This window comes from Mycobacterium sp. 852013-51886_SCH5428379, from assembly GCF_001665575.1.
Lineage (GTDB): Bacteria > Actinomycetota > Actinomycetes > Mycobacteriales > Mycobacteriaceae > Mycobacterium.
The window spans coordinates 1-115,343 of sequence record NZ_LZSU01000042.1 but is presented as its reverse complement, the minus strand read 5'-3'; the positions used below and the strand labels follow the sequence as shown (position 1 = coordinate 115,343).

Below are 115,343 nucleotides of genomic sequence, written 5' to 3'. Positions count from 1 at the left end.
GGCGATCAACAGCAGACCGGGAAACCAGAGAGTGTCGATCATCGATTCGCCGGCGTGCGGCTGACAGGTTCGGGAATGATCCACCGGATCGTGATGCGCATTTTTCATCGCATCCTCCTCGACTAGAGAGATGTAGCCGACGCTACGCCGCGAACAGGTGGAGCTGGGGCGTTCCGCAGTTTTTCTCCGGCCGCGCGGTAGTCCTCGTCGGCGTTGAGGCACAGCACGCCGACCGGTTCGCCGCCGGCTTCGTAACGGACGGTGAAGCCGTCGCGGTGCTCGACGAGGTGGGCGCGGTCGTAGGGCAGCCCCCACCCGCGGTACTTCAGGCGGACGTCGCCGATGCTGCAGAAGAACCCGGGCACCGCGCCCCACGCCATCGGATAGCCCGCCGCCGACGAGCCGGCGATCTCGCCCTGATCGGCCGCGTCCCGCCAATGTTCGGTGGGGATCGCGCGGCGCGCGGTGACGTTGTAGGCCAGGGCAATGTCACCGGCGGCGAAGACGTTGGGCGCCGAGGTGTGCATGCGTCGGTTGACGACGATGCGGCTTGCCCGCCCGAACTGCTGAGTGGCGATACCCGCCTCAATCGCCAGCCGGGCGTCCGGGCGCACCCCGGTGGCGGCGACGACGAGGTCGCCCTCGAGGCGCGCGCCGCTGTCCAGGGTGACGCCGTCGTCGTGTACCTCGGTCACCCGGGCCGGTCCGACGAAGCGCACCCCACAGTCGGTCAACAGCTTCGCGATGCGCTCCCCCGCGTCGAGACCGAAACGCCGGTACAGCGGCACAGGTTCGCCGGCCACCATCGTCGTGACGATCCCGCTGCCGGCCAGACAGGCCGCGGCTTCGCAGCCGATCAGTCCGCCGCCGATCACGATGGCCGAGCGGGCCTGCAGCGCCGACATGCGGATCGCGACGGCGTCGCCGAGCGACCGCAGCGCCAGGGCGTTCGCGGCGCCGGGGATGTCGAGCGGGACGGGTCGGGCGCCGGGCGCCAGCACGAGGTGCCAGTAGGGGTAGCGGCGGCCGGCGCGCGTCACCACCTCCCGCTGGGCCACGTCGATGTGATCGACGGTGAGCCCGCGGATCAGCTCGATGCCGCGCTGGTCGAACCACTCCGGGGAGTGGAGGTCGAGCGCGGCGCCGCGGCCACAGAGGAAGTCCTTGCTCAGCGGCGGTTTGGCGTACGGCATGGCCGGATCAGCGGTCAGGATCTGAACGGGCAGCTTGGGGTGACGCGCACGGAAGGCGGCAGCCGCGCTGAGCCCGGCAGGCCCGCTGCCCACGGCGATCAACCCTGACGTCCGCACGCGCGGTGGATACCACCGCAGGATCTAGATCAATCGGGCACTCGCCCAACCGTCACGATTCGAGTGCAGATACATCCATGTGCTATGCATATTTTCATGCCGTATTTCCGCATCGATCTGGGTGCGCGCACATGACGGCGCAGACGACCAGGCCGCAGGCGCGCGGCGCGATGGGGTTGATGTTCGACCCCGTCTTCGGCGCCCTGTTCTGGGGGAAGATGTTCTCGGTCGTGGCCGTGTGGACCCACGGCATCGTCGCGGCGATCGTCATGTACGACGCCACCCGGTCGGCTCTGATGGTGGGCCTGGTCGGCGTCGTCCAGTTCGCGCCGCAACTCGTGCTGGCGCCGACCAGCGGCAAATGGGCCGACACCGGCAACCCGGCGCGGCAGATCCTGCTGGGTCGCGTGCTGTGCGTGGTCGGGTCGGGATCGATCGCGGTGTGGTTGGCGATCTCCGAGGCACAGGCCCCGGCGGCGATCCTGGCCGGAACCCTGCTCGTGGGCATCGGCTTCGTGGTGGGCGGCCCGGCGATGCAATCGATCGTGCCGAACCTCATCCGCGAGGGTGAGCTGTCGACAGCCATGGCGCTGAACAGCATTCCGATGACGATCGGCCGGATCATGGGCCCGCCGATCGGCGCCTACCTGGCGGCCCATCTCGGCTACGCCGAGGGCTTCGCGGCCAGCGCGGCACTGCACGTCATCTTCGTGGCCTTCCTGCTCGTGGTGCATTTCCCGACGCCCCCGATCCGCCGCGAGGGCGCCGACTACCGCGTGCGCGCGGCTGTGCGCTACGTGTGGCGCGACAAGCCGCTGTTCCTCGCACTGCTGGCGGTGACGACGGTCGGCTTCGCGGCGGACGCCTCGATCACGCTCACTCCATCGATGGCGGACACCCTGGGCGGCAGCACCAGCCTGGTCGGGTTGCTCTCCGCGCTGTTCGGCATCGGGGCTGCGGTGGGGATGGCCACGCTGGCGCTGATGCGAGGCCGCCTCGCCTCGAGTCGGGTGTCGTTCATCGGGCTGTGGCTGCTGGCGGCGGGCTGCGGTGTGCTGGTGTTCGGTTCGGTGACGGCGGTCGCGATGGCCGGCTTCACGCTCGCCGGGCTGGGTTTCGGCTGGGCGATGACGGGGCTGAGCACCGTCGTGCAGGAGCGTGCTCCCGAGGAGTTGCGCGGCCGCATCATGGCGCTGTGGCTCGTCGGCTTCCTCGGCTCGCGGCCGATCGCGGCGCTCGTGCTGGGCGGGGCGGCCGACGTCTTCAATGTGTACGTCGCGTTCGGCGTGGCAGCGGGGTCGGTGGTCGTGGTGACGCTGCTGTGCCGGCCGTCGACGCTGACCGGGCCCCTGCCCGCACAGGTCTGAGCGAGCTCGCCCTGCTCGACGAGTAGGGCGAGGCCGACTGGTTCCTCTCACTTCTCCATGAGATCTCCCAACAATCTTCAAGCTACCGCGGCCGCGGACGCGAAGCATGGCGGTATGGGACAGTCAGCCGAACCGGCTACGTGCACCGTTGATTTCGAGGATGCGATACGGCAACTGAGCGGACCTCTGTATCGGCGAGCCCTGTCGCTCACGCGGAATGGGGCCGACGCTGAGGACCTGGTGCAGGAAACACTGCTGAAGGCATACCGGTCTTTCCATACCCTCGGCGAGGACCCGCGTCTGCTGGCGTGGTTGACGTGCATCATGCGCAACGCATGGATCAACGCGCACCGCGCGTCGTCGCGCCGACCCACCGAGGAGCTCTCCGGAGACGTCGATGACCTGGAGGGGGGCCGCGGAGCACCCTCGGCCGAACACGTTGCGCTGCAGGGGGTACCCAGCCCGGCACTCGCTTCGGCGCTTTCGGCGCTGCCGGAATCGATGCGCCAGACCATGTACTACTCCGCGGTCGAGGGCCTGTCGTGTCGTGAGGTCGCGACGGTGATGGGGGTACGGCCCGGGACGGTCATGTCGAGACTGCACCGCAGCCGGCGGCATCTGCGCGACGCGCTTCACGGTGCGCTCCCGTGACCCGACCGGTGACGCCCCCACGGCCACGTCAGTGCGCGGACAGAAACGCGTGCACTGTCGCGCGGAACTCCGACCAGGCGGGCTCGGCGGGGGTGAGCAGATGGTTTCTGCTGTGCAGCGTCACCAGCTGTGCGTCCGGAATCAGCGTCGCGAGCTCCTCACCGAAGCGCGCCGGCACCCGATGGTCCTCGCTCGAGTGCATGACCAGGGTCGGACAGGCCACCTGCCCGGCCTGATCGCGGACGTCGATCTCGGCGAACTGCTCGAGGAACCGCACCGCATTCGCCGCCGACGTGGTGCGTCGCTGCAAAGCGTCGAACGCGTCCCAGTCCGCGCGCGTTCCGTCGGGCAGGAACTGCGCCGCGAACACCCGGCGGAAGGCCGGGTCGTCTCGCGACCAGCCGACCCGCGCCAGATCCAGATCCAGTGCCGCCGCGTTCCTTTCGGCGTCTCCGGCGGCGCGCACCGCGCGACCACGTGCGTAGCCGCCGTAGAGGACCAGCGCCGAGACGCGCTCCGGATTCCGCGCCGCGTACGCGACCGCCACCGCAGCGCCCTGCGACACCCCGAGCAGGGGGAATCGCGTCAGACCGAGTGTGTCGACCACACACTCGAGATCGGCCACCCAGTCGTCGAACGTGAAGTCGGGGGCGTCCCAGTCAGACAGACCGCAACCGCGTTCGTCGTAGCGGACCAGCCTGTGGTGCCGCGACAGCTCCCGTATCCAGTGTCCCCACACCGGGCTCGCGAGGTCGTATCCCAGGTGGGTCAACCAGTTCGCGGCACGCACCAGCGGCGGCCCGTCACCGACCACGGCATAGGCAAGACGCACACCGTCCTCCGCACGGCAGAATCCGACGTCCTGACGCGGCAGCGCTTCGGGTGGGCCAATTGTTCTGGCGCAACGCTTCTCGTCCACCACACCGATGAACTGATAACCCCGGCCCCGTACCGTCCGGATGTAGCGCTGCGCCTCCCCGTCGTCACCCAGCGCGCGGCGCGCCGCGGCGATTCGGCTGGATAGCGCCGCCTCGCCGACGAATCGTCCGCCCCATACCGAATCCAGCAACTCCACCTTGGTGACGCATCGGTGCCGGTTGCTCACGAGGTGAGTGAGCACATCGAACACCTGCGGCTCGACCCGGACCACGCGTGCGCCCGAGCGCAGTTCATACCGGGAGCAGTCCAGGACGAAGTCGTCGAACGTCCACATTCCGTTCACAGAGCGGCAAGGACCGCTTGCAACGCGGCCGAAAGACTTCCGTTGCGGCCTGAGTAGAGCGGTCCGGTGCCGTCGCTCATGAGCAGCCGCAACCGGGCAGTACCCCGCGGCAGGATGGGCTGCGGGCCGTCCAACCGGGCCATGACGGCCGTGATCAGCGGCATCGCCGCGGCGACATTGCCGCGGTGCGGCGGTATCCGTCCCGACCAAGGGAGTTGTGGGCCCAGACTCTGCTCCACGACTGCCCTCAGCTTGGCTGTCAGCGCGGAGCGCTCGCGCCGGGAAGTCAACCGTGCCGTGTGGGCCGCGAGCATGGTGTTCGGTGCCACGGCCGTCCCGTCCTCGATCTGCTGATCAAGCAGGCCGGCGATCAGGCCCGCGCCGACGCGCGCCACCACCGACGGTTCGCGCGCGACCAGCGCCCGGGGGCGGACGCCGAGATCTCGCGGGGGCATGGGTGTCATTCTCGAACTCCTTCTGCGCACATGGCTGTCTCGAACCACCCTGCGGGCCGATGTCCCCGATAACCAGGCAGCGGTCATCCTGGTAGAGACAGGGCCTGGCAGCCGGATACCGAAACCCCGAGAGTGGGAGACGTCATCGGCCGGCGCGCAGCTGAACTCGATGTAGCAGCGCGTCAAGCTGTTGTGCCGACATCGATCTCGCGTCGGCGTAGTAGATGTACAGCACGATTCCGTCCGTACCGGCCACGATGAACTTCTCGCGGTGCAGTTCGAGATCGCCGGCATCGGGGTGGCGAAGCCGCACCGGCGTGAGGGCGTGTTGCTGCACGTCCTGCCGGGACCACAGCTGCCGAAACACATGAGAATGCTGCTGGAGTTCAGCGATCAGCGAGCGCACCGGTGACGATTCGACGTCGCCGCCCAGGTCGGTGCGCAACTGCGCGACGCTGTCGGCCGCGGCCTGTTCCCAATCCCGCCAGAACTCCCATTCGCGGGGGTCCAGGAACGACGAGCGGATGCGATTCGTTCCGGGCAGCATGTTCGGGAACAGTTCCTGCGCGGCATCGTTGGCCGCCAACACATCCATATACCTGCTCAGCAGCACCGCGGGCAGGGCCAGCTGGTCGATCAGCCGGACGGCGCCTTCCGGTGCGCGGGTGTGCCGTGCCACAGCCGTGCGGGACCTCGGTCTGGCCAGCGCGAGAAGGTGTTTCGCCTGACCGGAGTCGAGCTGCAGGGCTTCGGCGAGTGCGTCGAGCACCGCCACCGACGGGCTTCGCTCGCGGCCCTGTTCGATGCGGATGTAGTACTCGTTGCTGATGCGTGCGAGCATCGCGACCTCTTCGCGCCGCAGGCCGGGAACCCGGCGCCGGCCATGGTCGGGCAGTCCCACATCGCGGGGACTCAGCCGGTGTCGGTGCCAGCGCAGAAAAGCGCCGAGCGCGGTTCCGTCAGGCATCGGGCCGCGGCGACTGCGTCGGCCGGCGAATCAGGTCGGCGGCCTTCTCGCCGATCATGATGGCGACGGCATTGGTGTTGACAGGCGGGATCTTCGGCATGATCGATGCGTCGGCCACCCGCAGGCCCGCGATGCCGTGCACCCGCAGCTCCGGATCGACGACCGCCTCGGGTCCGGTTCCCATCGCACAGCTTCCGACGGGGTGGTAGTAGGTACTGGTCGCACGTGCCAGGTAATCCCGCAGTGCGCCTTCGTCGACGACGCCGGGTCCGGGCAGTACCTCCCGGCCGCGCCACGCATCGAAGGGTGCGCTGGCCGCGATCTCCCGCGCCACCGTCAACCCCTGCAGCATCCGCCGCACGTCTGATTCAGTGCCCAGATAGTTCGGGTCGATCAGGGGCGGCGTTCCGGGATCCGGTCCGGCGAGACGAATCGAGCCCCGCGATTCGGGCACCGTGGCGACCGCCAAGGTGAAGCTGTTGGCGGGGGCAGTCAGGTGTCCCGGGTGGAAGGGCACGTGGATGAACATCAGTTGCATGTCCGGCCCCGGAAGCGACGCGTCGCTTCGCCACAGCGCCGACGTCTCGGCGTGGTTGGTTCGACCCATCGGAATCGGCTGCGTCGCCTCATAGATCACCGGACACAGCGGATGGTCCTGCAGATTGCGGCCGACCCCGGGCAGGTCGTGTCTGACATCGATTCCCACGGCCTCCAGTTCGGCTGCCGGGCCGATACCCGACAGGAGAAACAGCCTGGGGGTGTCCACCGCTCCCGCGCTCATCACCACGTCGCCGTCGGCGAACGCGGTGACGCGGTCGCCGTCATACAGGAATTCGACTCCGACGCAACGATACCCGCTGATCAGAAGCTTGTGGACCCGCGCCGCGGTGACGACGTCCAAATTGGGCCGCGTTCGGCGAATCGGGTGCAGATAGGCCGCAGCGGTGCTCTGGCGGGCGCCACCGAAAATCGACAGATCATGCCAGCCCGCACCCTCGGCACGACAGCCGTTGAAGTCGTCGGTCAGAGCGAATCCGGTCGCGACCGCACCGTCGAGGAAGATCTGCGACAGCGGGTTGGCCTCCGCCGCCGATGCGGGCGCGGGAGACATCGGTCCGTCGGTGCCCCGATAGTTCGGATTCCCGCCCGGCACCGTCTCGATACGCCGGAAGTACGGCAGGACGGCGTCGTAATCCCAACCCATGCAACCGGACCCGGCCCACGAATCGAAGTCGCTGGGATGCCCACGCAGAAACACCATGGCGTTGATGCTGCTGCTGCCGCCCAGCGTGTGACCGCGGGGCCAGTCGTGGGACATCCCCCCGGTACCCGGTTGCCGGACGGTCGCGTAGGAGTAGTCGACCTCGGTTCCCCACAGTGTCGGCCACGCGGGCGGCACGGCGATCTCGGGTCTGTTGTCGTCCGGACCGGATTCGAGAAGCAGGACGCGGGTGGCCGGGTCCTCGGACAATCGGGCCGCGAGCACGCAGCCGGCCGAGCCGGCCCCAATGATGATGTGGTCGTACCGTTCAGTTTGGAATCGCATGATGATCCTGTCGTTCACGGCCCCGCACGTCCGTGCCCGCGCAATGTATTGAAAATTCGGACCTGGGACGCAACAGGGCCAACAGAGTAAGGGCATGTTGCACACTGACGTCATGCGCTCCGGACTGACGATCGGTGAATTCGCCACCGTCACACACCTCAGCGTGCGGACCCTGCGCCGCTATCACGAAGCCGGTCTGCTCCAACCGGCGCGCGTCGACCCGTCGACCGGCTACCGGTACTACCTGCCCGAGCAGATCCCGACCGCCCAGGTGATCCACCGGTTGCGCGAGCTCGACGTGCCGCTGGCCGAGGTCGGGTCCATCCTGTCCACCGACGATCCGCAGCAGCGGGCCGAGGTGATCGCCGGCCACCTGCAGCGGCTGGAGTCCGAACTCGCCCGCACCCGCGCCGCCGTCGCATCGTTGCGCCGCCTGCTGCGTCCCGAGCCCGACGACATCGACGTCGAGCTGCGGTCGGTGCCGGCCCGCACCGTCGCCGCAATCAGCGGCCGAGTGGCACATGATGATTCGTTGTCCTGGTTCGATGCCGCCATGGCTGAGCTCGACGCCGCCTTTCCACCGGACGAACACACCGGTCCGCCCGGCGGGCACTACGCCAACGAGCTGTTCACCCACGGCGCCGGCGCGATGACCGTCTACCGGCCGGTGCGAGCGCCCCGCCGCTCCGGCCGCATCGAGGTCGTCGAGTTGCCGCGCGCCGACGTCGCTGTCGCTCGCCACCAGGGACCACACGACGACATCGACGTCACCTACGGCCGCCTCGGCGCGTGGGTGGTCACGCATGCTCTGGCCGTCGACGGTCCGATCCACGAGACGTATCTGGTCGGGCCCCGCGACACCCTGGACCCCGACCGCTGGCGCACTGAGATCGGTTGGCCGGTCTTCCGTCTCGCCCCGGTGACCGGAACCTAGCCGGGAAAGTCCGCGCCACGGGACAGGGTCTCGTTCCGGCGGATATCGCCGACGGTCGCCTCGAGCGCCGCGACGGCGGCGTCGAATCCCCCACTACCGAGCACCAGTCGGCGCGGCGGCGGGTTCTGCTGCATAGCGGCGATCACCGCGCGAACGCCGCGGTGCGGGTCACCCGGTTGGGTACCGTCCTGGGCGACCATCGCATCGCGCACCTGCGCGAGCATGGGCCGGTAGACGTCGACGGCTTCCTCGACGGTGTCGTTGGCGAAGCCTGCGTAAGCCCGGGTGCGGAAGGCGCCGGGTTCGACTGCCATCACCTCGATCCCGTGCGCGGCGACCTCGTCGCGGAGCACCTCGGTGACGGCCTCGATCGCGAACTTGGTCGCGCTGTAGTAGCCGAACCCGGTCGTCCCCAGCAGCCCCGCCACCGAGGACATGTTGACGATCCACCCGCTGCCCCTCGCGCGCATCCCGGGCAGGGCGGCCCGCAGGAGCGACAGCACGGCGAAGAAGTTCAGCTCGAACATCTTTCGCACCTGGGACTCGTCCATCCCCTCGATCGAACCGAACCATCCCCGTCCCGCATTGTTCACCAGGACATCGATTCCGCTGAACCGCTCCTCGGCGGCCCGCACCGCCTGCCGCACCTGAGTCGTGTCGGTGACGTCGAGCGGCAGCACGAGCACCCTGTCGCCGTGCGACTGCGCCCATGCGTCCAATTCGGCGGGGCGCCGCGCCGTGAGCGCCACCCGGTCCCCGATCTCCAGGGCGGCGTCGGCGAAGGCCATCCCGAAGCCTCCGGGTGTGCCTCCGGTGATGAACCATGTGCGCCCCGTCATGGCTCGATCACCAGCCGGGCGATCAGCGCACCGTCGAGAGTGAACCGGAAGTGCAAGGTGTGATGTGTCATGGCTCCACCGTCGGGTCTCTCCCTGGGAGAGAGTCAAGCCGCGGCTGTGCGCCCCAGCAGGGCGACCCGCCCCGGTTGTCACCCCTGCGCTCTATCGTTTGAGTCAATGCCGCTGCACCTCCATCGGGCCGAGCGCACCGACCTCCTCGCTGACGGCCTCGGTGCCCTACTCAGCCGTCCTCTCGATGACCCGTTCGCCGAAGAGCTCGTCATCGTCCCCGCCAAAGGCGTCGAGCGGTGGCTGAGCCAGCGGCTGTCCCACGTCCTGGGCGCCGCCATCGGCCAGGACGGCGTCTGCGCCGGCGTCGTCTTCCGCAATCCGCGGTCGCTGATCAGCGAGCTCAGCGGCACCGCCGACGATGATCCGTGGGCGCCCGACGCCCTGGTCTGGCCGCTGCTCGCCGTCATCGACGCGCACCTCGACAAACCCTGGGCCGCCACCCTGGCCGCCCATCTCGGCCACCTCGAAAACGGCGAGGAACGCGAACTCCGCCAGGGCCGCCGCTACGCGGTCGCGCGCCGGCTGGCCGGCCTGTTCGCCTCCTACGCCCGCCAACGCCCGCAGCTGCTCGTCGACTGGCTCGCCGGCGACACCGCAGGCCTGGACGCCGACCTGCACTGGCAACCGCCGCTGTGGCGAGCCCTCGTCGACCGCGTCCCCGCCGACCCGCCGCACATCCGCCACGCCGCGGTCCTGGACCGGCTGCGGGCCGCGCCCACCGACCTGCCGGCGCGGCTGTCGCTGTTCGGCCACACCCGGCTGCCGGTCACCGAGATCGAACTCCTCGAGGCGCTGGCCACCCACCACGATCTGCATCTGTGGCTGCCGCATCCGAGCGATCCGCTGTGGACGTCGCTGCGCGGTGCCCAGACGCCGACCCCCCGCCGTGCCGACACCAGCCACCGCGACGTCACCCACCCGCTGCTCGCGACACTGGGTCGCGATCTGCGCGAGCTCCAGCGCAGCCTGCCCGCCGACCCGCAAGCCGACGAATATCTGGGCAGCCCAATCCATCCCAACACGCTCCTCGGTTGGCTGCAGTCTGACATCGCCGCCGACGCGGTGCGTCCCGCCGGTCGCACCCTCGACCCCGCCGACCGCTCCGTGCAGGTGCACAGCTGTCACGGCACCGCCCGCCAGATCGACGTACTGCGCGAGGTCCTGCTCGGTCTGCTCGCCGACGACCCCACCCTCGAACCGCGCGACATCCTCGTGATGTGCCCGGACATCGAGACCTACGCACCTCTGATCGTCGCGGGTTTCGGTCTCGGCGACATCGTCGACGGCGCCCATCCGGCGCACCGGTTGCGGGTAAAACTCGCCGATCGCGCTCTGACGCAGACCAATCCGCTGCTCGCCGTGGCGGCCCAACTGCTCGCGCTCGCCGGCGGTCGCGCCACCGCGAGCGAGGTGCTCAACCTCGCCGAGGCCGCACCCGTGCGGGCGCGGTTCGGGTTCAGCGACGACGATCTCGACGCCATCAGTGCGTGGGTGCGCGAAGCCAACGTCCGGTGGGGCTTCGACCCGGACCACCGTGCGCCCTACGGGGTCGGATTCGTCCAGAACACCTGGCGGTTCGGCATCGACCGGGTGTTGGCCGGCGTAGCGATGTCCGACGACGCGCACGCCTGGCTCGACACCACGCTTCCGCTCGACGACGTCGGCAGTGACCGCGTCGAGCTCGCGGGCCGCCTCGCCGAATACGTCGAGCGCCTGCACCGGTGCATCGAACAGCTCAGCGGCACAAGGCCACTCGCCGACTGGCTGGCCGCTCTGACCGAGGGCGTCACGCTGCTGGCCGCGGTGTCCGACGACGACGCCTGGCAGACCAGCCAGGTCGAGCGCGAGTTCGCCGACGTCCTGGTCAACGCCGGGCCGCTGCGGGACACCCCACTGCGGCTGCCCGACGTGCGGGCACTGCTGGACCGCCACCTCGCCGGCCGCCCCACCCGCGCCAACTTCCGCACCGGCACCCTGACCGTGTGCACGATGGTGCCGATGCGATCGGTCCCGCACCGGGTGGTGTGCCTGATCGGCCTGGACGACGGCGTGTTCCCCCGCCTCGGTGTGGTCGACGGCGACGACGCGCTGGCCCGGAATCCGATGACCGGCGAACGCGACATCCGCTCCGAGGACCGTCAGCTCCTGCTCGACGCGATCGGCGCGGCCACCGAGAAACTCGTCATCACCTACACCGGCGCCAACGAGTACTCGGGCCAACGCAGGCCGCCCGCCGTCCCGCTGGTCGAACTGCTCGACGCACTCGAGCTCACCACCGGTCAACGACTCCCCGTCGTGGAACACCCGTTGCAGCCCTTCGACGTTCGCAACGTCACCCCTGGTGCGCTCGGCGTTCCCGGACAGTCGTTCACGTTCGACACGACCACCCTCGTCGCGGCCAAGACCGCGAGCGGGCGCCGCAGCGACCGTCCGCAACTGCTCGCCGAACCACTGCCGCCGCCGCCCACCGACGATGTGGTGCTCGACGATCTGATCGGTTTCTTCAGGGATCCGGTCAAGGGATTCTTCAAGGCCCTGGACTACATGCTGCCGTGGGACGTCGACGCCGTCGAGGATGCGATGCCCGTCGAGATCGACGCGCTCGCGCAGTGGAAGGTCGGCGACCGCATGCTCGACGACATGCTGCGCGGCATGGCCCCCGAGGACGCCCAGCAGGCGGAATGGCGGCGCGGCACCCTGCCGCCCGGCCGCCTCGGCTGGCGCCAGGCCCAGGAGCTGCGCGCCAGAGCAGAGAAGCTCGCCCACGCCGCCCGCGCTCGTCGCGCGGTGGCCCCCCGCGCCTATGACGTCGACATCGACGTCGGCGGCGGCCGCCGCGTCACCGGCACCGTGCCGCGGGTCTTCGGCGACCAGCTCGTCTGGGTCACGTACTCGAAACTCGACGGGAAGCATCTGCTGGAGTCGTGGATCCGGTTGCTGGCGTTGACCGCTCAGCGTCCACGCGAGGACTGGACCGCGGTGTGCATCGGCCGGCCCCGCCACGGCGACACCCCGTTCGAACGCCTGCTCGGCCGCCCGGACGAGTCGGCCGCAGAACTGCTCGGCGACCTCGTCGCGATCTACGACGCCGGCCGGCGCCAACCGATCCCGTTGCCGCTGAAGACGTCCTACGCGTGGGCGGCGGCCCGCGCAGAGAACGACGACCCCGTCAGCGCGGCCGCCTACCGGTGGGACACCAAGAGGTTCCCGGGCGAGAACGAGGAACCCGCGCACGCGCGGGTGTGGGGCATCGGCGCCCCCCTGAGCACGCTCGTCGACGCCGGGCTCGACGACTACGCCGTCCGGCTGTGGGCTCCGCTGCTGCGGGCGGAGGCGAGCATATGATGCCGTTCGATCTGCTGGGCCCGCTGCCCCCGCCGTGCACCACCACGGTGCTCGAGGCCAGCGCGGGCACCGGCAAGACCTTCGCCCTGGCCGGCCTGGTGACGCGCTACGTGGCCGAGGGCGTCGCGACGCTCGACGAGATGCTGCTGATCACGTTCGGCCGTGCGGCGAGTCAGGAACTGCGCGAACGAGTTCGGTGCCAGTTGCTCGACGCGCTGGTGGCGTTCGACCGTCCGGAGACCGCCGGCGACAACGAGCCGATCGCCCATCTGCTCGCCGGCACCGACGAGGAGCGGACCGATCGCCGACGGCGACTGCGGGACGCGCTGGCCGATTTCGATGCCGCCACCATCGCCACCACCCACCAATTCTGCCAGCTGGTGCTCAAATCGCTCGGGGTGGCGGGGGACACCGACGCCCGGGTCACCCTGGTGGAGAGCCTGGACGACGTGGTCGCCGACATCGTCGACGACTGCTATCTGCGGATGTTCGGAAACGAGCGGGACGATCCGGTGATCACCCGCGCGCAGGCGCTCAAGGTGGCCCGCGAGGTGGTGAACAATCCGAGTGCCGAACTGCGGCCGCAGGATCCGCCTCCGGACTCGGAGGCCGCGATCCGCGTCGAGTTCGCGCGCACGGTGTGCGGCGAGTTGGAGAGCCGCAAACGCAGCCTCGGCATCCTCGGATACGACGATCTGCTGAGCCGGCTGGCCACCGCGCTGAAACCGGCCGACTCCCCCGCACGCGCGCGGATGCAGCAGCGCTGGTCGATCGTGATGGTCGACGAATTCCAGGACACCGATCCCGTGCAGTGGCAGGTGATCGACCGCGCCTTCAGCGGCCGGTCGACGGTCATCCTCATCGGCGACCCCAAACAGGCCATCTACGCGTTCCGCGGTGGCGACATCGTCACCTATCTGGACGCGGCCGAAACCGCGGGCGAGCGGTGCACTCTGGGCACGAACTGGCGCAGCGACGGCGTCCTGGTCGACCGGCTGCAGAACGTCCTGCTCGGCGCGCAGCTCGGCGATCCGCGCATCGTCGCGCACCGCGTCGACGCCCACCACCGGGGCCACCGGCTACAGGGCGCCCCCAGCAACGAGCCGTTCCGGCTGCGGGTGGTCAGCCGCGACACCTTCGGGGTGCGCGGCACCCAGACGGTCAAGATCGACCGGCTGCGCCCGTACATCGCCCAGGATCTGGCCGCGGACGTCGCGGCATTGCTCGCCGGCGGCGCCACCTATGACGGCCGGCCGCTGCAGGCGCGCGACATCGCGGTGATCGTCGAGAAGCACAAGGACGCAAGGGCCTGTTTCGAGGCGCTGACGGCCGCGGGCGTGCACGCGGTCTACACCGGCGACTCCGACATCTTCAGCTCCGACGCGGCCACCGACTGGCTGTGCCTGCTCGAGGCGTTCGACCAGCCGCACCGCTCCGGACTCGTGCGGGCGGCGGCCACCACGATGTTCTTCGGCCACACCGCTGACGAGCTTGCCGCTCAGGGTGATTCGCTGACCGACCGGGTGACCGACACGATCCGCCAGTGGGCCGACCACGCCCGCGAACGCGGCGTCGCCGCGGTGCTGGAGGCCGCACAGCTCGCCGGGATGGCGCGGCGGGTGCTCAGCTGGCACGACGGTGAGCGGCACATGACCGATATGGCCCACCTCACCCAGCTGCTACACGACACCGCCCACAGCGAGCACTACAGCCTGCCGGCGCTGCGGGACTGGTTGCGCACCCAGCGCCAGGAGCGCGGCGGGACCGTCGAACGCAACCGCCGCCTCGACAGCGACGCCGCAGCCGTGCAGATCATGACGGTGTGGGTCAGCAAGGGGCTCCAGTACCCGGTTGTGTACCTGCCGTTCGCGTTCAATCGCAATGTGCAACAACGCGATACCGTGCTGTTCCACGACGACGGCCGGCGCTGTCTGCACATCGGCGGCGAGAACAGCCCCGACTACCGCACCGTCGAGGTGCTGGGCCGCCAGGAGGAGGCCGGCGACCATGTGCGCCTGACCTACGTCGGAATGACCCGCGCGCAATCGCAGGTGGTGGCCTGGTGGGCGCCGTCGTGGGACGAACCCAACGGCGGACTGTCCCGGTTGCTGCGCGGCCGCGCGCCCGGCGATCCGGTGGTGCCCGACAAGTGCCACCCGGCCAAGATCAACGACGCTGACGCTCGCGCTCGGTTGCAGGCGTGGGCGGACGCCGGTGGTCCGGTGCTCGAGGCGGCGGTCATCGCCCCACCCGCCGCGGTGCCCGCCGAGACTCCGCCGTCCGGACTGACGGTGCGCCGGTTCCACCGGTTCATCGACACCACCTGGCGCCGGACGTCGTACTCGGGGTTGATCCGGGCGGCGGAGTCCGACGGGGTGACCAGTGAACCCGAGGTCGTCGACCTCGACGACGAGGCTGCCGACATCCCGGTTCCCGAGGAGATCACCGCCGGTCCCGAGGTCGCCGAGGTGCCGTCGCCGATGGCGGAACTGCCCACTGGCGCGAAGTTCGGGTCACTGGTGCACGCGGTCCTCGAACACGCCGATCCAGACGCGACCGACTTCGCGGCGGAACTGCGACGACACATCGAGGAGCACTCGCTGTGGTGGCCGGTCGACGTGGCCCCGGACCTCCTGGCGGAGGCGTTGGTGCCGATGCACGACACCCCACTGGGGCCGCTGGCGCCCGGCGTCACGCTGCGCCAGATCCCACTGCGGGACCGGTTGCGGGAGTTGGACTTCGAGTTCCCGCTCGCCGGGGGCGATCTGCGCAGCACCGCCGGACAGCTCACGCTGGCCGACGTCGGCCGGGTGTTCGCCCGGCATCTGCCCGCCGACGACGCGCTGGCGTCCTACGCGGACCGGTTGTCCGACGGGGCGCTGGCCCAGCAGTCGCTGCGCGGCTATCTGACCGGCTCGATCGATGCGGTCCTGCGGGTCGACAGTCGTTATCTGGTGGTGGATTACAAGACGAACTGGCTCGGCGAACCCGACCGACCCCTCACCGCCGCCGACTACGCCAGACCGCGGATGGCCGACGCGATGCTGCATTCGGACTATCCGCTGCAGGCGCTGTTGTATTGCGTTGTCCTGCATCGCTTCCTGCGGTGGCGCCAGCCTGGCTATGACCCGCATCACCATCTCGGCGGGGTGCTCTATCTGTTCCTGCGCGGTATGTGCGGGCCGGACACCCCGATCGTCGACGGCCATCCCGCCGGGGTGTTCAGCTGGCAACCGCCCGCCGACCTCGTCACGGCGGTGTCGGATCTCCTGGACGGCGAGTGGACACCGGAGGGGGGCGACCGCGTAAGCTCCGCGTAGGTTGACTAACCAGCCGCGGATCAGTCGCAGAGTCACGTCGGGACAGGAATCCCGAATCCGCAGACGACCGCCCCAGAAACTTCACGGACGCGCACCACTGCTGCGCGAGTTCGGAGTCACCGCCCATGACAGTTATTGCCCCTACCCGTACCGCCCGCGACCGCCTGACGTTCTCCACCGAATGGGAGAGCGCCACCGACGTGCGCATCGCCGTCAGAGGCGACATCGACGCCTCGAACGCCGCTGAGGTGGCCGAATACACGTTCCGCCGGGGCGCCAACTCCCGGCGGCTGACCCTCGACCTCAACGGCGTCGACTTTCTCAGCACCGCGGGTTTCTCCGTGCTGTGCACCATCCACCAGCGGTGCGTGAAGGCCGGCGTCGACTGGACCCTGGTCGGCAATGCCATGGTGCTGCGCGTCATCGGCATCTGCGATCCGCACCGCACTCTTCCCGTCACCGCCGCCTGAACCGAGGGCCTCATGGGCCACACTGGGTACGTGACGGAACCGATCACCCCCAGGGTCGCGGTCTACCTAGACTTCGACAACATCGTGATCTCCAGATACGACCAGGTCAACGGCCGTAGTTCGTATCAGCGGGACAAGTCCAAGGGCGGCGCCGAGTTCGCCGAGCGGCTCGCCCGCGCCACCGTCGACATCGGCGCCATCATCGATTTCGCGTCCTCCTTCGGCACGCTGGTGCTCACCCGCGCGTACGCCGACTGGTCGGCCGAGGTCAACGCCGCCTACCGCGGCCAGCTGGTGGCCCGCGCGGTGGACCTGGTGCAGCTGTTCCCGGCCGCCGCCTACGGCAAGAACGGCGCCGACATCCGGTTGGCCGTCGACGCGGTCGAGGACATGTTCCGGCTGCCCGACCTGACCCACGTGGTGATCGTCGGCGGTGATTCCGATTACATCGCGCTCGCGCAGCGCTGCCGGCGGCTGGGCCGGTTCGTCGTCGGCATCGGCATCGCCGGATCGACCAGCCGATCTCTGGTCGCGGCATGCGACGATTTCGTCACCTACGACCGCCTGCCCGGGGTACCGGTTCCGGAGCCGGCGGAAGCCGCAGAGACCGAGAAGGCCGCACCCTCCAGGCGCAGCCGCCGCCCCAAGCAGGACAAGGCAGCCCAGCCCGAAACCGAACCGGAAGCCCATTCGGACGACGACGAGCCCGAACCCGATCCCGCGGACGCCGCCACCGCGCTGCTGATGCGCGCGTTGCGGATCGGGCTGGAGAAGGACGACGCCGACTGGCTGCACAATTCGGCGGTCAAGGCACAGATGAAGCGGATGGACCCGTCGTTCAACGAGCGCGCGCTGGGCTACCGGTCCTTCAGCGACTTCCTGCGCTCACACGACGATTTGGTCGAACTCGACGAGACGAGCACCACGCGGATGGTGCGGCTGCGGTGACCCCCCACCCGAAGACGACCGCGAGTGAGGATCGCAGCGAGGAACGAGCGAGGACCGGAGCGAGCGGGAGTCGAGGCATAAATCTCGTCTCCGTCGCGGCCACCGGGCTGCTGCAGGAGTTCGCCGACGCCGAGGTGATCGACGTCGCCGATGTCCATGTGGCACAGCGGCTCACCGCGCTGGCCAAAGAGCCCGACGAGACGGTGGCGTTGGCCGTCGCCTTCGCGGTGCGCGCCCTGCGCGGCGGATCGGTGTGCGTGGACCTGCGGTCGATCGCCGACCAGGTCGGGCTGCCGGACCTGCCGTGGCCCGACCCGGAGGCCTGGCTGACCGCCGTGCGGGCGAGCCCGCTCACCGGCACGCCCCCAGTGCTGCGCTTCTACTCCAGCCCGGACGCCGACCTGCTCTATCTCGATCGGTACTGGCGCGAGGAACAACAGGTCTGCGACGACGTCCTCGCGCTGCTGGGATCGCAGCTGCCCGCCGGCTCCCCCAGCCTGGACCGACTCATCCCGGCGGACTGGGACGAGCAGCGACAGGCCGCGGAAATCGCTCTGGCGCAATCGCTCACGGTATTGACCGGCGGACCGGGCACCGGGAAGACGACAACGGTGGCGCGGCTGCTGGCGCTGCTCGCCGAACAGGCCGCCCAGGCGGGCCGGCCGCCGCTGCGCATCGCGCTGGCCGCTCCGACCGGGAAGGCCGCGGCCCGCCTGCTCGACGCGGTGCAGGAGCAGATCGCCCAACTCGACCCCGCCGACCGCGACCTGCTGCCCACACTGACCGCTTCCACCCTGCACCGGCTGTTGCAGCGCCGCCCCGACAACGCGTCCCGGTTCCGGCACCACCGCGAAAACCGGCTGCCCCACGACGTGATCGTCGTCGACGAGACGTCCATGGTGTCGCTGACGCTGATGGCGCGGCTGCTCGAAGCGGTCCGGCCCGACAGCCGGCTGCTGCTCGTCGGCGACGCCGACCAGCTCGCGTCGGTGGAGGCCGGTGCGGTGCTCGCCGATCTGGTCGACGGCCTCGGCGCCCGCGACGACGTGCGGATCGCCCGGCTGACCAAATCCCACCGCTTCGGCACCCAGATCGGCGAGCTGGCCACCGCCATCCGCGACGGCGAGGCCGACCGGGTGATCGACGCGCTGCGGTCCGGCGGACCGGATCTGGAGTGGCTGGACACCGACCGTCCCGCCGACGTCCTGCGCAATGTGCTCGTACCGCATGCCCTTCGGCTGCGGGAGGCCGCGGTGTTGGGCAACGGACCCGTCGCTCTGCAGATTCTCGACGAGCACCGGCTGCTCTGCGCGCACCGCCGCGGACCCTTCGGCGTACAGCACTGGAACCGGCAGGTCGAACGGTGGCTGACCGAGTTCACCGGTGAACCACTGTGGACGGACTGGTACGCCGGGCGGCCGTTCCTGGTCACCGCCAACGACTACGGGCTGCAGCTGTACAACGGCGACACCGGCGTCGCCGTCGCCCGCCCGGACGGACTCGTCGCGATCGCCGGCGCGGGGACCGGTCCGGTCGAGCTGTCGACCAGCAGGCTCGCCGACGTGGAGACCATGCACGCCATGACCATCCACAAGAGCCAGGGCAGCCAGGCCGACGCGGTGACCGTCCTGCTGCCCGACGCGGAGTCCCGGCTGCTCAGCCGCGAGTTGTTCTACACCGCGGTCACCCGGGCGAAGAACACGGTGCGCATCGTCGGGACCGAGGCCGCGCTGCGTGCCGCGATCGACCGGCGGGTGACGCGGGCCTCTGGTCTGCGCCAGCGTCTCGCCCACTGACGGGCACGAAGCCGACCTTGCCGACACTCGCCGACATCGCTGTTTTCGTTGATCACTCACCGTAGGGTGGCGCTGTGGTCGCCGAAATCAGTCGCCATCGGACCGTCCGCGCCGCCCCGCAGGCGGTGTGGGATCTTCTCGCCGATTACGGAGCGGTCGCCGAGTGGGTCGACGACGTCGACCACTCCTGCATTCTCAACGCCGCTGAGGACGGTCTGACCGGCACCACCCGCCGCGTCCAGATCGGGCGGTTGGTCCTGGTCGAACGGGTCACCGAAGCCGAACCCCTGCGCACCCTGGCCTACGACATCGCCGGACTGCCCGGCCCCGTGCGCCACGCCGCCAACCGGTGGACCCTCGACGAGGTCCTCCAGGGCGCCACCCAGATCACCCTCACCAGCACCATCGATCTCGGACCGGGACGGTTGCGCGGGGTGATCGCCCGGGTGATCGCCCGGGGCATGGGCCGATCGTCGGACTCGATGCTCGCCGGCCTGGCCACGAAACTGGAGGCACCCGCATGACCCAGCCCGACATCGTCATCATCATGACCGACGAGGAACGCGCGATTCCGCCGTACGAGTCGCCCGAGGTGCTGGCCTGGCGCGACCGCGCGCTGCCGGGCCGCAACTGGTTCGACCAGCACGGGGTGAACTTCACGCGGCACTACACCGGATCGCTGGCGTGCGTACCGAGCCGGCCGACGATCTTCACCGGCCAGTACCCGGACCTGCACGGCGTCACCCAGACAGACGGCCTCGGCAAACGCTACGACGACTCCCGGCTGCGCTGGCTACGCGCCGGTGAGGTGCCGACGCTGGGCAACTGGTTCCGCGCCGCCGGCTACGACACCCACTACGACGGCAAGTGGCACATCTCCCACGCCGACCTCGAGGATCCGGCCACCGGCGCCCCGTTGGCCACCAACGATGACGACGGCGTCGTCGACCACGCTGCCGTGCAGAAGTATCTCGACGCGGATCCACTCGGGCCGTACGGGTTCTCCGGATGGGTCGGACCCGAACCGCACGGCGCGAGCATGGCCAACAGCGGTATCCGCCGCGATCAGCTGTTCGCCGACCGCATCGTCGCGTGGCTGGAGGACCGCTACGCGCGCCGCCGCGCCGGTGACGAGGCGGCGCTGAAGCCGTTCCTACTGGTCGCCAGCTTCGTCAACCCGCACGACATCGTGCTGTTCCCGGGCTGGTCACGTCGCAGCCCCATCGCGCCGTCGCCGCTCGACCCGCCGCACATCCCGGCCGCACCCACGGCCGACGAGGACCTGCGGGACAAACCGGCCGCGCAGATCGCCTACCGGGAGGCGTACTACACGGGGTACGGTCCGGCGCCCGCGGTCGGCCGCACCTATCAGCGCAAGGCCCAGCAGTACCGCGACCTCTACTACCGGCTGCACGCCGAGGTCGACGTGCCGCTGGACCGGGTGCGCCGCGCGGTCACCGACGGCGGCTCCGAGAACGCCGTGCTGGTCCGCACGTCCGATCACGGCGAGCTGCTCGGCGCCCACGGCGGGCTGCACCAGAAGTGGTACAACCTCTACGACGAGGCCACCCGGGTGCCGTTCGTCATCGCCCGGATCGGCGAGGGGGCGACGCCACCGCGCACTGTCGATGCGCCGACGTCGCACGTGGATCTGGTGCCGACGCTGCTCGGCGCGGCGGGGGTCGACGTCGACGCCGCGGCGGCGACGCTGACCGCATCGTTCACCGAGGTGCATCCGCTGCCGGGCCGCGATCTGATGCCCGTGGTCGACGGTGCGCCCGCGGACGAGGACCGGCCGATCTACCTGATGACCCGCGACAGCGTGCTCGACGGCGACACCGGTGCCTCGGCGATCGCCCGGCAGTTCAAGCGCACCGACAATCCACCTGCGCCGCTGAAGATCCGGGTGCCCGCCCACGTGGCGTCGAACTTCGAAGGCCTCGTGCTGCGGGTCGACGAGTCGGCCGCACCCGGCGGCGCGGGCCATCTGTGGAAGCTGGTGCGCACGTTCGACGATCCGGCGACGTGGACCGAACCCGGTGTCCGCCATCTGGCGTCGACCGGCATCGGCGGCGACACCTATCGGCGCAGCCCGCTCGACGACCAGTGGGAGCTCTACGATCTGACCGCCGATCCGATCGAGGCCGTCAACCGCTGGACCGACCCGGATCTGCACGAGCTGCGCGCGTACTTGCGCACCCAGCTCAAACATGTGCGCGCCGAGTCGATTCCGGAGCGCAACCAGCCCTGGCCGTACGCCGAGCGACGTCCACCGGCCCGCCCGCAGCGGGTCGGGCTGGTCCGTCGGGCGCTCAAACGCCTAGGGGTCGACGGCCCGGGCTGACCATGCGAGTCGATGGGCGCGAGGTCGCCGTCACCGGCAGTCTCATCCAGCCGCTGGGTCGCCGCACCAACGACATCCTGCGGCTGATCCTGTCGGCGCTGTTCCTCGCCGTCGTGATCACCAGTTCGCTGATCACGCGCTACGAATGGGACTCCCTCGAGCGATCGGTGTCGGAGATCGTGGCGGTGCTGACGCCCACACAGTCGAACCTGGTGTACCTCGCCTACGGTGTGGCGATCCTGGTGCTGCCCTTTGTAATTCTGGTGGGGCTGATCTTCGAGCGGCGCTGGCAGCCGCTGGCCGCGTTCGCCGCCGCGGGCCTGATCGCCGTGCTGGCGCTGTCCATCACCGGCAACGGGATCTCGACGCCGCAGTGGCGGCTGGACCTGTCCGGTTCGCGGCTGGACACCCAGTTGTCGCAGTTCCTCGACGATCCCCGCTGGATCGCGATGCTCGCGGCGGTACTGACTGTGTCGGGGCCATGGGTGTCGGCGCGGCGACGCCGGTGGTGGTGGGCGCTGCTGCTGGCGTTCGTGCCGATTCACCTGGTGGTCAGCGCCGTTCTGCCCGCCCGCTCGGTGCTCGGCCTGGCGGTCGGCTGGTTCGTCGGGGCGCTGGTCGTGCTGATCGTCGGCACCCCGGCACTGGAGGTGCCCCTCGAGGAGGCGGTGCGCGCGCTGTACCGCCGCGGTTTCGCGGTGACCGCGCTGGCGGTCCTGCGTCCGGCCGGTCGCGGGCCGCTGGTACTGCGGGCGACCACCGCCGACCCCGACGCCGTCGCGACGGTCCACATGTACGGGCCGAACCAGCGCAGCGGCGGTGCGATGCGCCAGATCTGGCACAAGGTGCGGTTGCGTCCCGGCGAGACCGCACCGCTGCAGGCGTCGATGCGCCGCGCCGTCGAGCACCGCGCCCTGATGATGATCGCCGTCGGCGACCTCGGCCTGGCGAATACCTCGACGGTCGCGGTGGCCACCCTCGACCGCGGCTGGGCGCTGCACGCGCAGACCCCGGTGCGCGGTCAGCCGATCGACCAGTGCGCCGACCACACCCCGCTGGAGCGGGTCTGGGAGGGGCTGAGGGTGTTGCACGACAACACCATCTCCCACGGAGATCTACGGCCGTCGGAGGTCACCGTCGACGACGGGTCGGTGCTCTTCGGCGGCTTCGGCAGCTCCGAATACGGTGCGACCGATGTGCAGTTGCAGTCCGACATCGCCCAGTTGCTGGTCATCACCGCCGCGTCCTACGGTGCCGACGACGCGGTCACCGCCGCGATCGGCGCGTTCGGTGGTGAGACCGTCCTGATCGCGTCGCGGCGGCTCACCAAACACGCTGTGCCGTCCCGGGTTCGAGAGGCCGTCCCGGGAGCGGACGACGTCATAGCCGCCGCCCGCGACGCCGTGATGCGCAAGACCGGCGCCGAACAGATCCGCGCCGAGAACATCACGCGGTTCACCCGCAACCAGATCATCCAGATCGTGCTGCTCGGCGCACTGGTCTACGTGGCCTATCCGTTCCTGAGCTCCGTCCCGACGTTCTCCGCGGAACTGCGCAACGTGATCTGGTGGTGGGCGATCGTCGGACTCGCAGTCTCGGTGCTGAAGTACCTCGGCGCGGCCACCGCGCTGTGGGCGTGCGCCGACGGGATGGTGAAGTTCGGGCATCTGGCGCTGATGCAGGTCGCGAACACGTTCGCGGCCACCACCACCCCGGCCGGAGTGGGCGGGCTGGCGCTGAGCACCCGGTTCCTGCAGAAGGGCGGGCTGGGCGCCGTGCGCGCGACGACGGCGGTGGCGCTGCAGCAGTCGGTGCAGGTGGTCACCCACATCGTGCTGCTCATCGGGTTCAGCACGATCGCCGGCGCCCGTGCGGATCTGTCGCGGTTCATCCCGTCGACGACCGTGGTGTACCTGATCGTCGGCGCGCTGCTCGGCGTCCTCGGCATCGCCCTGCTCATCCCCCGGCTGCGGCGCTGGCTGACCACGACCGTGCGGCCCCGGCTGATGGAGGTGTTCTCCGACCTGGCCACGCTGGCTCGTCAGCCCCAGCGGCTGGCGCTGGTCGTATTGGGTTGTGCGATCACCACTCTCGGGTCGGCGCTGGCGTTGTGGGCCAGTGTCGAGGCGTTCGGCGGCGATCCGTCCTTCGTGTCGATCACGGTGGTCACGATGGTCGGCGGATCACTGGCCTCGGCGGCGCCCACCCCCGGTGGTGTCGGAGCGGTGGAAGCTGCGCTGATCGGCGGCCTCGCGGCGTTCGGGGTCCCGGCCGCGATCGCAGTGCCCGGTGTGCTGCTCTACCGGGTGCTGACCTGCTGGCTGCCTGTGCTGATCGGCTGGCGACTGCTGGGCTGGATGACCAAGAAAGAGATGATCTAGCCGGCCGCTCCACGATGCAGGATCGCCATCGACCGGTGCATCGTGGCCCGCGTGCGGGTTTCGTTCCCGACGTGGACGTGTTCGAGGACGGCCATCGCGAAGACGCCGTAGTAGGCCAGTTCCAGGGCCACCGGGTCGGCGGTCTCCCGCAGTATCGTCCGCAGCCGTGCCCGCAGCTCCACCACCTCGGGGAACTTGGTCGTCGGATGGCGAAGCAGCAGAGTGTAATAGGCGCCGACGTTGTCGACGTCGGCGAAGAACATCGTCAGGCAGTCGTCGTAGAACGCCTCGACGCGCTGCAGCGCAGGCTCGCCCTGCGAACCCTCCAGGAACGCGCCCCACCGGGCGGCCAGCCGTTCCCCGAACACCTGCAGCAGCAGTTCGTCCTTGTTGGCGGCGTAGAGGAAGATCGTGCCGAGCGCGACGCCCGCGCGCTCGGCGACCTGCCGCAGCGTGACCGCCGAAAAGCCCTGCGTCTGCACCAGTTCCCACGTCGCGCGAAAGACCGCGTCCCGACGGCGCCGGCTCTCGTCCTCGCGCGCCCCCACCGCCCGCTGCCTAGATCCGGTTGACCGGGTTGTGCGGCGCCTCACCCCGCAGCACACGGGCCACCTCGGCGAAGCTCTTCACCATCGTCTCCCCCAACGACTCCCGGCTCCAGTGCGCGGCGTGCGGGGACAGCAGGATGCCGTCCACGCCCAGCAGCGGGCTGTCGGTGGGCAGCGGTTCGATCTCGAATGTGTCGAGCCCGGCGCCGCCGAGCTGCTTCGAGGCGACGGCCTCGGCCAGCGCGGTCTCGTCGATGAGCCCGCCGCGTGACACGTTGACGACGTACGCGCCGCGCTTCATCCGAGACAGCGCCGCGGCGTCGAGCAGATGACGCGTGGCGTCGGTCAGCGGAACGTGCAGGGACAGCACGTCGGCGGAAGCGACGACGTCCTCGACGTCGGTCAACGTCACGTTCAGGGCGGCGGCGTCCTCGGCCGAGACCGCCGGATCGTGGGCGATGACCGTGAACCCGACGGCCTGCGCGGCGACCGCGACCCGGCGGCCGATCCTCCCCAGTCCGATCAGGCCCACGGTCTGAACATCCGGGCGGTGCAACGACATTCCGAGCCGACCGTCGCCGAACCTGCGGGCCCGCACGTTGGCGTCCCACGCGACCAACCGCCGGGTGAGGGCGAGGATCATGGCCATCGCATGGGCGGCGACCTCGTGGATGTTCGAATCCGGGACGTTGGTGACCTGGATGCCCTTGGCGGTGGCGGCCTCGATGTCCACGACGTCGGTGCCGATGCCGCAGCGGTGGATCAGCCGGCAGCGGGTGAGCTCGGCGATCAGCGACGCCCGGATCGGTTCGACGGCGACGATCAGGGCGTCGGCGTCGCGGGCCGCGTCGAGCAGCGCCTCGGTCGAACCGTCGGGCACGGTGACGATCTCGGCGATCTCGCGCAGCGGCGCGGTGACCGCGTCCGGCGGGTTCATCGTGGGGTTGGTGATGACCGCCTTCACGAGGTGACCTCCGCGCTGAGTTCGTCGGTGAGCGCGCGGGCCGCCTTGGCGCCCGCGGTCATCCACTGCCGGTCGGAGCCGTAGACCTGCAACCGCACCCCGGCTCGCGTCATCGCGCGGGCGTGCTCGGGGGTGAAGACGGCGCCGGCCAGCACCTTGCCGTGCGCGCGCGCCGCCGCGGCGATCGTCTCGACCGCCGCCATGGTCTCGTCGGCGCCGATCCCCTTGAGCACCTTGCCATCCCGGACGACGCCGATACCCAGCGCCAGGTCGATCGGCCCGACGAACAGCCCGTCGACGCCGGGGGTGGCGGCGATCGCGTCGACGTCGGCCAACCCGCGGGCCGTCTCGATCATCACCAGCAGTACGGGCCCGTCGTCGGCGGTGAACCCGTCGCCCGGTGAGGGCCGCACCGGGCCGTATGAACGTTCGCCGTGCGGCGGATACCGCATCGCCGACGCGGCCGCGGCGGCCTCGGCGGCGGAGTTGACCATCGGCACGATCACCCCGGCAGCACCGAGGTCGAGCGCCCGCATCAGCTGCCAGGGCTCGTTGGCCGGAACCCGGATCAGCACCGGCATGTCGTGCAAAGCGGCGGCCCGCAGTAGTGGCAGCACCGACCCCAGATCGGCCGACCCATGCTGACAGTCGATGACCAGGTGATCGAGATCGAGTTTGGCCAGCGCCTCGACGGCGTGCGGATCGGTGAGTGTGATCCACGGACCGGTGGTGACGGCATGTTCGGTGAGCGCCCGTCGCACAGGCGATTTCGGCGGTGTCACAGGGTCGCTCACGATGCTCCTTCGGCGACGGCCGCCAGTAGGCGGGCCGGGTTGTGGACGAGGATCTGCTGCAGGTCGGCCTCGGAGACGCCCGCGTCGCGCAGCGCGGGCACCACCTCGGTGGGGATATAGGTGGGTGTCCACCGTGGGAACATCGCCGTGTAGTCGGCGTCGAGCCAGTCGGTGTGCAGCATCGCGTCGTGGGACACCACGATCCGGTCGGCGTAACCCTGGGCGCACAGGTCGGCGATCACGGCGACCCGCTCCGGCGTCGCCGGGGTGCCCGGGAGGTCGTAGCCGAAACGGTCGGAGGCGATTGTCGCCCCGGTGTCCATGACGGCCTTGAGGTAATCGGTGTCGGTGGTGTCGCCGCTGTGGCCGATCACGACGCGGATGAGGTCGACGCCTTCGGCGGCGAACAGGTCGAGCTGTTCCAGCCCGCCGCGGATGTGCGGATCGGAGTGCGTGGTGATCGGCACCCCGGTCTCGCGGGCGGCGATCGCCGCGGCCCGCAGCAGCCCCTTGGATCCGCGGGTCAGACCCTCGGGTCCGGTCACGCACTTGATGATTCCGGCGTGCACGCCGGTGGTGCCGATCCCGTCGACGATGTCGGCGACGAAGACGTCGACATAGAAGTTGCGGCCGCGCTGACGGGCGAGTGCCTGGCGGATCTCGAACGTCTTGGACGGCAGGTCCTCGGTGTAGAACCCGGTGGCGACGACGATGTTGAGGTCGACGCGCTCGTTGATCTCGACGAGGGCGGGGATGTCTCGGTCGTGGCCGAAGACGGTGACGTCGACGATGGTGTCGATGCCGGCGTCCTTGACCTCCTGCAAGCGGGCGACGGTCGCGTCGATCGCCGCCGCCCTCCCGTGCGGGAATGCCAGCTCCGGGCGGTCGTTGGCCAACGCCGCGGACACCGCGAACACGTGCTCGTGCATCAACGTGCGCCCGAGGGCTTCGGGGGCTCGGGTGCCGCGGACGGTCGCGGTGGCGCCGGTGGTCATCGGATGCGTACGGGCAACGTGTCCCATCCCGTCTGGAAGCTGGAGGCGCTGCGCTCAGCGGCGTCCTCGTCGAATTCGAATTCGTCAACGGCGGAGAGGAATTCCTGCAGCAGAACGCGGCCTTCCATCTTGGCCAGGTGCATGCCCATGCAGAAGTGCCCACCGTGGCCGAAGGCCAGCGTCCGCTTCATCGGCCGGTCCCAGCGGAAAGTGTCGGGTTCGGGGAACTCGCGGGGATCGCGTTGCGCGGACTGGATGAGGAAGATGATGCGCTGGCCGGGCGTCAGGTGTCGGCCGAGGACGTCGACGGGTGCGGTGACGGTGCGTGAGAACCATTGCGCGGGGCCGCAATAGCGCGCCATCTCGTCGTAGGCGATGGCAGTGTTCCTGGCGAGGTCGGCGCGGACCGCGGCCAGTTGGTCCGGGTTCTTGGTCAGTTCCCACAGCCCGTGCGAGGTCACCTTGGGTACGGTCTCGACGCCGCCGATCAGCGGGACCACCAGCTGGGCGGCCACCTCCCGGCCGGACAGCGACCGGCCTTCGAAGGCCGCGTTGAGGGCGCCGTCGACGAAGGGGCGCGTCCCGTCCACGCCGGCGTCACGCCGACGCGCCACGGCCAGATGCGCGGCCCGGCTGATCCGCTTCAGACCGTCGAGGGGATCCAGTCCGAGGTCCGCGTTGCCGATCGCCGCGGAGGATTCGTTGATGGCGTCGCGCAGGTCCGCGGCCATCTCGAGCGGCAGTCCGGCGAGATGGCACATGGTGCGCGCGGTCCACAGGCCGAACACCGTCGGCAGATTGACCTCCCCCTGGGCCAGCACGCCGGGCAGGTCCGCGCGCACCATGTCGCGGAACCAGTCCTCCAGGCGCGCGACCGGGCGGGGCCGGAACGGCTGGTTGATGAATCCGCGGAGCCTGCCCTGGTAGGGCTGGTCCATCCGGGTGAAACCGGCGACGGGTTCCAGCGGCAGCGGCGGCACGGGCCCGTCGTTGCGCGCGAGCATCTCGGCGCGGGTGGGGACGGTGCCCTCGCGGGCCTCGAACGGCAGCTCGGGGTTGCCGAGCATGTCGTAGACGTCCTGGAACCGCGAGACCACCCACATGTCGTAGGCCTCGACGTAGTACAGCGGGTGTTCGTCGCGCAGCCAGGCGTAGTACGGGTACGGGTCGGCGAGGCACTTCGGCGAGAACGGGTCGTACTGCATCGACGGGCCCGCCTCCATTCACTGAACGTGTTCAGTGAGTCTGTCGGACGACGACGGGCGGGGTCAACCCCGACTGTGAACACACTGCGACTTTCGCCGCCGTTTCTCGCAACCGGTTCACACTCGGCGCCGGAGCGCGCCTTCGACTCCCGCTGAGTCAAACCGGTGACGCCGACCGGTCCAGCGGCAATGATTTCTCGGTGACCGTTCGACTGCACTGGTTCCTGCCCACCTACGGTGACAGCCGGTCGATCGTCGGCGGCGGACACGGCATGCCCGCCGGCGCCGCGCACGGCGACCGCGACGCGTCGATCGATTACCTCGGTTCCATCGTGCGCGCCGCGGAGTCGTTCGGGTTCACAGGTGCGCTGATCCCGACGGGCGCCTGGTGCGAGGACGCGTTCATCACCGCCGCGCTGCTGGCCCGCGAGACGACGTCGCTGGCGTTCCTCGTCGCCTTCCGGCCCGGACTGGTCAGCCCGACGCTGTCGGCACAGATGGCGGCCACCTTCGCGCGCCACGCCCCGGGACGCTTGCTGCTCAACGTCGTCGTCGGCGGCGAGGCCCACGAACAGCGCGCGTTCGGCGACCATCTGGACAAGGACGGTCGCTACCAGCGCTGCGACGAATTCCTCGGCGTGGTCCGCCGGTTGTGGGCCGGGGAAACCGTCACGGTCGACGGCGAACACATCCGGGTCGAGGGCGCGACGATCCCGACGCTGCCGAATCCGGTGCCGCCCTTGTACTTCGGTGGAAGTTCCGCAGCGGCGGGCCCGGTGGCGGCCAAACACGCCGACGTCTACCTGACCTGGGGTGAACCGCCGGCCGCGGTGCGCGACAAGATCGAGTGGATCCGCAAGCTGGCCGCCGACGAGGGCCGTCCCGTGCGCTTCGGCATCCGTTTGCACACCATCTCCCGCGACACCGCCGACGAGGCGTGGGCACAGGCAGACCGCCTGATCGACGCGCTGGACGAGGAGACCGTCCGCGCCGCCCAGAACGGGCTGCACCGCAGCGACTCCGAGGGTCAGAAGCGGATGCTGGCCCTGCACGAGGAGCACCGCCGCGACGGCAGATGGCGTGATGCCCGCACGCTCGAGGTCGCCCCGAACCTGTGGGCGGGTGTCGGCCTGGTCCGCGGCGGCGCAGGCACCGCACTGGTGGGCAGCCATGAAGAGGTTGCCGATCGGATCGCCGAGTATGCCGAGATCGGGATCGACGAGTTCATCTTCTCGGGGTATCCGCATCTGGAGGAGCTGTATTGGTTCGGCGAGGGCGTGGTCCCGATCCTGCGCGAGCGCGGACTGTTCACCACGGAGGGACCGACGACGGCGCCCGCGGCGATTCCGTTCCTCGGTGCCCCGCGGTGACCGGCCTCAGCTCAGCGGACGAGGCTCTGGCCGTCGCGGCGAAGCTCGCCGACGACGTCGAGGCCGAGGCGTCGGAGCGCGACGCGCAGCGCCGACTCCCGCACGATGAGGTCAAGGCGCTCAAGGCGTCCGGCCTGCTGTCGATCACGGTGCCTGCACGGTTCAGCGGTATCGAGGCGCCGGGGTCGGTGGTGGCCGAGGTGTTCCGGCTGATCTCCCACGCAGATCCGTCGCTGGGCCAGATCCCCCACTCGCACTTCGTGTTCCTGGAGGCTCTGCGGCTGCAGGGCACCGAGAGCCAGCAAGCGTACTTCTTCCGGCAGGTGCTCGACGGCGCGCTGTTGGCCAACGCGCAGTCCGAGCGGGGCCCGCATCCGATCAACGTCGACACCACGACACTGACCGCGCAACGCAACGGTGACTACGTGCTGTCGGGCCGCAAGTTCTACTCCACGGGAGCGCTGTTCGCGGACTGGCTGGTGGTGCGGGCGTCACTGGCGGACGGATCGGGCGATATTCCGACCGCATCGACACCGAAGGTGCTGGCGTTCGTCCCGCGCGACGCGGCCGGTGTCGACGTCGTCGACGACTGGGACGGTATGGGTCAGCGCACCACCGCATCCGGAACCGTCACCCTCGATGACGTCGCGGTGCCCACCGAACACGTCGTGCCGTTCTCGCCGATCTTCGCCACGGCCACCACCTACGGTGCGCGAGCCCAATTGCTGCACAGCGCAATCGACGTCGGAATCGCTACGGGCGCGCTGGCCGCCGGGGTGCGGCAACTCGAGAAGGCCCGGCCGCATTTCGAGGCCTCGGTGGAGCGGGCCGCCGACGACCCGACGCTGATCCAGGCGGCAGGCGAACTGACCGTCACCGTCCGGGCCGCACAGGCGCTCCTGGTCGAGGCCGGCCGCGTGGTCGACGCCGCCACCGCCGATCCGACCGATGAGTCCACGGCCGCCGCGTCGGTGGCGGTCGCCGTCGCAAAGGTGGCGGCGGTGCGAGCGGCGCTGGAGGCGGCCAACACCCTGTTCGAATTCGGCGGTACGCGAAGCGCTTCCGCGTCGGGCAACCTGTCCCGCTATTGGCGCGACGCCCGCACCCACACCCTGCACGACCCGACGCGGTGGAAGCTGCAGCACATCGGCCGCCACACGCTGGCGGGCACACCGCCCCCACGACACGGTCAGATCTAGAAGCTGCGCAGCCGGCGGATCCGGTCGGCGATCGTCCGTATCGACACGGCGGCGTCAGGGGCGACGGTCTCGAATCCGTGTGGGCAGCCGGGGTGCACGTGCAGCTCGGTCGGCACACCGGCGGCGGCGAGGCGGCGGGCGAACTCGACGTCCTCATCTCGAAAGATGTCCAGATCGCCGGTGTCGATGTAGGTCGGTGGCAGTCCGGTCAGGTCGGCCATCCGCGCCGGGGCGGCGTAGGGCGAGACGTCCGGTCCGCCCGCGCGATCGCCGAGCAGCGCCGACCATCCGGTGATGTTGTCGTCGTAGTTCCAGAACAGCAGCTCCGGCGGCAGCTGCGGATCCGGGTGGGTGGTGCGGTCGTCGAGCATCGGATAGATCAACAGCTGCAACGCAATCGACGGTCCGCCGCGGTCGCGGGCCAGCAGCGCGACGCCGGCCGTCAGGCCGCCACCGGCGCTGTCGCCACCCACCGCGATCCGGTCCGGATCGACGCCCAGGGTGCCGGCCTGCTCAGCAAGCCATTTCAGGGCGGCGTAGCAGTCCTCGACCGGCGTCGGATCCGGGTGCTCGGGTGCGACCCGGTAGTCGACGGTCAACGCGGGCACACCGGACGCCGCGACGTACTCCCGCACGACGACGTCGTAGAGGACACCTACGTGCTCCATGCCGAGGATCATGCCGCCGCCGTGCACGTACAGCCACGCGCTCCCAGGCATTGCCGTCCCGGTGGGCCGGTACCACCGCAACGGCAACTCGGCACCGTCGTCGGTGGTCAGCGTGTAGTCGTCGACGGCCACCCCGTCGACGGCGGAACGGGCCGCGGCCATCGTTCGAAACAACACCGTCGAGTTCGTGCGGCGCGTGGCCACGTCACCGGGCGCGGGCGACGGCGCGGGGTCCGGGCCGACCAATGCGCCTAGCACCGTGGCGATTTCGGGATCGATGCTCAGAGCCATGCGCCCAGCCTACGGACGGACGGTGTGCCGGCTGAGAATCGAGACGCGGTTGAACGCGTTGATGGTCGCGGCCACCCAGATGACTGCGGAGAGCTCGTCCTCGTCCAGAACGTCGCGGGCGCGCGCGTACTCGCGTTCGGCGGTGTCGTGGTCGGGCAGCGTGGTGGTGATCTCAGCCAAGCGCAGCGCGGCCTGCTCCCGCTCATCGAAGAGCTCGGTGTCCCGCCAGACCGAGATGGTGGCGAGCTGTTTGGCGGTCACGCCGGCCTCATCGGCGCGGCGGTGGTGAACATCGAGGCAGGACGCGCAGCCGTTGAGTTGGGAGACCCGCACGTTCACCAGTTCGACCAGGCTGCGCGACAGCCCGGTCTCCTCGGCGAGCGCGGTGACCGTGGTGGAGACGCCGACCAACGCCTTGTAGGCCTTGGGCGACTGCTTGTCGATGTGCACGTGCCGCGTATCCATCGAGCGATGGTATGCGGCAGTGCTGTCAGGGCGTCAGCAAACAGTGCCGACGATGATCGCCGACGCCACGAGCCCGATTATGAAGGCGATCGTGGATTGGCCGAGCACCATCGCACCGACCACGCCGACGATGCCCAGGAAGAAGATCGTGGTGAGCAGTACCGACTGGATCGTGTGGTGATCCGCAGGCTTGGCGCGGCGCGCGGCGACAGGCGCGGCGGAAACCGGAGCAAGCGAACCGTCGTTGACCGCGTCCATGTTGAGGCCCTTTCGTGTGGTCGACGCCACAATCTAAACCGATCGTGAGGCGGATCACAAGATCAACGTGGAAACAGCCGTTGTCAGTTTGCGTTATCGGGACTTCGAAACCCGTTGAGCAGCGACGATGCGTGTGGCACCATCTGTCCATGAACCCGCAGGACGATCCGGAGGCGCGTATCCGCGACCTGGAACGCCCGCTTGCCGACAGGGCCCGTACGTCTGAGCTCGGAACGCAGCCGTATTCGGTCGGCGGTACCTATCCGTCGCCACCTCCACCGCTGCCCCCGCCGGCCTACGACACGTCCTATCCGGTGGCGTACCCGGCGCCTAAGAGTTCGCACACCAGCGTCGTCGTCCTGGTGATCGTGGTGCTCACCTTGCTGGTCGTCGGCGCGGGAGTGGCGATCTACTTCGCCAATGGACCCCGCGATTCCGCGACCACCGCGGGCCGACCGGTGGTCGGCGGCGGCGGACCGATCGACCTTCCGCCCGAGGTGCTCCCGACCGGCGGCCCACCCGTCGTCGTCTTTCCTGACGTTCCCGACTTCCCGGGGTCCGGGACCGGCGGCGTGGTGCAGGCGCCGGTGAACGGGACCTACAGCGTGTCCGGCGTCAGGAACGACAAGCGCATCGTCTGCCACGACAGCATCATCAGCGTCAGCGGCGTCTCCAACCAGGTGACGATCACCGGACACTGCGCCAGCGTGACGGTGTCCGGCGTCGAGAACACGGTGACCGTCGAGGACTCCGCCGCGATCAGCGCCTCCGGTTTCGACAACCGGGTGTTCTTCAAGACCGGCGATCCGGAGATCAACGCCTCCGGCGACAACGTCGTCGAACGGGGCTGAGGCCGGGTGACCGCGCCCGCAGGGCGCGTAGTCTTTTAGACGGTTGACAGAAACAGCCAATCGGAGACGTCACGGCGGCGAGTGCATAGAGCCTCCCCGCCGGCCGGGCCCCCAGCCTCGACGCGAGCCGACGTGACAAACGGCGCTCGAGGAACTGGCTGAACGTTGAGCAGATTTACCGAAACCATGTACGGCAATGCCCGGTGGAGCCTCAAAGGCATGACCACCGGCGAACCGCACAACCCTGTCCGGCACACCTGGGCCGAAGTCCATCACCGCGGCAGCAGGGTCGCCGGCGGCCTCCAAGCTGCCGGGGTTGGGCACGGCGACGCCGTCGCCGTCCTCGCCGGTGCGCCGGTGGAGATCGCCCCGACCGCACAAGGCATCTGGATGCGTGGCGCGAGCCTGACGATGCTGCACCAGCCCACTCCGCGCACCGACCTCGTGCGCTGGGCCGAAGAGACCACCGCCGTCATCTCGATGATCTCGGCGAAGGCGGTCGTTGTCTCCGAACCGTTCCTGGCCGCGGTACCGGTGCTCGAGGGGCTCGGCGTGCCGGTGCTGACCGTCGAGGAGCTCCTGACCGCCGAACCGGCCGACCCCGTGGACACCGATGACGATGACGTCGCGCTCATGCAGCTGACGTCCGGCTCCACCGGTTCGCCGAAGGCCGTGCAGATCACCCACGCCAACATCGTCGCCAACGCCGAGGCGATGACCGTAGGCTGCGACTTCGACCTCGACACCGACGTGATCGTCAGCTGGCTGCCGTGCTTCCACGACATGGGAATGACGGGCTACCTCACGGTGCCGATGTACTACGGCGCCGAGCTGGTGAAGATCACACCGATGGACTTCCTCAGCGATATCTTGTTGTGGCCCAAGCTGATCGACAAGTACCAGGGCACGATGACGGCCGCGCCGAATTTCGCCTATACCCTGCTGGCGAAGCGACTGCGCCGACAGGCCACCCCCGGTCAGTTCGATTTGTCCTCGCTGCGGTGGGCGCTGTCGGGCGCCGAACAGGTCGACCCGGTTGACGTCGAGGATCTCTGCAGCGCCGGCAAACGATTCGGTCTGCGGCCGCAGGCGCTCATCCCCGCCTATGGCATGGCCGAGACCACGGTTGCGGTGTCGTTCTCGAAGTGCGGCGGCGGCATGGTCGTCGACGAGGTCGACGCCGGCCTGCTCTCGGTGCTGCACCGCGCCGTGCCGGCGACGCGGGGACGCACCCGCCGCCTGGTCACGCTGGGGAAGCCGCTCGAGGGTCTGGAGTTGCGGGTCGTCGACGAGGACGGCGCCCTGTTGCCGCCGCGCGGCGTCGGCGTGCTGGAGGTTCGCGGCGCCCCGGTGACTCCGGGGTACATGACGGTAGCCGGATTCCTGCCCGCGCAGGACGAGCAGGGCTGGTACGACACCGGCGATCTGGGCTACCTCACTGAAAGCGGTGACGTGGTGGTGTGTGGGCGGCTCAAGGACGTCATCATCATGGCCGGTCGCAACATCTACCCGACCGACATCGAGCGGGCCGCCGCGCGGGTCGACGGCGTCCGGCCGGGATGCGCGGTCGCGGTGCGGTTGGAGGCGGGCCGATCGCGCGAGACCTTCGCCGTCGCCGTCGAATCCACCGGCTACCAGGACCGGGACGAGGTGCGACGGATCGAGCGACAGGTCGCCCACGAGGTGTTCACCGAGGTGGACGTTCGTCCGCGCAGCGTCGTGGTGCTCGAACCGGGGACGATCCCGAAGACACCGTCCGGGAAGCTGCGGCGCGGACACGCGCTGGCGCTGGTCACCTGACGCGCTTCCCCCGTTACATTCGAACTCACATGCCTGACTACGACGCCCAACCCGGCCGTACGGCTCCGGTGGACCCGGAGACGCCGCAGGTGCACGCCGACGAGGCGGATCTGTACGCCGGTCTCACCGGGGTGGCGGGCATCGTCGCGGGGGCCCGCGGTCTCGCCGAGACGCTCGGGACCGTCGCCGAATTCGCCGTGACCGCGATGCCGGGTGTCGACGGTGCGGGCGTCGCCCTGATCGAGCCCGGCGAGGGTCTTTCCAGCGTCCACACCTCCTCTGCCACAGCGGACTTCGTCCGCGATATCGACACGGTCCAGTACCAGCAGTTCAACGAGGGCCCATGCCTGACCTGCATGGAGACGGGTCGGCCGGTCGTCAGCGGATCCCTGGGCAGCGACCGCCGGTGGCCACACTTCGGCGGCCGGGTGGCACGGATGGGCGTGCACTCGGCCCTGTCGCTGCCACTGCTGGTCGGAGACGACGTCATCGGCGCAATCAACGCATACGCCTACGAGCGCGACGCCTTCGGCGACTGGGCGGTGCAGCTGGGCGCGCAATTCGCAGGTCCCGCCGCCGCGTCGGTGTACAACGCGCGACTGCTCGCGCAGGCACAGAACCGGACCGAGACGCTGCACCGCGCCCTCGACAGCCGCGCCCTGATCGACCAGGCCGTCGGCATCCTGCGCAGCCGCACCGGGGCGACGTCGCAGGAGGCGTTCGACCGGATGGTCCAGATGAGCCAGAGCGAGCACATGAAGCTGCGCGACATCGCCGAACGGTTGGTCGACGAGGCGGTGCGGCGCGCCAAAGCCCGGCACCGGTGACCTGACGGTCTACCCCGGGCGTGCGATCTCCGCCATCGCCGCCACCATCGCCGGGCGGGCCTCGGGGTCGGTCATCAACCGGCGCGCGACGTCGCTGAGGTGGTCGGCGCGGCTCTGGGCATAGGTGCGCAACACGACGAACGCCTCCTCGACGGAGATGCCGAGGGTGCCGCGCAGGAACCCTTTCGCCTGTTCGACGGCCGTGCGCCGGGTCAGCGCGGTGCGCAGTTGCGGCAGCACCGTCGCCGGGGTCGGCGGACGCTCCTGCAGAATCGCCACGCTGGCGATGTGGGCCAGGGTCTGACCGATCAGCCGATTACTGTCGCCGAGTTCGCCGGGCTGGGCGCCGAAGAGACCCAGCGCGCCGAGGGCGATCCCGGCCGCACGCATCGGCAGGGCGTGCACCGAGGCGAAGCCGGCTCGGGTGGCCGCGGGAGCGAACCGGGGCCAGCGGTCAGCAGCCGCGCCGATGTCAGCGATCGACACTGATTCCCCGCTGGCGAAGCAGTCGACGCACGGACCCTCGTCGGCCTGCAGCTGGAACAGCTCGAGTTCGTGCGCGGCCTCCGACGTGGCGGCGAGCAGCCGCAGCTGGTCGAGCGGGTCGGCGAGCAGCACGCCCGCGGCGGCGATGTCGAGCAGGTCGGTACAGCGGCTGGTGAGATCGGTCAGTAGGTCCACCACGTCGAAATCGACCAGCAGGCTGTCGACGAGCGAAGCGACTGCGCTGAGGACCTGGGTCTCGCGAGCGGTCATGGTGCCTCCTATCCGGGATGAGAGTCAGTGGTGCGGCACGTCAGTCGGCTTCGAGTGTCAACCGGCGGTCCAGGATGTCGCGCGCCACGTCGGTGGCGGTCCGGCCGGTGGCGTACGCATGGGCCCGCAACCGGACCAGCGCCTCGGCCGGTTCGACTCCGAGCTGGGCGACGAGCATGCCGGTCGCCTGGCTTACCTCGACGCGGCTGAGCGCGTTGAGCTCGGTCCAGGCGTTGTTGCCGGGTTCGTCCACAGCGGCGCGCAGATCGTCGGTCATCAGGTCGAGGAGGGACATCGCGGCCAGTTCCGCGGCGGCGACCGCGCCGGTCAGCTGAGAACTGCTGAGGGTGCCGGGCAGATACGTGAACAGGTCGAGTGCACCGACGTACTCACCCGCCACCACGACGGGTAGCGCGTGGATGCCGCGGATGTCGTAGGCCAGCATCGCCCGCCCGTAGGCAGGCCAGCGGGTTTCCGCGGGATCGGCGAGATCGGCGATCGACACCGGGACTCGGGCGGTCACCGTCTCCAGGCAGGGGCCCTCGCCCACGACGAACTGCACCTCGTCGAAGCGGCGGGCGGGTTCGTCGCTCGATCCCAGCGTGCCCCTGCTCGCGCCGTCGAACACGATGGAGATCGCGGCGGCGTCGACGTCGAAAAGCAGCACGCAGGCCTCGCAGAGCCGGTCGGCGGCGTCGGTCCCCCGCCGGCCGTCGACCGCGTCGAGCAGTCGTTTGTCGATCGACACGGTCAGCCGAACGGTGGTGGGGGAGCCAGGCCGGAGACAGACGTCACTCCCCCACCCTCCTCCAGGCGGAGCGGAATAGCGAGTCGCCGGCCCGCGGTAACAACCGCACCGCTGGACACGATGACACCGTTGACATCACCCACCCCACCGAATGTCTGCCGTGGAGGTCGCATGCGCCACCGTTGGAGAACCGCTCTGGCCGCCGCCGCGCTCGTGGTCGCCGGCGTTCTGGGCGGGGTGTCCCCGGCGGTGTCGCACGCCCAGCCCGCCCCGGTGGCGGCGAAGGACTTCTCCAAGCCCGCGATCGTCGTCCTGGGCTACGGCCTGGAACCCGACGGCAGCATGCGCACCATTCTGCGCCGCCGGGTACTCACGGGACTGACTGTGGCGCAGTTCTTTCCGCAGTCACCGATCATCGTTACCGGCGGTAACCCGCGCAACGGAAAGACCGAGGCGGGACAGATGCGCAACATGCTGGTGATGCTCGGATTCCCGGCCCACCGGATCATCGTCGAAGACCGGGCGAACAGCACCGTCCAGAACGCGAGGTTCTCGGTGCCGCTGGCCAAGGAGGCCGGCACCTCGGGGATCATCCTGGTGACGTCGTCGACCCATCAGGACCGCGCGGATGGCAACTTCGTCGATGCGGGCGGCAATGTGCTTGCCACCGTGAGCTATCCCGACGGCAGCCCGAACGTCAACGTTTTCCAGTTCGCGCGCGACGCGATCAGTCCGTTCGTCGCTGTCAGCTGACGCGATTCGCCGACGTCACGTTCATTCTTCCCCCGCATCGGGCATAAGTGTGGTGCCATTGCGGCCCGGTAGTGTCCGAGGCCGTTCCGTATGCGCGAACAGCGAGGGATGTCGATGAGAGTTCTGATCACAGGCGCCACCGGGTTCGTCGGCGCCTGGACGGCCAAAGCGGTCCAGGATGCGGGCCACCAGACGCGGTTGCTGGTGCGCAAGGTCGAGCGCCTAGAGACCAGTGCCGCCAAGATCGGCGTCGACATCAGCGACCACATCATCGGTGACATCGCCGATCCGGAGTCGACGGCCGAGGCTCTCGACGGCTGCGATGCGGTGATTCATTGCGCGGCAATGGTTTCCACCGATCCCGCGATGGCCGACGAGATGCTGCGCACGAATCTGGAGGGCGCGCGCCTGGTGCTGGGCGGGGCGGCCAAGGCGGGCATCGACCCGATCATCCACGTCTCGAGCTTCTCCGCGTTGTTCAAACCGGGGCTGGACGTGCTGCACGCCGACCTGCCGGTCGTCGGCGGCTCGGACGGCTACGGCCGGTCCAAGGCCGCCGTCGAGGCGTACGCACGCGGGCTGCAGGACGGCGGCGCTCCGGTCAACATCACCTATCCGGGAATGGTGCTCGGGCCGCCGGCCGGTGACCAGTTCGGGGAGGCGGCCGAAGGCGTCGAGGCGTCGATCAAGATGCGCGGCGTCCCCGGCCGCGGTGCCGCGTGGATCGTGATCGACGTGCGCGACCTGGCCGATCTGCACGTCGCGCTGCTGGAGCCGGGCAAGGGCGCGCGCCGCTACATGGCCGGCGGCCAGCGCGTACCGGTCGGGGATCTGGCGTCGATGATGGGCAAGGCCGCGGACCGCACGCTCGCCGTCCTACCCGTGCCCGACGTCGCGCTGCGCACCCTCGGCCGGCTGTTCGACGTGATCGGCGATCAGCTCCCGTTCGAGACGCCGATCAACTCTGCGGCCATGCAGTACTACACGCAGATGCCGTCCTCGGACGACAGCCCGGCCGAACGTGAACTGGGCATCAAGCAACGCGATCCGGCGGTGACCATCGCCGACACCGTCGAGGGACTGCGGCAGGTCGGCCGGCTATGACCGGCCCCGAGCTCTCGGTGGGCGTGCTGGCGCACTCGCGCAAGCCCGACGAACAGCGGCTGCCCATCCATCCGGCGCATCTGAGCAAAATCGACCCCGAGATCCGCGGGCGGCTGTTCTTCGAGAGCGGCTACGGCGCCGACTTCGGCGCCACCGACGACGGGTTGGCCGAGTTCGTCGGCGGTGTCCGTACCCGCGCCGAGCTGATCGCCGACTGCGACGTCATCGTGCTGCCCAAAGTGCAGGCCGAGGACCTCGCCGAGATGCGGTCCGGGCAGATCGTGTGGGGGTGGCCGCACTGCGTGCAGGACACCGAGCTCACCCAGGTCGCGATCGACCGCGAGTTGACGCTGATCGCGTTCGAGGCGATGAACCACTGGAAGGAGGACGGCAGCTTCGGCCTGCACGTCTTCCACAAGAACAACGAGCTCGCCGGCTACTGCTCGGTGCTTCACGCCTTCCAGCTGGCCGGGATCACCGGCACCTACGGACCCCGGATGAGCGCGGCCGTCATCGGTTTCGGCGCCACCGCACGCGGTGCGGTCACCGCGCTGCAGGCCCACGGCGTCGACGACGTGCAGGTCTTGACCAGCCGTGATGTGGCCGCAGTGGGTTCGCCCATTCCCGGGACACAGATCGTGCAGATGGGTCAGGGCTCCAATGATCAGGACCAGGTGGACGGCATCTGGGCCGACACCCCGGAGGACGGCATCGTCCCGGTCGCCGGGTTCCTCGCCGAACACGACATCGTCGTCAACTGCGTGCTGCAGGATCCGACGGCGCCGCTGATCTTCCTGTCGATCGAGGACCTGCCGGCGTTCCGGCGGGGCAGCCTGCTGATCGACGTGTCCTGCGATGCGGGGATGGGATTCAGCTGGGCCGAGCCGACGTCGTTCGCCGATCCGTCGCGCACCGTCGGTGACGGCCTGCTCTACTACGCCGTCGACCACAGCCCGTCGTACCTGTGGAATTCGGCGACCTGGGAGATCAGCGAGGCGCTGCTCCCCCATCTGCAGACCGTGATGGCCGGGCCGACGGCGTGGGACCAGACACCGACCATCAAGCGCGCCATCGAGATTCGGGACGGCAGGGTGCTCAACCCGGCCATCTTGTCCTTTCAGGGCCGCGACGAGGAATTTCCGCACGAGTTCTCCTGAGCGGGAATGCGGCGCGGGTCACACCGGTTGTCGCGAAGCATGGACCTTGGATTTCACGTGCCCATCTTCGACATCGACGGCGGGACGAGCGCCATCGCCGGTGAACTCGCCCGGGTCGGCGACGCCGCCGAGGCGTCCGGAGCGACCTGGCTGTCGTTCATGGACCACTTCTTCCAGATCGAACCCACCGGCCTGCCGGCCGAGGCCAACATGCTCGAGGGCTACACGTCGCTGGCCTTCCTGGCCGCCCACACCACGCAGATCCGGCTCGGGCTGCTGGTCACCGGCGTGACGTACCGGCATCCGGGACTGCTCGCCAAGACGGTCACGACCGTGGACGTGCTCTCCGGCGGCCGGGCCGTGCTCGGCATCGGGGCGGCGTGGTTCGAGCGGGAGCATCTCGGGCTCGGGGTCCCGTACCCGCCGCTGGCCGAACGCTTCGAGCGCCTCGAGGAGACACTGCAGATCTGCGCACAGATGTGGGATCCGCAGAACAACGGTCCGTTCCACGGCAAGCATTACGAGTTGGCCGAGACGCTGTGTAATCCGCAGCCGATCAACAAGCCGAAGGTGCTGATCGGCGGCAGCGGTGAACGCAAGACCCTGCGGCTGGTCGCGGCGTACGGCGATGCGTGCAATCTGTTCGCGTCATCGCCCGACGATGTCCGGCACAAGATCGACGTGCTGCGGCGACACTGCGACGACGTCGATCGGGACTTCGCGGAAATCGAGGTGACGATCCTCGCGGAGAATCCGAAGCCGGAACCGGACACTCGCGACGACTTCGTCCGACAGATGGCCGATTACGCGAAGCTCGGGGTGCACACGGTGATCATCACGACGCCAGGCGGGTCGCCGTCGTCGTGGATCGACGGTATGGCGCCCGCGGTGGCTCAGCTGGCGGAACTCGGCTGACCCCGTTACGCAACTTCGCGCGCGGCGCGCCCCGAAAGCAGCCATATCGCGCACCGCGTGCTGCACAGTTGGGTCATGGCTGAATCGAAGAACCCGACGCCCGGCGACATCCGGGCCGCCGCGCAAGGTGCGCTCCAGGCCGCGCAGGATGTCGCCGCCGGCGCGCTCCGGATGCCGACGGCCTCGGCTCAGCTCGTCGGTCAGCTGCCCGAGCTGATCGAGAACCTGGCGAAGGCGACCGAACGCCTCAACACCACCCTGGACCGGTTCGAGAGGTACATCGCACTCGCGGACCCGACGCTGCAGGCGATGGACCGCGTCCTGCCGCAACTGCAGGCCCTCATCGCGCAGGGCGACGCGATGTACCGCGCCGTGGGCAATCTGCCCGGGGTGGGCACGGTCGGGCGGATCACCGGACTGGGCCCGCGGGACGAGCCGCCCGCCAAGCCGACGGACGAGAAGCCGAAGCCGCGGTTCCGCCGCGACCGCTGAGCGCGTCTGTGCCGACATGCCCGAAGTGGGTACAGGTGACCCATGACGAAGAAAGCGAGCCCATCGAGGGGCGCCACCAGCGACGAGCAGTCCTCCGAGTCCGAATCCGCTGACCGTGGGAACGCCGTCGTCATCTTCGCCCCGCTGCCCGTCCTGACGGTGACCATCGAGGATCTCTCCGGCGAAGCCGACATCCACGTCCACGCCGGCGGACAAGGCGTCTGGCAGTCCCGCATGGTGTCCTCGCTCGGCGTGCCCGTCGTGCTGTGCTGTGCGCTCGGCGGTGAGACGGGCGACGTCATCGGCCCCATGCTGTCCGGCAAGGGCATCACCGTGCGGACCGTTCCGGTCACCTCGCGTAACGGCTCCTATGTCCACGACCGGCGCTCCGGCGGCCGCGACGTCATCGCCGAAACCGCGGGCCATCCGCTGGACCGCCACGAGACCGATTCGCTGTACGAACTCACCCTCACCGAGGGGCTGACGCACGGCCGAGTGCTGCTGTCGGGTCCGCAGGAGGACGACGTCATCTCCCCCGACCTATATCGCCGCCTGTCCACCGATCTCGGCGCCAACGGATGTCAGGTCGCCGCCGACCTGTCGGGCGAGCGGCTCGAGGCGGTGCTCGCCGGCAAGCCCAGCCTCATCAAGGTCAGCCACGAGGAACTGCTCGCCGACGGGCGTGCGAAGTCCGAGGACGCCAAGGATCTCGTCGAGGGCATGCGCGCTATGCGCAAAGACGGGGCAGGCACCGTCGTCGTCTCCCGCTCGGGCGCCGCACCGGCACTCGCCCTGCTCGACGAGCAGGACCCCGACAACTCGACGCGCGGCGGGGACATCGTCGAGATCGCAATGCCGAGCCTGGAGCCGGCCGACTCCGCGGGCGCAGGAGATTCGATGACCGCGGGCATCGTTTCCGCTCTGGCGCAGGGCGAGTCGTTGCGCCGGGCCCTGCAGATCGGGGCGGCCTGCGGCGCGCTCAACGTCGTGCGGCACGGATTGGGCACCGGCGGTGCGCGCGCCGTGCAGACACTCGCCGAACGGGTCGAGCTGCGGCCCTGGAAGTGAACGGACAGAAGTGATGCGAGACAACGAGACTCGGGGAGGTAGCGCGTGCGCCGCGCACTGGTGACCAACGACGACGGGATCGACTCCCCCGGCCTTTTTGCGCTGGCTTCGGCCGCGAAGGCCGCGGGCCTCGAGGTGATCGTGGCCGCCCCGGCCGAACAGGCCAGCGGCGCGAGTGCCGCCTTGACCGCGGTCCGCGAGGACGGCCGCACCGTCGTCGAACGGCGGGAGCTGCCCGGCCTGAACGGTATCGAGGTGTGGGCCGTGCGCGCGCAACCCGGACACATCGTGCACGCCGCGCTCAACGGCTGGTTCGAGGAGCCACCGGATGTCGTGCTGTCGGGAATCAACCACGGCGGTAACGTCGGACGCGCGATCCTGCACTCGGGTACGGTCGGCGCGGCGCTCACCGCGAAGATCAACGACGTCAAAGGACTGGCGGTCTCGCTCGACGTCCCGCTGCATCCGACCGGTGAACGGCACTGGGACACCGCGGCCAACCTGGTGGGGCCGGTGCTCGAGCTGCTGGCCGACGCGCCCGAGGGCACCGCGCTCTCGCTCAATGTGCCCGACTGTCCTGAATCGGAACTCAAACCGCTGCGCCATGCGCGGCTGGCACGGGGCGGGGAGGTACAGGCCCGCGTCGACGAGGTCGGTGACGGCGGCCTGCACCTGTCCGAGGTCGAGGTGTCCGACGAACCCGAGGAGGGCACGGACACCGCGCTTCTCATCGCCGGGCACCCGACGCTGACGGTGCTGCGGTCGATCGACGCGGACGACGGCGACCTGGTTCAGAACTGGTTGGACTCGTCGGGCAGGCGTTGAGCCCGCACGTTCGCACACAGCAGCGCGCTCAGCGGGACGCCGAAGAACAGCAGCGCCAGCGTCGGATCGTCCGCCGACACATCGGGATAGACGTTCACGATGGCGGCCGCCGCGGCGACGAGCAACAGTTGCGCCGACACGGTGAGAACGACGCCGCTGTGGGTGTTCGGATTGTCCGCGGCGGTGGGCATTGTCCACAGCAGGGCGTACAGGGCGGCCGTCACGGCGATGATCGGCGTGAGCGGCGTGGCGAGCACCGACGGCAGCCACGAGGTACCGCTGATGACGAGCAGCGGGATGAGCGCCAGCCGGGTCGCCATCTCCGCGGGAACGGCCTTCTGCTTACCGAGTATCCCGAGAACCATTGCGATGCAGGCGATCACCGTCAGGCAGATGGCGACTTGCGAGGCCTTCGCCCAGAACTTGAAGGCGACGTCGAGATCGAGCTGCAGCGCGGTGACGCCGACATAGACCGGCACCAGATAGAGCAGGGCGATGACGGCGACCGATCGCCCGACCGAGCCGCGGAAGCGCGGCAGCACCGCCACGGGGACCACCGCCAGCAGCGCCACCCACATGATCAGCAACTCGAGCCCGGCGGGCGGGGTGATGGTGGAGGGCGTGAACCCGGTGATCGCCTGGGAGACGAGGTTGGCGATCACGACGACGGCGACGAGGATCTGGACGGCCAACGCGCTGACACCGACGGCCAGCGTGGTGGCGACGTCACCGCGTGGCCGCAGCGGCGTCCGGAACGAACGCTGCGTCACCACGACGATGGCGGCTGCGGTGATTACGGCGTGCGGCCACGAGCCGATCTCGCCGAGGGACCAGTACCCCTCGAGGTAGCCGGAAGACACGCCCCAGAGTCCGGACACCTCGAGCGCGATCACCGCCACGGCAACCACGCACACGATCGCCGCCACTCCCCAGCCGCGCCGGGCGACGTTGTGTGCCACAGCGGCTCGTGAGTGCGCGGCGAGCGCGACACCACCGGTGGCCATGGCGGCGATGAAGGCGAGCGCGATGCCGGGCACGTAGGTCGTCGTGCCCAGGTTGGCCATGAGGTGGGCGACCAGTTCGTAGGGGTCGACGGGTTCGGTGGTGTGCAGTGCGCGTCCGAACCGGATGTTGGCGACGATGCTGGGGATCCACGGCGCGGCGACGAGGCAGACGAGGACGACGCCGAGCCACGGGTGGGGCGGTCGACGCCGGATGTGCAGGACGGTGACGACGAGTGCGGCGGCGGCCAACCATGCGGCAGCGGCCGGAATCGTCTGCCAGGTGCGGTCGATCGCGAGGATGAGGACGGGGATGAGCGGCGTGGCGATACCGGCGCACCAAGCCAGCAGCGAGTGATGCTGCGGCGCACTCTCGCTGGTGGTCGAGTAGAGGTAGCCCACTGCGGCGATCCCGGAGCCCACGGCGATCCCGCAGAGCAGCGGCCAGATCGCGGTGTAGCGGAAGGCGAGTTCGCCGCCGAACAGCGAGTACTCCTCGGCGTCGAAGACGCCGGGGATGAAACCGAACGCCAGCATGACCGCGGCGCCGAGCCAGGTCAGGACCGCGAGCGTCCGCAGCGGCACCGGCAGCGCGGTGGGGCGCAGGTTCGCGGGCCGGCGGCGCGCGTCGTCGAGTACGCGCCGTACCAGAGACGACGTCTGGTTGCTGGTCGATGCCACCGCGGCATTATTGCCGAGGTGTGAGCTAGTCCTTCGAATAATCCAGACTTGTCCAGCGTGTCGGTCGCATCCGGATGACGATGGACGTGGGTCCGAGGTTCTCGTCGGCGAACTGGTTGCCGGCCTCGGCGCCGAGATAGCGGACGGCGATCGCGCGAGCGTCGGCGTCGACGGCGGGGCCGATGCCGGTGACGTCGCCTTCGGCGGTGACGTATTTGTAGGGCGGCTGCTCGTCCTGGGCGGCGATGGTGAAGCGCCCGGCGTCGCGGATCAGGCGGTGCTTCAGCGAGCCTTCGTCCGTCCAGAGGACGACGTCGCCGCCGGGTTCGTAGCCGTACCAGATCGGCACGGCCAGCGGCGCCCGGTCCGGGCGTTCGACCGCGATCACGCCGACATGGAGGTCCGCCAGGAACTGCTCGCGTTCTTCGGTGCTCATCTTCGCCATGGCAGTGGCAACTCCTGCGACGTGGATCACATTCCCGGGAGCGCCACCGGTAACGATTGACTTTGCACTCAGATCGCCAGATGCGAGTCATGGGCGCTCTGGATGCAAAGTCAACCAGCAGGATGTGCCGATCGGAAACGCGTCAATGTCGACATCCGTGATGTACAGATCGTCGACCGTCCCGAACCATGGGGCCATGACGATCAGCAGTGCAGAACGCACGCAGCTCAGGACGGCGGTGCGCGAACTGCTCGACGACGCGTGCACCGAGGAGCAGGTGCGCCGGGTGATGGAGACCGACGAGGGTTTCGACCGGCGGCTCTGGCAGCAGCTCGCCGAGCAGGGCGTCGCCGGGATGCTGGTCGCCGACGAGTTCGGCGGTGTCGGCTTCGGCGCCCTCGAGCTCGAGGCGGTCGCTGAGGAGACCGGCGCCGCACTGCTGCCGTCCCCGTTCGTGTCCAGCGCGGTGCTGACCGTCGCGCTGCTTCAGGCCGCGGGCACCGCGGAGTACAAGCGGCGACTGCTGCCCGGTCTGGCCGACGGCACCGCCATCGGCACCGTCGCGCTCACCGGTAAGACCGGGACCTGGACCGAGGACGGCGTCGACGTGCGCGCCGACGCCGACGGCCGGCTCACCGGCGAGGCCCACTACGTCGTCTTCGGTCAGATCGCCGACGTGGTGCTGGTGGTCGCCCGCACTGACGACGGCATCGGCGTCTACGAGGTCGCGCTCGACGCCGACGGCTTCACCCGCACCGCCGCAACGGTTTTCGATCCGACCGTCCGGCTGTCGACCTTCACATTCGCGGACACCCCCGCGACACGCATCGGCACCCGCGGCTGGGACGCGGTCCAGGAGGCACTCGACCTCGCGGTGATCGCACTGGCCGGTGAGCAGGTCGGCGGCTCGCGCCGGATGTTCGACAAGACCGTCGACTACCTCAAGACCCGCGTGCAGTTCGGCCGGCCCATCGGCAGCTTCCAGGCGCTTAAGCACATGGCCGCCGACCTGTTGATCGAGCTGGAGTCGGCCACGTCGGCCGCCCAGTACGCCGCCGCGGAGCACGCCGAGAACGGCGAGAACATCGCCGGTGCCGTCGCTCTCGCCGGCTTCGCCTGTGCCGAGGCCTATCAGACCATCACCATGCAGGCCATCCAGATGCACGGCGGTATCGGTTTCACCTGGGAGCACCCCGCGCACATGTACGCCCGCCGCGCCCGCACCGGACTCCAGTTGTTCGGCGCACCACGACTGTTCCGCGAGCGCTACCTCACCTCGAAGGGTGCCTGACATGGCCGATACCACTCTGCCCAGCGCTGACGAACTGCGCACCGAGGTCCGCGACTGGCTCGCCGCGAACTGGACGGGTCTGGAACCGTCCGCCGATCCGTGGGTCAGCTCCCCCGAACGCATCGCCTGGATGGAGAAGGTGCTCGACGCCGGCTACGCCGTCCCCACCTACCCCACCGAATGGTTCGGCCGCGGCTACCCCGCCGACCTCGCCGCCGTGGTCTTCCGCGAGTTCCGCGCCGTGAAAGCCCCTGGCGCCGATCAGGATCGGTACAGCATCCCCGCCAACACCCTGCTGCGCTTCGGCACCGAGACGATCAAACGCGATCTGCTGCGCGGCTTCCTCACCGAGCAGTCCCGCACCTGCCTGCTCTACAGCGAACCGGGCGCGGGTTCGGATCTGGCCGCCGTTCGGACCACCGCGGTCAAAGACGGTGACCGATGGATCGTCAACGGCCAGAAGGTGTGGACCTCGGGAGCCCAGCACGCCGAATACGCACTGCTGATCGCCCGCACCGATTGGGACGTGCCCAAGCACAAGGGCCTGAGCTTCTTCATCATCCCGATGCGCCAGCCCGGCATCGAGATCCGGCCGCTGGTGCAGATCACCGGCGAATCGCATTTCAACGAGGTGTTCATCAGCGACGCCTCGGTGCCCGACGAATATCTCGTCGGCGGTCTCGGCAACGGCTGGAAGGTGCTGCAGACCGCGCTGGCCTACGAACGGTCGATCATGGGTGACAGCGGTCGCTCGTCGCGTAACCGCAGCAAAGCCGACAGCCTGGTCGAGCTGGCCCGCGAGCACGGCCGCCTCGACGACGCGTCGGTGCGCCACGAACTGGCGACCGTGTTGTCGCGGCGAGAACTCAACCGGCTCAACAACGCCCGCGCCAAGGCGTCGGCCGACCTGGGCACATCGAGCTCGATCATGTCGATCGGCAAGCTGGCGATGTCGCGCATCCTGCACTCGGAGGCGGCGCTGAAGACCGAGCTGATCGGCGCCGAGGCGCTGCTGGCCGGCAGCGACAACCCGGTCGCCGACGACGTCAACTTCCTGACGTTCAACGCGTTCTTCACCTCGATCGGCGGCGGCACCGACCAGATCCAGCGCAACATCATCGGCGAGCGGGTGCTCGGACTGCCCCGCGAGAACGACGTCGACCGCGAGATCCCGTTCCGGCAGGCCCGAAAGAGCTGATGTCCGACTACGACCCGCCCCTGTCCGGGGTACGCATCCTCGACCTGTCCTCCGGTCCGATGACGGCGGTCGGCCGGTTGCTGACCGACCTGGGCGCCGACGTCGCTGCCGTCGAGTTGCGCGGCGTCACCGTCGATGACGCCGCCACGCTCGACACGATGATCAACCGGCACGGCATCACAGCGGAGACCGTCGACGACGCCACCCGGTGGGCCGAGCTGGTGGCCGGCGCGGACATCCTCATCGAATCCACCCGCCCCGGATCGGCGGCCGAGGCGACGCTCGACGTCCGCGGTCTGCGGACGGAGCATCCCGGACTGGTGATCCTGTCGGTCAGTGATTTCGGACGGGACAACGAGTTTCGCGAGTGGCAGGCCACCACGCCGGTGCTGCTCGCGCTGAGCAGCGAGCTGGCCCGCTCCGGCATCCCCGGCCGCGTGCCGCTGGTGCCGCCGGGTGAGTTGCCGTATCACGCCGCCGCCGCGCAGGCCGCGGTCGCGACGCTGAGCGTGTTCCTCGACCGGCTACGCACCGGCGAAGGCGATCTCATCGACTTCTCGGTGCTCGAAGGAGCGATGCAGGCGCTGGATCCGCCGTTCGGCACCCTCGGGTCGGCCGCCGCGGGTGTGCCGATCACCGAGCAGCGCCGCGACTGGAACTCCGAACGGCAGCGCTACCCGATCCTGCGGTGCAAGGACGGCTACATCCGGATCTGCATCCTGGCCAAGCGGCAGTGGCGCGGCATGTTCGAGTGGATGGGCCGGCCCGAGGAGTTCGCCGACCCCAAGTTCGACCGGATGGGTGAACGGTTCCGCAGCCCCGACCTGCTGCCCGCGATCGAACGGTTCACCGCGGACAAGACTCGGGCAGAACTCGAACGGGAAGGGCAACGCCACGGCGTGCCCACCGCCGCGGTGCTCACGCTCGAGGAGGCGATCGACTCCGAACAGTGCACGGCGCGTGGGTTTTTCCGTGATGTCGAGTTGACCGACGGGTTGACGGCGCCGGTGCCGGTCGGCGTCATCGAGGTCGACGGGCACCGCGCCAGCGCACTCGACACCCCGGCGTCGCGACAGGCCCGGCCCGCGGGAGCACCGGTCCTGGCCGCCCGCCCCCGCCGCGACGAGGGTCTGCCGCTGGAAGGCATCCGGGTGCTCGACCTCGGCGTCATCGTGGTCGGCGCCGACACCGGACGGCTGTTCGCCGACCTGGGCGCCGCCGACGTCGTCAAGATCGAGAACTCGGCGTATCCCGACGGGATGCGGACCAGCCTGACGAAGATGACGCAGGCCTACGCGGCCGGTCACCGCAACAAGCGCTCCATCGGCATCGACCTGCGCTCCGATGAGGGCCGCACGCTGGCCTACCGGCTGGCCGAACAGGCCGACGTGGTGCTGTCCAACTTCAAACCCGGTGTGGCACAGGCGCTCGGCATGGACTTCGAGTCACTGCGGGCGATCAACCCCGGCATCGTGGTGGTCGAGAGCTCCGCGTTCGGACCGACCGGGCCGTGGGCCAGGAGCCTGGGCTACGGGCCGCTGGTGCGGGCCAAGGCCGGATTCACCAACCAGTGGGTGTATCCAGAGGAGCCGGGCAGCTTCTGCGACACCATCACCGTCTACCCCGACCACGTGTCGGCCCGCATCGGCACGCTGGCCGCCCTGGCGCTACTGCTGCGCCGCGAGCGCACGAACGCGGGCGGCGCCGCAGCCGTCGCGCAGTCCGAGGTCATGCTGAGCCACCTGGCGCCGCAGATCGCCGCCACGGCGCTGGCGCGACCCGAGCCCGAGCACGACGCCCCGTGGGCGGTGCTGCCCGCGGCCGGCGACGATCAGTGGGTGGCGGTGACGGTGCGCGACGACGCGGACTGGCGTGCCCTGTGCGAGGTGCTGCAGCGACCGGACCTGGCCGCCAAACTCGTGACCCGCGCCGACCGCGCCCGGGCTCGCAACCGGGTCGACGACGCGGTGCGCGAGTGGCTGTCGACGCGCACCGCCGCCGAGGCGATGACGACGCTGCAGGCCGCCGGGGTGCCCGCCGGGGCGGTGCTGCATCCGGCCGAGGTGCCGCAGTGGGAGTACTTCGTGGCCCGCCGGGACTTCCGCGACGAACTGCACCCGTACGCGGCCACGCCGTTCACGCTCGAGAACGTGGTGTTCCACTCCGACCACGTGCCGGATCCCCCACTGGGTCAGGCGCCGCTGCTCGGTGAGCAGACCGCCGAGGTGGCCGCAGAGTTGCTCGGGCTGGGCGCCGCCGAGGTGGCCGACTTGATGGAGCGCGGCGTGTTGGAGACGGTGACGCCGCCATCCTGAGGGGACCGCTGCGGTGGCTCTTCTACGATGCGGGTAATGGAGATCGACTTCACCCGGCTGAAGTACTTCGTCGCGGTCGCCGACGAACTGCACTTCAAACGCGCCGCGGACCGGTTGATGATCACCCCGCCGCCGCTGAGCAAGCAGATCAAGCTGCTGGAGAAAGAGCTGGGCGGGCCGCTGTTCGAGCGGGGCTACCACGAGGTGCGGTTGACCGAACTGGGCAGCGAACTGATCGGGCCCGCGCGCGACATTCTGCGGCAGGTCGAGGAGTTCAAGACGACCGCGAGCCGAATCACCAAGGAGGTCAGCGCGATTCGCCTCGGTGCGACCGCGTACGCGCCGTCGGATCTCCTGGCCCGGCTCGAGGACACCGTGGCACGGCTGCCCATTCCGGTCGACTACACGGTGCCGGGCTCGGCGGCGGAGGTCACGGCGAAGTTGGTGGCGGGCAAGATCGACCTGGGCCTGATCCATCTGCCGGCCTCGGACAAGCGGCTGCACCGCCGGGTGATCGCCCGCTACCGGGGGGGCGATCGCGGTGCGGGCCGACGACCCGCTGGCGCAGCGAGACCTGGTGTCGATCGAGGAGTTACGCGGCCGCGAGGTGGCCATCGATTTCGCACGACCGAACCCGATGGTGCTGGCGGGTCTGACCCGGCAGCTCAACGCGCGCGGCGTCACGCAGATCGTGCGGACCACCAACCAGCGGGGCGGCGAGCTGGAGATGGTCACGCAGGTGTTCAACCGGCATCTGGTGGCAGTGGTGACTTATGCGCCCGAGTCGTTCATCGGGCGGATGTTCTCGCCGCCGGAGTTCACGCTGATACCCATCGACGAGAGCACCTGGCCGCTGATCGAGATCGCGCTGGCGTGGGTGCCGGAACGGGTGAAGCAGCTGGCCGAGGTGGAGCGGCTGGTCGAGCAGATCGCCGCCGAGTTGGGGCCGCCGCTCAGGAGCGATTGAGCAGTTCGTCGAGCTCGTCTTCGAAGCGGTCGGCGAGGTCGGCGAGGTCGTCGACCAGCTTGGGGCACGAGATGATGCCGACGTTGAGCCGATCGCCCTGGGACATCACGGTGATGTTCAGGCCGGATCCGTGGAAGATCGGGCCGAGCGGATAGAGACCTTTGACCTCGGCGCCGCCGGTGTACAGCGTGGTCGGTGGGCCGGGGACGTTGGAGATGACCACGTTGTGGATCGCGGTCTGAGGCAGCGGGGTACGCGACAGCAGACCGATCAGCCCGGAGAACATGCCGCGCGAGATGCTCTGCGCGAGGTCGACCAGCAGAGTCGGGCCCAGGGAGCCGCTGTGCTCTTTGGCGTTGACGTTCGACGACGCGATCGCCTTGAGCCGCTCCACCGGATCGCCGATGTCGGTGTGCAGGTTGCAGAACATGCCGGACAGCTGGTTACGGCCGGCGCGGTCGGTCTGCCCGTGCACCGACGACGGGACGACGGCGATCAGCGGCCGGTCGGGCAGCTCGTCGCGATCGGAGAGGAAGTCGCGCAGCGCACCCGCGCACAGCGCCATGACCACGTCGTTGACCTTGACGTCGAAGCGGTTCTTCACCTTCTTGACGTCGTTGAGGTCCAGCTGGACCAGGGCGATGGTGCGTTCGGAGGTGAGTTCGGCGTTGAAGCGGGTGGTGGGCGCGGAGAACGGAGCGGCCATGGCGGTGCCGCTGGCCGCGCGCTTGACGGTCTCGACGACCATCGCTGTCGTCACCGGGATGACGCGGGTGAGCTGCAAGGGGCGCATGGCGAATCGGAACAGGCCGTCGGCGGCGATCGCGAGCGGTGAGCCGCCGCCGGGTCCTTCGACGGGCTCGGGCAGCGGTGCGTCGGGCTCGGTATCACAGAGCTGGTTGAGGACGTTGGCTGCGGACACGCCGTCGACGGCGGCGTGGTGCACCTTGAGCATCAGGGCGAGCCGGCCGCCGTCCTCCGCGGCGGCGCCGTCGAGGCCCTCGATCACCCACATCTCCCACAGCGGCTTGCTGCGATCGAGGGGGTTGGAGGCGATGTGCGCGCAGATATCGGTCAGCTCCTGGCGACCGCCGGGAGCGGGGAGCGCGATGCGGTGCACGTGCCGGGTGACGTCGAGGTCCTCGTCCTCCACCCACACCGGATGGTCGAGGTTGAGCTGGCTGTCGGCGAGCTTGGCGCGGAGCTCGGGCAGGGCGACCATCCGCGCAGCGAGGCCGTCGCGGAAGCGCTCGAAGGTGTAGCCGCCCGGCACGGTCGAGGTGTCCATCTCGGTGATCGAGCAGACATGCAGCGGCACCGCGGGAGATTCGCTGTACAGAAGTCCCGCGTCAAGGCCACTCAACCGCTCCATGGGTTTGCCAGTACCCGTGCCGGCCGGTCGATGAAACCCGCGCCGCATCGACTGCACCCGACTTGTCGGACCGCCGATCTAGCCTCGAACGCGTCATGGACCGTCTGGAAACCCGCGTTGCAAGCCTTGCCGAGGCCGCACTGGTCGAGCGGCAGTTCGTCACATCCCTCGACGTCCTGGTCGGCCTGGGGTGGCTCGCCGATCGCAACGTGAAGCGTTGGATGTCCTATCGCGTCACCGGACTCGCGCTCTGCCTTTCGGTGGACCTCACCAAGGCCGGCGAAGCGCTGGACGCGCTCGAGTCATGGGCTCGGCGCCAGGGCCTCGAACCGTGGCACACCGACTACGGGGACCATCGGTTCACCGTCGACGGCGACACTGACTTCGAGCGCCGTTTCGCGACCCGCTGGGCCCGCAGCGAGCAGCCTGCGCCAAGGGTGCGGATCCCTCGTATGCGCTTTATCTCACTGGTGTCGACCGTGGATGCGTGCACCTGTGATTCCTGCGGTGTCAGCGACGACCTACTCATCGAGACACGGCGCGGCATCCGCTGTCTGGAGTGCGCCGACTTCGGTCACCTCGTCTTCCTGCCCGCCGGCGACGCCACGCTGACCCGCCGGACCGCGAAGGCGAGCCGGTTCTCCGCCGCCGTGAAGCGTTGGGACAGCGAGCACAATCGCTATGAGCGCCACGGGATTCTCACCGAAGCCAAAGCCATCGAGTCGGCCGCCCGCCAGTGCCTCGAGGATGCCGACGCACGTGCGGCCCGCCGGCAACGGGATTCCGCGCGGCGGGCCGGCGTCGACGAGGAGTTCCGCGGCCAGTTCGCCGACGCAATCCGCGCATTGTTCCCTGGCTGTCCGGACGCGCGCGCCGACGCCATCGCCTATCACGCGGCGCTGCGCGGCAGCGGTCGTGGCGCGCGCACCGCCGCCGGCCGCGCGCTGGATCCCGAGACCATCCGGCTCGCCGTCGCGGCCTCGGTCCGGCATGTCGACACCGACTACGCCGACCTCCTGATGTCCGGAGTGGATCGCGACGAGGCTCGAGACCGGGTGCGCGCACGCGTCGAGGACATCCTCGCGGCCTGGCGCGAGGGAGTCACCGTGCTCGGCAGTTGAGCCTCGCTCAGTCCGCGCCGGCCAGCCGGATCTGCTGCTTGATCTCGCGATACGCCGCGACGCGCGCCATGACGGTGTCCACCGCCGAGTTCTCCGGCGTGTTGTCCGGTGTGGCCTCGATGCCGTAGAGCATCGCGCTCAGCTTGCCGTGCAACTCGGCGCGCTTCTCCGCAACCCGGGCGTCCTCACGTTCCTCGCGCAGCGACTCGTCGATGAGTTGCGCCTCTTTCGCGCACTTGCTGATCAGGTTGACGCGTCCTACGGCGGCGCGTTCGAGCGTGTCGGCGGTCGCCTTGGCCTCGGCGAGAATGCGACGGTCGTCGGCGCTCGGCTTGGACAGCGCGGACAGCTTGCCGGTGACCGCACGCAGCGCGTGGACCTGCTCGAAGTTGGCGGTGATCGCCTGTATGTCGGCGGTGAAGTCGACGTCCCCCAGCCATCCGTCACGGGCGGCTTCGGTCGCGGCGATCCGCCGCACCGCGCTCAGCGCGGATTCCAGGCGTGCGGCGTTGTCTTTGCCGAGAGTGTCGAGGCGGTGCTGCTTGAGTCGTCGGGCTTTCTCCTCGCGTTCCCGCTTGGCGGCGGCGACCGCTTCGGCATGCTCGATGCGAGCCTGTTCCTCTTTCGCGAGCAGGTGCTGGTCCCAGGCCTCGACGCAGGCGTACACGAACCAGCAGACCGCGGCCACGCCGACGGCGATGCCCAGCGCGATCCACACCGGTTTCGGGATCTGCGCCAGTAGAGCCAGGAGCACGAATATCGCGAAGCCGACGGACCCCCCGGACGAGCTTTTACTCATTTCCCCACCACTTCCCTCCCCCTCGGTCGCCAAGTTAGCGGTGGCCACCGACAACCATTCGCGTCGTGTCAGCCGACCACGGGTTTGCCGGCAGCCAGAAAGCAAATGCAGCTACTCGGCAGGGATGGTGGCGTGACGATCCGATACGGTCCTGAACCGTTGGTCAGCCGCGCGCGCACCATCGTCGGTGAGGCCACCCCTGGTCTGCGGCGCATCAGCAGCCATCACTGCGCTGCTGTACTCCGGTCCGGCCGGAGTTTGGGTCACCGAGGGCTGGCCGGACCTCTTCTCACTCTCGATCAACGGATAAGCCGTGCGCCGGATCTCACTTGCCCATCGTCTTACCGCAGTCGGAAACTGATGAAACGAATCTGCGCCTTCCGCCGGGCGCGAATCGTATTGATGCGTAGCGCATTACGCACGATCAGACACCCGCGGTGCACCATTCACTGGATCACGTCGGCCGAAGGCCAAGCACGGGCCAACCGCTGGTCCGTGGTCACCAATCTCAGACCTGCGTTATCGGCCAGTTCGACGTAGAACGCATCGGCCAAGCGGACCGTGTCGCGACGCGCCCACGCTCCGGCAAGCAGGGGCGAGAGATCGTGTCGAGTCACTGGCGCATCCCGGAGTTCGTCCAGTGCTGTCTCGACATGCGCAACGCTGAGCACGCCGCCGCGCTGCAATCGCCCCAGTGCTGAAAGCACCTCAGCGTCGAAGTGGGCGGGTGCGTACATCACAGTCCCCGCCAGTCGCCGTCGCACCGCCCAGAACCGGTCACCCGTGCGGGCGAGAAGGTCGACCATCGCACTCGCATCGATGACCACCTTCTCCCGCGGCAACGCCGGTGAGTCGCTCATGCTCCGAGTTCGTCGCGGGCGGCGTCGATGGCCTTCAACACGTCGACATGCCGCGCTTCGGTATTTCTCACTCTCAGGCGCTCGAGCCACGCGTCGGTTGCCGAACCCTCCAATTCGGCGCGGATCGCGGCTTGAGTCAGCGCCGAGATGTTCAGTCCCCGCGTTCTGGCGCGTTCTGCCAAGTCGTCGGGGACGTACACATTGAGCCGGGCCATCCACACAATATACACACTCGAGCTCTGACGCCCGTTACCCACGACGACACCCGGACCTACACGTCGGTCACCCAAACAGGTACCACTTACCGCTAAGGCACGTTGAGCCGCCGCGCGAGGTCCGGCCCGCCCACCTCCCGGATGAACGCCGGATCCCCGCAGACGACCAGTTGGTCACGCGCGCGGGACAATCCGACGTAGAGCCGTTCACGGGAGCGTTCGAACTTTCCCTCCTCGTTGACCACGAGCACCACGCAGCGCCGCTCGAGACCCTTGAAGCCCAAGACGTGCCCGTAGAACACCTGATCGGTATCCCAGAACGAATCCCAGTAGGCCGTGTGCCCGTTCTTCTGCCGCTCGGCCTGCTCAGGATGCCGGCTGCCCGTCGTCAACAACGCGAGATCCTCTGCGCGCCAACCCTGTTCGAGTAGCAGATCGATCTGGTCGTCGCCGGCGTCCATCGCCTCAGCGCGGTCGCAGGCGACGAACGTGACCGCGGGCCCCTCCCCGCCCAGGAACCGCATCGGGTGGTCGACGAGCGGTTGGAACGCGTTGGCAATCTGCCGGGTGTTGCGCAGATTGTGGTCGAGGATCAACGGCACCAGGGGCACCGGCGGTGACCCGACCCGGTTGAACACCCGCTGACCTTCGTCACTGAAAACGTACAGACCGCCGTCGACCGGATCATGCAACGCGGCGAGCAGCGGATCCCACCAGGCGTCGGCGAAGTCCTGAGCCTCGTCGACGACGATCGAGTCGAAACGTTGTCCAGGCTCGAGTTGCGCTGCCAGATCAGCCATCTGGAGTGGCAGGTCGTGTTCCCAGAACCGGACCGTCTCGTCGTTGCGCACGGCCTCGTCGGGACCTTCCGGGGCGCCCCACTGCACCCCGAGCGCGTGGAACTCGCCGACATAGGCCGGCTGCTGGCGGCGCGGCCACGTCGCGGCGATGCGCTCGAGGTAGGAGGCCAGACCGTGGGAGTAGCAGACCAGCGCCACGCGCTGCCCTCGCTGGGCGAGCCGGCGCGCCTGCTCCATGGCCAGGAACGTCTTGCCGCTGCCGGCGCCGCCGCGCACCTCGACGCGGTGGAGTAGCCGGATGGCGTCGAGGATGACCGCCTGGTGTTCGGTCAGCGCGTCGGCGGCGTCCTCGTTGGCCAGGGCGCGGGCCACGACGTCACGCTGCGGCAGCCCCCGGCCGGACAATGCGGCGCCGAGTTGGTCGAGGCCCTCCTTGGTGAGCAGCGGCCGGTCGAGTTCCTGGCGGACCAGCACCTCACGCAGCCGGGCGACGAGCTGGGGCAGATCGCTGCGGTCGATCACCTTCCACCGCGGACAGTCGGGCAGCCCGAAGTCGTCGGGTAGTTCGGTGTTGGGCAGGACGACGACGTGGTCCCAGCGCAGCCGGCCCTGCGTCCAGCGAGGGTCCTTCTCGACGAAGTCCCGCAGCGCGTAGCAGGCTTCGCGGGCCTGCCGGACCGGTTCGATGGCGTACTCGCGGCCGCCGCGGATCTGACGCCAGCCCGCGCCGTCGTGCCAGACCTCCCCGCCTTTGACCTCGACGCAGACGATGCCGGCACCTTCGATCGCGACGACGAAGTCGACCTCGTGATCCTTGAGGTGATCGGTGACGCGCTGCCCGGGGACGACGAGGTCGTTGGGCTCGAGCTGATCGATCAGCGCACGATAGGTGCTGCGCTCGGAGGCGTTGAGCCGCGGGTGTTCATCGGGGCTGATGCTCACCGCGCTGACACTAGCGAGCGTCGGGTCTATTCGTCGGCCATCGCGTAGGCCCGGCCCCGGGCCGGCAGTTCGATGCCGTTCTGGTCGTAGGCGCGCAGAATTTCGCGGCGCAGGGTGCGCTGGACCGACCACTGAGCGTTGGGCTTGGTCTTGAGTGTCATGCGCAGCGTCAGCAGGTCGGGCGAGAGTTCCTGCACCCCGAGCATCTCGGGCTTGCCGAGCACCTTGGCGGCCAGCGCGGGATCTCCAAGGGCCTCCTCGGCGGCGTCGACGGCCACCTTCTCGGCCAGGGCGACGTCGGCGGTCAGCGCGACGGGCATCTCGATGCGGGCGACGGCGTAGTCCTGGCTCATGTTGCCGACGCGGGCGATCTCCCCGTTGCGGACGTACCAGAGGGTGCCGTCGATGTCGCGCACCGTGGTGACGCGCAGGCCGACGCTTTCGACCTCGCCGACGGCTTCGCCGAGGTCGACGGTGTCGCCGACGCCGTACTGGTCTTCGAGGAGCATGAACACGCCGGTGACGAAGTCACGGACCAGGTTCTGGGCACCGAAGCCGATGGCCAGCCCGACCACGCCTGCCGAGGCGATGAACGGGGCGATGTTCACGCCGAGCACGTTGAGCAGGGCCAACACGACCCAGATCAGCATGACGATCGAGACGGTCGATTTGAGCACCGATCCGATGGTCTGGGCGCGCTGCTGGCGCCGCTCGGCGGTCTTGGCGGCCGACCCCGACGGTGCGCGATCACGCAGATGGCGCAGCAGCGGCGGCTTCTTGGCCTCTACCGCGGTGTTGTGGTTCTTGCGGCCGCTGACCGCGCGGTCGATCATCCGGTGCAGCACATAACGGGCGATCAGCGCGACGACGACGTAGGCGACGATGCGGATGGGGACCTCGATGAGCCAGTGCTTGTTGGTGTCAGTCCATTCGAAGGCGAGGTTGTGTACATCCATGATGGCGACCGCATACCCACAAAGCCTGTCGCCTATCGGGCGGGGCCTCCGCGAACTCGCGTCCCCGCGGGCCCGCGGAGGCCGTCTCCGGGGAATAGCGTGTAGGCCCAGATGGACCCGCGATCCGCGCCGGCCCGCTGCGCTCAGACCGAGAGGAGGGTCGAGTTGACCGTCCACACGCCTGCCACGCCGACCCTGCGCGAACTGACCGTCCGGGGCATCCTGCTCGGCGGCGCGATCACGCTGGTGTTCACCGCCGCCAACGTCTACCTGGGGCTGAAGGTGGGTTTGACGTTCGCCACCGCCATCCCGGCGGCGGTGATCTCGATGGCGATCCTGCGCAATTTCGCCAACCACTCGATCGTCGAGAACAACATCGTGCAGACGGTGGCGTCGGCGGCGGGCACGTTGTCGGCGATCATCTTCGTGCTCCCGGGCCTGATCATGATCGGCTGGTGGACCGGGTTCCCGTACTGGATCACCGTGGCGGTGTGCGCCGTCGGCGGGATCCTCGGTGTGATGTATTCGATACCGCTGCGCCGGGCGCTGGTGACCGGATCGGATCTGCCCTACCCCGAAGGCGTCGCGGCGGCCGAGGTGCTCAAGGTCGGCGACAGCAGCACCGGCGCGTCCGACAACCGCACCGGATTGCGGATCATCACGATCGGCGCGCTGGTCTCGGCCGGGTTCGCGCTGCTGGCCAACCTGAAGGTGTTGGCGAATTCGATCACGACGTACTTCCGGGTCGGCTCCGGCGGGTCGATGTTCGGCGCCAGCCTGTCGCTGGCGTTGATCGGTGTGGGTCATTTGGTCGGGATGGCAGTCGGCTTCGCGATGCTGGTCGGGATGGTCATCTCCATCGGGGTGCTGCTGCCGATCCGCACCGCCGGGGATTTCGCATCGGGTGAGGCTCTTGCGGACGTGATCTCCAGCGCATTCGCGAGCGAGGTGCGGTTCGTCGGCGCGGGGGCGATCGCGGTGGGCGCGGTGTGGACGCTGCTGAAGATCCTGCGCCCGATCATCAAGGGCATCACCGAGGCGCTCAGCTCGGCGCGCGACAGGCGGCAGGGGCAGCTGGTCGACATCACCCAGCGCGACATCCCCTTCCCGATCGTGGCGGGGACGATCGTGGTGATGTTGCTGCCGATCGCGGCGCTGCTGTGGGAGTTCAGCCGCGACACGGTGCTGGAGGGCGGTGCGGCCGGGATCATCGTGGCGAGCGTGTTGTTCGTATTCGTCATCGGTCTGGTGATCGCGGCAGTATGCGGGTACATGGCCGGTCTGATCGGGTCGTCGAACAGTCCCATCTCGGGTGTGGGCATCCTGACGGTGATGATCGCGGCGCTGCTGATCAAGCTGGTGTTCGGGCCCACTGACGAGGACCAGGCCACGGCGCTGGTGGCATTCACGTTGTTCGCCGCGGCGATCACGTTCGGTGTGGCGACCATCTCCAACGACAATCTGCAGGATCTCAAGACGGGTCAGTTGGTCGGCGCGACGCCGTGGAAACAGCAGGTGGCGTTGGTGATCGGGGTGTTGTTCGGGTCGGCGATCATCCCGCCGGTGCTCGATCTGATGCAGACGGCGTTCGGGTTCCTGGGTGCGCCGGGGGCGTCGGAGAACGCGTTGGCCGCACCGCAGGCGGCGTTGATCTCGTCGCTGGCGCAAGGGGTGTTCGGGGGTTCGCTCGATTGGTCGCTGATCGGCTTGGGCGCAGTGATCGGCCTGGCGGTGGTGCTTGTCGACGAGATCCTGCACCGCAGAACACGATTCGCGGTGCCGCCGCTGGCGGTCGGCATGGGCATGTATCTGCCGATGAGCCTGATCCTGATCATCGCGGTGGGTGCGGTGATCGGATACTTCTACAACCGGTGGGCGCAGCGCAGCGGTGGGGACGTCGAGCGCAAGAAGCGCATGGGGGTGCTGTTGGCGACGGGTCTGATCGTGGGCGAGAGCTTGTACGGGGTGGTGTTCGCCGGATTCGTGGCGGGCACGGGCGACGAAGACCCGTTCGCGATCTTCACCGGCAATGACGGCAACCTGGCGTCGTTGATTGGGGTGGTGGGCTTCGTGGCCGTCATCGCGTGGTTGTACAAGCGGACGCAGACGCTTTCGAGTCGCGAGGTGGTGAAGGACTGAGGTTCTGCGCGGCCGTCGGGAATTGCCGCTTAGGTGGACGCGGCGGCGGTGTTAGCGTGCGGTTACCAGGGGGAACGGGGGAACCGTGTCACATCCGCATGAACCGCTGAAGGCAGATCCGACTGAGCTACGCATGACGGCAGACCAACTCGAAGGTCACGCCGGCGAATTTCGGGCGGCGCATCAAGAAGCACACACGCGAGCCAGCAACGCAGTCCTCGGCTCGGGGTCTGCGGCCGCCGCGTTGCCGGGAATGCTGGCGGATTGGGAAGCCCACGGTGCGAAGTTCGGTGAAGCTTTCGCTAAGCACGCGCAAGGACACCGCGACGCGGCGGACGCCTATGTGCGCACCGATGCAGGGAGCGCCGACCGGATCGACGACGCAGGTCCGACGCCCTGAGTTGATCACGTGGCGCTGAACCTCATAGAACTCAAGGAGTGGCCTCCTGAGATCGACGACCTGACCCAATCAACTCGTGCCGCAGCGACGAACCACTCCGGCTCCGCGGGCTTCTATCGCTCGTTGATCACTGTGTCCACGTGGGAGGGACAGGGTGCAGAGGCCGCGAGGTCGGCGATGGAGGCCACGGCAGGTGACCACGACGCGGCGGCCGACAGCCTTGGCACTGCGGCGGGCCGGATGGAACTCGTCCATCAGGACGCCGAAGAACTCGCCGAGGCCATCAGGCGCATCCTCGACGACGCTGCCACCCAACCGGCGGTGACCATCGACGAATCCACCAACCAGGTGATTCCACCCGACACCAGTCACATGACGGACGAGTACGCCGCTCAAGTTGCGGCGAAAGTCACCGATCTACGCGGGCGGATCACCGCTGCGCTGGCCGACGGCGAGCGGATCGACGCCGAACTCGCCGGTGCGATCACCGCGGCCAGCGGCACCACCGCGCCGACGGTGAAGGCCGCGACTTCATTGCAAGACCTGCTGCTCCCCCCGGGACCCGAGCGAAGAAAAGGGCCTAAGCCCGGCGAGCCGTGGTCCACACCCGACAGCCTCGACAGCGCACTGGATCAACTCACGGGAGGCTCTGGTGACGCACCCGCATCACCGAAGCCCGCCGAGGTGGGAGGCGTCCCAGCAAGCGGACCGCTGCCGATGGACCCCGCGAAGGTCCAGCAGTTCAAAGAGCTTGCCCGACAGACGATGCTGCACGACGGCGTGCCGCCTGAGCGAATCGAGCAGCGTCTCGATGCGATCGTCGCTGCAGCGCAGAAACCACTGCCCGCAGCCAAGCCGACCGAGAGCGAACCGGGGCCACGGCCCAGCTTCGCCGATGGTTTCGCCGACGGCTGGTTTAACACCGAAGAAGGCATCAAAGACCTCATCGGGGCCAACGGATGGGACGAACTCAAAGGCGCTTGGACCGACATGGCCAAGGGCGGTTGGGAACGAGCCACTAACCCCATCGACACCTTGACTGAGGAAGTCGAGCACTTGACGAAGTACCCCGAGCATTACCTGGGTGAGGTAGCCGGCGGGACGGCCATTACCGCGCCGGGTGCCGTTCTCGGGGGTGAAGCCGCCCTCGCGGCGCGCGGTCTGGGAGCGGGCGTACCGGACGGCGTCATCCACCACACGCCGGATGCGCCAGGAGCAGTCGAGCAACCGACGCCGCTCTTCGATGCACCCAGCAACCACGGGGCAGACGCACCGTTGTCATACGGGCCGGCACCGCTACCGCCAGAGTCGCCGTTGTTCGACGGCTACGATCCACTACCCCCCGGGCCTGACTTCACCGATCCTGACGGCGGGTTGATCTACCCCGACGACAGCTCGCCCGCTAAGCCGTATGCAGTTCCGGGCTCAATCATCGACAACGCCGAGATACCGCGGGGGACCGTAATCGACCGCTTCGGGAGCCCGTATGGAGCGTGGTTGTCCCCGGACGGAACGCCATTCGCGGAGCGCGCGCTGCCGCCAGACAGCGCTTCGAAACCCTACTACCAGTATGTTGTGGACGACCCGTCGCAACTACCGCCTGGATGGCGTATCGAACAATCACAGGCAGCTCCGTAGTTCCACCAACCTGGCGGCGGGACGCAATACCGGATTATTGCGCCAGATGGCACGCGAGCATCTGTCCAGACCCTCATCGAATGGGGATATTTGAAGGAGGCGAGGTAGTGACGGTTGATTTCTCGCGATTACGTCGGAATTGGGTCGAGTGGACGAGACTGGCCCGCATGACGCGTGTATCAGTCTCCACAGAATGCGGCGACTGCCAAATCAGCTTCAAATCGGACGATCAATCTTTCCATCTACGACAAGACGGTGCGTGGTGGGTCATCGACGCGGTGGATGACCGCGGACACCGCTACGACACTACCGCTAAGTTCTCCACGTTCGATCTGGCAGAGGCGTATCTGATCTGGAACTGGGGGTCTGTATCGCGCTCTGCTGTTGGCGCCAAATCGCTCGGACGCGAGCTCCACGCACGCGGAATGGATCCAAACGTAGAAACCGTACCTACGGAACGCGACTATTTTGTTGAACTACGAGCGTCGAAAGGCGCCGCCATTCTTGCCATGTCAGATGCGGCAGTTTTCAGTCACCTTATGTCGAAGTCAGTCGAAGACGTTGAGCGGATGGTCAAGGAAGGCGTCACATAGCAAGTTCTGACATACGGCGCTAGCGGTACCGATGCGCGGGGTAGCTCGCACACAGGTTCGGCACTATAGCAAGAGCGAGCAGAATATGAATTGTGCAAATGCCACTGAGCCGACATTACCTTAAGTCACCCCTCGCGTGCTCGACTTTCGAGGTTGCCGATCGAATAAATCGTGAGGACGGCAACGATCCCGTTCGCAAATGGATCATTGCCTACGGACGCTCAGTCCGCCTCGCGTCTCGAGATAAAAAAGTTGTATTTAGAGAATGTTGACGATCGGCAATTAGCGATGGAATAGATGAACTGCCAGCACATCAGGAGCGATAAGGACAGGCTTACACAGAGGAGACGAAATGCATTTCTTCAAAAGGAAGCGGCGCGACCCGGCCATCACCGATGCCAAAGTGTATTACTCCACCCCTTTCGGGGATACAAGAGACGGCGGACAGAAGCTTTTCTTGCTTGAACGCAAAGGGGTCAAATTCCTGCCAGTTTTTCATAGCGTTGAGTCGATGAAGGAATTCTACGAGCGAATGGATCGCGCCGCATTCATGGTACTCGAAGGGAGCATCAAGAGCGTGACGGAAATGAATCGCTCGATCGAGCAAATGAAAGCCGTCGGCATCGTAGTAGAGCCTCTTAGCGAAAATCCGGTCGAGATCATGCCTGGTCCTAAACCGCCGGTGATCCTTGCCCCGCAATATGCGACCGCTTTCGTCGCACCGCTGGGCCACCTCGCCTTGCTGCGCTCCGGCGATGCCGCCCTGACCCGTCACGCCACCACGGCAGGTCGACTGCCGACTGTGGTCGTTGAGTGGGATCGGCGCCGCAATCGCTATGAGCGACCCGACACCCCTCATGGTCGATGGATACTGCACAAGTCAACCCGCGCCCGCCGACGAGACGAGCTACTCCCGACCGGCGACAAGCCCAGAGAAGAATCAGAGCCGGCTACAGTTTCGGCCATGGCCGGCTTCGTCCTCACCGACGAGTTCCGCCACGCGCTGGACCTGCTGGCGGGCGGTCGCCACCTGTTCCTGACCGGTAAGGCGGGCACCGGCAAGTCCACGCTGATTCGGCGGTTTATGGCCGACACCGACCGCGATGTCGTCGTGGTCGCCCCCACCGGGATTGCCGCCCTCAACGTCGGCGGCTACACCATCCACCGCCTGTTCGGATTCCGCACCACCACGACACTCGAGGACATCCGTTCCGGCGACTACCGCCCGGGCCGCTTCACCAAGACGCTGGCGTCGCTGCAGACGCTGATCATCGACGAGGCATCCATGGTCCGCGCCGACGTATTCGACATGGTCGCCGCCGCGCTGGAACGCTTCGGTCGCGTCCCCGGCACCCCGTTCGGCGGCGTCCAGATCGTCCTCGTCGGTGACCTCTACCAGCTGCCGCCCGTGGTCAGCGAGCACGAAGCCGCCTTTTTCACGACCACCTATGACACCCCGTACTTCTTCTCCGCGCGGAGCTTTCACCGGGACGACTTCCCCACCGTCTCGTTGACCACGGTGTTCCGGCAGCTCGGCGATGACCGAATGACGGCCCTCCTGAACGAGATTCGTGAGGGCGTGTTGGTCGGCCATGCGCAGCAGGAGCTCAACGCCCGCGCCGACGCGGACTTCGTGCCCCGCGACGACGAACTCTGGCTGACCCTGGCGCCGACCAATCGGCTCGTCACCGCCCGCAACCGCCAGCAGCTCGAGCGCCTGCCCGGCGACGAGATGGCGCACCAGGCGCACGCGTCGGGCGACCTGTCGCTGTTCGAACCGCCGGTCGAGGAGACGCTGCGCTTCAAGGTCGGTGCGCAGGTGATGATGCTCAACAACGATCAGAGCGACCGCTGGGTCAACGGCAGCATCGGCCGCGTCGCCGGAGTCGGCTACGACCGCCACGGCGCGGTCGTGGACGTCGAGTTTCCCGACGGTTCGGTCGCCGAGGTCAGCCCCTACACCTGGGAGGCCACCCGGCCGGTGGTGTCGGGGTCGTCGCTGGGCCGCGAGGTGATCGGCTCCTACACCCAGCTGCCGTTCAAGCTGGCGTGGGCGATCACGATCCACAAGAGCCAGGGCCAGACCCTCGACCGGGTGATCGTCGACCTCACCGGTGGCATGTTCTCGACCGGCCAGCTGTACGTCGCGCTCAGTCGGTGCACGTCGCTGGCCGGGTTGGTGCTCAAACGCCCTGTGCTGCCGAAGGATCTGAAGACCGACCGTCGGATCGCCCGCTTCCTGCGCACCGCCGCCGACGGTTCCGGCGCCCGGCGGTACTGCGCGATCGGGATGCTGACCGTCGGCGACGAAGGACGAATGTCGCGGCCCCGGCCTGTCGAGCTGGCGGTGGCGTTCGACGACGGCACCGCAGTGTCGACGCTGATCAATCCGCAGCGCGACCTCGCCGATGCGCGAACGGCTTTCGGGATCACGGTGTCGGATGTGTTGCTGGCGCCCACGTTGCGCGAGGCGTGGGCAGTGATCGCCCCGATGCTGGCCGGCTGCACCCCGGTGGGCGTGGGGGTTGACGAGCAGCTCGGACTGATCGACTTCGAGCTCAAGCGACTGGGTTTCGTGACGGCAATGCCGCTGGGCGTCGAGCTGGGACGAGCGCGAATCTCGGGCAGCACCGCGCTGGAGCGCGCGCGCAGCGCCCTGGAGGTCCATCGCGCCGCGCCCGCCGAGCAGGGCTCGTCACCGTTCGAGGAGCCAGACGCTGTCGAGACGTCCGGGCTGCTGGTGAGCCGCGACCCCGAGGCGCCCACGCCGGTGGCCGACCATCTGCCCGGGCTGTCGGCGCTGCTGCGGGTCAGCCGCGACGTCGCGGCGGTGTTGTTGGGCCGGTCCGTGCCGCGGAGCATCGACGCGGATTCTGCTGTGCGACAGTCGGTGGCCGATCAGCTGCACGCCGCGGCGACGCGGGCCCAGCTGCCGAAGGAGGTGGCCGCACGGTTGGAAGAGGCGTCCCGACTGCTGGGCGTGGAGATCGACACGGCCGGGCTGTGCGCCGGCGGCGACGGCCTCGCGGCGACGTTGGTTCCGGGGATGCGGATCTGCTTCACCGGTACCGCGCAGGACGAGTCCGGGCGGATCGTCGAACGACCGGAGATGGAGCGGCTGGCCGCGGAGGCGGGGCTGACGCCGGTCAAGACGGTATCCAAGACGCGCTGCGATGTGCTGGTGACCGCAGAGGTGGGGACGCAGTCGGGCAAGGCGCGCAAGGCGCTGGAGTACGGCAAACCGGTCTTCTGCGCCGAGGATTTCTTCGCGTGGCTCGCCCGGTTGACTCCGTGACATCACCGCGCAGTCATCTACCGCCGCGCTGTTGGGTACCGTGAGTCAGGGCAGGGAGGACAGCCGTGATCACGCATGTATTCTTCGATTTCTTCGGCACGCTGGTCGACTATGACCCGTCGGTGCATCCCGTAACTCGCAATGCTCCTTTGGATTTCGCGCGACGCGTAGGTGTGGCGATCTCCGAAGACGAGTCGAAGGCGAACTGGCAGAAGGCTTGGGACGATCTGGACGCCGACGCCACTCGGACAGGTCGCGAGTTCTCGATGCATGACGTCGCGGACCGGTTTTGGCGCTCGATCGGATCGCCACCGCTGGCCGCTGATTCCATCGAGACACTGATCGCCGAGTATTTCGAGGCGTGGACGGCCGACGTCGAAGTCGCCGACGGCGCCCTCGACTGTCTCGCCGACCTGTCCACCGATCACACACTCGCGATTGTCAGCAATACCCACGACTCGGGGCTGGTCCAGCGGTTGGCCCGGCAGTTCGGCCTGCACCACGCCATCAGCCGTATCGTCACGTCTGTCGATGTCGGCTGGCGCAAACCGCACCCGTCGATTTTCCGAACCGCCCTTCGCACCTGCCAGGTGTCGGCCGACAGCGCAGTCTTCGTGGGAGACAACTGGACCGCCGACGTGGATGGCCCTCGACGGGTGGGCATGTCGGCGATCTATGTCGGTCCGGACGCACACGAGCGCGAAGCCGTCCCGCTCCGAGACGTCCCAAAGGTCGTCAGGTCACTCTGATAAACGGGTCGAATACATTGCGAGACAACGCTATCGCTATGCGCTGGCGCTCGACCCCTCGGTGTTCAGCAGCAGAATCCTCGAGTCGGAGCTGAGTTCGAAGCCCGAGCGTGCCGGTTCGGCGGCCAGGATCTCGAGCGCGGCCAAACCCGCAGCGCCACAGGGGCCGGCATCGAGTCCCACACCGGCCAGTTCGGCTGCCGCCTCGGCGGCCGCCTCGTCATCGACCACCACTGCACCGCGAAGTCCGCGCTGTAGGTCCGGCCAGGCAAGGTAGGCAGGGGTGCCGCAGTTCAAGCCGGCCATGCTGGTGTGACCGGTGGACACAGTGGTCAACTCGCCGGCCGCCAGGCTGGCCCGTAGACAGTCGGCGACGTCAGGCTCGACGCTGACGACCCGGCAGTCCTCCCGAGAGCCGGCGAAGGTGACCGCGGCGTGGGCGAGCGAGCCGACACCGGCGGGGACGATGATGAGATCGATTCCCGACCCGAGTTCGGCTGCCTGGTCGGCCGCCTCGTCGAAGAGGGTGGCGTAACCGTCGACGATCCACTGCGGAACCTCTTCGTATCCCGGCCAGGACGTGTCCTGGACGAGCAGGGCCTCCGGAGCGCTTTCGGCCAGCGCGGCGGCGTGCTGCACGGCGTCGTCGTAGGACACGTCGAGGACCTTGACCTCGGCTCCCTCCGCACGGATCAGATCGATCGCCCGCTCGGAGACGCCACGAGGAATGACGACGGTCGCCGGCAGCTCCATCAGCTTCGCCATCCGCGCCACCGCGCGTCCGTGGTTGCCGTCGGTGGCGGTGACGAGTCGGGGTTTGGCACCGGTGCTGCCTTGCAGCGCACGATGTACGGCCCAGGACGCACCGAGCATCTTGAACGCCGGCAATCCGAGTCGTAGCGACTCGTCCTTGACGAACACCGCCCCTAGTCCGAGCCTGTGGGCCACGGCCGGTAGCGCCACCATCGGGGTGACGGCGTATCCGGGCAACGTCTGGTGAAATCGCCGGATGTCGTCGGTCGACCGCGGTTCGGCGGACCGGCCGGGGGCCCAGTTGGGGTTGAGCAGAAACGGTTCGGTTGTCAGCACGACACACCTCCTCCTGAAGGCAGCCTAAGCACGGCGCAGGCGTCGGAAAATCGCCGATTCCTGCCGTCGATCCGGCAGCGAGGCTGAAGGGTTCCTAGAATCAACTCATGCTGGATGTCCGCCGATTACGTTTCCTGGTCGAACTGAGCCAGCGCGGAACCATCGCGGCGGTCGCCGCGGCCCTGCACATGAGTCCGTCGGGCATCTCTCAGCAACTCGCCCTGCTCGAACGGGAAGCCGGGGCCCCTTTACTCGAGCGAATCGGGCGAGGCGTGCGACTCACCGAAGCCGGTCAGCGTCTTGCCGAGCGGGGCGCTGACATCATCGCCGCGCTCGAGACGGCACAGGCCGAATTACGTTCGGCAGCGGACCCGCCCGCCGGCACCTGTCGCGTCGCGGCGTTCGGAAGCGCGGCCCGGGCGCTGGTTCCTGCGCTGCTCGACTGCCAACGGCGGTATCCGGGATTGCGGGTCGAGCTCGTCGAGTCCGAACCCGAAGTCGCCGTCCCCGCGCTGCTCACCGGGCACTTCGACCTGGTCGTCAGCGAAGAGTACCCGGGTGGTGACACCGCTGTGCCGCGTCACGTGCACCGCGAGGTGCTCGCCGAGGACCCCCTGGAGATGGTGGTCGCGTCGTCATTGTTGGACGGCCGGGATCTGGCACGAGTGGCGGGAACCCTGACCTGGGCGCTGGAACCGGCCGGTGCGGCATCACGATCCTGGGCGATGCACCATTGCCTGGCAATGGGATTCACACCGACCGTGCAGTACGAGTCCTATGACTTGAGCCTTCTTCTGCTCATGGTTCACCAAGGCGCCGCCGCCAGCATCTTGCCTCGGCTCGCACTGCCGCCGCAGCGCGAGACCGCGGCGTTGGTTCGGCACGAGACCGGTTGGGCGAGAAAGCTTGTCGCCCTGTCCCGAAGGGCACGGTCGGGTGACCCGTCGGTGACGGCGGTTCGGCGGGCACTGCAGGGACAATTCCACAAAACGGCAGTCTGACTGACGCATCGTTTGCAGTGACCAACGCTGTTCATGGGTGCGCCGGCCGGGGATACTCGGACCGAGAACGACACTTCGATGGCAGGAGACCCATGGCGCCGCAGGTAGCGTTGACGACGGATATTGGCGAAGGACTGGGCCGCTGGAGTCTCGGTGACGACGACGCCCTGCTCGACATCGTCACCAGCGCGAACATCGCGTGCGGATTCCATGGCGGCGACCCGGGAATCATGCGCCGGACGTGCGCGATCTCGGTCAAGAACAACGTGGCCATCGGTGCGCAGGTGAGCTACCGCGATCTGCACGGGTTCGGGCGACGCTACATCGCCATGCCGGGTGACGAATTGCGCGACGACCTTCTCTACCAGATCGGCGCGCTCGAGGTCTTCGCGCGATTGGCCGGCGGCAAGGTCGATTTCGTGCGCGCCCACGGCGCCCTGTGGACCGTCGTCACCAAGAACACCGAACACGCCCAGGCGCTGGTGGATGCCACCGTGGAATACGGTGGGGACCTACCGCTTCTCGCCTCGCCGGGCACTGAAGTGTGGCGACTCGGCGAGGAGGCCGGGCTGCGGATGGTCGCCGAGGCCTTCGTCGATAGGGCCTACACGCCGGAGGGCCTGCTGCAGTCGCGCCTCGAGCCGAACGCTCTGCTGACCGACGCCGACGCCGCCTCGGCCCGAGCAGTGCAGATGGTCAAGGAAGGTCACCTCACGGCCAACGACGGCAGCGAAGTCAACGTGACGGCCGAAGCGCTGCTCGTGCACTGCGATACGCCGGGCGCTGTGGACATCGCAAGGAAGACCCGCGCCGCGCTCGAAGCCGCCGGGGTCGAGCTTGTTCCCATTCGGTGACCTCACGAGCTGACAGCGCGGGAGTCAGCGTGCCCGAATTCCGGCCCTGCGGCGAGCACGCCTGGCTCCTCGACCTCGACGACAACCGGATGGTGCACCGCTGGGCCGCCGCTGTCCGTGCCGCGGACCTCGACGGCGTGCGCGAGGTGGTTCCGGGAATGAGCACGTTGCTCGTCACCTTTGATCCTGGCCTGACGAACGCATCCGCGTTGCGGGCCGCACTCGACGCGGTGCACCCCGGCGCCGACCTGGCAGATGACGACGATCAACACGTCATCGATGTGCGATACTCCGGTGCGGACCTCCAGGATGTGGCGGAGCTGACGGGTCTGACCGCCGCCGAAGTGATTGCGGCCCACACGGAAAGCGTGTGGACCGTCGCCTTCTGCGGCTTCGCTCCAGGGTTCTCCTATCTGGTCGGCGGTGACCCACGGTTGTACGTGCCACGGCGTGATGAGGCACGCGTCCGGGTACCTGCCGGTGCGGTCGCCCTCGCGGGCGCCTTCTCGGCGATCTACCCTCGCGTCTCGCCCGGCGGCTGGCAGCTGCTCGGCCATACCGATGCCGTCCTGTGGAACTCGGACGCCGACCCGCCTGCCGTACTGCGGCCCGGCGCGGTGGTGCGATTCCGTGATGTCGGCCGATGAGTCGGGTCACGATCGAAGCGGTCGGCATGCTGGCGCTCCTGCAGGACGCCGGCCGACACGGGCTGGCGCACTTCGGCGTCGGACAGTCCGGAGCCGCCGACCGGACGTCCTTTGATCTGGCGAACCGGCTCGTCGGGAATCTGCCCGGCACCGCCTGCATCGAAGTGACCCTGGGCCGGATGTCCTTCAGCGTCGATGCGCCGGCGTTGATCGCGTTGACCGGCGCACCGGTCGCGGTGACGTGCGGCGGTCGCGCACACGGAATGAACGCGGCGTTCGTCGTACCCGCCGGACATCGGGTCACGCTCGGCGCCCCCACCGCCGGGCTACGCACCTATGTCGCGATCCGCGGGGGCCTGGTGGGTCAGAACGTGCTCGGCTCCATGTCGTGGGACACCATGGCCCAACTCGGGACACCGCCGCTGCGAGCCGGCGACGTCGTAGCCGTGGGCAGTTCCACCACCGACTGGCCCGCAATCGACTTCGCACCCGTCGCCGCGCCTGATCCTGATGAGACCCTGGTGCTGCCAATACAACTCGGCCCTCGCGACGACTGGTTCTGCAATACGGCCCTGGACCGGTTGGCCAGCGCGGAATTCACCGTGACGTCCGATACCGATCGTGTCGGAATCCGACTGGGCGGTCCGGAGTTGCCCCGTCGGCGCCGCGGCGAACTCGGCAGCGAGGGTGTCGTACTCGGCGCCCTCCAGGTCCCCACCAGAGGCCGGCCGACGCTCTTCCTGACCGACCGACCGGTGACGGGCGGTTACCCCGTCATCGGCGTCGTGACCGAATCGGCCGTCTATCGGGCCGCCCAGGCGCCGCCGGGAGCACGTATCCGCTTCGCCGTCGCAGGTCGTCGACCCATCTGGCAATGAGTGACAAACAGCCTCCGGCTACTTGGCTACTCGTGACATGGATAGCCATCCCGGCCCCGCATAACGTGGCGTACCTCACAGCGACATGAATAGAGAGGACGGTCCGTATGCCCGCGACCTTCGGGCTGGCCGTGGAGAACTTCACCTCGGCCGAGAAGACCCCCAAGATCGACGAGTTGCTCGTCACGGCCCGCCGCGCCGAACAACTCGGTTTCACCTCTCTGTGGGGGTGGGATCACCTCTTCCTCGGTAGCCGCCAACCCTTTCCTCAATTGGAGGTCCTCACCACGCTGGCGGTGCTGGCGAGCCACACGAAGGACATCACGCTGGGGACCGGAGTGCTCGTGCTGCCCATCCGGGACCCGGCCTTGCTGGCCAAGACCGCAGCGACCATCCAGGAGGTCTCCAACGGCCGGTTACGCCTCGGCCTCGCAGCGGGTTGGTACGAGCGTGAATTCGAGGCCACCGGAACATCTTTCAAGGGCCGCGGGAAGATCTTCGAGCGCAATCTGGAGATCTGCATGAACCTGTGGACCCAGCCCGAGGTGACCGGCACCTGGGACGACCTGTCGTTCCGTCGGGTCAAGATGCTGCCGCTGCCGCAGCCGCGCCCCCAGGTGCTCATCGGCGGCTACGTCGACCGGGTGCTCAAGCGGGTCGCCACCCTGGGCGACGGTTGGTTGACGTACTTCTACACCGCCGAGGCCTTCACCGAGTCGTGGGCCAAGATCTGCCGGTTCGCCGAGGAGGCGGGCCGCGACCCGGACTCGCTGCACTCGCTCAACCAGCTGCCGATCTGCATCGGCCCCTCCAGGGAGAAGGCGCAAGCCCTCACCGGGCCGTGGCTGGCCTCGTACTTCGACACCCCGGACTGGAGCAGCGCGACGCCGGAGAGCGCGATCTGCGGCACCCCTGAGGACTGTGCGGAACAGATCGCGGCGCACCTCGACGCCGGCGTGCAGGAGATCTGCCTGGTGCCGCACGCCTACGACCCGGAGCAGGTCGAGCGTTTCGCCGCTGAGGTCCGCCCGCTGCTCGGCAGTATGGTGGGGGCCGCATGACTGCACGGTTGACTTCGCTCGGAGTGACGGACGCCCGGGCGGAACTGGAAGCGCTCGACCGGGCGCGCGCCGACAAGGTGACCACCGCGGCCGAGGCGGTGCGCCGGCTGGTCCCGAACGACGCGGTCATCGGCGTCGGCGGCACCAATCACGCCCGCACCCCGATGGCGCTGCTGATCGAGATCCTGCGCCAGGGCCGGTCCGGGCTGACGATGACCCGCCCGCTGTCGTGCATCGAGGCCGAGTTGATGTTGGCCACCGACACGGCTGACCGGATCATGACCAGCTGGGTCGGCGTCGGTCACGGCTGGGGCCTGGCCCCGGTGGTGCGACGCATGGTCGAAGAGGGCCGGCCCGTCTACGAGGAGTGGAGTCACCTCGGAATCGGGTTGCGCTACAAGGCCGGCGCCATGGGAGTCCCGTACCTGCCAACAGTCAGCATGCTGGGCTCCGACATCGACGGGAAGCTCGAGCTGGCGAAGGTGACCTGCCCGTACACCGGTCAGCTCCTCAACGCCGTCCCGAGCCTCAACCCCGACGTCGCGCTCATCCACGTGCAGCGCGCCGACCGGCAGGGCAACGCGCAGATCGACGGGTACCAGTTGATGGACGCCGATCTGGCGCTGGCCGCGCGTCACGTCATCCTCACCGCCGAGGAGATCGTCGACACCGACCAGTTCCGCAGCGACCCCGCCCGGACGGCCATCCCCGGCTTCGCGGTCGACGCGGTGGTGCACCAGCCGATGGGCGCCTACCCGCACGAGTGCTACGGGCACTACGAAGCCGACCTCGACGAGTTCACCGCCTACATGCAGGCGGTGAAGTCCGGTGGCGTCGACGGTGCCCGGAGCTATGTGGCGGCCCTGACCGCGTATCCCGACCACGACGCCTTCTGCGCCGAGATCGATCCGACCCGGCTGTCGGCGCTACGACGTACCGCAGAGGAGATGCTGCCGCGATGACCGATTCCCTCACCACCCTCGATATCGAATCACGCCGGGGCGCACAGCATCCCGATGCGCGACCCGACGAGATCATGACGATCGCCGCGAGCCGGCTGCTCGAGGACGGCAAGGTGCTGTTCGCCGGCATCGGACAGCCGCTGGTAGCCGCCGCCATCGCCAAGCGCCGCCAGGCGCCGAACCTGACCGTGCTGCTGGAGGGCGGCATGATCGGTATCGAACTGCGGCCCGGCCACCTGCCGGCGTCGACCAACGAAGTCCGCGCAGCTGTCGGTGCCCAGATGTTGACGAGCGCAACCGACATCTTCCTGATGGCCCAGCGCGGCTTCTTCGACTACGGCTTCATCGGTGTGGCCCAGATCGACCAGTACGGCAACGTCAACACCAGCCTCGTCGGCGATCCGCTGCACCCGTCGGTTCGGCTCCCCGGCCCCGGCGGCGCCAACGACATCGCTTCGATGTGCAATCAGGTGGTCGTGGTGACCCAACATGAGCCGCGTCGTTTCGTCGAGCGGGTCGACTTCATCACCAGCCCAGGCTTTTTGACCGGCGGAACCAGTCGCCGCGACAGCGGACTCGTCTACGGTGGACCCGCGTGGGTCGTCACCGATCTGGCGCTGCTCGACTTCGCCCCGGACTCGCACCGGATGAGGATCAGAGCGCTGCAGGCCGGCGTCAGCCTCGATGAGGCCCAGGCAGCGACCGGGTTCGAGTTGCTCGTCCACGACGACCTCTACGAACTCCCGGCGGTCGACAGCGACGAGCTCGCGGTATTGCGGTACCTCGTCGACGGCGAGACATCGGAGTTGGAGGAGACGAATTGACCGTCCAGGAAACACTGCCCACACCCCCGGGGCGGACTGCGGCCACCTGCTTCGAGTATCAGCGCGCCGAATCGTGGTCTGATGCCGTCGAACTGCTCGAGCTGTGGGACGGCGAGGCGAAGATCCTCGCCGGCGGGCAGAGTCTGATCCCGATGTTGAACCTGCGGTTGGCTTTTCCCGCCGCACTCATCGACATCAATCCGATCGCGGCCGCTGATCCGCGGGTGGAAGACGGCCACCTGGTGCTCGACGCCAACACCCGCCACCGAACCTTGATGACCTCGGAGGTGGTGCGGACCCACGCACCGCTGCTCGCCCACGTGATGCCGTTCATCGGCAACGTGCGGGTGCGTAACCGCGGTACGTTCGGCGGCACCCTGTCGCATGCGGACCCGACCGCCGAGATCGCCGCGGCCGTCATGGCCATGGGCGGAGAGATCCTCGTGCAGGGGCCCGCAGGCGTCCGGTCGGTCGCCGCCGACACCTTCTTCATCACCTATCTGACCACCGCGACCGAACCGAACGAGGTCGTCATCGGCGGACGCATCCCCATTGGCGGCTCCGCCCGCTGGGCGTTCCACGAAGTGGCGCGCCGCTATTCGGATTTCGCGACGGTCAGTGTCGCCGTCATGGCGCGCCCCGGGAACGAAGGGTTGCGCGTCGTGCTCGGCGGGGTCGCCGACAAACCCGTGCTGGTCGACCGCGAGCTGCTCGCACCGGCACTCGCCGACCCCGGCAACCCGGACCGCGCCCGCGAGAGCGCCGAGGCGATCGCCGCCTCCCTGGACCCCGACAGCGACCTGCACGGTTCCGCCGATTACCGGCGCCGTCTAATCACAATCCACACCCGCCGGCTGCTGCAGCAGGTTCTCGCCGATCAGGGAGGCGCCAAATGATTCGAACCCAGATACTTCTTCGGGTCAACGGCACGGACCACGAGGTGTGGGTGCGCAACGACCGCACCCTGCTCGACGTCCTGCACGACGACCTCGGCATGCCCGATGTGCGGTACGGCTGCGCAGAAGGCGTGTGCGGCACCTGCACCGTGCTGATGGACGACGATCCGGTCAGTGCCTGCACCGTCTACGCCGTCCAGGCCGAGGGCCACGACATCGTCACGCTGCGCGGGTGGTCGGACCCCAAGGAGGATGCCCACCCGCTGCAGAAGTGCTTCCTCGAGCGCGGCGCGTCCCAGTGCGGTTTCTGCACCCCGGGCATGCTTCTGACCGCGGCCAAGCTCGCCGACCACAATCCCGACGCGTCCCGCGAGGAGATCCGGCACGAACTCGTCGGCAACCTGTGCCGCTGCACCGGTTATCAGGCCATCGTCGACGCGGTCGAGGACTACCTGCACGGATCGGCTCAACCAGCGACGGAAAAGGAAGGTGCGCAGTGACGACCGTCGAACCAGGGACCACTCCCGACACCACCGAGCCGCCGAAGGCGCCTGCCGACTTCGATCCCGACGCCGACTCCGGCCCCGAGGACCGGGAACGCAACTTCCGCACCGTCGGGCAGTCCCCCGCCCACCACGACTTCATCAACAAGGTGCGTGGCACTCTGCTCTACGCGGCGGACTGGAGTCTGCCGGGCATGCTGCACGGCAAGATCGTCAGGTCCGACATGGCCTCGGCGAGGATCGTCCGGATCGACACCTCGGCCGCCGAGCGCCTGGAAGGTGTCGAGGCGGTGCTCACGGCCAAAGATGTGCCGCACAACGCTGTCGTGGAGCACGCCAGCGGCGGACTCGGTGAGCTGACCGTCGAACAACCCGTGCTCGCGGCCGACCGGGTCCGCTACGTCGGGGAGCCGATCGCGGTGGTGGCCGCGGTTGATCCCGAAACCGCCGCGGAGGCAGCCGATCTCGTCGAGATCGAATACGAGCCTCTGCCGGGCGTCTTCAGCCCGGAGGAGGCCCTGGCCGACGGTGCGCCGCTGGTGCACGACGAGGGCAACGTCCTGGTCAACTGGCATCTGGAACGCGGCGACATCGACACCGCGTTCGAGAAGGCCGATGTCGTCGTGGAGCACACCTATCGGAGCCAGCCCGTCGAGCACGCCTATCTGGAGACCGAGGCCGGCGTCGGGTGGATCGAGAATGATGTTGTGACGCTGCGCATCTCGACCCAGGTCATCGAGCACGCCGTCGAGATCGCCTCTATTCTCGGACTGCCGCAGAGCCAGGTACGCCACATCGCCTCGTACATGGGCGGCGGTTTCGGCGGCAAGGAAGACATGACGGTGGAGCCGTATCTGGCGCTGCTGGTCTGGCGTACCCGCCGTCCGGTGCGGATGATCTGGTCGCGCCAGGAGTCGATCATGGCCAGCTCCAAGCGCCATCCGTTCGACATGCACTACCGCACCGCCGCCACGGAGAAGGGGGAGATCCTCGCCGTCGACGTCGATGTCGTCGGCGACGCCGGCGCCTACCCCTGCCTGAGTGCCCGCGTGCTGTTCGCCGCCGCAGCGCTGGCCCCCGGCCCCTACAAGGTCCCGATCGTCCGGATCCGGTCGCGTGCGGTGTTCACGAACAACACGCCCACCAGCGCGTTCCGGGGCTTCGGCGCCATGCAGGTGACGCTGGGTTACGAGTCTCAAATGGACGCCCTGGCACGCGAACTGGGGCTCAGCCGCCAGGAGGTGCGGGACCGCAACTACATCGAATCCGGTGACCTGCTCGCCGGCGGGGAACCGATCACCACGGCGGTCGCAGTCCGGGAGACCCGCGACAAGGCGCTCGAACTGCTCGGCGAGCCGAGTGCACCCAGCGATCCGAACAAAGTGGTGGGCCAGGGTTTCGCGTGCGGTATGCAGCCCTACGGTCGGTCGATCTGGTTCCGCGACCACGCGGCGGCCTGGGTCACCCTGCAGGCCGACGGCACGCTGCTGATCCGCAGCGGTGTCACCGATCTGGGCGCCGGTCAGGCGGCCAGCCTCTGCCAGATCGCCTCCGAGATCCTCGGCGTCGCACTGGAGGACATCAGTGTCTACATCGGTGACACTGCGCTGACCCCACCGGCCGGCGGCACCTACGCCACCCGGCAGCTCTACATGTCCGGAAACGCCATCCTGCGGGCGGCACGCACTCTGCGCAACCAACTCACACCGGTCGCCGCCGAGGAGCTCGACGTTGCCGAGGATGCGCTGATCTGGGTGGACGGGATGGTGCGCACCGAGGACGGCAAGCGTGGACTGAGCCTGCCGGAGCTGGTGCGGGCCGCCAACGCAGCGCGGGTGGACACCGCGGTGCTGCACACCTGGCGCGCCCGGTCCGGAGGATTCGACCCGCAGAAGGGCCAGGGCCACACCTACCCCGACTACACCTTCGGCACCCACGCCGCCGAGGTCGAGGTCGACCTGGAATCCGGTGATGTGCGACTACTCAAGTACGTCGCCTGTCACGACGTCGGCCGGGCGATCAACCCGACGCGGGTGAAGGGCCAGATCATCGGCGGCGCCGCCCAGGGCATCGGCTACGCCTTGACCGAGGACTGTGTCACCGATGAGGGCCATCCGGTGTCGTCGCTGTTTGCCGACTACCTCATCCCGACCGCGATGGATCTGCCCGACATCGACGTCGCCATCATCGAAAGCGGTTCTGGCAGAGGACCGTTGAATGCCCGCGGCATCGGCGAACCCCCGATCGGACCGCCGGCAGCCACCCTCGCCAGCGCCATCGAGGACGCCATCGGGCACCGTCCCCAACAGCTTCCGATCACCGCCGAACGGGTGTTGGCGCTTCTCGACCAGCAGCACGAACTCACGAAGGGACAGATCGCATGAAGCTCCAGCACCAGACAGAGGTCCGCTCCTCCCCCGACCAGGTGTGGGAGTTCCTGCAGGACACCGCCGCCGTTGTGGAGTGCATGCCCGGCGCCGAACTGGTCGACGACCTCGGCGACGACCGCTACGAAGGTGTGCTCAAGGTGGCGATCGGGCCGCTGAAGATGAACTACGCCGGGCGGGCATCGATCGTCGAACGCGACGAGTCGTCGCGACGGATGGTGCTCAACGCCTCCGGTCGCGACAAGCGCGGATCCGGTTCCGTCGCCGCACATGTGGCACTACAGATTGAACCGGTCGACACCGGAACCCGCATCGACGTCATCTCCGACATCGATCTCACCGGCCGTATCGCCTCCCTGGGCCGCGGCATCCGCGATGTGTCGAACCAGATGTTCACCGCGTTCGCCGACGAACTCACCGACCGGATCGAGCAGCCCGCGACGTCGTCTCCCCCGCCGGCCGCCACCACCAATGGCAACGGCCGGCGGCCGGTCACAGCGGTCCCGACCGCCCCGGAGCAGACCGCGCCCCGCCAGCGGCCGGCGAGCACCACCGGCGGCGGCGAGATCAAGGTGATGTCCCTGATCTGGACAGTCACCCGCGACCGCCTGGCCGGCTTCCTGGACCGCCTCGCGGCCCGCGTGCGCCCGAACTGACCGGCTGCCGGCAACAATGCGTGAGGTCCTGACCGAGCTGCTCGCCTGGTGGCGCGCAGGTGAAAGTGTCGGGTTGGCAACGGTTGTCGCGACCTTTCGATCCGCGCCCCGGCCACCCGGAGCCGCCATGCTGGTGGGACCCGGCGGATGCGCCGTCGGATCGGTGTCCGGGGGATGCGTCGAGGGTGCGGTCTACGACGTCGCGCAGGCGGTGGTCGCCTCCGGGCGACCGGAACTGCAGCGCTACGGCGTGTCCGATGACGACGCCTTCGCCGTTGGACTGACATGCGGCGGAATTCTCGACGTCTACGTGGAAAAGATCGACCGGTCGACGTTTCCGGAACTGGAGGAGGTGTGCGCCGACATCGAGGCGGGCATTCCGGTGGCCGTCGCCACCGTGATCGAGCACCCCGATCCCGGATGGATCGGTCGACGCCTGCTGGTGCGGCCCGACGGGTCCGACCGCCCCGTGGTGACGGGAAGTGTGGGATCCGCGCGGGCAGACGACGCCATCCGTGACGATGCCCTCGGCCAGCTGGCCGCCGGCACCAGCGCCACGCTGACCTATGGCGTCGACGGTCAGCGTCGCGGCGAAGGGATGCGGGTGTTCGTGTGGGCCTTCGCGCCGAAGCCACGCCTCCTGGTGTTCGGCGCCATCGACTTCGCCGCCGCGGTCGCCCGGGCCGGTGCGTTCCTGGGTTACCACGTGACGGTGTGCGATGCGCGACCGGTATTCGCCACCACGGCACGGTTTCCCGATGCCGATGCGGTGGTGGTCGACTGGCCGCACCGCTACCTGCGCGACGAAGATGCGGCGGGTCGGCTCGACGCGCGCACCGTGCTGACGGTGCTGACGCATGACCCGAAATTCGACGTGCCGCTCCTGCAGGTGGCGTTGCGAATCCCGGAGATCGCCTACGTCGGCGCGATGGGATCGCGGCGCACGCACCACCAGCGCCTGGAACGCCTCCGCGAGGCTGGTCTGACCGAGGACGAACTCGACAGGCTCCACAGCCCCATCGGGCTGGATCTTGGCGCCCGAACCCCAGAAGAGACCGCCGTGTCCATCGTCGCCGAGATCATCGCCGCCCGCTGGGGCGGCAGCGGACGGCATCTCAAGGACATCGCCGGACCCATCCACGAGGGTCTCGACCAGGCGTCGGTCCTGCCGGGCTAGCGGCCCGACGCACCACAGCGTTTCGGATCCCGGCAGTTACGTCCGGGGTCCGGTCTCACCGCCGGCAGCGAGACGGCGGCCACAGGAGTCGATCGGAGAATGCACGATGCTGTCGAAACTGCTAGTCGCCAACCGCGGCGAGATCGCGGTCCGAGCGTTCCGGGCCGCCTACGAATTGGGTATCGGCACGGTCGCGGTCTATGCGTTCGAGGACCGCAACTCGTTGCACCGGCTCAAGGCCGATGAGTCCTATCAGATCGGAGATGTCGGCCATCCGGTCCGGGCGTACCTCTCCGTGGACGAGATCATCCGTGTCGCCCGCCACGCCGGGGCCGACGCGGTGTACCCCGGGTACGGCTTCCTCTCCGAGAGTGCAGAACTCGCGTCCGCATGTGCCGAAGCGGGCATCACCTTCATCGGGCCGAGCCCTTCGGTGCTCGAGCTCACCGGCAACAAGACGCGGGCGATCGCCGCTGCGCGTGACGCCGGGCTCCCCGTCTTGGCGTCGTCGGCACCGTCGGCCTCGGTCGGCGAGGTCGTCGCCGCTGCGCAGGAACTGCGCTTTCCGTTGTTCGTCAAAGCGGTCTCCGGCGGCGGCGGCCGGGGTATGCGACATGTCACCGACATCGGTGACCTCCGGGAGGCGGTCGAAACCGCCTCCCGTGAAGCGGAGTCCGCCTTCGGAGACGCCCGCGTCTACCTCGAACAGGCAGTGGTGAAGCCACGCCACATCGAAGTGCAGATCCTGGCCGATTCCCGCGGCGACGTGGTGCACCTCTTCGAACGGGACTGCAGCGTGCAACGCCGGCACCAGAAGGTCATCGAGATGGCACCCGCGCCGAACCTCGACGATGCTCTCAGGCATCGGATCTGTTCGGATGCAGTCGCATTCGCGCGTCACATCGGCTATACGGGCGCCGGAACCGTCGAGTTCCTCCTCGATGAGTCCGGCGAGTACGTGTTCATCGAATGCAACCCGCGAATTCAGGTCGAGCACACGGTGACCGAGGAGATCACCGACGTCGACCTGGTGGCTGCGCAGATCCGCATCGCGTCCGGGCACACCCTGTCCGATCTCGATATCGACCAGGCGACGTTGGCGATCCGGGGCGCCGCCGTGCAGTGCCGCATCACCACAGAGAACCCGGCCGACGGGTTCGGACCCGACACCGGTCGCATCACCGGGTACCGGTCGCCGGGAGGCGCGGGGGTGCGCCTGGACGGTGGCACGCATATCGGTGCGGAGATCGCCGGGCACTTCGACTCGATGCTGGTGAAACTGACGTGCCGTGGATCGGATTTCGCCGCCGCGATCGCCCGTTCCCGCCGCGCGCTGGCCGAGTTCCGGATTCGCGGTGTCTTCACCAACATTCCGTTTCTGCAGTCGGTCCTCGACGACCCGGATTTCAGGGCCGGTGCCGTGACGACGTCCTTTATCGACGACCGGCCGCACCTGCTCACGGCTCGTTCCCACGCCGACCGTGGCACCAAAATCCTCACCTACCTTGCCGACGTCACCGTCAACCAACCGCACGGCACCCGCCCGACGGCGGTGTACCCGCACGACAAGCTGCCGGCGATCGACCTCTCCACCCCTGCACCTCCGGGCAGCAAGCAGCGCCTGACCGAATTGGGGCCGTCGGGCTTTGCGCAGTGGCTGCGCGAATCCCCCGCACTCGCGGTGAGCGACACCACCTTCCGCGACGCCCATCAATCACTGCTGGCGACCCGGGTACGCACCTCCAGCCTGCTGGCAGTCGCCCCCTACGTCGCCCGCCTGACGCCACAGCTGTTGTCGGTGGAGTGCTGGGGCGGGGCCACGTACGACGTCGCGCTGCGCTTCCTCAAGGAAGACCCGTGGGAACGCCTGGCTGCATTTCGGGAGGCGATGCCCAACATCTGTCTGCAGATGCTGCTGCGGGGCCGGAACACCGTCGGCTACACCTCTTTCCCGCCGCGCGTCACCGAGGCGTTCGTGGCCGAAGCGGCCGCGACCGGCATCGACATCTTCCGGATCTTCGACGCGCTGAACAACGTCGAGAACATGCGGCCGGCGATCGATGCCGTACTGAATTCGGGCGTCACCGTCGCCGAGGTCGCCATGTCATACACCGGCGATCTGTCCGATCCCGACGAAAACCTCTACACCCTCGATTACTACCTCAAGCTGGCCGAGCAGATCGCCGATGCGGGTGCGCACGTGCTGGCCGTCAAGGACATGGCCGGCCTGTTGCGACCACCCGCAGCAGCGACACTCGTCAGCGCGCTGAAGTCACGTTTCGACCTGCCGCTGCACATCCACACCCATGACACGCCGGGCGGCCAGTTGGCGACCTACCTGGCTGCATGGCAGGCCGGGGCCGACGCGGTGGATGGCGCGGCGGCCCCGCTGGCAGGTACCACCAGTCAGCCGGCACTGTCGTCGATCGTGGCCGCCACCGCCCACACGAAGTTCGACACGGGGCTGAGCCTCGACGCCGTGTGTGAACTGGAACCGTACTGGGAGTCGCTGCGAAAGACGTACGCACCCTTCGACGTCGCGAGGGCGGGCCCGCCGTCCCCCACGGGACGCGTGTACACCCACGAGATCCCCGGCGGACAGTTGTCGAATCTGCGGCAGCAGGCGGGCGCCCTGGGACTGGCCGACCGCTTCGAAGACGTCGAGATCACCTATGCCGCGGCGGATCGCATCTTGGGCCGGTTGGTGAAGGTGACCCCATCGAGCAAGGTCGTCGGCGATCTGGCCCTGGCGTTGGTGGGTGCGCAGGTGTCTGCGGAGGTCTTCGCCGCCGATCCGGCACGCTACGACATCCCCGACAGTGTGATCGGTTTCCTGCGTGGAGAACTCGGTGACCCGCCGGGCGGGTGGCCCGAACCACTGCGCACCAGAGCGCTCGTCGGACGCGGCAAGGCCCCGCGCGAGGAGCCGCTGTCGCCGGCAGACAGCGAGGCCCTGAAACATCCCGGCGCGACCCGTCGCAGCACGCTGAACCGGCTCCTGTTCCCGGGTCCCACCGCCGAATTCGAGGCGCATCGCGAAGAGTTCGGTGACACATCACAGCTGAGCACCAATCAGTTCTTCTACGGCCTGCGCCACGGCGAGGAACACCGGGTCGAACTCGAGCGCGGAGTGCAGCTCCTGATCGGGCTCGAAGCAATCTCCGATCCCGACGAGCACGGTATGCGCACGGTGATGTGCATCCTCAACGGCCAGCTGCGCCCGGTCCTCGTGCGCGACAGAACCATCGACGATGTGGCACCGACCATGGAGAAAGCCGACCGCGCCGATCCCGGCCAGATCGCCGCACCGTTCGCCGGTGTGGTGACCCTCGGTGTCTCCGTGGGCGCCGAGGTGCGCGCCGGTCAGACGGTCGCCACGATCGAGGCCATGAAGATGGAATCCGCCATCACCGCGCCCCGCGCAGGCACTGTCGAGCGGATAGCCGTGTCTGCGACCTCGGAGGTCGACGGTGGAGATCTGCTGATGCTGATCTCCTGACCGTCACCGCGGACGTTGATTGAGGATCTTCTGCATCTCGGTGATCTGCAACGCGATGCCGATCTGGATGGCCAGCGGCGTGCTGGTGCTGAACGGGCCCAGGAGACGTTCGAGCTTGGCCAGCCGATAGCGCAGCGTGTTGTAGTGGAAGTGCAGGTTTCGCGCGGCCTCTGCCATGTTCATGTTGTGTTTGATCAACGCCTCCAGCGTCTGGAACATCTCCGACCGTTCCGGCTCGCTCATGTTCAACACGGGTCCGAGCGTCTCCTCGGCGAAGGTCAGCAGCTCATCGTTACCGACCTGGGCGAGGAGCCGGAAGAGGCCGAGTTCGCCGTAGGCGGTCACGGCGCCGGTACCCGACACCCGGGGCCCGAGGCGCAGCGCGGTACGCGCCTCCTGGTAGGCGGTCGACACACCGGCCGGCCCTGGGTAACGCCGGCTGACGCCGATGGCGTACTGGACGTGCGTGAACCGGGCGACTTCGTCCTGCACAGCGTGCGCGACGGTCAGCACGTCCTGGTCGGCTCCGATCACCGCGACCAGTTCGGAGCCGAGGCCTGCAGCCGCAGCCATCCGGTCTCTGCTGCGCACGGCCGACGCCCAGAACTCGATGGCTCGGTCATCGGCCAGCCGGGACCTCCGTTTGTCCGGACGGGTGTCGGAGGTGGCGCCTTCTCGACGTCCCACCAGAACGACGATGTCGCGCTCTAGATTCCACCCGAAACCCGAACCCAGAGAGGCGTAATCGTCCGACTGGGTGTCGGCACCCGAGATCAACTCGAACAGGGCGTTCGAGGAGAATCGGCGCTCCACCGCCTTCACCGCGAGGTCGCGCGTCACCTCCAGCGCTGCGACGATGGCGGCCTGCCCGACCGCGACCAGACTGAACTCGCCGAACGGGCGATGCGATTCCACGGCCACCACGAACCCGTGGTGCAGGCGGCCGGCGCGAATCTCCGTCGAGGCCCAGCGCTTTCCGGTGGCAGCGTGCGTGTGCGATCCGGTCGGGCCCAGGTGCAGTACGCCCGCATCGTCAGCCTCCAGCAGATCCACCTCGGCCAGCAGCGTCCGGTCACCGGCGTGGGCGAGCACCGTGCCGTGCCGGTCGGTGATGGCGACACCGGCATCGCCGAGGATGGTGGACAGACTGCTCGCGAGCTCGTTGAGGCCGCCACCGGACAGCGTGATCGCCAGGAAAGCATGGTGCAGCTCTTGGGCTTTCGCCAGCGCCGAGGCTTGACGGTTGACGATGATGCCGAAGGCTCGGCTGAGGATGTCGTCGAATCGAACGGACTCCGGTATGACGACCAGCGGGAGGCCGATCTGGTCAGCCGCGTCGATCATCCCCTGCCCGAGCCGCGGCAGGTAGCGGTCGAGTTTGACGCCGATGCCCGCGAGTCCGAGCCGGTGCAGATCGGTCAGCAACCGACCTTGGTCGGCGCCGTCGCGGGGCAGCGGATACCCAGTGGCCAAGAGGAATTCGTCCTTGCGCACCCACTGGTTGATGTCGGGGACCGTCATCACGTTCACGGCACTGATCGCGCGATCGAGTCCCGCATGGCCGGCCACCAGCTCGGCACCGGCGAGCACCTCGTCGTCGAGCAGCTCGGCGAGGGTGAGGACCTCACTCGCGTCCGGAGTCATCGAATTCGCCGTCTCCATCACCACCCAACCTAGCGCTTATTGCCAACAACTGGGGCAATAGTTGGCAGAAGTAGCTATGGGCCCTGTGGGTCCTCCAGCCCTACCGTGGGAGCATCCAGCCACTTGATCAGCAAGGGCTGACCCGCTCGACATCTCCCGGAGGAGCGCCCCGTGACGTACAGCCCGAAGTCCCCCGTAGCAATCGACAGCGTTGCCCGCGAAACGGTGTCCATCCTGGGCGGGACAGGTCAACTGGGCTTCGGCCTCGCCCTCCGCCTGGGCCGCGCCGGCTACTCGGTGTGCATCGGATCTCGTGACGCCGAGCGCGCGCGCAGCGCGGCAGAACAGGCCTCTTCGCTCACCGGTAACCGCACGACCGTCGGTTGCCTGAACGAGGATGCCGTCGGCGCGGCGGACCGCCTGGTGATCGCCGCGGTGCCGTTCGTCAGTCACGTCCCCGTGCTGCGCAGCGTCGCAGAGCGCTGGCGTCCCGGACAGGTCCTGCTGGACACCACCGTGCCGCTCGCCACCGCTATCGGCGGGCGCCCGACCCATCTCGTCGAGCCGTGGCACGGTTCCGCGGCGCAACAAGCGCGAGCGGCGATTCCGGAGCACGTCGCGCTGGCCGCCGGTCTGCACACGATCAGTGCCGCGGTGCTGCGGGACATGGAACGTCCGCTCGATCAGGACACGTTGATCTGCGGTGACCGGCAGGCGAAGAAGGTCGTCAGCGAAGCTCTGGACGGTATCGAGGGACTGCGTGTTGTCGACGCCGGATCGTTGGAAATGAGCCGCCTGCTGGAAGGACTCACCCCGCTGTTGATCGGCATCAACATCCGCAACAAGACCCATGCCGGCATTCAGGTGACGCACCTTCATGCCCGCCCCGTACCCGAGCCCATCACCGCCTAGGGCCGTCACGCCACCTCGACGATCAATTCGACCTCCACCGGAGCGTTCAGCGGGAGTTCGGCGACGCCCACCGCCGAGCGGGCGTGCTGGCCCGCATCGCCGAAAACCGATACCAGAAGGTCGCTGGCTCCGTTGATCACCACCGGCTGGCCCGTGAAACCCGTTGCCGAGGAGACGAACCCGACAACTTTCACGATGCGGACGATCGAATCCAGATCGGCCAGAGCAGCGATGGCGGCCAGCGCGTTCAGCGTGCAGATGCGCGCAGCCTCGACGGCGTCCTCCGTGCTGACCTCGGCGCCGACCTTGCCCTGATGCGCCAGCGTCCCCGAGACCAGGGGAAGTTGCCCCGAGGTGTAGATCAAATTGGCCGTGCGGACGGCCGGGACGTAGCTGGCGACCGGTGCCGCGATCGCCGGCAGGGTCAAGCCGATCTCGTTGAGCTTCTGGACCGTTCTTTCAGCCATCGTCATCCTTTCGCAGTCAATGGTGGGCAGCTCTCATGCTTCCTGCGAATGCGCCCGACGGTCCAGTAGTGAGTTCTGCGGAATGCTCAGCAGTGCGGGTGACCAATCGTCCCGCTGCTCAGGCGAGTGCGCTCGTGAACAGTGCCAGGACAGCGTCGGCGCGACAACGCATCGCGATGTCGATGCTCGGCCACGGCGTACGGCGGCTCTCGTGCATGGCGTCTTCACCAGGCAGCCGCCGCCGGTCCACCAGCGTCTGGCCTCGACTCATCCCGTGCGCGAGTTCGACCTGTACCGGCCAGTTTTCGAACTCGAAAAGCTCGGGTGCCACCAAGGCGCACACCGCGCCGGCGTCGCCGATCAGCGGGCTGGCGTAGCCGAGCAACGCACCGACGCTGCGCCGCACCGGATCAGTCGACGCTCGGAGTTCCGCGATCAGTGCGCGGTCGGCGGCCACTCGGGTGTAGACGTCGAGGCCGTACATGGTCAGCGGCACACCGCTGTTCACCACGATCCACGCTGCTTCGGGGTCATGCCACACGTTGTATTCGGCGACCGGGCTGGCATTGCCGACCGATGCCGAGCCGCCCATGAACACGATGCGCTCAACCCGCTTCACGAGCTCCGGGTGGGTACGGATCAGCAGCGCGATGTTGGTCAGCGGGCCGAGCGCGACGATGGTGAGCGGTTCGGTGGCCGAAGCGATCTCGCGACGCATCAGGTCGACAGCGTGGACGGCAGCCGCCCGCCTCGCGCTACGCGCAACGTCGAGGTCGCCCAGCCCTCTGCTGCCGTGCACCAGAGAGGCATCTCGGGGCGGTTCGACCAGCGGCCGAACGGCTCCCGCAGCCACCGGAATATCCGGCGCGCACAACAGGTCCAGCACGGCGAGGGTGTTCGCGACCACCTGGTAGACGCCGGTATTGCCCGCGACGCAGGTGATCGCCCGGACGTCGATGTCCGGTCGTCTGATGGCGAAGACGAGTGCGAGGGCGTCGTCGATGCCGGTATCGACGTCGAGGATGACCGGTCGTGCCATATCACCGTTCTCCCACGACAACGCCGAAGCCGCCGGACTGGATGAACCAGTCCGGCGGCGTCAGCGTTCTCCCTATGACGATCGGTGAGACCCCGTCGCCGGGGCGACCGGAACCTGCTCTTTGGGAACGGTCGGCACGGCAGCCTTGTCCTCATCCGGGACGTGTGCGGTGAGGTAGATGGTGGCAGCGACCGAAAGCACTGCCGCCACACCGATGTACACGCCAAACGTGACCACGGTTCCCGTCGAGGCGATGAGCGCGGCCGCCGCCAGCGGCGTCAGCCCGCTGCCGAAGATCGAGCCGAGTTGGTAGCCCATCGAGATGCCCGAGTATCCGACGCGCGCGTCGTAGATGCTGGCGAAGAAGGCGGCCATGGTTCCGTAGGTCGCGGCGTACGGGATGAAGATCAGCAGGTAGCCCAGCAGTGCGAGACCGAAGCTGCCGGTGTCCAGGAGCAGCACCCAGGGGATGCCCATGAGCCCCATGCCCACGTTGCCGATCAGGAACACCTTCTTGATACCCACCTTGTCGCCGATGTTGGCGAAGGTCGGGATCAGGATCAGCACGGCGATCTGGCACAGCAGAATCAGCAGCAGCATCTGGCTGTAGCTGAAGTTGAGAGTGTTGGTCCCGTAGCTGAGGCTGTAGACCGCGGCACCGTAGATGACGACGCCGTGCACCAGGTACGCACCGGCCATCAGGACCACCTGCTTGCGGTACTTGCGCAGCACGCTGACCAGCGGACTGGTCACCTTCTCGTTGGTCTTCTCGATCCGCTTGAACTCCGGGCTCTCATCGACGCGCAGGCGGATGATGAGGCCCACCACCACGAGCGCGAAGCTGCCGAGGAACGGGATGCGCCAGCCCCACGCCAGGAGGTCTTCCTGGGACATCACCGCGGTGGTGATCAGGAAGACACCGTTGGCGATGATCTGGCCGGCCGGCGAGCCTGCCTGGACCCAGCTGCCATAGAGTCCGCGCCGGTGTTTGGGTGCGTGTTCCACGGTCATGAGAACGGCACCGCCGTATTCGCCGCCCACCGAGAGTCCCTGTATGAAGCGCAGGCCTACGAGGATCAGCGGTGCCGCGACTCCGATGGTCTCGTAGGTGGGCAGGAGACCGATCGCACCTGTCGCGCAGCCCATCACGACGAGCGTCAGGACCAGCATGGGCTTGCGGCCGACCTTGTCGCCGAAGTGGCCGACGATGAGCCCCCCGAGCGGCCGGGCCAGGAAGGCGACGCCGAAGGTCGCGAACGACAGCAGGGTCCCGACCAAGGGGTCCTGGGCAGGGAAGAACACATGGCGGAAGATCAGCGCGCTGGCCGTGCCATAGATGAAGAAGTCGTACCACTCGATGGTCGTGCCGACGAAACTGCCGACAGTGGCCTTCTTTGCGGGCGAGAGCATCGGGAACCTTTCTGTTCCGCGAACCATGAAGTCCGTGCGAGCTTGATGTGAGGTCAATCACGCTAGGTTCGCCATGAGATCTGGCACACATGATCAGCAGACAACTTCGACCATAATTGTTTGGCAGACACTGCCAAGGAACGGGCCTCACGTAGGGTTCGGGTCGTGTACGTCGACGTGATGACGACTCCGCTGCCGCTTCAACAGACGTCCGAGCTGGCGCGACGCACGCAGGCCGCGGGCTTTTCCGGGCTGTTGTTCACCGAGACCGGTCGGACGGCGTATCTCAACGCGGCGGTTGCCTCGCAGGCGGCGCCGGGGTTGGAGTTGTCGACGGGCGTGGCGGTGGCGTTCCCGCGCAGTCCGTTCGTGACGGCGGCGTCGGCGTGGGAGCTGCAGGAGGCGTCCGGTGGCCGATTCCGGCTGGGGTTGGGCACGCAGGTGCGTACGCATGTGGTGCGGCGGTATGGGGCGCAGTTCGAGCATCCGGGACCGCGGCTGCGGGACTACGTGCTGGCGGTGAAGGCGTGCTTCTCGGCGTTCCGGACGGGCACGTTGGACCATCACGGCGAGTTCTACGATTTGGACTTCATCACGCCGCAATGGAGTGCCGGGCCGATCGACGCGCCGGACCCGCAGGTTGACGTGGCGGCGGTGAACCCGTGGATGCTGCGGATGGCGGGCGAGGTGGCAGACGGGGTGCATGTGCATCCGCTCGGCGAGCCGGGCTATATCGCGCGGCATGTGGTGCCGAAAGTGGCTGAGGGAGCGGCGAAGTCGGGACGATCAGCCGATGACGTCGCGCTGATCGTGCCGGTGATGACGATCGTCGGCGACACCGACGAGGTGCGGCACCGGGAGCGTGAACTCGTACGGGCGAGCATGAGCTTCTACGGCAGCACGCCGAACTACGCGTTCATCTGGGACGAGGCCGGCTTCGAGGGAACGACGGCTCGCATTCGGGAGAAGCAGAAGGCCGGCGACTATGCCGGCATGGCGGCGTGCATCACCGACGACCACATCGCGACGTTCGCGACGGAGTCGACGTGGGACGGTCTGGCCGACGCGTTGCGGGCCAAGTATGACGGGGTGGCGTCGCGGGTGGTGCTGTACAACGCGGCGGCGAATCCGGAGCGGTTCGAGCGGTACGGCGCTGTGGCGCAGCGGCTTTCAGCGGCGCGCTAAGGAGCTGTGAAGTGCATTCATTTTCGGGTACAGTCGCGTGACGCGCGCTCACAGTGATCAACTTCGCGCTTACGTCGCCGCCACTCTGAAAGCTCCGAGTGCGCACTTCAAGAGTGGATACAAGCAATTGATCGCGCTTGCCCCTGTATCGGCCCTACTCCGAGGCCACGGCGAACTGGCTGCTGCGCTCAAGCGATCGCAGCGGCGAACGACTGATACAGGTCGCCGGATAGCGGCGTGTGCAGCTCCCACGTAATGGCCATCGGTTTCTCGCCGACGTGCCCGCGGTAGGTGGCAGGGCCGAGGAACCAGAAGGCGCGTTCATCCGCGCGCAGGCGGCTGAACAACATGACCGATCGGCCGTCCCGTTCCTGGTTCCGGTAACGCAGACCGGTATCGCTGTCAGCTCGGGTCATCGACTGGCTTTCCCAGTGAATGAGTTTGGGACTGATAGCGTAATCGCGGTAGCGCGTGGTCGGCGAAAAGGCGCCGCTGCTTTTGTCGAGAGTGAAGGCGAACAGCTCGGCGTTGGCGCTTTTGGCCTCGTAGACGCCCGTCTGCCAGGGGGCCACCTTGGCGTTGTCGCCGATACCGAAGGCCGCAAGAATTTCGATCCGCGAGTAGCGGGCATGCACCTGAAGTGGCACGTCGGGGTGGCGGTCGAGCGCGCTATGGAGGTGATCCACCCGGTCGTCGAGTTCGAGCAGCAGCTGGGCGAGCTCGGCACGCACCTGAGGGTGAGCCCACAACAGGTCGATGCCCGCCTGCAACGAGGTGGTCTTGGTCAACACCTGGTCACCAATGCTGGCGACGAGCATCCGGACGAGGCGTCGCTCACGCTCCGACATTCCGGAGACGTCTACCGGCGTGGATGATCGGACGAGCCTTCGATAAGCAGCGATGCGTTCGTCGTCGTCGACATGTAGTAGGCGTCCTAAGGCCCTACGTAACGGTTTCTCGTGCGCCCCTGCCGGTTCGGTCGGTACCCCAGCGGCCTCGCAAAGATCCGACCAACAGCGCGAACCCTCGTACACTTCGGGCAGGTCGAGTCCGGACTCGGCGAGGTACTTCGACAGCGTGACGGCGGGGTTCCTCACGTAAATGACTCTGAGTTCGTCGACGCGGGCTAGCCAGCGCGTCGGAATCGCCTCTCGGAGGCTGCGCAGCACGATTTCGGACGTTTTGGCGTCAAGGTGCATGTGGCACCCCGCCGGCAGGAACGGAAATCCCTGCCTTACAGCCTGTTCAATGTCGCGGCGGGTGCCGCCGATGAGCGCCCGATAGCGACGGTCAAAGCGGAACTCGCGGCGATGCGTGCCGACGAAATCCAGTACGGTGCAGAAGGTCTTGCCCTTCGAGCGTCGCAACCCTCGGCCTAGTTGTTGAAGAAACAGCGTAGGACTCTCGGTCGGGCGCAACATCAGCACGGTGTCGACGGTAGGCACGTCGACCCCTTCGTTGAAGAGGTCGACCGAGAAGATGACGCGAATCCGGCCGGCAGCGAGGTCTTGCAACGCCGCCCTACGGTCGGTCGGCGGGCTATCACCCCACACCGCGACCGCGGGAACACCGGCCTTATTGAAGTGCGTCGCCATGAACTTCGCGTGGTCGATGCTGACACAGAACCCCAAGGCACGCATGGTGCTGTGATCATCGGCGAGGCGAAGCACCTCTTGGAGAACGGTGCGCGCCCAGGCAGCGGTGCTGGTGTAGAGGCCGCTAAGAGCGTCGAGGTCATAACCTTGGCCTCGGCGCCAAGGGATCTGGGTGAGATCAAGCCCGTCGTGAATCCCGAAGTACATGAACGGCGAAAGACGCTGCTGGTCAATAGCGTCCCACAACCGCAATTCGGCGGCTATACGGTCATCAAACCAATGCAGGATCGACAGGTCGTCACTGCGCTCCGGAGTGGCGGTGAGACCGAGCAGTTCCAGGGGCTCCAGGTGATCAAGGAGCTTGCGGTATGAGGGCGCAGCTGCGTGGTGGAACTCGTCGACGATGACGACGTCGAAATGATCCGGAGGGAGGTCATCGAGGTTCGTGGCGTTAAGACTCTGCACCGAGGCAAAAACATGTTCAAAATGATGCGGTCGCGAATTGCCAATCCACTTCTCGCCAAACGATGCATCGCGCAGTGCATAGCGGAAGGTGGCGAGGCTCTGATCGAGAATTTCATTGCGATGGGCCACGAACAACACCCGGGCGCGCGGCAATTCGGCACGCAGCCGTGCGTAGTCGACGGCGGCCATGACGGTCTTGCCGGTGCCGGTAGCGGCGACGAGCAAGTTGCGGTGGTGACCGCGTCCGCGGGAAAGCTCGATCTGCTCGAGGAGGCGTTCCTGGAATGGCTCAAGGCGAAGCTCGATGGGGCTGAGGATGACGGTCGGCCCGGTTTCGGCGCGACCGGCCCGTCGGAGCTCTTCATCGAACTGCTCCGGCTCGTACGGAACAAAGTCGACGCTTTGCCAATAGCTTTCGAATACCGCCTCGAACTTGGCGAGGATATCGGGGTTCCGAGCCGAAGAGGCCCGGATGTTCCACTCCAGGCCAGTCACCTGCGCAGCGTGGGTCAGGTTTGACGAGCCAACGTATGCCGTGGAGAAGCCCGACCGGCGATGGAAAATCCAAGACTTTGCGTGCAAGCGAGTAGTGCTGAGGTCATAGGAGATTCGAACTTCCGCGCCGAGTCCTTTGAGTTGGTCGAGCGCAGCTCGTTCGGTGGAGCAGGTGTAGGTGGTGGTCAGCACGCGCAGCGGCCTGCCGCGTTCGCAGTGCCGACGCAATGACACAAGAAGCGGGTGGATACCGCTGCGGCGAATGAAGGCCATTACGACGTCGATCGCGTCGGCGGAGTCGATCTCGGCGCCAATCTGGTTCAACAGGCCCGGCTCGCCGGGCGCATTAGTCAGGAGGGTGGTGTCGAGCAGCGGGATAAGCGGTTTGGCTATGGGGCGCGGCGTCCCATCCGGGCGATGCTCGAGGATCGCGTGGAGAACCTCGCCAGGTTCGATGGGTGGGTCGTATCCGTCAACGTTGACGAACTCGGCAAGTCGCGCGATCAGGGCTTGTGCAACTTCAATGCCGACCTGGACCCGCGCGTCCTCAGTGACCGTCGCGAGAGCCTGCTCGATCTGTCGGCTTAAATGCAGCGCAATCCGATCGGCAGCTTCGGCCTCATGTAACGGCCGCACCGTTGGACGGAATGATCTTTCAAGCGGCGCGAGGCGCGCGCGTAGCGCCTCGGTGACGAGTACTTCGTAGATGCCGGGATTTAGTTCCGTCACTTTTTCGCCTAGAAATGGTTGCGGTGTCAGCGGTCAGATGGAGTTGTCGGACATGATCGCCCGGAGGCGGAAGACACCTGCTGTAGCGCGCCGCGGCTTCGTCCGGAAGCTTAGGTCAGCTCACCGACACATGTCCCCGTTTGCTGTCCCCTACGGGTATGCGGGGGCTACGGGCGTCGCGGTGGTCGTGCCCGCTCGCCCGGCTTTTGCTCCCTGAGATGACCGGTCTGCTCGCCAAGACGACTTCATCAACCACTTCGCTCGACGGCCCCTTGACGCGTTGCCACGGGCCCCTCGGCATCGTTCATCAGGGGAGTTCAGACGGGTGGTGCAACGAGGGTCTGGACGCAACAGTCAGGGCCCACACTCGGCCACGCTGAAGATCCCGGCGACGCGCGCTCAACCGAAACCTCGCGCCAACACGGCCCCGCCCCGCAAATGAGGATGTCAGTCTCCTCGCCTATGTTGGGGCTCCCGACGAACGCACTGACTAGAGGACGCAGGTGAACAACAGCCCAGCTCTGTCCGACCTCCTCACCCTCAACCGCGACCTCCAGCACTCCCGCGCCATCCGGCTCCTCGCCACCACCAACCTCAGCCTCTACGCCACGTTGATGGAGCGTCACCTCAGCGACGGCCAGGTCCCGGAGACCGAGCTCGTCGTCCGCCTCGAACGCGACCTCACCGATCTTGGCGACCCCCAGTCGGGCCTGCAGATGATCAAGTCCTGGGCCGCCCAGGGCTGGCTGCACCGCATCGTCGACGAACGCCACGAGCACAACGTCTGCTACCTCACCCAGGACGCCCGCCGCGCCCTCGATTTCCTGAGGTCCATGCGCCGCCAGGACACCATCGCCACCGGCGGCTCCATCACCGGCATCGCCGCCCGCCTCAAGACCGTCGCCGCGAAAGTCGACACCAACCCCGCCCGCATCCGCACCCACATCGAGGCCGAGATCGCTGCCCTGCACGCCGAACTCGACGCCCTCGACGCCGGCGAGCGCCCCGCACCCGACGTCACCGACTGCTACGACGAGGCCAACGCCATCGCCCTGCAGATGGAACGCCTCATCACCGACATCGGCCAGTACGGCACCATGATCGAGCAGGCCACCGCCGCCCTCGACGAACCCATCGACTCCAACACCGCCTACCGCGACCGGCAACGCCAGATGTACGCCGACTACCAGGCCGCCTGGGACTCCCAGGGCCGCGACTCCCACCGCGCCTTCCTGCGCATGATCAACGACCCCGACCAGCGCGCCGAGTTCGAAGCCGACGTCGCTGCCGTCGCCGACGCCCTCCCCGCGCTGGACCCCGCCCTGCGGAAGGTCATGGCCGGCTTCTTTGAACTCGTCGGCCACCAGATCGACGAGGTCGAACGCATCCAGCAGCGCTGCGCCCAGCGCGTCAAACGCTTCACCGCCTTCGGCACCATGGAGCAGAGCCGCGGCGTCGCCCGCCAGCTCAACGAGGCCATCGGCGCCGCCCGAGCCCTGCTCAAGACCAGCCTCATCGACTCCCGCCTCGACCTCGACGTCCCCCTGGCCCGCCACGCCATCAGCTCCGTCGGCGCCCTTAGCTTCAAGATCGGCGACCTGTCCACCCCCAAGCCCGCCGCCCCCGCCGAGAGCACCGTCGACCTCACCAGCTTCGCCGCGCTGACCACCCAGGTCGACGCCCCCGCCATGTCCGACATGCTCAACCACGCCCTGACCGCGGGCCCCGTCTCGCTGCCCGACGCCGTCGCTATGCTCGACACCGCCTACCTCGGCCACGTCATCGTCCTGTGGTCCTGGGCCCTCAAACAACCCCTCGCCGATGCCGCCGAGGAGACCACCGTCCGCTTCAAATCCCTCGACGGCCGCGACCGGGAGATGGCCGTCCCCCGCCTGATGTTCACCGAACCGATCACCACCCTCGCCGGAGCCTCCTCGTGACCACTGACAGCGACATCGATTTCTCGTCGCTCCCCCAGGTCGACCAGTCCGCCCGCCCGTCCGTGGCGCGCCGGCCGCGCTTCGACGGCGACGTCTCCGAACTCCCCGACCGCGCCTGCTGGGCCCTGCAGCACCTGCTCACCCGCCGCTACGTCAGCGCCGAGTCCGACGCCGACGTCTACAGCTGGGTCCTTGAATACCGCAGAGAACTCTCGGTGCGGCTGTCCGAGCTCGACCTGCTGCTGCGCGTCGTCGACGGCACCGAGGTCGCATTCGTCGAACAGGCCCGCTACGAATCCGCGAAGGGCATGAAGCTGCTGCGCCGCGAACCGCTCGGCACCTACGACTCCATCCTCGCCCTGCACCTCGCCCAGATGATGCGCGCCTCCGGCGGCACCCCCGTGCTGATCAGCCGCGAGGAGATGCACGGCCTGTTCTCCGGCGTCCTCAACGACACCGACCGCGACAACGTCGCCTTCGCCGCCCGCATCGACGGCGCCATCGCCCGCCTGGCCGGCCTCGAGATATTGCGCAAGAGCCGCGACGACGAGGACAGCTACCTCATCTCCTCCGTCATCACCGCCATCATGACCGCCTCGGTCATCACCGAATTGCAGCAGCAGTTCGAACAACTGCTCAACGGCGGCGCCCCGGTCGAAGCGGAGCCCGAGGATGACTGATCAGTTCCACCTGTCCCGCCTGCAGGTCATCAACTGGGGCGTCTTCGACGGCTACCACTCCATCCCGTTCAGCCCCGGCGGCGCATTAATCGCCGGCGCCTCCGGCAGCGGCAAATCGTCACTGCTGGACGCGATCTCGCTGGGATTCCTGCCGTTCAACCGGCGCAACTTCAACGCCTCGGGTGACAACACCGCCGCCGGGTCCAGCGCCGGGCGGCGCACCGTCGACAAGTACGTCCGCGGGGCGTGGGGCCAGCGCAGCGACGGCGGCACCAGCCGCGTCATGTACCTGCGCGGCGACGGCACCGCCTGGTCGGCCGTCGCGGTCACCTACACCAGCACCACCGGCCGCACCGTCACCGGCCTGGTCCTCAAATGGCTGACCGGCGAATCCCGCAACGACTCCTCGAGCCGCTTCGTCCTCGGCGACGGCGACCTCGACATCGAAGATGTCTGCAACCGCTGGGCCGCAGGGCGATTCGACACCGGGGTGTTCAAGGAACAGTGGCGGTTCACCACCAAAGTCGAATCGCAGTACCTCGCGCAGCTGTACGCCACCATCGGGATCCGCGCCTCCGACGCCGCCCAGCAGCTGCTCGGTAAGGCCAAGTCGCTGAAAAGCGTTGGTGGGCTGGAACAGTTCGTCCGCGAGTTTATGCTCGACGAACCCGACAGCCTGGCCCGGCTGCCCGAGGCACTCAAGCAGATCGACCCGCTGGTCGAGGCCCGCGAACTGCTCGCCGTCGCGCAGAAGAAGCGCAAGATCCTCGGTGACATCGAGCAGATTCAGCTGCGCTACGCCTCGGAATCCTCCGACCTCGGCATCATCGATCTGGTGGACGCGCCGATGGTGCGGGCGTTCACCGACCACGTGCGCCTCGCCCAGACGCCGGGTCAGATCGCGATGCTCGACGGCACGATCGACCAGCTGGAGAACGAATACGAAGACGTCACTCGATCGCTGAATCTCGCGAAGGCCGAGGCGGATTCGCTCAACGCGCAGATCAGCGGGTCGAGCGCGAACCTTGCGCCGCTGCAGTCCCAGGTGACGGCCGCCGAGACCGAGGCCGAGCAGGTCGAGCGCCGCCGCGCCGCCTACGAGACGCTGCTGGCCGCCCAGGACATCGACACCCCCGATACCGCCGAGGAGTTCTGGAACCTGCGCGAGGAGCTTCTCGCCCAGGCCACCGAGCTGCTCGCCAAGGTGGAACGCCACCGGGAGGCGTCCACCGACGCGGAGTACGCGCAGAAGTCTGCGCGCATCGACCGCGACGAGGCGACCAAGGAACTCAAGCGCGTCGAGCACGTCGGATCCGCGTTGCCCGAGTTCGCTTTGGCGATGCGCGATCACATCTGCGCCGAGCTCGGCATCAGCCCGATGGAGCTGCCCTACATCGCCGAGCTGATGGACCTCAAACCCGACCAGTCGCGCTGGCGGCTCGCGGTGGAAAAGGTGCTGCGCGGCGCCGGACTGCGGCTGCTGGTGCCCGACGCCTACTGGGACAAGGTGCTGCGCCTGGTCAACACCACCGATATGCGGGGACGTCTGCAACTGCACCACGTGCGGTCAAAGATGCTCGGCGCCGAACCGGTCGACCCTGAGCCGAACACGTTGGCGGGCAAGCTATTCGCCGTTGATCCGAGGCACCCGTGCGCGGCCGAGGCCGTGGACGTCATCACCTCTGCCGGCGACCACGTGTGCGTCGACACCCCCGACGTGTTCGCCCGGTTCCGCCGCGCGGTCACCGACACCGGCCTGTACAAGGACTCCGATCGGCTGGCCGTCAAGGACGACCGTCGGGCGGTCCGGCAGTCCGAATACCTGTATCAGGGAGATGTATCGGCGAAGATCAACGCGCTGACCCTCGAACTGGCCACCGCCGAGGAATCGTTCCAGCAGGCCCGCCGCACTGCCGACGACATCGCCGCTCAGCGCCAGCAGTGGCGAGACCGCGCCGCGGCGTGCAAGGCGATCTGCGAGCAGTACCCGCAGTGGAGCCAGATCGACACCGAGACCGCCGACGGGCACGCCGAGCGGCTGCGCGAACAGTACGAGCTGCTGCTCGCCGACAACCCCGACATCGAGGCGCTCAACGCCCGTGCCGACGAATGCTGGTCGGAGATCCAGAAGCTCATGACCCGGCGCGGTGCGATCCAGACCCGTCGCGACCATCTCGACGAGCGGCGCACCCGATTGCTCGAGCTGCAGGACCGACTGTCGCCGGCGTTCGTCTCCGAGCCACTGACCGAGCTGCTGCAGCGGTACGCCGCCGCGCTGCCGGTGTCTCTCGAGCTGCTCGATCCGGAGCCGCACCGCGATGCGTTGTTCACCGCGATCAAGAAGGAGCGCGAGCAGCTGCGGGAGAGCCGCCGCCGGTCCTACGACGAGCTGGCCCGAATCCTCAACACCTTCGACACGGCGTTCCCAGATGCGATCCCCAATGACAGCGATGTGTTCGACGAGCGGGTGCACGATTACGTCGCGCTGTGCCGGCACATCGACGAGCGCGAACTGCCTGAGGCCTACGAGCGGATGATGCGGCTGGTCACCGAGCAGGCGCCGGATGCGATCCTGACGCTGCACCGGGTGGCCGAGCAGGAGACGCGGCGGATCGCCGACCAGATCGCCCGCGTGAACACGGGTTTGGGGTCGGTGGAGTTCAACCGCGGCACCCGGCTGACGCTGCGGGCCATGCCGCGGCATCTGACGGCGGTGGCCGAGCTGACCGAAATCGTGCGGTCGATCTCGCGGCGCATCGCCGAAGTCGGGCTGGGCGACAAGCAGGCGATCCTCGACCAGTACGCCGACATCTTGCGGCTGCGAAATCGGCTCGCCTCGACGGCGCCGGAGGACAAGGCGTGGACGCGGGACGCGTTGGATGTTCGTAACCGATTCACGTTCGACTGCGCCGAGTGGGACGTCGCAAGCGAGGAATTGATCCGCACGCACAGCAATGCGGGCGACAACTCGGGCGGTGAGCAGGAGAAGCTGATGGCGTTCTGCCTCGCCGGGGCGCTGAGCTTCAACCTGGCCAGCCCCGAAAGCACCGACAACACACCGGTATTCGCACAGCTGATGCTCGACGAGGCATTCAGCAAGTCCGATCCGCAGTTCGCGCAGCAGGCGTTGTCGGCGTTCCGGAAGTTCGGCTTCCAGCTGGTGATCGTGGCGACGGTGCAGAACGCCACGACGATCCAGCCGTACATCGACAGCGTGGTGATGGTGTCGAAGACCGAGGCGACCGGCCGCAACGCACGTCCGGTGGCGACGGTGGCGACCCGGACCATCTCGGAGTTCACCTCGCTGCGGCAGGAGATGCGGGAGAGCGCGCGGGCGCCCGCGGGGGTGTGATCTCGGTACGTGTACACGGGAGTTCCCGGCGCGTTCGATCAACTCCGTGAGTTCCGCAACGCTGTTCGGTCGTCCTTCACCACCCTGACGTGCGTCTCCGCGGATTATTGCGAGCGCCAAGAGCGCGGAGCAGCATCTTCGAAGTCTGCGGCGACGATTCTGGAACCCCAGCGATGCTGACCTGCACGTTCGACCGCTTGCTAGAGTTGGCACCAAGATCAAATCTTTGCAGGTTATAGCATGCGTGACTCGAATCGCTGGTTTCGCTATCACGATGCCGCGATCGTTCTTAGGCTTCGACTGATCGGGAACGGCTGGCACCTAGCCGCGCGGGGAGGCTGATTCCACGACACACGTGTCCGACTGTGCCCGACCGCAGCTCGGGCAGAGCCCTGCTCGGGACTTTCACACGACAGGAAGCACGGCAATGGTCTCGCGCATAACCCCCCTCATCACCCTAGCTCTCGCCGCTACCGGAACTGGAGTCATCCTCGCCACCGCTCCGACTGCGGCGGCGTGCGATCCCGGGTGGTACCCAACCGAAACGACGGGTGTCTGCACCGACATGCCCCCCGCCATGCAGCCGGCACCTGCCCCCCTTCACCCGATCGCGCAGAACGGAATCAACGCCATCATCGATGACATGCTCGAGACGACCCCGGCAGACAGCGACGGGGACGGGTGGATCGACAGCGCGGACAAGCTGCCTTTCGACCCCGGTTGGCGCTGACTGCACGCTGAACGAAACTTCAGGCGGAATGTCGGTCGCGAATTCCTGCCTCGGCGTGACAACCGCCGGCCGCGTCACGGTATGCGCGCGGCAACGCGGGCCGCGATGCTCGACGGGTGGCGGAAACCCGCGAGGCATCTTGGAGTTCGCATCGCAGCGGCTGGAATCGCACGAACGCGGAGTGACCTCGGGCTCCGGTCGCCGCCTACGGCGACTCCAGGAACGTCGTCACCGGCACCTCGTACCCGCCCCCACCGCTGTCCGAGGGCACCTCCGGCGCCGTGTACGCCGGTTCTGCAGGCGCCGTGTACGCCGGCTCTGCCGGAGGCGTGTAGGCCGATGTCTGTGACGCCGGCACTTCCGGCTCCGGCGCCACCGTCGGAACCGTCGTGGTCACCGGGGCCGGCGCGCTCGTCTGGGTCGGCGCGATCGTCGTGGTCGGCGCGACCGTCGCGGTGGTCGTCGGAGGCTGAGTGGTCGTCGGCGGCTGGGTAGTCGTCGGCGGCGCCGTGGTCGTTGCGGTCGTCGTCGGGACCATCGTTGTGGGCGTTGTCGTCGACGGCGTCGTGGTCGGCGTGGTGGTCGACGGAGTCGTCGTCGGTGTCGTGGTGGACGGCGTGGTCGTCGGTGTCACCGGCGTGGTCACCGTCGTTGTGAAGGTCGGAATCGTCGGGAACGGATTGAACGTCGGGAACGGCGCCGTCGGCACCACCGGCACCGGTACGACCGGCACTCCTGGCACCGGTACGACGGGAACCGCCGGCGCGGGCGCAGGAATCTGTACCGGCGGCGGGACGATCGGGTTCGGCCCGCGGTTCACCGGCACCGGGACCGCAGGCGCCGCCGGCGGAGGCGAGACCACCGCGACGGGCAGCGCCACCGGGTCCGGCGCGTGCGGCACCTCCGGCAGGAACCGCCCCGGCACCGTCTGCGGCTGCACCGGTGGCGCGGGCTGCGCCGCCACGTCCGCCACCGGCCGGATCGTCACCGCCACCGACACCGCCAGCGTCGCGAACGCGGCCACCACGAACGCGAACGCACTGCCCATCAGCAGCGTCTTCGGTGGCGGCGGCGCGATCATCGCCGTGTAGGCCTGCTCGTCCTCGAGCTCTGGGACGAACTCCTCGAGTTGCTCGTACGGCAGCTCGTACGGTTCCGGCTCCTCCTGGGAGTACGCCAGCTGCGGCCCGACCGCCGCCCCCGGATTCGTTGCAGGCGCCATCTGGGTGGTCTCCACGGCCGGCGCCATCTGCGTGGCGTCGACCGCCGGCGCCATCTGCGTCGCGTCCACCGCCGCAGGCGCCATCATCGTCGCCGCGCCCGCCGGGAACTCCCCAACGGTCTGCGCGGCCCCGCGTGCGATCGCATATCCCGCATCCGGCGGCAGCACCACCGGCGTCGTCGAGCTCAGTTCAGCGGCAATCGAATCGAGGTCCAGTCGTTGGCCCACCAGTGCGATCCGCGCCGTCTCGCCACCGGGCAGCGACTGCAGCACCGACGCACTCGCGACGGCAGCCCCGGCCGCCCCGATCGGCAGCGACGCCAGCACCGACGTCGACTCCTGGTCCGCGCCGACCCGCGTCAGCGACACCGTCTCGTCACCGGCCAGCAGCAACGCCGCGTCGGCGCCGACGCTGCGCGCGACCGCAGCGGCGGCCTCCGTCTCGGCGACCAGGTCGACGTTCTCCACCCCCGCGTTGAGCACGGTCTGCCGCAGCGTCTCCGCCTCCGACGCGTCGGGCAGGCACAGCCGGATCGCAGCCATCCGGTTACCCGACTGGGCCACCTCGCGGTGGGTGCCGACGATGGTCTCGGCGAGGTCGGTCATGCCGCCGTCGGGCAGGTCCAGCGCGTACTGGTCGAACACCTGACCACCCGACGCCGGCGAACCGATCATCGCCAGGCGCGCCACGCGCCCGGTGACCGCCACCCCGAGGACCACGTCCACCGAAACCACTCCTCCACCCTCGTCGAACGCCCCCAAGCTACTCCGCTCCCTGCTTGTCACCAGAGGTGAAAGTGAGCACGCTGAGGTGTCGACACCTCCCGGTGCCGTCTAAGGAAGGATCGTCTCGTGAGCGACCAGCGTTACGACGCGGCACCCACCGTCGGGGCCGGCCAGCCGCCCCGGGCGGGCTATGTACCCCGCCGGGCGAACATGGTGCGCGACGGAGTGGCCGTCGTGCTGCTCGTTCTCGCGCTGCTCCTGCCGTGGAACCTCGACTTCGGTCTCGGCGCCTTCGGCAACAACGCGACGCTGTGGGCAGTGGTCGTGGTGGCGACCCTCCTGGCCATCAGCGCCGTGGTCGACGCCTACGTCGGGAAACTGCGGCTCGCCAATCCGGACCTCGACGTCCGCATGCTCAGCCGGGTCCGGCTGATCGTCTGCCTGCCGTACTTCGTCACCGCGATCGGTTTCGTCGGCTACCACCTCGCGGAGACCGTGCAGGACGGCGGCACCGGGCTGGTGCCACCCGGCGTCGGGCCCGGACTCATTGTCGGACTCGCCGGAGCGCTGCTGGCCGCGCAGCCGCCGATCACGAGTATCACCCTCGAGGACAACCGTTTTCGACGCTGGTACGCGGCGGCCCGCTTCCTGGGCGCGGTGTCGATCGGGCTGGCGACGCTGGCAGTCGGGTGGAATCTGTACTGGCGGTTGCGATATCTGTTCGTCGCCGACGCCGAGTTCGGCGGCCAGGACATCGCGGTCATCGTCACCACCCTGCTCTACGGCGCGGTCGCGTTGACCGCGGTGATCATCGCGTCGCGCTGGCTGCTCGAGAAGTCCGCCGCCGCCCGGCTGGCCGTGACCGCGCTTGGCGGATCTGCCGCAGTGGCAACCACATTGGTGTGGATCCTGCCGGTCGGCCGCGACGTCGATGCCTTCCACGGGATCGCCCAGAACACCTCGACCGCGGCCATCGGCTACGAGGGATATCTGTTCTGGGCGGCGGCCGCGGCCATCGTCGCCCCGACCACGCTGTACGCGGTCTTCCAGATCCAGCCGCCGACACTGGGCGCCTACCGTTCCGCCGCGCAGAAGTGCCTGACGCTGATTGCGTTCTGGGCGTTCGCGGCGGCGACCTGCCGTGTGGCGGACTTCGTCATCGCGTGGTCGCTGGACCTGCCGCGCGCGCTGTACGACACCGTGGCGATGGCGGTGTTCAACCTGGTCACCGGGTTCATCGCGTGGTGGCTGCACCGCTGGCTCGCCCGCGGCGACGCCACCGCACCCGTCATCGCAGCGTTCAGCGCGGCGTTGACCGCCTTCACCGTCGCGAACCTGGCCATCGGCGTCGCCCTCGCTCCGCGCTACGCCGAGGCCCCGCCGAACGCGATCTACGGCAACAACCTCGCCCAGCAGATCACCAGCACCTTCGACGTCGTCGTCTGCCTGCTCAGCCTCACCGTGCTCGTCGCGATGCTGTTCACCGGCCCGCTGGCGGGCTTCTTCGCGCGTCGCCGCAATGCCCGCCCCGCGACACCACCACCGCCGCCCCCGCAGCCCGAGCCGCCCACCGCCATGGTCCCGCCGCCGCTACCGCGGATCGCCCGGCGGCCGCAGGAGAACACCACGGTGATCCCGGCGCCGCCGACGCAGCAGATCGCCGCGCCGACCGAGGCGTTGCGAATCCAGCGCCGAGAGCCCTCGACTCAGGCGATCACGCCGCCGGACGACTCCCCGCCGACGACGGCGTACCGGCGACCGCCGGGCTGATCCGCCGGGCGGTGCGACAGGCGCCCTATTGCGTCAGCGATTGAATTTGGTCGTCCCGGCGACAGGCCTCCAGGTGCTCACCATTTTGGCGATGCAGTTGTCCCGGCTGAAGCCTTGATTGCGACACCAGGCGAGCACGTCGGTGTAGTCGGGTGATTGCAGGCCAACGACAGTCACCCAGAAGTTGTCGCCGTCGAACACGGACCAGTCACCTGACCATAGAAGCTTCGCATTCGGGTACATCTGTCGTAGGCGAAGGTGCTCATCCAAGATCTGCGCGTTGTCCCACACCGTGCCTTCGGCCTCCAAACCCACCCGCTTTGAACTGATCTGCGGTGCCCATCGGTCCGCCAGGACTTCACTGACGAAGGGGCGATCTTGATTGGCGAGCGCCCGTAGTTGGTTGAGGCTCGACGAGTCGGGGTTGGGGGTCACCGTGACTGTCCGAGGCGGCGGGGGAGCTGGCGCCCTTGGTGGCGGTGCGGCAGTGACCGTGGTCGGTGAGGGCTCAGCTTGCGCGGCGTTGATTGCGACCTCGACGCCCGCCTTCGCTTCGGCCTCGGTGTAACTCATCTCCGGCTGCGCTCCGACCTGAATCCGGTAGAACTCCGCCCCGGCCGGAACCTCAGAGACGGAAAAAGACACCGCACACCCATCGCGCTCATTGCGACTTCTCTCGACAGCTCCTTTCGCGAGCAATTTGCCCGACTCGTCTTCAACCGTCACCGGAGCATTCGGTCCGATGTCGCTGTAGCGGTTCGTGCCGGCACACGTGTAGCCGCCAGGCAGACCGTCGGTCTTCACCACCTCATCGGGCAGGTGCAGCGTTCCGGCGAGCGCGAAAGATTCCTCCACAGGCGGTTTGTCGGCGGGCGCGAGGACGAAGTACCCGATGACCACTCCTATGGCCACTACCGCCACCCCAGCCGCGGCGGCCAGCGCAACGCGCAGATGCGTGCGTCCGGTGGACGCCGCATGCGTCGCCTCGGGCACCGGAGCAGATGGTGTCACGGCGGCCTCAACGGGACGGATCATCGTCTCCGCCTCGTTCAGAGCAGTCGCTCCGGCACGCTCCGTTCTCGGCTCTTCCGGTTGTTGTAGCGCGCGGGCGAAATCGATACATGTGTCGAAACGGTCGGCCGGGTCTTTCGCCAATGCGCGGGACATTGACGCGTCGAGAGGCGCCAATTCCGCGTAGGCGTCGCCGAGCCGCGGAGGTATCGCATTGAGGTGCTGGCCGATAACGACCGCAGCCCTTGAGTTCTGGAAAGGCGGCGCGCCGGTCAGCAAGTGATACGTCGTCACCGCCAATGCGTACTGATCTGTTCGTCCATCGACGTCAAGGCCCATTAACTGTTCCGGCGCCGCATACGAGGCAGTGCCCACGGTCATATTCGTTGCGGTCAGACCGCCACCTGTGTCATCGGCGAGATCACGCGCGACACCGAAGTCGCCGAGGAGTATGCGGCGTTCGCCGGCGACGTCTCCGGAGATCAGGATGTTCGCCGGCTTGACGTCGCGATGCAGGAGACCCATGCCGTGGGCATAATCGAGTGCTTCCGCTACCGCAGTGACGATCTCGAGAGCGTCCTGCACGGGCATCCCGTCCGGGTACTGCTCGAGGAGTTGGCCCACGTCGGTACCGTCGACGAAGTCCATGGAGATCCACAGGCGTCCCCGGTACTTGCCGCGATCGTGGATGCCGACAATGTGCGGGTGCCACAACTTGGCGGCCAGATCGGCTTCACGGTTGAACCGCTCGACGAAGTCGGGATCCCCCGAGATGTTGGTTTTCAGAACTTTCAGCGCGTCCTGCCGGGGTAGCCGCGGATGCTGCGCGAGGTACACCTCGCCCATTCCCCCGGAACCGAGCATTCGCTGGATGACGTATCCAGCAATCTTCGTACCGGCCCCTAACGGCATAAGCCGGTTCTACCCGTCAAAAATGGCCGCAACACCTCAGCGACAATAAACGACGGCGTGATTTGTTGACGCGAATTCGGCGGTCCCACGTGTTGGCTATTCGATTGAAGTTCGCCCGCTTCGCACTCCTCGTCGGAACAGCCCGCGCTCAGTCCTTCGCGCACTCCGCCTGCAGCGACACCAGGACCGTGTCGGCGACCTTCATCGTGCCCATCATCATCGAGTACGGCTTCATCCCGAAGTCGGTGTGGCGCACCTCGGCCTCCCCCGAAACCCGCCACGCCTCCCCGAGGTCCTCGACATGGACATCGATCGCCTTCGGCCGGGTCTTGCCGTGGACCTCCAGCGTGCCGCTGAGCCGGTAGCCGCCGTCGATGTCCTCGACGGCATCGGCACGGAACGTGATCGTCGGATATCGCGAGGCGTCGAAGGTCGACAGCGCGAATGTCCGCGCAACCGCCTTCTCCGGACCCGTCAGCGGCGTGACACCGCCCTCGCCGCGCACCACCTCCAGCGAGTCCACCTCGACCACCAGCTCGGCGCCGACCGGCTCGTCGTCCTCCCAACTGATCGTCATTCGCCACGACCGGAACGCGATCGTCAGCCGGTGCCCCATCTTCGCGGCCCGCCCGGCCACCCCCGTCGTCGCCAGCAGTTCGCCGTGCGAGGGGTCCAACACCCAGTCCGTCGCAGTCACCCAACGACTCTAGGCCGGGGCCGCCTACACAGGGACGCTTGCGACCACCGCTTTCCGGCTATCCGACCGCCATGAGCGTCATTGATCTCGAAGCACTCTCGACCACCGAGCACGGCTACACCGTCCGCGACGATGATGACGACGAACCCGTGCTGCTCGACCGGGACGGCAACAGCATCGACACCTGGCGCGAGCGCTACCCCTACGACGAGAAGATGTCGCGCGACGAATACGAGTGGCTCAAACGCCAGCTGCAGATCGAGCTGCTGAAGCTGCAGAAGTGGAGCAGGCGCACCGGCGCCCGCCACATCATCGTGTTCGAGGGTCGCGACGCCGCCGGCAAGGGCAGCACCATCCAGCGCTTCATGGAACACCTCGACCCTCGCGGCGCCCGCACCGTCGCTCTCGAGAAGCCCACCGACACCGAGAAGTCCCAGTGGTACTTCCAGCGCTACGTCCGGCACTTCCCCACCGCGGGCGAGATGGTCCTGTTCGACCGGTCCTGGTACAACCGCGCCGGCGTCGAGCGCGTGATGGGCTTCTGCACCCCCGAGCAGCTCCAGGAGTTCTTCAAGCAGGCCCCGCTGCTGGAGGAGATGATCGTCAACGAGGGCATTCACCTGACCAAGTTCTGGTCGTCGGTGTCACCGGCCGAACAGCGCACCCGCTTCGCGATCCGGCTCATCGACCCGCTGCGGCATTGGAAGTTCTCCGACATGGACATGGAGTCCGTGGACCGCTGGGAGGACTACACCCATGCCAAAGAGGAGATGTTCCTGCGCACCGACACCGACCACGCGCCGTGGATCGTCGTCAAGACCAACGACAAGAAGCGCGGTCGCCTCAACGCGATGCGCTTCCTGCTCTCGAAGTTCGACTACGACGACAAAGACGTCGAGATCGTCGGAGAGCCCGACCCACTCATCGTGGGCCGGGCTCTCGAGGACTGACGCGAAACGACTCAGACCCCGAGTCGTCCGGACAGCTTCGTCAGCCGCTCCAGGCTGGGGCCGTCAAGGCCGATGAGCCGCAATCGTTTTCCCCGCGCTTCGTACTTCTGCCGGATCGCATCGAGCGTCGCCACCGACGAGGCATCCCAGACGTCGGTGCCGGACAGGTCGATGACCACGTCGTCGGGATCGTTCGCGTAGTCGAACTGGTGGATCAGATCGTTGCTCGACGCGAAGAACAACTCCCCGCGCACCCGGTAGGTGCGGGTCTCGGCTCCCGTGTCGGACTCCACGATGGTCAGGTGGGCCACGCGCCGCGCGAAGCCGACCATCGCGGCCACCACCCCGAGCGCCACTCCGATGGCGAGGTTTCCGGTGGCGACCGTGGCCACCACCGTCACCACCATCACCGCAGTCTCGCTGCGCGGCATCACCTTCAGCGTGCGGGGCGCGACGCTGTGCCAGTCGAGCGTCGCGACGGACACCACGATCATCACCGCGACCAGCGCCGCCATCGGGATCATGCCCACGACGGGGCCGAGTGCGAGGACGAGCACCAGGATGAAAGCCCCCGACAGGAACGTCGACAACCGGGTCCGGGCGCCGGCGACCTTGACGTTCATCATCGTCTGGCCGATCACCGCGCAACCACCCATCCCGCCGAACATCGCCGTGACGATGTTGGCCGTGCCCTGTCCGAACGCTTCCCGGGTCTTGTTCGACCCCGTCTCGGTGATGTCGTCGACCAGTTTGGCCGTCATCAGCGATTCCAGCAGGCCGACCAGCGCCGCCCCCAGCGCATACGGCGCGATGATCTGCAGCGTCTCCCACGCCACCGGCACGTGCGGAATACCCAGCAGCGGAAGCGAATCCGGCAGTGCCCCCTGATCCCCCACGTCGGGCACCTGCCAGCCCAGCAGCACGACCACCGCGGTCAGCACCACCACCACCACCAGCGGCGCCGGCACCGCCGTCGTCACCTTGGGCAGCAGCACCATCAGCAGGATGCCGACGGCGGTCAACGGATACACCAGCCACGGCACCCCCAGCAGGTGCGGCACCTGCGAGACGAACACCAGGATCGCCAACGCGTTGACGAAGCCGATCATGACGCTGCGCGGAATGAACCGCATGAGCTTCGCAACGCCGAGACCCGCCAGCAGCACCTGGAACACGCCGGCCAACGCGATCGTCGCCACCAGATAGCCCACCCCGTGCTCGTGGGCCACCGGCGCCACCACCAGCGCCACCGCCGCGGTCGCGGCGGAGATCATCGCCGGCCGGCCGCCGGCGATGGCGGCCGTGATCGCCATCGTCACCGAGGAGAACAGCCCCACCCGGGGGTCGACGCCGGCGATGACGGAGAACGCGATGGCCTCCGGAATGAGCGCCAGCGCCACCACCAACCCGGCCAGCACCTCGGTGCGCAACATCGCCGGAGACCGAAGTGCCTGCAGGACAGACGCTCTGGCTGGGGTGGGTTCCGGCGGGGCCGGAAGGGTGACGCTCACGAATCTCTCCTGGGTGAAAGACGGTCAGGCGCTCTGTGCGGGGCTCTGGCCGAGGAAGGCGAGGATGTCGCGGCGCAGCCGCTGATAGTCCTCGTGGAATTGCGCTTCGGGAGCGCGGGGGTTGTCGATGGTGATGATATCCGCCACGGTCGCCGGCCGGTGACTGAGCAGCACCACCCGGTCGGCCAGCAGGAGCGCCTCGTCGACGTCATGGGTGACGAAGAGGATGGTCATCCGCTGGGCCTCCCACACCGACATCAGCAGCCGCTGCATGTCCAGGCGGGTCTGGGCGTCGAGCGCCCCGAACGGCTCGTCCATCAGCATCACCCGCGGCTCACACGCCAGGGTGCGGGCCAGCTGCACCCTTTGCCGCATACCGCCGGAGAGCTGGCTGGGCAGATGGTCGAGGTAGTCGCCGAGACCCACCTGCTCCAGCCGCCCGGTCGCGACCTGCTTGAGTTCCTTACCCCGCACCCCACGCAGCCGCACGGGGTACTGCACGTTCTTCAGCGCGGTGCGCCACGGGAACAGCGCATCCTCCTGAAACACCATGGCGCACTGCGCGGCATTGCCGGTGACGGCCGCGCCGTCGACGGTGGCCGTGCCGCCCATGGGTTCGAGCAGTCCGGCCAGCGCCCGCAGGATCGTCGACTTCCCGCAGCCCGACGGGCCGAGAAAAACGATGACCTCCCCCGGATCCACCGTCAGGGTGATGTCGGCGGCCAGCACGCCGTTGAAACCCAGCTTCAATCCATCGAGGGTGACGGCTCCGGTGCTCATCGGGCGGCCCTCGGCAGCCAGTGGTTGACGCGGCGACCGGCGTACTCGACCAGCCAGGCGGTGGCCAGGCCGAGAGCGCCGATCGACAGCATGCCGACGACCACACCGGCGTAGTCGAGCAGGCCGTAGGACTGCCAGGTGTAGTAGCCGATGCCGAACTGGCCGGAGATCATCTCGGCGCTGACCACGCAGATCCACGCCACGCCCATCGCCACCGACAGTCCGGCGAAGATTCCGGGCAGCGCGCCGGGCAGGATCACCTGGAACAGCAGCGACACCCGGCCGGCGCCCATGGTCTTGGCGGCCTCCTCCCACACGTTCGGCAGCGAGTCCATCGCGTGGATGGTGCTGACGACGACCGGGAAGAACGCGGCGAAGAACGTGATGAATACGATGCCCTGTTCACTGGAGGGGAACAGCAGGATGGTCAGCGGCACCAGCGCGATCGCCGGAATGGGCCGGACGATCTCGATGAAGGGACGCAACGTCTTTCGGGCCAGCTCTGAGCGGCCGACCAGGATGCCCAGTGCGACGCCGATCACGGCGGCCAGACCGAAGCCCAACAGGATGCGCTGCAGGCTCGCCAGCAGATCGTCGTAGTAGGAGCCCGAACCGATCCGTGCGGTGAACGCCTCCAGCACGCTGGCCGGTGTGGGCATCCGGTTGAACCTCAACCAGGCGACCACCCCGTAGGTGGTCAGCAGATGCCACACCACGAGGAACCCCGCGATCGGGATCAGTGGCAGGGCGACCGTGGCCACCCTGGTGCGCAGACCGGCCGGCAGTGCGTCGCGGACGGCGGTACGCCAGGGCGTGCGGGGCGGGGCCGCCGGTGCCCGGGTGGGCACCGCCGCCACGTCGTTCATGGTCAGGGTCATCTTCTTCTCCTTCGATCAGGGCGTGGGGTCAGTCGGTGGCGGTCGACTGCGACACCGCAGCCGGGAAATCGACGGGTACCGCCTGGGGGTGGGCGGCACGGTAGGTGTCGGCACCGGCAGCGGTGGCGAACGGTTTGTAGCGCTGTGTCGGCGGCGCGCCCGGGTCGTCCAGCCACACCGCGTGATCGGCGAACAGCCGGATCCCCGTCGAGGTGTCCGGGACGTACGCGGCGCGGACAGCGTCGGTTTCGGCGACGCGCCGCAGCAGGCAGGTGGGGGTGGCGGCCACCTCGGTGCGCTCGGCGCCCGTCGGCCACAGCTCCGATGCCTGGGCCGGATCGTCGACGGGCAGTCCGCACACCGCGTCGGTGCCGCTGAGCGCCGCGGGGTTGGTGACGTCGGTGCGCCGCCGTTCGTAGTCGGATCCGAACAGTTCGCGCAGGTGGCTTTCGTCGATGAAGCCCTGGACGTCGAAGTCGGCGGTCACCGATCCGCGTTTCACCAGGAACGCCTTGACCTGTTCGAACGCCGAGGCGAACTGCGGTTTGACGGTCATGTCGAAGGACACCAGGCCGTTCGGACCGTTGTAGAGGTAGACCACCTCGGGTTCGATGCCCGTCAGCGCGCTGACCCGCATCGCCGACGGCAGCGGATCGCCGACGATGGCGTCGGTGGTCGTCTTGACCGCCTTCATGAACGCCGTCATCACCTCGGGGTGGCCGTCGGCGAACTGTTTGCGCACCACCACCCCGTGGAAGGTGGGCACCTCGTTGTCACCGCCGTCGTAGAGCAGCCTGCCCTGGTTCCGGAAGACGACCAGCTGCGGCCAGGGCACGAATTGCGCGAGCGCGTCGACCTGGCCGCCCTCGATGGCGGCCGCGCCGATCGCGGGGTCCTGGTTGGCGATGTTGACCTGCGCCCGCTCGATGTCGTTGCGCGCCAATGCCGTCGAGAACATGCCGTCGCCTGCCGACCCGAGGCTGGTGGACACCTTGCGCCCGGTGAGGTCGGCGAGCGTGCGGGCGTCCGAGGACAGAGGGACCACCACCTGGTTGAGTGATCCACGGAGGCTGTAGCCGGTGGTCGCGATCATCTCCGTCTCGGCGTCGGCGTACTTGCGGGTCTTCGATCCGTTGGTGAGCAGCGGGTAGTCGCCCATCGATCCGATGTCGACATGGGTGGCCATCATCTGCGCGGTCAGCGGCGCACCGGACGAGAAGTCCTGCCACACCACGCGATACCGCTTACCGTTCGCGGCGCCGACATCGGCGAGTGCCTTCTCGAAGTCGCCGCGGTCGCGCAGCAGGGTGCCGGCGTTGACCGTGTTGATGGTCTTCGACTGATAGCCGACGTTGACCGTGACCGTGGGCTCGGTCAGTAGGCCGCAGCCGGTCAGCGCCTGCGAGCCCACCGTGGCCAAGGCCGCGATGACGGCGGCGGTGCGGCCGCGTCGCGGCCGGGAGGCGGGGGTTCGGTCGTTCATGCACCCCAGAGTCGAGGTCTACTGTTACCTCGCCGTCACCGGAGGTTGCACAGCAGTTACGCCATCAACGCAGGTCAAAGCGCCGGCCCCGGAATGCCGTCAGCAGGACTCCCGCGGTGTTCCGCCGGACGGCACGGCCGGTCCGCTGCCCGGGCGCATCGAGCGGGCGAGCTTGGGATGAAGTCTTCGTTACGCCACCCGCCGGGCCCTGGCAGCTTCCGCCAGGCCTGACCAAGCTGGGAGGATGGCCGGCGAAAGTGTTGCGAGCGAGCAGGATACGACGATCGAACCCGATTACCGATTCACGCTCGCCAATGAGCGCACGTTCCTGGCCTGGCAGCGTACGGCCCTAGGATTGCTGGCCGCCGCGGTGGCGGTGGTGCAGTTCCTCCCCGAGCTCATGACTCCAGGGTTGCGGCACGCGCTCGGAGCGACGATCGGGGTGCTCGCCATGCTGACGGCCGGCGCCGGTTTACACCGCTGGTACAGCGTCGACCACGCCATTCGGCGGGACCGGCCACTGCCCCGCCTTCGGACGCCGGTCTATCTCACGGTCGGCCTGGTGGTGATCGGGACGGTCACGGTGGCCCTCGCGGTGGCGGCGTGACCCGCGAAGCGCTGGCCCAGGATCGCGGGCTGCAAGCGGAGCGGACGGATCTGGCGTGGACCCGCACCTCGCTGGCCGTGCTGGTCGCGGGCGGCTTGTTCATGGTGAAGGATCACGGCTTCGACCAGCCCGTCCGCACGGTCGTCGGGGCGGCTGCGGCGCTGGTGACCGTCGCGGTCTTCGTCATCGGCGGTCGCCGGCGCCGGGTGCTCGCGGCGCGCCCCCTGGCCGGACGGCTCACCGCCCGGCGTGAGGTGCTCGGCGCCGGGGCGGCGATCGTGACCCTGGCCGTGCTGGTCGTCGCGTATCTGGCCCTGCCGCTGTTCTAGCGGTCTACAGATGTTGTTGGCGGCGTTGCGTAGATCTCGTGCGCTGAGGCTCGGCTGATGTCGATCCGGGCGACTCGCCCGTCCCTGACGGTGATGGCGATGACGCCGAGCAGGTGGCCGCCCGGTGCGATGACGTGGACTGGTCGGCCGTCGACGAGCATCGGGGCACTGGCTCGGATTCGGTCCGCGAACAGCCTCGTCTCCTCGGCGACGGCGCGCGCGCCGGTGACGCTCGCGGACGTACCCCCAGGGACGAGGGCAGGGTCGACAACGCGCATGCAGTCATCGGTCATCAGGGCCACCATGCGGTCGATATCGCCGCCGCGGGCTGCGGCGAGGAACGCTTCCACGACGGCCGTGTCGGTGGCCGCCGCCGCCTGCGCCGGCTCGGTCCCTTCGATCCTTCGCCGTGCCCGGCTGGCGAGCTGTTTCGCATTGTCGGGAGTGGTGCCCAGCGTCTCCGCCACCTCCCGGAACGGGACATCGAAGAGGTCGTGCAGAACATAGGCGACCCGCTGATCCGGCGTCAGCCGGTCGAGAAGCACCATCAGTGCACGAGAGATGCTCTCGTGCTGCAGGTAGCGCTCGTCGGCCGACACGACGTCAGCGGACAGCATGTCCGCGAGTAGTGGTTCTTCATCGCGGTTCTTCCGCACGCGGAGCTGGTCGAGGCACAGTCGGCTGACGATGGTGGTCAGCCAGGCGACGGGATTGCGAAGGTCCTGCGTGTCTGCGGTCGAGGCTTTGATCCACGCGCTCTGCACAGCGTCTTCGGCATCGTGGATCGAGCCGAGTATCCGGAACGCCACCGCGGTCAGTTGCGGTCGCGCCGCTTCGAACGCCGAGGTCGATACCACCAGTTGTCACCTTTCTGCGCCGAGGAACGTCGGGACTGATGAGACGACCGATCTCACGTCCGACACGTCCACCGAAGAGGAGACACCCGCTGATGAGCGTACCGATGATCCGAATCCAGCTGATCCCAGCTGCCGCGAATTTCCGCAGCGACCGCGCATGATGCCGGCTCTCTTCGCCGCCACAATTGTTTGCATCGTGGCGAACGCCTTCATCGCAGTTGCCGACTACGCGAAGGCGGGGTTCGTGTTGAAGAACTCCGCAGAGGTGCACGTTCCCGCCAACGTCCTGCCCTACCTCGCGACGTTGAAACTGGCGGGCGCTGTCGGTCTTGTCGTCGGCGTGACCGCCGTGCCCTGGTTGGGCGTTGCGGCAGGTATCGGCTTGGTGTTGTTCTTCATCGGCGCTGTCGTCGCCCACGTCCGAGCCAGGGTCTTGTACAACATCGCCTTTCCGGGCCTGTATCTGCTGCTCGCGGTGGCGTCAACCGCGTACATGGTGTGGCTGGCGGTTGACCCGTGAGTCACGAACTGTCCGGCGTCGATCGAAGGTCGACGCGGACCTCTAGATGTCGAGGAAGCGGATGTCTTTGGCGTTGCGGGTGATGAAGCTTCGTCGGGCTTCGACGTCGTCGCCCATCAGGATGGAGAACAGCTCGTCCGCGGCCGCGGCGTCGTCGAGGGTGATCTGGCGCAGCACCCGCACCGACGGATCCATCGTGGTTTCCCACAGTTCCTT

At 68.1% G+C, this 115,343-nt stretch carries 97 protein-coding genes and 2 pseudogenes (1 of these 99 running past the window's edge); 59 read left to right on the top strand and 40 right to left on the bottom strand.

Annotated elements, in window-relative coordinates:
* Together usfY and A5757_RS17890 are read right to left on the bottom strand one after the other, a co-directional pair.
* Positions 1 to 108, bottom strand: partial view of a protein UsfY gene (gene usfY / locus A5757_RS17895; protein ID WP_066836536.1) — the beginning only. 198 nt of this gene lie to the left of the window's left edge; the window shows 108 of its 306 coding nt (coding positions 1-108); its start codon is at positions 106 to 108; the stop codon falls past the left edge of the window.
* 14 nt (positions 109 to 122) lie between these two features.
* Entirely contained in the window at positions 123 to 1,310 is a 1,188-nt protein-coding gene (locus A5757_RS17890) for an NAD(P)/FAD-dependent oxidoreductase (RefSeq protein ID WP_066836534.1), read from the bottom strand.
* A gap of 131 nt (positions 1,311 to 1,441) precedes the next feature.
* On the opposite strand from A5757_RS17890, the gene A5757_RS17885 reads away from it, so the two are divergent.
* On the top strand, positions 1,442 to 2,677 hold the full coding sequence (locus A5757_RS17885) for an MFS transporter (protein ID WP_066836532.1): 1,236 nt from the start codon (positions 1,442 to 1,444) through the stop codon (positions 2,675 to 2,677).
* A gap of 57 nt (positions 2,678 to 2,734) precedes the next feature.
* On the top strand, positions 2,735 to 3,328 hold the full coding sequence (locus A5757_RS17880; protein ID WP_369815968.1) for a sigma-70 family RNA polymerase sigma factor: 594 nt from the start codon (positions 2,735 to 2,737) through the stop codon (positions 3,326 to 3,328).
* A 28-nt stretch (positions 3,329 to 3,356) separates the two neighbouring features.
* On the opposite strand, the gene A5757_RS17875 is transcribed toward A5757_RS17880, so the two are convergent.
* The 4 genes from A5757_RS17875 to A5757_RS17860 all read right to left on the bottom strand — a co-directional run bounded on the left by A5757_RS17875 (position 3,357) and on the right by A5757_RS17860 (position 7,518).
* On the bottom strand, positions 3,357 to 4,541 hold the full coding sequence (locus A5757_RS17875) for an alpha/beta fold hydrolase (protein WP_066836944.1): 1,185 nt from the start codon (positions 4,539 to 4,541) through the stop codon (positions 3,357 to 3,359).
* A gap of 5 nt (positions 4,542 to 4,546) precedes the next feature.
* Positions 4,547 to 5,014, bottom strand: a complete 468-nt coding sequence (locus A5757_RS23310) for a hypothetical protein (RefSeq protein ID WP_156618513.1) — start codon at positions 5,012 to 5,014, stop codon at positions 4,547 to 4,549.
* 133 nt (positions 5,015 to 5,147) lie between these two features.
* Positions 5,148 to 5,972 carry a helix-turn-helix domain-containing protein gene (locus tag A5757_RS23305; protein ID WP_066836526.1) on the bottom strand — a complete coding sequence of 275 codons (825 nt, stop codon included), beginning with the start codon at positions 5,970 to 5,972 and terminating at the stop codon, positions 5,148 to 5,150.
* The gene (locus A5757_RS17860) at positions 5,965 to 7,518 is read right to left on the bottom strand and encodes a GMC family oxidoreductase (RefSeq protein ID WP_066836942.1); all 1,554 of its coding nucleotides are present in this window, start codon (positions 7,516 to 7,518) and stop codon (positions 5,965 to 5,967) included. The genes A5757_RS23305 and A5757_RS17860 overlap by 8 nt, the downstream gene beginning before the upstream one ends.
* Positions 7,519 to 7,630: 112 nt before the next feature.
* On the opposite strand from A5757_RS17860, the gene A5757_RS17855 reads away from it, so the two are divergent.
* Entirely contained in the window at positions 7,631 to 8,452 is an 822-nt protein-coding gene (locus A5757_RS17855) for a MerR family transcriptional regulator (protein WP_066836938.1), read from the top strand.
* Here A5757_RS17855 and A5757_RS17850 read toward each other — a convergent pair.
* On the bottom strand, positions 8,449 to 9,291 hold the full coding sequence (locus tag A5757_RS17850) for an SDR family NAD(P)-dependent oxidoreductase (protein ID WP_066836524.1): 843 nt from the start codon (positions 9,289 to 9,291) through the stop codon (positions 8,449 to 8,451). The two genes, A5757_RS17855 and A5757_RS17850, sit on opposite strands and share 4 nt — an antisense overlap.
* 177 nt (positions 9,292 to 9,468) lie before the next feature.
* On the opposite strand from A5757_RS17850, the gene recC reads away from it, so the two are divergent.
* From recC to A5757_RS17810, 8 genes are all read left to right on the top strand, one after another.
* Positions 9,469 to 12,708: an exodeoxyribonuclease V subunit gamma gene (gene recC, locus A5757_RS17845; protein ID WP_066836523.1), complete on the top strand. Its 3,240-nt coding sequence runs from the start codon at positions 9,469 to 9,471 to the stop codon at positions 12,706 to 12,708.
* Positions 12,705 to 16,028: an exodeoxyribonuclease V subunit beta gene (gene recB, locus A5757_RS17840; protein WP_066836516.1), complete on the top strand. Its 3,324-nt coding sequence runs from the start codon at positions 12,705 to 12,707 to the stop codon at positions 16,026 to 16,028. The genes recC and recB overlap by 4 nt, the downstream gene beginning before the upstream one ends.
* A 125-nt stretch (positions 16,029 to 16,153) precedes the next feature.
* On the top strand, positions 16,154 to 16,498 hold the full coding sequence (locus tag A5757_RS17835) for an STAS domain-containing protein (RefSeq protein ID WP_066836514.1): 345 nt from the start codon (positions 16,154 to 16,156) through the stop codon (positions 16,496 to 16,498).
* 12 nt (positions 16,499 to 16,510) lie between these two features.
* Complete coding sequence (locus A5757_RS17830; RefSeq protein ID WP_066836512.1) at positions 16,511 to 17,446, top strand: NYN domain-containing protein; 936 nt, start codon at positions 16,511 to 16,513, stop codon at positions 17,444 to 17,446.
* A 77-nt stretch (positions 17,447 to 17,523) separates the two neighbouring features.
* Positions 17,524 to 19,242, top strand: a complete 1,719-nt coding sequence (gene recD / locus A5757_RS17825; protein ID WP_066836935.1) for an exodeoxyribonuclease V subunit alpha — start codon at positions 17,524 to 17,526, stop codon at positions 19,240 to 19,242.
* A 74-nt stretch (positions 19,243 to 19,316) separates the two neighbouring features.
* The gene (locus A5757_RS17820; protein WP_066836510.1) at positions 19,317 to 19,766 is read left to right on the top strand and encodes an SRPBCC family protein; all 450 of its coding nucleotides are present in this window, start codon (positions 19,317 to 19,319) and stop codon (positions 19,764 to 19,766) included.
* Positions 19,763 to 21,586 (top strand): sulfatase-like hydrolase/transferase, encoded by a 1,824-nt coding sequence (locus A5757_RS17815; protein ID WP_066836503.1) that lies wholly within the window; start codon positions 19,763 to 19,765, stop codon positions 21,584 to 21,586. The genes A5757_RS17820 and A5757_RS17815 overlap by 4 nt, the downstream gene beginning before the upstream one ends.
* Positions 21,587 to 21,588: 2 nt before the next feature.
* Positions 21,589 to 23,967: a lysylphosphatidylglycerol synthase transmembrane domain-containing protein gene (locus tag A5757_RS17810; protein ID WP_066836501.1), complete on the top strand. Its 2,379-nt coding sequence runs from the start codon at positions 21,589 to 21,591 to the stop codon at positions 23,965 to 23,967.
* Here A5757_RS17810 and A5757_RS17805 read toward each other — a convergent pair.
* From A5757_RS17805 to A5757_RS17785, 5 genes are read right to left on the bottom strand one after another with little or no spacing between them, the layout of a single operon-like run.
* Entirely contained in the window at positions 23,964 to 24,515 is a 552-nt protein-coding gene (locus A5757_RS17805) for a TetR/AcrR family transcriptional regulator (RefSeq protein ID WP_066836499.1), read from the bottom strand. The genes A5757_RS17810 and A5757_RS17805 overlap by 4 nt on opposite strands.
* A 10-nt stretch (positions 24,516 to 24,525) precedes the next feature.
* On the bottom strand, positions 24,526 to 25,479 hold the full coding sequence (locus tag A5757_RS17800; protein ID WP_066836497.1) for a C-terminal binding protein: 954 nt from the start codon (positions 25,477 to 25,479) through the stop codon (positions 24,526 to 24,528).
* Entirely contained in the window at positions 25,476 to 26,273 is a 798-nt protein-coding gene (locus tag A5757_RS17795; protein ID WP_197497374.1) for an HpcH/HpaI aldolase/citrate lyase family protein, read from the bottom strand. Before A5757_RS17795 ends, A5757_RS17800 begins: the two co-directional genes overlap by 4 nt.
* Positions 26,270 to 27,268 carry a phosphotriesterase gene (locus tag A5757_RS17790; protein WP_066836494.1) on the bottom strand — a complete coding sequence of 333 codons (999 nt, stop codon included), beginning with the start codon at positions 27,266 to 27,268 and terminating at the stop codon, positions 26,270 to 26,272. The genes A5757_RS17795 and A5757_RS17790 overlap by 4 nt, the downstream gene beginning before the upstream one ends.
* Entirely contained in the window at positions 27,265 to 28,491 is a 1,227-nt protein-coding gene (locus A5757_RS17785; RefSeq protein ID WP_082929535.1) for a cytochrome P450, read from the bottom strand. Before A5757_RS17785 ends, A5757_RS17790 begins: the two co-directional genes overlap by 4 nt.
* A gap of 182 nt (positions 28,492 to 28,673) precedes the next feature.
* Here A5757_RS17785 and A5757_RS17780 point away from each other — a divergent pair, with 182 nt between their 5' ends.
* Positions 28,674 to 29,843, top strand: coding sequence for an LLM class flavin-dependent oxidoreductase (locus A5757_RS17780; protein WP_066836492.1), 1,170 nt, complete (start codon positions 28,674 to 28,676; stop codon positions 29,841 to 29,843).
* Complete coding sequence (locus A5757_RS17775; protein WP_066836490.1) at positions 29,840 to 31,042, top strand: SfnB family sulfur acquisition oxidoreductase; 1,203 nt, start codon at positions 29,840 to 29,842, stop codon at positions 31,040 to 31,042. The genes A5757_RS17780 and A5757_RS17775 overlap by 4 nt, the downstream gene beginning before the upstream one ends.
* Here A5757_RS17775 and A5757_RS17770 read toward each other — a convergent pair.
* Genes A5757_RS17770 through A5757_RS17760 form a run of 3 tightly spaced genes read right to left on the bottom strand, consistent with a single transcriptional unit; the run spans position 31,039 to position 32,724 of the window.
* A complete protein-coding gene (locus A5757_RS17770) occupies positions 31,039 to 32,001 on the bottom strand; it encodes an alpha/beta hydrolase (RefSeq protein WP_066836488.1) in 963 nt (320 codons plus the stop codon). The genes A5757_RS17775 and A5757_RS17770 overlap by 4 nt on opposite strands.
* Before the next feature lie 9 nt (positions 32,002 to 32,010).
* Positions 32,011 to 32,466 carry a carboxymuconolactone decarboxylase family protein gene (locus tag A5757_RS17765; RefSeq protein WP_066836482.1) on the bottom strand — a complete coding sequence of 152 codons (456 nt, stop codon included), beginning with the start codon at positions 32,464 to 32,466 and terminating at the stop codon, positions 32,011 to 32,013.
* Between the two features lie 33 nt (positions 32,467 to 32,499).
* Positions 32,500 to 32,724, bottom strand: a complete 225-nt coding sequence (locus A5757_RS17760; RefSeq protein ID WP_066836480.1) for a hypothetical protein — start codon at positions 32,722 to 32,724, stop codon at positions 32,500 to 32,502.
* A gap of 149 nt (positions 32,725 to 32,873) precedes the next feature.
* Between A5757_RS17760 and A5757_RS17755 the strand changes: the two genes are divergently transcribed.
* The 3 genes from A5757_RS17755 (at position 32,874) to A5757_RS17745 (ending at position 36,202) form a co-directional block, all read left to right on the top strand.
* Positions 32,874 to 33,575 carry a DUF3060 domain-containing protein gene (locus tag A5757_RS17755; protein WP_197497373.1) on the top strand — a complete coding sequence of 234 codons (702 nt, stop codon included), beginning with the start codon at positions 32,874 to 32,876 and terminating at the stop codon, positions 33,573 to 33,575.
* Positions 33,576 to 33,740: 165 nt separating this feature from the next.
* Positions 33,741 to 35,375: a fatty acyl-AMP ligase gene (locus A5757_RS17750; RefSeq protein ID WP_066836476.1), complete on the top strand. Its 1,635-nt coding sequence runs from the start codon at positions 33,741 to 33,743 to the stop codon at positions 35,373 to 35,375.
* A 29-nt stretch (positions 35,376 to 35,404) separates the two neighbouring features.
* Positions 35,405 to 36,202: a GAF and ANTAR domain-containing protein gene (locus tag A5757_RS17745; RefSeq protein ID WP_066836474.1), complete on the top strand. Its 798-nt coding sequence runs from the start codon at positions 35,405 to 35,407 to the stop codon at positions 36,200 to 36,202.
* Positions 36,203 to 36,211: 9 nt separating this feature from the next.
* On the opposite strand, the gene A5757_RS17740 is transcribed toward A5757_RS17745, so the two are convergent.
* Together A5757_RS17740 and A5757_RS17735 are read right to left on the bottom strand one after the other, a co-directional pair.
* Complete coding sequence (locus tag A5757_RS17740; protein ID WP_066836472.1) at positions 36,212 to 36,958, bottom strand: GAF and ANTAR domain-containing protein; 747 nt, start codon at positions 36,956 to 36,958, stop codon at positions 36,212 to 36,214.
* A 40-nt stretch (positions 36,959 to 36,998) separates the two neighbouring features.
* Entirely contained in the window at positions 36,999 to 37,706 is a 708-nt protein-coding gene (locus A5757_RS17735) for a GAF and ANTAR domain-containing protein (RefSeq protein ID WP_066836470.1), read from the bottom strand.
* A 171-nt stretch (positions 37,707 to 37,877) separates the two neighbouring features.
* Between A5757_RS17735 and A5757_RS17730 the strand changes: the two genes are divergently transcribed.
* The 7 genes from A5757_RS17730 (at position 37,878) to surE (ending at position 44,020) form a co-directional block, all read left to right on the top strand.
* Positions 37,878 to 38,459: a YdcF family protein gene (locus A5757_RS17730; RefSeq protein WP_066836468.1), complete on the top strand. Its 582-nt coding sequence runs from the start codon at positions 37,878 to 37,880 to the stop codon at positions 38,457 to 38,459.
* 114 nt (positions 38,460 to 38,573) lie between these two features.
* Positions 38,574 to 39,563, top strand: a complete 990-nt coding sequence (locus tag A5757_RS17725; RefSeq protein WP_066836930.1) for an NAD-dependent epimerase/dehydratase family protein — start codon at positions 38,574 to 38,576, stop codon at positions 39,561 to 39,563.
* Entirely contained in the window at positions 39,560 to 40,720 is a 1,161-nt protein-coding gene (locus tag A5757_RS17720; RefSeq protein ID WP_066836466.1) for a N(5)-(carboxyethyl)ornithine synthase, read from the top strand. The genes A5757_RS17725 and A5757_RS17720 overlap by 4 nt, the downstream gene beginning before the upstream one ends.
* Before the next feature lie 39 nt (positions 40,721 to 40,759).
* Positions 40,760 to 41,635, top strand: a complete 876-nt coding sequence (locus A5757_RS17715) for an LLM class F420-dependent oxidoreductase (protein ID WP_066836464.1) — start codon at positions 40,760 to 40,762, stop codon at positions 41,633 to 41,635.
* Positions 41,636 to 41,710: 75 nt separating this feature from the next.
* Positions 41,711 to 42,127 carry a hypothetical protein gene (locus tag A5757_RS17710; protein ID WP_066836927.1) on the top strand — a complete coding sequence of 139 codons (417 nt, stop codon included), beginning with the start codon at positions 41,711 to 41,713 and terminating at the stop codon, positions 42,125 to 42,127.
* A 42-nt stretch (positions 42,128 to 42,169) separates the two neighbouring features.
* Positions 42,170 to 43,195, top strand: a complete 1,026-nt coding sequence (locus A5757_RS17705) for a 1-phosphofructokinase family hexose kinase (RefSeq protein ID WP_082929534.1) — start codon at positions 42,170 to 42,172, stop codon at positions 43,193 to 43,195.
* Between the two features lie 45 nt (positions 43,196 to 43,240).
* Positions 43,241 to 44,020, top strand: coding sequence for a 5'/3'-nucleotidase SurE (gene surE / locus A5757_RS17700; RefSeq protein WP_066836462.1), 780 nt, complete (start codon positions 43,241 to 43,243; stop codon positions 44,018 to 44,020).
* Here the strand turns inward: surE and A5757_RS17695 are convergent.
* On the bottom strand, positions 43,987 to 45,702 hold the full coding sequence (locus A5757_RS17695; RefSeq protein WP_066836460.1) for a hypothetical protein: 1,716 nt from the start codon (positions 45,700 to 45,702) through the stop codon (positions 43,987 to 43,989). The two genes, surE and A5757_RS17695, sit on opposite strands and share 34 nt — an antisense overlap.
* A gap of 25 nt (positions 45,703 to 45,727) precedes the next feature.
* Positions 45,728 to 46,147, bottom strand: a complete 420-nt coding sequence (locus tag A5757_RS17690; protein WP_197497372.1) for a pyridoxamine 5'-phosphate oxidase family protein — start codon at positions 46,145 to 46,147, stop codon at positions 45,728 to 45,730.
* Between the two features lie 196 nt (positions 46,148 to 46,343).
* Between A5757_RS17690 and A5757_RS17685 the strand changes: the two genes are divergently transcribed.
* The 4 genes and pseudogenes from A5757_RS17685 (at position 46,344) to A5757_RS23985 (ending at position 51,918) form a co-directional block, all read left to right on the top strand.
* Positions 46,344 to 47,438: an acyl-CoA dehydrogenase family protein gene (locus A5757_RS17685; protein WP_066836458.1), complete on the top strand. Its 1,095-nt coding sequence runs from the start codon at positions 46,344 to 46,346 to the stop codon at positions 47,436 to 47,438.
* A 1-nt stretch (position 47,439) separates the two neighbouring features.
* Positions 47,440 to 48,636 (top strand): acyl-CoA dehydrogenase family protein, encoded by a 1,197-nt coding sequence (locus A5757_RS17680; protein ID WP_066836456.1) that lies wholly within the window; start codon positions 47,440 to 47,442, stop codon positions 48,634 to 48,636.
* Entirely contained in the window at positions 48,636 to 50,951 is a 2,316-nt protein-coding gene (locus A5757_RS17675; protein ID WP_066836454.1) for a CoA transferase, read from the top strand. The genes A5757_RS17680 and A5757_RS17675 overlap by 1 nt, the downstream gene beginning before the upstream one ends.
* Before the next feature lie 36 nt (positions 50,952 to 50,987).
* Positions 50,988 to 51,918, top strand: a pseudogene (locus A5757_RS23985) (LysR family transcriptional regulator).
* On the opposite strand, the gene A5757_RS17665 reads toward A5757_RS23985, so the two are convergent.
* Positions 51,905 to 53,290 carry a wax ester/triacylglycerol synthase family O-acyltransferase gene (locus tag A5757_RS17665; protein ID WP_066836452.1) on the bottom strand — a complete coding sequence of 462 codons (1,386 nt, stop codon included), beginning with the start codon at positions 53,288 to 53,290 and terminating at the stop codon, positions 51,905 to 51,907. The pseudogene A5757_RS23985 and the gene A5757_RS17665 overlap by 14 nt on opposite strands.
* Before the next feature lie 95 nt (positions 53,291 to 53,385).
* Here A5757_RS17665 and A5757_RS17660 point away from each other — a divergent pair, with 95 nt between their 5' ends.
* Positions 53,386 to 54,411, top strand: coding sequence for a DUF2293 domain-containing protein (locus A5757_RS17660; protein ID WP_066836450.1), 1,026 nt, complete (start codon positions 53,386 to 53,388; stop codon positions 54,409 to 54,411).
* A gap of 7 nt (positions 54,412 to 54,418) precedes the next feature.
* Here A5757_RS17660 and A5757_RS17655 read toward each other — a convergent pair whose 3' ends face one another.
* The 5 genes from A5757_RS17655 to A5757_RS17635 form a co-directional block, all read right to left on the bottom strand.
* Positions 54,419 to 55,210, bottom strand: a complete 792-nt coding sequence (locus tag A5757_RS17655; protein WP_066836448.1) for a tripartite tricarboxylate transporter TctB family protein — start codon at positions 55,208 to 55,210, stop codon at positions 54,419 to 54,421.
* Positions 55,211 to 55,656: 446 nt separating this feature from the next.
* A complete protein-coding gene (locus A5757_RS17650) occupies positions 55,657 to 56,070 on the bottom strand; it encodes a type II toxin-antitoxin system VapC family toxin (RefSeq protein ID WP_066836446.1) in 414 nt (137 codons plus the stop codon).
* Positions 56,067 to 56,285 (bottom strand): type II toxin-antitoxin system CcdA family antitoxin, encoded by a 219-nt coding sequence (locus A5757_RS17645; protein ID WP_066836444.1) that lies wholly within the window; start codon positions 56,283 to 56,285, stop codon positions 56,067 to 56,069. Before A5757_RS17645 ends, A5757_RS17650 begins: the two co-directional genes overlap by 4 nt.
* A gap of 92 nt (positions 56,286 to 56,377) precedes the next feature.
* Positions 56,378 to 58,027, bottom strand: coding sequence for an ATP-binding domain-containing protein (locus A5757_RS17640; protein ID WP_066836442.1), 1,650 nt, complete (start codon positions 58,025 to 58,027; stop codon positions 56,378 to 56,380).
* Between the two features lie 26 nt (positions 58,028 to 58,053).
* Positions 58,054 to 58,983, bottom strand: coding sequence for a mechanosensitive ion channel family protein (locus A5757_RS17635; RefSeq protein ID WP_066836440.1), 930 nt, complete (start codon positions 58,981 to 58,983; stop codon positions 58,054 to 58,056).
* Between the two features lie 165 nt (positions 58,984 to 59,148).
* Here A5757_RS17635 and A5757_RS17630 point away from each other — a divergent pair, with 165 nt between their 5' ends.
* The 7 genes and pseudogenes from A5757_RS17630 (at position 59,149) to A5757_RS17610 (ending at position 67,797) form a co-directional block, all read left to right on the top strand.
* Positions 59,149 to 61,122 (top strand): OPT family oligopeptide transporter, encoded by a 1,974-nt coding sequence (locus A5757_RS17630; RefSeq protein WP_066836920.1) that lies wholly within the window; start codon positions 59,149 to 59,151, stop codon positions 61,120 to 61,122.
* A gap of 133 nt (positions 61,123 to 61,255) precedes the next feature.
* Positions 61,256 to 61,522, top strand: a complete 267-nt coding sequence (locus A5757_RS23300; protein WP_156618511.1) for an ESX-1 secretion-associated protein — start codon at positions 61,256 to 61,258, stop codon at positions 61,520 to 61,522.
* 9 nt (positions 61,523 to 61,531) lie between these two features.
* On the top strand, positions 61,532 to 63,160 hold the full coding sequence (locus A5757_RS24060; RefSeq protein ID WP_231984038.1) for a TNT domain-containing protein: 1,629 nt from the start codon (positions 61,532 to 61,534) through the stop codon (positions 63,158 to 63,160).
* Positions 63,161 to 63,267: 107 nt separating this feature from the next.
* On the top strand, positions 63,268 to 63,753 hold the full coding sequence (locus tag A5757_RS23295) for a hypothetical protein (RefSeq protein ID WP_156618508.1): 486 nt from the start codon (positions 63,268 to 63,270) through the stop codon (positions 63,751 to 63,753).
* A gap of 352 nt (positions 63,754 to 64,105) precedes the next feature.
* Positions 64,106 to 64,420, top strand: a pseudogene (locus tag A5757_RS24055) (hypothetical protein); the annotation flags it as partial.
* Between the two features lie 297 nt (positions 64,421 to 64,717).
* A complete protein-coding gene (locus A5757_RS17615) occupies positions 64,718 to 67,048 on the top strand; it encodes an AAA family ATPase (RefSeq protein WP_066836436.1) in 2,331 nt (776 codons plus the stop codon).
* A gap of 65 nt (positions 67,049 to 67,113) precedes the next feature.
* Entirely contained in the window at positions 67,114 to 67,797 is a 684-nt protein-coding gene (locus tag A5757_RS17610; RefSeq protein ID WP_066836434.1) for an HAD family hydrolase, read from the top strand.
* A 36-nt stretch (positions 67,798 to 67,833) separates the two neighbouring features.
* Here A5757_RS17610 and A5757_RS17605 read toward each other — a convergent pair whose 3' ends face one another.
* Positions 67,834 to 68,886: a pyridoxal-phosphate dependent enzyme gene (locus A5757_RS17605; RefSeq protein ID WP_156618504.1), complete on the bottom strand. Its 1,053-nt coding sequence runs from the start codon at positions 68,884 to 68,886 to the stop codon at positions 67,834 to 67,836.
* 107 nt (positions 68,887 to 68,993) lie between these two features.
* Here A5757_RS17605 and A5757_RS17600 point away from each other — a divergent pair, with 107 nt between their 5' ends.
* The 13 genes from A5757_RS17600 to A5757_RS17540 all read left to right on the top strand — a co-directional run bounded on the left by A5757_RS17600 (position 68,994) and on the right by A5757_RS17540 (position 84,231).
* Positions 68,994 to 69,887: a LysR family transcriptional regulator gene (locus A5757_RS17600; RefSeq protein ID WP_066836432.1), complete on the top strand. Its 894-nt coding sequence runs from the start codon at positions 68,994 to 68,996 to the stop codon at positions 69,885 to 69,887.
* Between the two features lie 92 nt (positions 69,888 to 69,979).
* Entirely contained in the window at positions 69,980 to 70,741 is a 762-nt protein-coding gene (locus tag A5757_RS17595; protein WP_066836430.1) for a LamB/YcsF family protein, read from the top strand.
* 29 nt (positions 70,742 to 70,770) lie between these two features.
* The gene (locus A5757_RS17590) at positions 70,771 to 71,388 is read left to right on the top strand and encodes an allophanate hydrolase subunit 1 (RefSeq protein ID WP_082929533.1); all 618 of its coding nucleotides are present in this window, start codon (positions 70,771 to 70,773) and stop codon (positions 71,386 to 71,388) included.
* The gene (locus A5757_RS17585) at positions 71,385 to 72,266 is read left to right on the top strand and encodes a biotin-dependent carboxyltransferase family protein (protein ID WP_066836428.1); all 882 of its coding nucleotides are present in this window, start codon (positions 71,385 to 71,387) and stop codon (positions 72,264 to 72,266) included. The genes A5757_RS17590 and A5757_RS17585 overlap by 4 nt, the downstream gene beginning before the upstream one ends.
* A 107-nt stretch (positions 72,267 to 72,373) precedes the next feature.
* A complete protein-coding gene (locus A5757_RS17580; RefSeq protein ID WP_066836426.1) occupies positions 72,374 to 73,327 on the top strand; it encodes an LLM class flavin-dependent oxidoreductase in 954 nt (317 codons plus the stop codon).
* On the top strand, positions 73,324 to 74,289 hold the full coding sequence (locus tag A5757_RS17575) for a CoA transferase subunit A (protein WP_156618502.1): 966 nt from the start codon (positions 73,324 to 73,326) through the stop codon (positions 74,287 to 74,289). The genes A5757_RS17580 and A5757_RS17575 overlap by 4 nt, the downstream gene beginning before the upstream one ends.
* Complete coding sequence (locus A5757_RS17570; protein ID WP_197497371.1) at positions 74,286 to 75,113, top strand: CoA-transferase subunit beta; 828 nt, start codon at positions 74,286 to 74,288, stop codon at positions 75,111 to 75,113. Before A5757_RS17575 ends, A5757_RS17570 begins: the two co-directional genes overlap by 4 nt.
* Positions 75,110 to 76,009, top strand: a complete 900-nt coding sequence (locus A5757_RS17565) for a xanthine dehydrogenase family protein subunit M (RefSeq protein WP_156618501.1) — start codon at positions 75,110 to 75,112, stop codon at positions 76,007 to 76,009. Before A5757_RS17570 ends, A5757_RS17565 begins: the two co-directional genes overlap by 4 nt.
* Positions 76,006 to 76,509 carry a (2Fe-2S)-binding protein gene (locus A5757_RS17560; protein WP_066836424.1) on the top strand — a complete coding sequence of 168 codons (504 nt, stop codon included), beginning with the start codon at positions 76,006 to 76,008 and terminating at the stop codon, positions 76,507 to 76,509. Before A5757_RS17565 ends, A5757_RS17560 begins: the two co-directional genes overlap by 4 nt.
* Entirely contained in the window at positions 76,506 to 78,896 is a 2,391-nt protein-coding gene (locus A5757_RS17555) for a xanthine dehydrogenase family protein molybdopterin-binding subunit (RefSeq protein WP_082929532.1), read from the top strand. Before A5757_RS17560 ends, A5757_RS17555 begins: the two co-directional genes overlap by 4 nt.
* Positions 78,893 to 79,555, top strand: a complete 663-nt coding sequence (locus A5757_RS17550; RefSeq protein WP_066836421.1) for an SRPBCC family protein — start codon at positions 78,893 to 78,895, stop codon at positions 79,553 to 79,555. Before A5757_RS17555 ends, A5757_RS17550 begins: the two co-directional genes overlap by 4 nt.
* 16 nt (positions 79,556 to 79,571) lie before the next feature.
* Positions 79,572 to 80,732 (top strand): XdhC family protein, encoded by a 1,161-nt coding sequence (locus A5757_RS17545; protein ID WP_066836420.1) that lies wholly within the window; start codon positions 79,572 to 79,574, stop codon positions 80,730 to 80,732.
* A 106-nt stretch (positions 80,733 to 80,838) separates the two neighbouring features.
* Positions 80,839 to 84,231, top strand: coding sequence for a pyruvate carboxylase (locus tag A5757_RS17540; protein ID WP_066836419.1), 3,393 nt, complete (start codon positions 80,839 to 80,841; stop codon positions 84,229 to 84,231).
* 3 nt (positions 84,232 to 84,234) lie between these two features.
* Here the strand turns inward: A5757_RS17540 and A5757_RS17535 are convergent, their stop codons facing one another.
* The gene (locus tag A5757_RS17535) at positions 84,235 to 85,893 is read right to left on the bottom strand and encodes a PucR family transcriptional regulator (protein WP_066836417.1); all 1,659 of its coding nucleotides are present in this window, start codon (positions 85,891 to 85,893) and stop codon (positions 84,235 to 84,237) included.
* 207 nt (positions 85,894 to 86,100) lie between these two features.
* Between A5757_RS17535 and npdG the strand changes: the two genes are divergently transcribed.
* A complete protein-coding gene (gene npdG / locus A5757_RS17530) occupies positions 86,101 to 86,787 on the top strand; it encodes an NADPH-dependent F420 reductase (protein WP_066836415.1) in 687 nt (228 codons plus the stop codon).
* A 5-nt stretch (positions 86,788 to 86,792) separates the two neighbouring features.
* Here npdG and A5757_RS17525 read toward each other — a convergent pair whose 3' ends face one another.
* The 3 genes from A5757_RS17525 to A5757_RS17515 all read right to left on the bottom strand — a co-directional run bounded on the left by A5757_RS17525 (position 86,793) and on the right by A5757_RS17515 (position 89,703).
* A complete protein-coding gene (locus A5757_RS17525) occupies positions 86,793 to 87,260 on the bottom strand; it encodes a RidA family protein (RefSeq protein WP_066836413.1) in 468 nt (155 codons plus the stop codon).
* Positions 87,261 to 87,372: 112 nt separating this feature from the next.
* Positions 87,373 to 88,293, bottom strand: coding sequence for a nucleoside hydrolase (locus tag A5757_RS17520; RefSeq protein WP_066836411.1), 921 nt, complete (start codon positions 88,291 to 88,293; stop codon positions 87,373 to 87,375).
* Positions 88,294 to 88,365: 72 nt separating this feature from the next.
* Complete coding sequence (locus A5757_RS17515) at positions 88,366 to 89,703, bottom strand: MFS transporter (protein WP_066836409.1); 1,338 nt, start codon at positions 89,701 to 89,703, stop codon at positions 88,366 to 88,368.
* 165 nt (positions 89,704 to 89,868) lie between these two features.
* Between A5757_RS17515 and A5757_RS17510 the strand changes: the two genes are divergently transcribed.
* Complete coding sequence (locus tag A5757_RS17510; protein WP_066836408.1) at positions 89,869 to 90,888, top strand: TIGR03617 family F420-dependent LLM class oxidoreductase; 1,020 nt, start codon at positions 89,869 to 89,871, stop codon at positions 90,886 to 90,888.
* 188 nt (positions 90,889 to 91,076) lie between these two features.
* Here the strand turns inward: A5757_RS17510 and A5757_RS17505 are convergent, their stop codons facing one another.
* On the bottom strand, positions 91,077 to 94,172 hold the full coding sequence (locus A5757_RS17505) for a DUF3427 domain-containing protein (protein ID WP_066836407.1): 3,096 nt from the start codon (positions 94,170 to 94,172) through the stop codon (positions 91,077 to 91,079).
* A gap of 503 nt (positions 94,173 to 94,675) precedes the next feature.
* Between A5757_RS17505 and A5757_RS17500 the strand changes: the two genes are divergently transcribed.
* From A5757_RS17500 to A5757_RS23290, 4 genes are all read left to right on the top strand, one after another.
* The gene (locus A5757_RS17500) at positions 94,676 to 96,112 is read left to right on the top strand and encodes a DUF3375 domain-containing protein (RefSeq protein WP_066836405.1); all 1,437 of its coding nucleotides are present in this window, start codon (positions 94,676 to 94,678) and stop codon (positions 96,110 to 96,112) included.
* Positions 96,109 to 96,792, top strand: a complete 684-nt coding sequence (locus tag A5757_RS17495) for a DUF4194 domain-containing protein (RefSeq protein WP_066836403.1) — start codon at positions 96,109 to 96,111, stop codon at positions 96,790 to 96,792. The genes A5757_RS17500 and A5757_RS17495 overlap by 4 nt, the downstream gene beginning before the upstream one ends.
* Entirely contained in the window at positions 96,785 to 100,144 is a 3,360-nt protein-coding gene (locus A5757_RS17490) for an ATP-binding protein (RefSeq protein WP_066836400.1), read from the top strand. Before A5757_RS17495 ends, A5757_RS17490 begins: the two co-directional genes overlap by 8 nt.
* A 565-nt stretch (positions 100,145 to 100,709) precedes the next feature.
* Positions 100,710 to 100,874, top strand: coding sequence for a hypothetical protein (locus A5757_RS23290; RefSeq protein WP_197497370.1), 165 nt, complete (start codon positions 100,710 to 100,712; stop codon positions 100,872 to 100,874).
* A gap of 205 nt (positions 100,875 to 101,079) precedes the next feature.
* On the opposite strand, the gene A5757_RS17485 is transcribed toward A5757_RS23290, so the two are convergent.
* Positions 101,080 to 102,831: a hypothetical protein gene (locus A5757_RS17485; RefSeq protein ID WP_231984036.1), complete on the bottom strand. Its 1,752-nt coding sequence runs from the start codon at positions 102,829 to 102,831 to the stop codon at positions 101,080 to 101,082.
* Between the two features lie 117 nt (positions 102,832 to 102,948).
* On the opposite strand from A5757_RS17485, the gene A5757_RS17480 reads away from it, so the two are divergent.
* Complete coding sequence (locus tag A5757_RS17480; protein ID WP_066836398.1) at positions 102,949 to 104,592, top strand: hypothetical protein; 1,644 nt, start codon at positions 102,949 to 102,951, stop codon at positions 104,590 to 104,592.
* 33 nt (positions 104,593 to 104,625) lie between these two features.
* Here A5757_RS17480 and A5757_RS24050 read toward each other — a convergent pair whose 3' ends face one another.
* Both A5757_RS24050 and A5757_RS17470 read right to left on the bottom strand, forming a co-directional pair.
* A complete protein-coding gene (locus A5757_RS24050) occupies positions 104,626 to 106,515 on the bottom strand; it encodes a serine/threonine-protein kinase (RefSeq protein ID WP_066836397.1) in 1,890 nt (629 codons plus the stop codon).
* Between the two features lie 148 nt (positions 106,516 to 106,663).
* Positions 106,664 to 107,212 (bottom strand): YceI family protein, encoded by a 549-nt coding sequence (locus A5757_RS17470; RefSeq protein ID WP_066836396.1) that lies wholly within the window; start codon positions 107,210 to 107,212, stop codon positions 106,664 to 106,666.
* 71 nt (positions 107,213 to 107,283) lie between these two features.
* Between A5757_RS17470 and ppk2 the strand changes: the two genes are divergently transcribed.
* A complete protein-coding gene (gene ppk2 / locus A5757_RS17465; RefSeq protein WP_066836395.1) occupies positions 107,284 to 108,162 on the top strand; it encodes a polyphosphate kinase 2 in 879 nt (292 codons plus the stop codon).
* An 11-nt stretch (positions 108,163 to 108,173) separates the two neighbouring features.
* Here the strand turns inward: ppk2 and A5757_RS17460 are convergent, their stop codons facing one another.
* From A5757_RS17460 to A5757_RS17445, 4 genes are read right to left on the bottom strand one after another with little or no spacing between them, the layout of a single operon-like run.
* Positions 108,174 to 109,673: a SulP family inorganic anion transporter gene (locus A5757_RS17460; protein ID WP_066836394.1), complete on the bottom strand. Its 1,500-nt coding sequence runs from the start codon at positions 109,671 to 109,673 to the stop codon at positions 108,174 to 108,176.
* 24 nt (positions 109,674 to 109,697) lie between these two features.
* Complete coding sequence (locus A5757_RS17455; protein ID WP_066836388.1) at positions 109,698 to 110,453, bottom strand: ABC transporter ATP-binding protein; 756 nt, start codon at positions 110,451 to 110,453, stop codon at positions 109,698 to 109,700.
* Positions 110,450 to 111,331 (bottom strand): ABC transporter permease, encoded by an 882-nt coding sequence (locus A5757_RS17450; RefSeq protein ID WP_066836386.1) that lies wholly within the window; start codon positions 111,329 to 111,331, stop codon positions 110,450 to 110,452. Before A5757_RS17450 ends, A5757_RS17455 begins: the two co-directional genes overlap by 4 nt.
* A 28-nt stretch (positions 111,332 to 111,359) precedes the next feature.
* Positions 111,360 to 112,814 (bottom strand): ABC transporter substrate-binding protein, encoded by a 1,455-nt coding sequence (locus tag A5757_RS17445; RefSeq protein WP_066836384.1) that lies wholly within the window; start codon positions 112,812 to 112,814, stop codon positions 111,360 to 111,362.
* Positions 112,815 to 113,058: 244 nt separating this feature from the next.
* Between A5757_RS17445 and A5757_RS17440 the strand changes: the two genes are divergently transcribed.
* Together A5757_RS17440 and A5757_RS17435 are read left to right on the top strand one after the other, a co-directional pair.
* Complete coding sequence (locus tag A5757_RS17440; RefSeq protein WP_066836383.1) at positions 113,059 to 113,421, top strand: YidH family protein; 363 nt, start codon at positions 113,059 to 113,061, stop codon at positions 113,419 to 113,421.
* Positions 113,418 to 113,750 carry a DUF202 domain-containing protein gene (locus A5757_RS17435; RefSeq protein ID WP_066836381.1) on the top strand — a complete coding sequence of 111 codons (333 nt, stop codon included), beginning with the start codon at positions 113,418 to 113,420 and terminating at the stop codon, positions 113,748 to 113,750. The genes A5757_RS17440 and A5757_RS17435 overlap by 4 nt, the downstream gene beginning before the upstream one ends.
* Here the strand turns inward: A5757_RS17435 and A5757_RS17430 are convergent.
* The gene (locus tag A5757_RS17430; RefSeq protein WP_231984051.1) at positions 113,747 to 114,559 is read right to left on the bottom strand and encodes a sigma-70 family RNA polymerase sigma factor; all 813 of its coding nucleotides are present in this window, start codon (positions 114,557 to 114,559) and stop codon (positions 113,747 to 113,749) included. The genes A5757_RS17435 and A5757_RS17430 overlap by 4 nt on opposite strands.
* A gap of 205 nt (positions 114,560 to 114,764) precedes the next feature.
* On the opposite strand from A5757_RS17430, the gene A5757_RS17425 reads away from it, so the two are divergent.
* Positions 114,765 to 115,127 carry a DoxX family protein gene (locus A5757_RS17425; protein WP_156618497.1) on the top strand — a complete coding sequence of 121 codons (363 nt, stop codon included), beginning with the start codon at positions 114,765 to 114,767 and terminating at the stop codon, positions 115,125 to 115,127.
* 42 nt (positions 115,128 to 115,169) lie between these two features.
* On the opposite strand, the gene A5757_RS22925 is transcribed toward A5757_RS17425, so the two are convergent.
* Positions 115,170 to 115,343, bottom strand: a 174-nt coding sequence (locus A5757_RS22925) for a hypothetical protein (protein WP_156618495.1), incomplete at its 5' end; no start/stop codon positions are given.

What these genes read in the sequence shown, in the direction of transcription:
- A5757_RS17660 (WP_066836450.1), top strand. Translation starts at nt 53,386, where the DNA reads ATGGACCGTCTGGAAACCCGCGTTGCAAGCCTTGCCGAGGCCGCACTG.
- A5757_RS17830 (WP_066836512.1), top strand. Translation starts at nt 16,511, where the DNA reads ATGGGCCACACTGGGTACGTGACGGAACCGATCACCCCCAGGGTCGCG.
- A5757_RS17560 (WP_066836424.1), top strand. Translation starts at nt 76,006, where the DNA reads ATGATTCGAACCCAGATACTTCTTCGGGTCAACGGCACGGACCACGAG.
- A5757_RS17715 (WP_066836464.1), top strand. Translation starts at nt 40,760, where the DNA reads ATGGACCTTGGATTTCACGTGCCCATCTTCGACATCGACGGCGGGACG.
- A5757_RS17525 (WP_066836413.1), bottom strand. Translation starts at nt 87,260, where the DNA reads ATGACGATGGCTGAAAGAACGGTCCAGAAGCTCAACGAGATCGGCTTG.
- A5757_RS17690 (WP_197497372.1), bottom strand. Translation starts at nt 46,147, where the DNA reads ATGGCGAAGATGAGCACCGAAGAACGCGAGCAGTTCCTGGCGGACCTC.
- A5757_RS17730 (WP_066836468.1), top strand. Translation starts at nt 37,878, where the DNA reads ATGCGCCACCGTTGGAGAACCGCTCTGGCCGCCGCCGCGCTCGTGGTC.
- A5757_RS17765 (WP_066836482.1), bottom strand. Translation starts at nt 32,466, where the DNA reads ATGGATACGCGGCACGTGCACATCGACAAGCAGTCGCCCAAGGCCTAC.
- A5757_RS17490 (WP_066836400.1), top strand. Translation starts at nt 96,785, where the DNA reads ATGACTGATCAGTTCCACCTGTCCCGCCTGCAGGTCATCAACTGGGGC.
- A5757_RS17595 (WP_066836430.1), top strand. Translation starts at nt 69,980, where the DNA reads ATGGCGCCGCAGGTAGCGTTGACGACGGATATTGGCGAAGGACTGGGC.
- A5757_RS17760 (WP_066836480.1), bottom strand. Translation starts at nt 32,724, where the DNA reads ATGGACGCGGTCAACGACGGTTCGCTTGCTCCGGTTTCCGCCGCGCCT.
- A5757_RS17740 (WP_066836472.1), bottom strand. Translation starts at nt 36,958, where the DNA reads ATGACCGCTCGCGAGACCCAGGTCCTCAGCGCAGTCGCTTCGCTCGTC.
- A5757_RS17850 (WP_066836524.1), bottom strand. Translation starts at nt 9,291, where the DNA reads ATGACGGGGCGCACATGGTTCATCACCGGAGGCACACCCGGAGGCTTC.
- A5757_RS17450 (WP_066836386.1), bottom strand. Translation starts at nt 111,331, where the DNA reads ATGACCCTGACCATGAACGACGTGGCGGCGGTGCCCACCCGGGCACCG.
- A5757_RS23300 (WP_156618511.1), top strand. Translation starts at nt 61,256, where the DNA reads ATGACGGCAGACCAACTCGAAGGTCACGCCGGCGAATTTCGGGCGGCG.
- A5757_RS17600 (WP_066836432.1), top strand. Translation starts at nt 68,994, where the DNA reads ATGCTGGATGTCCGCCGATTACGTTTCCTGGTCGAACTGAGCCAGCGC.
- A5757_RS17665 (WP_066836452.1), bottom strand. Translation starts at nt 53,290, where the DNA reads ATGGAGCGGTTGAGTGGCCTTGACGCGGGACTTCTGTACAGCGAATCT.
- A5757_RS17880 (WP_369815968.1), top strand. Translation starts at nt 2,735, where the DNA reads ATGAGATCTCCCAACAATCTTCAAGCTACCGCGGCCGCGGACGCGAAG.
- A5757_RS17570 (WP_197497371.1), top strand. Translation starts at nt 74,286, where the DNA reads ATGACCGATTCCCTCACCACCCTCGATATCGAATCACGCCGGGGCGCA.
- A5757_RS17725 (WP_066836930.1), top strand. Translation starts at nt 38,574, where the DNA reads ATGAGAGTTCTGATCACAGGCGCCACCGGGTTCGTCGGCGCCTGGACG.
- A5757_RS17645 (WP_066836444.1), bottom strand. Translation starts at nt 56,285, where the DNA reads ATGGCCCGGCTCAATGTGTACGTCCCCGACGACTTGGCAGAACGCGCC.
- A5757_RS17440 (WP_066836383.1), top strand. Translation starts at nt 113,059, where the DNA reads ATGGCCGGCGAAAGTGTTGCGAGCGAGCAGGATACGACGATCGAACCC.
- A5757_RS23290 (WP_197497370.1), top strand. Translation starts at nt 100,710, where the DNA reads ATGCCCCCCGCCATGCAGCCGGCACCTGCCCCCCTTCACCCGATCGCG.
- A5757_RS17585 (WP_066836428.1), top strand. Translation starts at nt 71,385, where the DNA reads ATGAGTCGGGTCACGATCGAAGCGGTCGGCATGCTGGCGCTCCTGCAG.
- recB (WP_066836516.1), top strand. Translation starts at nt 12,705, where the DNA reads ATGATGCCGTTCGATCTGCTGGGCCCGCTGCCCCCGCCGTGCACCACC.
- A5757_RS17515 (WP_066836409.1), bottom strand. Translation starts at nt 89,703, where the DNA reads ATGCTCTCGCCCGCAAAGAAGGCCACTGTCGGCAGTTTCGTCGGCACG.
- A5757_RS17815 (WP_066836503.1), top strand. Translation starts at nt 19,763, where the DNA reads ATGACCCAGCCCGACATCGTCATCATCATGACCGACGAGGAACGCGCG.
- A5757_RS17745 (WP_066836474.1), top strand. Translation starts at nt 35,405, where the DNA reads ATGCCTGACTACGACGCCCAACCCGGCCGTACGGCTCCGGTGGACCCG.
- A5757_RS17770 (WP_066836488.1), bottom strand. Translation starts at nt 32,001, where the DNA reads ATGGCTCTGAGCATCGATCCCGAAATCGCCACGGTGCTAGGCGCATTG.
- A5757_RS17615 (WP_066836436.1), top strand. Translation starts at nt 64,718, where the DNA reads ATGGCCGGCTTCGTCCTCACCGACGAGTTCCGCCACGCGCTGGACCTG.
- A5757_RS17520 (WP_066836411.1), bottom strand. Translation starts at nt 88,293, where the DNA reads ATGGCACGACCGGTCATCCTCGACGTCGATACCGGCATCGACGACGCC.
- A5757_RS17635 (WP_066836440.1), bottom strand. Translation starts at nt 58,983, where the DNA reads ATGGATGTACACAACCTCGCCTTCGAATGGACTGACACCAACAAGCAC.
- A5757_RS17875 (WP_066836944.1), bottom strand. Translation starts at nt 4,541, where the DNA reads ATGTGGACGTTCGACGACTTCGTCCTGGACTGCTCCCGGTATGAACTG.
- A5757_RS17810 (WP_066836501.1), top strand. Translation starts at nt 21,589, where the DNA reads ATGCGAGTCGATGGGCGCGAGGTCGCCGTCACCGGCAGTCTCATCCAG.
- A5757_RS17655 (WP_066836448.1), bottom strand. Translation starts at nt 55,210, where the DNA reads ATGAGTAAAAGCTCGTCCGGGGGGTCCGTCGGCTTCGCGATATTCGTG.
- A5757_RS17860 (WP_066836942.1), bottom strand. Translation starts at nt 7,518, where the DNA reads ATGCGATTCCAAACTGAACGGTACGACCACATCATCATTGGGGCCGGC.
- A5757_RS17885 (WP_066836532.1), top strand. Translation starts at nt 1,442, where the DNA reads ATGACGGCGCAGACGACCAGGCCGCAGGCGCGCGGCGCGATGGGGTTG.
- A5757_RS17445 (WP_066836384.1), bottom strand. Translation starts at nt 112,814, where the DNA reads ATGAACGACCGAACCCCCGCCTCCCGGCCGCGACGCGGCCGCACCGCC.
- ppk2 (WP_066836395.1), top strand. Translation starts at nt 107,284, where the DNA reads ATGAGCGTCATTGATCTCGAAGCACTCTCGACCACCGAGCACGGCTAC.
- A5757_RS17575 (WP_156618502.1), top strand. Translation starts at nt 73,324, where the DNA reads ATGACTGCACGGTTGACTTCGCTCGGAGTGACGGACGCCCGGGCGGAA.
- A5757_RS17790 (WP_066836494.1), bottom strand. Translation starts at nt 27,268, where the DNA reads ATGACCACCGGCGCCACCGCGACCGTCCGCGGCACCCGAGCCCCCGAA.
- A5757_RS17455 (WP_066836388.1), bottom strand. Translation starts at nt 110,453, where the DNA reads ATGAGCACCGGAGCCGTCACCCTCGATGGATTGAAGCTGGGTTTCAAC.
- A5757_RS17675 (WP_066836454.1), top strand. Translation starts at nt 48,636, where the DNA reads ATGTCCGACTACGACCCGCCCCTGTCCGGGGTACGCATCCTCGACCTG.
- A5757_RS17425 (WP_156618497.1), top strand. Translation starts at nt 114,765, where the DNA reads ATGATGCCGGCTCTCTTCGCCGCCACAATTGTTTGCATCGTGGCGAAC.
- A5757_RS17540 (WP_066836419.1), top strand. Translation starts at nt 80,839, where the DNA reads ATGCTGTCGAAACTGCTAGTCGCCAACCGCGGCGAGATCGCGGTCCGA.
- A5757_RS17685 (WP_066836458.1), top strand. Translation starts at nt 46,344, where the DNA reads ATGACGATCAGCAGTGCAGAACGCACGCAGCTCAGGACGGCGGTGCGC.
- A5757_RS17835 (WP_066836514.1), top strand. Translation starts at nt 16,154, where the DNA reads ATGACAGTTATTGCCCCTACCCGTACCGCCCGCGACCGCCTGACGTTC.
- A5757_RS17710 (WP_066836927.1), top strand. Translation starts at nt 41,711, where the DNA reads ATGGCTGAATCGAAGAACCCGACGCCCGGCGACATCCGGGCCGCCGCG.
- A5757_RS17550 (WP_066836421.1), top strand. Translation starts at nt 78,893, where the DNA reads ATGAAGCTCCAGCACCAGACAGAGGTCCGCTCCTCCCCCGACCAGGTG.
- A5757_RS17535 (WP_066836417.1), bottom strand. Translation starts at nt 85,893, where the DNA reads ATGGAGACGGCGAATTCGATGACTCCGGACGCGAGTGAGGTCCTCACC.
- A5757_RS17720 (WP_066836466.1), top strand. Translation starts at nt 39,560, where the DNA reads ATGACCGGCCCCGAGCTCTCGGTGGGCGTGCTGGCGCACTCGCGCAAG.
- A5757_RS24050 (WP_066836397.1), bottom strand. Translation starts at nt 106,515, where the DNA reads ATGCCGTTAGGGGCCGGTACGAAGATTGCTGGATACGTCATCCAGCGA.
- A5757_RS17680 (WP_066836456.1), top strand. Translation starts at nt 47,440, where the DNA reads ATGGCCGATACCACTCTGCCCAGCGCTGACGAACTGCGCACCGAGGTC.
- A5757_RS17705 (WP_082929534.1), top strand. Translation starts at nt 42,170, where the DNA reads ATGACGAAGAAAGCGAGCCCATCGAGGGGCGCCACCAGCGACGAGCAG.
- recC (WP_066836523.1), top strand. Translation starts at nt 9,469, where the DNA reads ATGCCGCTGCACCTCCATCGGGCCGAGCGCACCGACCTCCTCGCTGAC.
- A5757_RS17650 (WP_066836446.1), bottom strand. Translation starts at nt 56,070, where the DNA reads ATGAGCGACTCACCGGCGTTGCCGCGGGAGAAGGTGGTCATCGATGCG.
- A5757_RS17855 (WP_066836938.1), top strand. Translation starts at nt 7,631, where the DNA reads ATGCGCTCCGGACTGACGATCGGTGAATTCGCCACCGTCACACACCTC.
- A5757_RS23305 (WP_066836526.1), bottom strand. Translation starts at nt 5,972, where the DNA reads ATGCCTGACGGAACCGCGCTCGGCGCTTTTCTGCGCTGGCACCGACAC.
- A5757_RS17785 (WP_082929535.1), bottom strand. Translation starts at nt 28,491, where the DNA reads ATGGAGGCGGGCCCGTCGATGCAGTACGACCCGTTCTCGCCGAAGTGC.
- A5757_RS23310 (WP_156618513.1), bottom strand. Translation starts at nt 5,014, where the DNA reads ATGACACCCATGCCCCCGCGAGATCTCGGCGTCCGCCCCCGGGCGCTG.
- A5757_RS17755 (WP_197497373.1), top strand. Translation starts at nt 32,874, where the DNA reads ATGAACCCGCAGGACGATCCGGAGGCGCGTATCCGCGACCTGGAACGC.
- A5757_RS17580 (WP_066836426.1), top strand. Translation starts at nt 72,374, where the DNA reads ATGCCCGCGACCTTCGGGCTGGCCGTGGAGAACTTCACCTCGGCCGAG.
- A5757_RS17545 (WP_066836420.1), top strand. Translation starts at nt 79,572, where the DNA reads ATGCGTGAGGTCCTGACCGAGCTGCTCGCCTGGTGGCGCGCAGGTGAA.